101 protein-coding genes, 9 tRNA genes, 1 other RNA gene and 2 pseudogenes (2 of these 113 only partly in view) are annotated in these 111,840 nt (G+C 66.7%); 40 read left to right on the forward strand and 73 right to left on the reverse strand.

Annotated features, from left to right (window positions below; genetic code table 11):
- From ACZ5R1_RS13325 to ACZ5R1_RS13355, 7 genes are all read right to left on the reverse strand, one after another.
- A protein-coding gene (locus tag ACZ5R1_RS13325) for a CobW family GTP-binding protein (protein ID WP_464712380.1) crosses the window boundary here: on the reverse strand, positions 1-819 show its 5' portion. Its footprint begins 171 nt before the window's first position; only the first 819 of its 990 coding nucleotides appear in the window; its start codon is at positions 817-819; its stop codon lies beyond the left edge, outside the window.
- Entirely contained in the window at positions 816-1,115 is a 300-nt protein-coding gene (locus ACZ5R1_RS13330) for a hypothetical protein (RefSeq protein WP_027597742.1), read from the reverse strand. The genes ACZ5R1_RS13325 and ACZ5R1_RS13330 overlap by 4 nt, the downstream gene beginning before the upstream one ends.
- A gap of 9 nt (positions 1,116-1,124) precedes the next feature.
- A complete protein-coding gene (locus ACZ5R1_RS13335) occupies positions 1,125-1,874 on the reverse strand; it encodes an SDR family NAD(P)-dependent oxidoreductase (RefSeq protein WP_058768334.1) in 750 nt (249 codons plus the stop codon).
- A 10-nt stretch (positions 1,875-1,884) separates the two neighbouring features.
- Positions 1,885-2,655, reverse strand: coding sequence for an SDR family NAD(P)-dependent oxidoreductase (locus ACZ5R1_RS13340; RefSeq protein ID WP_464712381.1), 771 nt, complete (start codon positions 2,653-2,655; stop codon positions 1,885-1,887).
- 11 nt (positions 2,656-2,666) lie between these two features.
- On the reverse strand, positions 2,667-4,025 hold the full coding sequence (locus tag ACZ5R1_RS13345; RefSeq protein ID WP_464712382.1) for an MFS transporter: 1,359 nt from the start codon (positions 4,023-4,025) through the stop codon (positions 2,667-2,669).
- Positions 4,026-4,050: 25 nt separating this feature from the next.
- The gene (locus ACZ5R1_RS13350; RefSeq protein WP_027601201.1) at positions 4,051-4,932 is read right to left on the reverse strand and encodes a polysaccharide deacetylase family protein; all 882 of its coding nucleotides are present in this window, start codon (positions 4,930-4,932) and stop codon (positions 4,051-4,053) included.
- Positions 4,933-5,005: 73 nt separating this feature from the next.
- The gene (locus ACZ5R1_RS13355; RefSeq protein WP_464712383.1) at positions 5,006-6,361 is read right to left on the reverse strand and encodes an amidase; all 1,356 of its coding nucleotides are present in this window, start codon (positions 6,359-6,361) and stop codon (positions 5,006-5,008) included.
- Between the two features lie 286 nt (positions 6,362-6,647).
- On the opposite strand from ACZ5R1_RS13355, the gene ACZ5R1_RS13360 reads away from it, so the two are divergent.
- Positions 6,648-7,661, forward strand: a complete 1,014-nt coding sequence (locus tag ACZ5R1_RS13360) for a GntR family transcriptional regulator (protein WP_027597736.1) — start codon at positions 6,648-6,650, stop codon at positions 7,659-7,661.
- A gap of 173 nt (positions 7,662-7,834) precedes the next feature.
- Here the strand turns inward: ACZ5R1_RS13360 and ACZ5R1_RS13365 are convergent, their stop codons facing one another.
- The 7 genes from ACZ5R1_RS13365 to ACZ5R1_RS13395 all read right to left on the reverse strand — a co-directional run bounded on the left by ACZ5R1_RS13365 (position 7,835) and on the right by ACZ5R1_RS13395 (position 14,411).
- Positions 7,835-8,488 (reverse strand): methionine ABC transporter permease, encoded by a 654-nt coding sequence (locus tag ACZ5R1_RS13365; protein WP_027597735.1) that lies wholly within the window; start codon positions 8,486-8,488, stop codon positions 7,835-7,837.
- Positions 8,481-9,575, reverse strand: coding sequence for a methionine ABC transporter ATP-binding protein (locus ACZ5R1_RS13370; RefSeq protein WP_042137666.1), 1,095 nt, complete (start codon positions 9,573-9,575; stop codon positions 8,481-8,483). The genes ACZ5R1_RS13365 and ACZ5R1_RS13370 overlap by 8 nt, the downstream gene beginning before the upstream one ends.
- Entirely contained in the window at positions 9,572-10,414 is an 843-nt protein-coding gene (locus ACZ5R1_RS13375) for a MetQ/NlpA family ABC transporter substrate-binding protein (protein ID WP_027597733.1), read from the reverse strand. The genes ACZ5R1_RS13370 and ACZ5R1_RS13375 overlap by 4 nt, the downstream gene beginning before the upstream one ends.
- Positions 10,415-10,477: 63 nt before the next feature.
- Positions 10,478-11,506 (reverse strand): ABC transporter substrate-binding protein, encoded by a 1,029-nt coding sequence (locus ACZ5R1_RS13380; protein ID WP_464712384.1) that lies wholly within the window; start codon positions 11,504-11,506, stop codon positions 10,478-10,480.
- A 204-nt stretch (positions 11,507-11,710) separates the two neighbouring features.
- A complete protein-coding gene (locus ACZ5R1_RS13385; RefSeq protein WP_108582186.1) occupies positions 11,711-12,676 on the reverse strand; it encodes an ABC transporter substrate-binding protein in 966 nt (321 codons plus the stop codon).
- Positions 12,677-12,681: 5 nt separating this feature from the next.
- Positions 12,682-13,635 (reverse strand): ABC transporter substrate-binding protein, encoded by a 954-nt coding sequence (locus ACZ5R1_RS13390; RefSeq protein WP_464712385.1) that lies wholly within the window; start codon positions 13,633-13,635, stop codon positions 12,682-12,684.
- Positions 13,632-14,411 carry a class II aldolase/adducin family protein gene (locus ACZ5R1_RS13395; protein WP_464712386.1) on the reverse strand — a complete coding sequence of 260 codons (780 nt, stop codon included), beginning with the start codon at positions 14,409-14,411 and terminating at the stop codon, positions 13,632-13,634. Before ACZ5R1_RS13395 ends, ACZ5R1_RS13390 begins: the two co-directional genes overlap by 4 nt.
- 251 nt (positions 14,412-14,662) lie before the next feature.
- Here ACZ5R1_RS13395 and ACZ5R1_RS13400 point away from each other — a divergent pair, with 251 nt between their 5' ends.
- The gene (locus tag ACZ5R1_RS13400; RefSeq protein WP_042137675.1) at positions 14,663-15,265 is read left to right on the forward strand and encodes a cysteine dioxygenase family protein; all 603 of its coding nucleotides are present in this window, start codon (positions 14,663-14,665) and stop codon (positions 15,263-15,265) included.
- The gene (locus ACZ5R1_RS13405) at positions 15,262-16,830 is read left to right on the forward strand and encodes a rhodanese-related sulfurtransferase (protein ID WP_464712387.1); all 1,569 of its coding nucleotides are present in this window, start codon (positions 15,262-15,264) and stop codon (positions 16,828-16,830) included. Before ACZ5R1_RS13400 ends, ACZ5R1_RS13405 begins: the two co-directional genes overlap by 4 nt.
- Here ACZ5R1_RS13405 and ACZ5R1_RS13410 read toward each other — a convergent pair.
- Positions 16,827-17,474: an alpha/beta family hydrolase gene (locus tag ACZ5R1_RS13410; RefSeq protein WP_077173070.1), complete on the reverse strand. Its 648-nt coding sequence runs from the start codon at positions 17,472-17,474 to the stop codon at positions 16,827-16,829. The genes ACZ5R1_RS13405 and ACZ5R1_RS13410 overlap by 4 nt on opposite strands.
- Positions 17,475-17,586: 112 nt before the next feature.
- Between ACZ5R1_RS13410 and hemN the strand changes: the two genes are divergently transcribed.
- Together hemN and fnr are read left to right on the forward strand one after the other, a co-directional pair.
- Positions 17,587-18,969 (forward strand): oxygen-independent coproporphyrinogen III oxidase, encoded by a 1,383-nt coding sequence (gene hemN / locus ACZ5R1_RS13415; protein WP_027597725.1) that lies wholly within the window; start codon positions 17,587-17,589, stop codon positions 18,967-18,969.
- Positions 18,970-19,032: 63 nt separating this feature from the next.
- Positions 19,033-19,764 (forward strand): fumarate/nitrate reduction transcriptional regulator Fnr, encoded by a 732-nt coding sequence (fnr, locus tag ACZ5R1_RS13420; protein ID WP_007162251.1) that lies wholly within the window; start codon positions 19,033-19,035, stop codon positions 19,762-19,764.
- 38 nt (positions 19,765-19,802) lie between these two features.
- Here fnr and ACZ5R1_RS13425 read toward each other — a convergent pair whose 3' ends face one another.
- From ACZ5R1_RS13425 to ACZ5R1_RS13480, 12 genes are all read right to left on the reverse strand, one after another.
- Complete coding sequence (locus ACZ5R1_RS13425) at positions 19,803-22,220, reverse strand: TonB-dependent siderophore receptor (protein ID WP_464712388.1); 2,418 nt, start codon at positions 22,218-22,220, stop codon at positions 19,803-19,805.
- A 77-nt stretch (positions 22,221-22,297) separates the two neighbouring features.
- Positions 22,298-23,227 (reverse strand): DUF4880 domain-containing protein, encoded by a 930-nt coding sequence (locus ACZ5R1_RS13430; protein WP_464712389.1) that lies wholly within the window; start codon positions 23,225-23,227, stop codon positions 22,298-22,300.
- Positions 23,224-23,733, reverse strand: a complete 510-nt coding sequence (locus ACZ5R1_RS13435; protein WP_464712390.1) for a sigma-70 family RNA polymerase sigma factor — start codon at positions 23,731-23,733, stop codon at positions 23,224-23,226. The genes ACZ5R1_RS13430 and ACZ5R1_RS13435 overlap by 4 nt, the downstream gene beginning before the upstream one ends.
- A gap of 104 nt (positions 23,734-23,837) precedes the next feature.
- On the reverse strand, positions 23,838-24,437 hold the full coding sequence (gene recR / locus ACZ5R1_RS13440) for a recombination mediator RecR (RefSeq protein WP_007162247.1): 600 nt from the start codon (positions 24,435-24,437) through the stop codon (positions 23,838-23,840).
- A 62-nt stretch (positions 24,438-24,499) separates the two neighbouring features.
- Positions 24,500-24,826, reverse strand: a complete 327-nt coding sequence (locus tag ACZ5R1_RS13445) for a YbaB/EbfC family nucleoid-associated protein (protein WP_007162246.1) — start codon at positions 24,824-24,826, stop codon at positions 24,500-24,502.
- A 33-nt stretch (positions 24,827-24,859) separates the two neighbouring features.
- On the reverse strand, positions 24,860-26,866 hold the full coding sequence (dnaX, locus tag ACZ5R1_RS13450) for a DNA polymerase III subunit gamma/tau (RefSeq protein WP_464712391.1): 2,007 nt from the start codon (positions 26,864-26,866) through the stop codon (positions 24,860-24,862).
- A 178-nt stretch (positions 26,867-27,044) separates the two neighbouring features.
- Positions 27,045-27,326, reverse strand: coding sequence for a hypothetical protein (locus tag ACZ5R1_RS13455; RefSeq protein WP_464712392.1), 282 nt, complete (start codon positions 27,324-27,326; stop codon positions 27,045-27,047).
- 186 nt (positions 27,327-27,512) lie between these two features.
- Positions 27,513-27,609, reverse strand: an RNA gene (gene ffs / locus ACZ5R1_RS13460) — signal recognition particle sRNA small type.
- A gap of 88 nt (positions 27,610-27,697) precedes the next feature.
- The gene (locus ACZ5R1_RS13465; RefSeq protein WP_027597718.1) at positions 27,698-29,464 is read right to left on the reverse strand and encodes an ABC transporter ATP-binding protein; all 1,767 of its coding nucleotides are present in this window, start codon (positions 29,462-29,464) and stop codon (positions 27,698-27,700) included.
- Complete coding sequence (locus tag ACZ5R1_RS13470; RefSeq protein ID WP_027601217.1) at positions 29,461-30,582, reverse strand: glycoside hydrolase family 1 protein; 1,122 nt, start codon at positions 30,580-30,582, stop codon at positions 29,461-29,463. The genes ACZ5R1_RS13465 and ACZ5R1_RS13470 overlap by 4 nt, the downstream gene beginning before the upstream one ends.
- 8 nt (positions 30,583-30,590) lie before the next feature.
- Positions 30,591-31,769 (reverse strand): UDP-galactopyranose mutase, encoded by a 1,179-nt coding sequence (gene glf, locus ACZ5R1_RS13475; RefSeq protein WP_027597716.1) that lies wholly within the window; start codon positions 31,767-31,769, stop codon positions 30,591-30,593.
- Positions 31,760-32,938: a glycosyltransferase family 1 protein gene (locus ACZ5R1_RS13480; RefSeq protein WP_464712393.1), complete on the reverse strand. Its 1,179-nt coding sequence runs from the start codon at positions 32,936-32,938 to the stop codon at positions 31,760-31,762. Before ACZ5R1_RS13480 ends, glf begins: the two co-directional genes overlap by 10 nt.
- 359 nt (positions 32,939-33,297) lie before the next feature.
- Here ACZ5R1_RS13480 and galE point away from each other — a divergent pair, with 359 nt between their 5' ends.
- Positions 33,298-34,386, forward strand: a complete 1,089-nt coding sequence (galE, locus tag ACZ5R1_RS13485; protein ID WP_007162240.1) for a UDP-glucose 4-epimerase GalE — start codon at positions 33,298-33,300, stop codon at positions 34,384-34,386.
- A gap of 214 nt (positions 34,387-34,600) precedes the next feature.
- Here galE and ligA read toward each other — a convergent pair whose 3' ends face one another.
- The 3 genes from ligA to smc form a co-directional block, all read right to left on the reverse strand.
- Positions 34,601-36,985, reverse strand: coding sequence for an NAD-dependent DNA ligase LigA (gene ligA, locus ACZ5R1_RS13490; protein WP_464712394.1), 2,385 nt, complete (start codon positions 36,983-36,985; stop codon positions 34,601-34,603).
- Between the two features lie 116 nt (positions 36,986-37,101).
- A complete protein-coding gene (gene zipA / locus ACZ5R1_RS13495; protein WP_007162238.1) occupies positions 37,102-38,001 on the reverse strand; it encodes a cell division protein ZipA in 900 nt (299 codons plus the stop codon).
- A 205-nt stretch (positions 38,002-38,206) separates the two neighbouring features.
- Positions 38,207-41,692 (reverse strand): chromosome segregation protein SMC, encoded by a 3,486-nt coding sequence (gene smc, locus ACZ5R1_RS13500; protein WP_464712395.1) that lies wholly within the window; start codon positions 41,690-41,692, stop codon positions 38,207-38,209.
- Between the two features lie 167 nt (positions 41,693-41,859).
- Here smc and ACZ5R1_RS13505 point away from each other — a divergent pair, with 167 nt between their 5' ends.
- Positions 41,860-42,855, forward strand: a complete 996-nt coding sequence (locus ACZ5R1_RS13505; protein WP_042137723.1) for a sulfate ABC transporter substrate-binding protein — start codon at positions 41,860-41,862, stop codon at positions 42,853-42,855.
- Positions 42,856-42,946: 91 nt separating this feature from the next.
- On the opposite strand, the gene ACZ5R1_RS13510 is transcribed toward ACZ5R1_RS13505, so the two are convergent.
- The 6 genes from ACZ5R1_RS13510 to ACZ5R1_RS13535 all read right to left on the reverse strand — a co-directional run bounded on the left by ACZ5R1_RS13510 (position 42,947) and on the right by ACZ5R1_RS13535 (position 43,544).
- Positions 42,947-43,022 (reverse strand) — tRNA-Gly (locus ACZ5R1_RS13510).
- A 4-nt stretch (positions 43,023-43,026) separates the two neighbouring features.
- Positions 43,027-43,102 (reverse strand) — tRNA-Glu (locus tag ACZ5R1_RS13515).
- A 64-nt stretch (positions 43,103-43,166) separates the two neighbouring features.
- Positions 43,167-43,242: transfer RNA gene (locus ACZ5R1_RS13520), tRNA-Gly, on the reverse strand.
- Between the two features lie 4 nt (positions 43,243-43,246).
- Positions 43,247-43,322, reverse strand: a tRNA-Glu gene (locus ACZ5R1_RS13525).
- A gap of 64 nt (positions 43,323-43,386) precedes the next feature.
- A tRNA-Gly gene (locus ACZ5R1_RS13530) sits at positions 43,387-43,462 on the reverse strand.
- A gap of 6 nt (positions 43,463-43,468) precedes the next feature.
- Positions 43,469-43,544, reverse strand: a tRNA-Glu gene (locus ACZ5R1_RS13535).
- 171 nt (positions 43,545-43,715) lie between these two features.
- On the opposite strand from ACZ5R1_RS13535, the gene ACZ5R1_RS13540 reads away from it, so the two are divergent.
- Positions 43,716-44,483 carry a hypothetical protein gene (locus ACZ5R1_RS13540; RefSeq protein WP_231501052.1) on the forward strand — a complete coding sequence of 256 codons (768 nt, stop codon included), beginning with the start codon at positions 43,716-43,718 and terminating at the stop codon, positions 44,481-44,483.
- Between the two features lie 24 nt (positions 44,484-44,507).
- Here ACZ5R1_RS13540 and ACZ5R1_RS13545 read toward each other — a convergent pair whose 3' ends face one another.
- From ACZ5R1_RS13545 to msrB, 4 genes are all read right to left on the reverse strand, one after another.
- Positions 44,508-44,996, reverse strand: coding sequence for a GAF domain-containing protein (locus tag ACZ5R1_RS13545; protein WP_042137726.1), 489 nt, complete (start codon positions 44,994-44,996; stop codon positions 44,508-44,510).
- Entirely contained in the window at positions 44,993-45,880 is an 888-nt protein-coding gene (locus tag ACZ5R1_RS13550; RefSeq protein ID WP_007162233.1) for an ATP-binding protein, read from the reverse strand. The genes ACZ5R1_RS13545 and ACZ5R1_RS13550 overlap by 4 nt, the downstream gene beginning before the upstream one ends.
- Positions 45,881-45,985: 105 nt before the next feature.
- A complete protein-coding gene (locus ACZ5R1_RS13555; protein ID WP_007162232.1) occupies positions 45,986-46,471 on the reverse strand; it encodes a glutathione peroxidase in 486 nt (161 codons plus the stop codon).
- A complete protein-coding gene (msrB, locus tag ACZ5R1_RS13560) occupies positions 46,468-46,869 on the reverse strand; it encodes a peptide-methionine (R)-S-oxide reductase MsrB (RefSeq protein ID WP_007162231.1) in 402 nt (133 codons plus the stop codon). The genes ACZ5R1_RS13555 and msrB overlap by 4 nt, the downstream gene beginning before the upstream one ends.
- 155 nt (positions 46,870-47,024) lie before the next feature.
- Between msrB and ACZ5R1_RS13565 the strand changes: the two genes are divergently transcribed.
- Both ACZ5R1_RS13565 and htpX read left to right on the forward strand, forming a co-directional pair.
- Entirely contained in the window at positions 47,025-48,236 is a 1,212-nt protein-coding gene (locus ACZ5R1_RS13565) for a pyridoxal phosphate-dependent aminotransferase (protein ID WP_027601227.1), read from the forward strand.
- 193 nt (positions 48,237-48,429) lie between these two features.
- Positions 48,430-49,308, forward strand: coding sequence for a protease HtpX (gene htpX / locus ACZ5R1_RS13570; RefSeq protein WP_007162229.1), 879 nt, complete (start codon positions 48,430-48,432; stop codon positions 49,306-49,308).
- Positions 49,309-49,347: 39 nt separating this feature from the next.
- Here the strand turns inward: htpX and ACZ5R1_RS13575 are convergent, their stop codons facing one another.
- Positions 49,348-50,523 carry a vWA domain-containing protein gene (locus ACZ5R1_RS13575; RefSeq protein WP_288492014.1) on the reverse strand — a complete coding sequence of 392 codons (1,176 nt, stop codon included), beginning with the start codon at positions 50,521-50,523 and terminating at the stop codon, positions 49,348-49,350.
- Between the two features lie 7 nt (positions 50,524-50,530).
- The gene (locus ACZ5R1_RS13580) at positions 50,531-51,364 is read right to left on the reverse strand and encodes an AAA family ATPase (protein ID WP_027597705.1); all 834 of its coding nucleotides are present in this window, start codon (positions 51,362-51,364) and stop codon (positions 50,531-50,533) included.
- Between the two features lie 110 nt (positions 51,365-51,474).
- Here ACZ5R1_RS13580 and cysK point away from each other — a divergent pair, with 110 nt between their 5' ends.
- Complete coding sequence (cysK, locus tag ACZ5R1_RS13585) at positions 51,475-52,449, forward strand: cysteine synthase A (protein ID WP_007162226.1); 975 nt, start codon at positions 51,475-51,477, stop codon at positions 52,447-52,449.
- 99 nt (positions 52,450-52,548) lie between these two features.
- On the opposite strand, the gene ACZ5R1_RS13590 is transcribed toward cysK, so the two are convergent.
- The 5 genes from ACZ5R1_RS13590 to tig all read right to left on the reverse strand — a co-directional run bounded on the left by ACZ5R1_RS13590 (position 52,549) and on the right by tig (position 60,536).
- Entirely contained in the window at positions 52,549-54,405 is a 1,857-nt protein-coding gene (locus tag ACZ5R1_RS13590) for a SurA N-terminal domain-containing protein (protein ID WP_027597704.1), read from the reverse strand.
- 174 nt (positions 54,406-54,579) lie between these two features.
- Positions 54,580-56,976, reverse strand: coding sequence for an endopeptidase La (gene lon, locus ACZ5R1_RS13595; protein WP_042137734.1), 2,397 nt, complete (start codon positions 56,974-56,976; stop codon positions 54,580-54,582).
- A gap of 126 nt (positions 56,977-57,102) precedes the next feature.
- On the reverse strand, positions 57,103-58,383 hold the full coding sequence (gene clpX / locus ACZ5R1_RS13600) for an ATP-dependent Clp protease ATP-binding subunit ClpX (protein ID WP_007162223.1): 1,281 nt from the start codon (positions 58,381-58,383) through the stop codon (positions 57,103-57,105).
- Between the two features lie 110 nt (positions 58,384-58,493).
- Positions 58,494-59,135, reverse strand: a complete 642-nt coding sequence (gene clpP / locus ACZ5R1_RS13605) for an ATP-dependent Clp endopeptidase proteolytic subunit ClpP (protein WP_007162222.1) — start codon at positions 59,133-59,135, stop codon at positions 58,494-58,496.
- A gap of 90 nt (positions 59,136-59,225) precedes the next feature.
- Positions 59,226-60,536, reverse strand: a complete 1,311-nt coding sequence (gene tig / locus ACZ5R1_RS13610) for a trigger factor (RefSeq protein WP_007162221.1) — start codon at positions 60,534-60,536, stop codon at positions 59,226-59,228.
- Positions 60,537-60,815: 279 nt separating this feature from the next.
- Between tig and ACZ5R1_RS13615 the strand changes: the two genes are divergently transcribed.
- Both ACZ5R1_RS13615 and ACZ5R1_RS13620 read left to right on the forward strand, forming a co-directional pair.
- Positions 60,816-62,123 carry an Nramp family divalent metal transporter gene (locus tag ACZ5R1_RS13615; protein WP_042137736.1) on the forward strand — a complete coding sequence of 436 codons (1,308 nt, stop codon included), beginning with the start codon at positions 60,816-60,818 and terminating at the stop codon, positions 62,121-62,123.
- Between the two features lie 55 nt (positions 62,124-62,178).
- Positions 62,179-63,129 (forward strand): 2-hydroxyacid dehydrogenase, encoded by a 951-nt coding sequence (locus ACZ5R1_RS13620; RefSeq protein ID WP_169854266.1) that lies wholly within the window; start codon positions 62,179-62,181, stop codon positions 63,127-63,129.
- A gap of 17 nt (positions 63,130-63,146) precedes the next feature.
- Here the strand turns inward: ACZ5R1_RS13620 and ACZ5R1_RS13625 are convergent, their stop codons facing one another.
- Positions 63,147-63,593: a hypothetical protein gene (locus tag ACZ5R1_RS13625; RefSeq protein ID WP_169742432.1), complete on the reverse strand. Its 447-nt coding sequence runs from the start codon at positions 63,591-63,593 to the stop codon at positions 63,147-63,149.
- A gap of 98 nt (positions 63,594-63,691) precedes the next feature.
- Entirely contained in the window at positions 63,692-64,648 is a 957-nt protein-coding gene (locus ACZ5R1_RS13630) for a LysR family transcriptional regulator (RefSeq protein ID WP_074584520.1), read from the reverse strand.
- 208 nt (positions 64,649-64,856) lie between these two features.
- Here ACZ5R1_RS13630 and ACZ5R1_RS13635 point away from each other — a divergent pair, with 208 nt between their 5' ends.
- From ACZ5R1_RS13635 to ACZ5R1_RS13665, 7 genes are all read left to right on the forward strand, one after another.
- Complete coding sequence (locus tag ACZ5R1_RS13635) at positions 64,857-66,599, forward strand: AMP-binding protein (RefSeq protein WP_464712396.1); 1,743 nt, start codon at positions 64,857-64,859, stop codon at positions 66,597-66,599.
- On the forward strand, positions 66,596-68,110 hold the full coding sequence (locus ACZ5R1_RS13640; RefSeq protein WP_027597701.1) for a CoA-acylating methylmalonate-semialdehyde dehydrogenase: 1,515 nt from the start codon (positions 66,596-66,598) through the stop codon (positions 68,108-68,110). Before ACZ5R1_RS13635 ends, ACZ5R1_RS13640 begins: the two co-directional genes overlap by 4 nt.
- A gap of 13 nt (positions 68,111-68,123) precedes the next feature.
- A complete protein-coding gene (gene mmsB / locus ACZ5R1_RS13645) occupies positions 68,124-69,020 on the forward strand; it encodes a 3-hydroxyisobutyrate dehydrogenase (RefSeq protein ID WP_027597700.1) in 897 nt (298 codons plus the stop codon).
- Entirely contained in the window at positions 69,017-70,069 is a 1,053-nt protein-coding gene (locus ACZ5R1_RS13650; protein WP_027597699.1) for an enoyl-CoA hydratase/isomerase family protein, read from the forward strand. Before mmsB ends, ACZ5R1_RS13650 begins: the two co-directional genes overlap by 4 nt.
- An 11-nt stretch (positions 70,070-70,080) precedes the next feature.
- Positions 70,081-71,232, forward strand: coding sequence for an acyl-CoA dehydrogenase family protein (locus tag ACZ5R1_RS13655; RefSeq protein ID WP_278388047.1), 1,152 nt, complete (start codon positions 70,081-70,083; stop codon positions 71,230-71,232).
- 138 nt (positions 71,233-71,370) lie between these two features.
- Complete coding sequence (locus ACZ5R1_RS13660) at positions 71,371-72,171, forward strand: universal stress protein (RefSeq protein ID WP_007162211.1); 801 nt, start codon at positions 71,371-71,373, stop codon at positions 72,169-72,171.
- A 133-nt stretch (positions 72,172-72,304) separates the two neighbouring features.
- Positions 72,305-72,856 (forward strand): ATP-dependent Clp protease proteolytic subunit, encoded by a 552-nt coding sequence (locus tag ACZ5R1_RS13665; RefSeq protein WP_007162210.1) that lies wholly within the window; start codon positions 72,305-72,307, stop codon positions 72,854-72,856.
- 62 nt (positions 72,857-72,918) lie between these two features.
- Here the strand turns inward: ACZ5R1_RS13665 and ACZ5R1_RS13670 are convergent, their stop codons facing one another.
- Positions 72,919-74,685: a glycoside hydrolase family 5 protein gene (locus ACZ5R1_RS13670; protein ID WP_027597698.1), complete on the reverse strand. Its 1,767-nt coding sequence runs from the start codon at positions 74,683-74,685 to the stop codon at positions 72,919-72,921.
- A gap of 398 nt (positions 74,686-75,083) precedes the next feature.
- Between ACZ5R1_RS13670 and ACZ5R1_RS13675 the strand changes: the two genes are divergently transcribed.
- Positions 75,084-75,491 carry a response regulator gene (locus tag ACZ5R1_RS13675; protein WP_007162208.1) on the forward strand — a complete coding sequence of 136 codons (408 nt, stop codon included), beginning with the start codon at positions 75,084-75,086 and terminating at the stop codon, positions 75,489-75,491.
- A 65-nt stretch (positions 75,492-75,556) separates the two neighbouring features.
- A complete protein-coding gene (locus ACZ5R1_RS13680; protein ID WP_007162207.1) occupies positions 75,557-75,769 on the forward strand; it encodes a hypothetical protein in 213 nt (70 codons plus the stop codon).
- A 14-nt stretch (positions 75,770-75,783) separates the two neighbouring features.
- Here the strand turns inward: ACZ5R1_RS13680 and ACZ5R1_RS13685 are convergent, their stop codons facing one another.
- Complete coding sequence (locus ACZ5R1_RS13685) at positions 75,784-76,245, reverse strand: Lrp/AsnC family transcriptional regulator (protein WP_027597697.1); 462 nt, start codon at positions 76,243-76,245, stop codon at positions 75,784-75,786.
- A gap of 223 nt (positions 76,246-76,468) precedes the next feature.
- Here ACZ5R1_RS13685 and ACZ5R1_RS13690 point away from each other — a divergent pair, with 223 nt between their 5' ends.
- From ACZ5R1_RS13690 to ACZ5R1_RS13710, 5 genes are read left to right on the forward strand one after another with little or no spacing between them, the layout of a single operon-like run.
- Positions 76,469-77,701, forward strand: coding sequence for a thiamine pyrophosphate-dependent enzyme (locus ACZ5R1_RS13690; protein ID WP_464712397.1), 1,233 nt, complete (start codon positions 76,469-76,471; stop codon positions 77,699-77,701).
- A 4-nt stretch (positions 77,702-77,705) separates the two neighbouring features.
- Positions 77,706-78,764 (forward strand): alpha-ketoacid dehydrogenase subunit beta, encoded by a 1,059-nt coding sequence (locus ACZ5R1_RS13695; RefSeq protein WP_007162204.1) that lies wholly within the window; start codon positions 77,706-77,708, stop codon positions 78,762-78,764.
- 1 nt (position 78,765) lies between these two features.
- Positions 78,766-80,052, forward strand: a complete 1,287-nt coding sequence (locus tag ACZ5R1_RS13700) for a dihydrolipoamide acetyltransferase family protein (protein ID WP_027601239.1) — start codon at positions 78,766-78,768, stop codon at positions 80,050-80,052.
- A 2-nt stretch (positions 80,053-80,054) separates the two neighbouring features.
- A complete protein-coding gene (gene lpdA / locus ACZ5R1_RS13705) occupies positions 80,055-81,437 on the forward strand; it encodes a dihydrolipoyl dehydrogenase (RefSeq protein WP_464712398.1) in 1,383 nt (460 codons plus the stop codon).
- The gene (locus ACZ5R1_RS13710) at positions 81,434-82,453 is read left to right on the forward strand and encodes an AraC family transcriptional regulator (RefSeq protein WP_077173094.1); all 1,020 of its coding nucleotides are present in this window, start codon (positions 81,434-81,436) and stop codon (positions 82,451-82,453) included. Before lpdA ends, ACZ5R1_RS13710 begins: the two co-directional genes overlap by 4 nt.
- Here the strand turns inward: ACZ5R1_RS13710 and ACZ5R1_RS13715 are convergent.
- From ACZ5R1_RS13715 to tyrS, 9 genes are all read right to left on the reverse strand, one after another.
- Positions 82,450-82,851, reverse strand: a complete 402-nt coding sequence (locus tag ACZ5R1_RS13715; protein ID WP_464712399.1) for an ester cyclase — start codon at positions 82,849-82,851, stop codon at positions 82,450-82,452. The two genes, ACZ5R1_RS13710 and ACZ5R1_RS13715, sit on opposite strands and share 4 nt — an antisense overlap.
- Before the next feature lie 61 nt (positions 82,852-82,912).
- Positions 82,913-84,166, reverse strand: a complete 1,254-nt coding sequence (locus tag ACZ5R1_RS13720) for a metal-dependent hydrolase family protein (RefSeq protein ID WP_464712400.1) — start codon at positions 84,164-84,166, stop codon at positions 82,913-82,915.
- Positions 84,163-85,470 (reverse strand): MFS transporter, encoded by a 1,308-nt coding sequence (locus ACZ5R1_RS13725; protein WP_058790840.1) that lies wholly within the window; start codon positions 85,468-85,470, stop codon positions 84,163-84,165. The genes ACZ5R1_RS13720 and ACZ5R1_RS13725 overlap by 4 nt, the downstream gene beginning before the upstream one ends.
- Before the next feature lie 183 nt (positions 85,471-85,653).
- The gene (locus ACZ5R1_RS13730) at positions 85,654-86,556 is read right to left on the reverse strand and encodes a LysR substrate-binding domain-containing protein (RefSeq protein WP_027597689.1); all 903 of its coding nucleotides are present in this window, start codon (positions 86,554-86,556) and stop codon (positions 85,654-85,656) included.
- Positions 86,557-86,621: 65 nt separating this feature from the next.
- Positions 86,622-87,407, reverse strand: coding sequence for an enoyl-CoA hydratase (locus ACZ5R1_RS13735; protein WP_007162199.1), 786 nt, complete (start codon positions 87,405-87,407; stop codon positions 86,622-86,624).
- A 14-nt stretch (positions 87,408-87,421) separates the two neighbouring features.
- Positions 87,422-88,606 carry an acetyl-CoA C-acyltransferase gene (locus ACZ5R1_RS13740; protein ID WP_464712401.1) on the reverse strand — a complete coding sequence of 395 codons (1,185 nt, stop codon included), beginning with the start codon at positions 88,604-88,606 and terminating at the stop codon, positions 87,422-87,424.
- A gap of 10 nt (positions 88,607-88,616) precedes the next feature.
- Positions 88,617-89,384 carry an SDR family NAD(P)-dependent oxidoreductase gene (locus ACZ5R1_RS13745; protein WP_464712402.1) on the reverse strand — a complete coding sequence of 256 codons (768 nt, stop codon included), beginning with the start codon at positions 89,382-89,384 and terminating at the stop codon, positions 88,617-88,619.
- A 98-nt stretch (positions 89,385-89,482) separates the two neighbouring features.
- Entirely contained in the window at positions 89,483-90,160 is a 678-nt protein-coding gene (locus tag ACZ5R1_RS13750; protein ID WP_464712403.1) for an SDR family NAD(P)-dependent oxidoreductase, read from the reverse strand.
- A 10-nt stretch (positions 90,161-90,170) separates the two neighbouring features.
- Positions 90,171-91,415, reverse strand: coding sequence for a tyrosine--tRNA ligase (tyrS, locus tag ACZ5R1_RS13755; protein WP_464712404.1), 1,245 nt, complete (start codon positions 91,413-91,415; stop codon positions 90,171-90,173).
- Positions 91,416-92,021: 606 nt separating this feature from the next.
- Here tyrS and ACZ5R1_RS13760 point away from each other — a divergent pair.
- Positions 92,022-93,191 (forward strand): GAF domain-containing protein, encoded by a 1,170-nt coding sequence (locus tag ACZ5R1_RS13760; RefSeq protein ID WP_464712405.1) that lies wholly within the window; start codon positions 92,022-92,024, stop codon positions 93,189-93,191.
- A gap of 5 nt (positions 93,192-93,196) precedes the next feature.
- Positions 93,197-93,802, forward strand: coding sequence for a histidine phosphatase family protein (locus ACZ5R1_RS13765; protein WP_464712406.1), 606 nt, complete (start codon positions 93,197-93,199; stop codon positions 93,800-93,802).
- A 2-nt stretch (positions 93,803-93,804) separates the two neighbouring features.
- Here the strand turns inward: ACZ5R1_RS13765 and ACZ5R1_RS13770 are convergent, their stop codons facing one another.
- From ACZ5R1_RS13770 to ACZ5R1_RS13800, 7 genes and pseudogenes are all read right to left on the reverse strand, one after another.
- A complete protein-coding gene (locus tag ACZ5R1_RS13770) occupies positions 93,805-94,347 on the reverse strand; it encodes a methyl-accepting chemotaxis protein (protein ID WP_371099719.1) in 543 nt (180 codons plus the stop codon).
- Between the two features lie 48 nt (positions 94,348-94,395).
- Positions 94,396-95,118 (reverse strand): annotated as a pseudogene (locus tag ACZ5R1_RS13775) (PAS domain-containing protein); the annotation flags it as partial.
- Between the two features lie 249 nt (positions 95,119-95,367).
- Positions 95,368-96,837, reverse strand: a complete 1,470-nt coding sequence (locus ACZ5R1_RS13780; protein WP_464712407.1) for a chemotaxis protein CheW — start codon at positions 96,835-96,837, stop codon at positions 95,368-95,370.
- Entirely contained in the window at positions 96,834-97,409 is a 576-nt protein-coding gene (locus tag ACZ5R1_RS13785) for a methyl-accepting chemotaxis protein (protein ID WP_464713285.1), read from the reverse strand. The genes ACZ5R1_RS13780 and ACZ5R1_RS13785 overlap by 4 nt, the downstream gene beginning before the upstream one ends.
- Before the next feature lie 78 nt (positions 97,410-97,487).
- Positions 97,488-99,308 (reverse strand): annotated as a pseudogene (locus ACZ5R1_RS13790) (PAS domain-containing protein); the annotation flags it as partial.
- Positions 99,309-99,450: 142 nt separating this feature from the next.
- A complete protein-coding gene (locus ACZ5R1_RS13795; protein ID WP_027597679.1) occupies positions 99,451-100,236 on the reverse strand; it encodes a sulfite exporter TauE/SafE family protein in 786 nt (261 codons plus the stop codon).
- Positions 100,237-100,353: 117 nt separating this feature from the next.
- Positions 100,354-100,716, reverse strand: coding sequence for a hypothetical protein (locus tag ACZ5R1_RS13800; protein WP_007162187.1), 363 nt, complete (start codon positions 100,714-100,716; stop codon positions 100,354-100,356).
- 165 nt (positions 100,717-100,881) lie between these two features.
- Here ACZ5R1_RS13800 and ACZ5R1_RS13805 point away from each other — a divergent pair, with 165 nt between their 5' ends.
- The 3 genes from ACZ5R1_RS13805 (at position 100,882) to ACZ5R1_RS13815 (ending at position 101,650) form a co-directional block, all read left to right on the forward strand.
- Positions 100,882-101,085, forward strand: a complete 204-nt coding sequence (locus ACZ5R1_RS13805; protein WP_007162186.1) for a hypothetical protein — start codon at positions 100,882-100,884, stop codon at positions 101,083-101,085.
- A gap of 76 nt (positions 101,086-101,161) precedes the next feature.
- Positions 101,162-101,290 carry a hypothetical protein gene (locus tag ACZ5R1_RS13810; RefSeq protein ID WP_007162185.1) on the forward strand — a complete coding sequence of 43 codons (129 nt, stop codon included), beginning with the start codon at positions 101,162-101,164 and terminating at the stop codon, positions 101,288-101,290.
- A 177-nt stretch (positions 101,291-101,467) separates the two neighbouring features.
- Positions 101,468-101,650, forward strand: a complete 183-nt coding sequence (locus ACZ5R1_RS13815; protein WP_007162184.1) for a hypothetical protein — start codon at positions 101,468-101,470, stop codon at positions 101,648-101,650.
- Between the two features lie 95 nt (positions 101,651-101,745).
- On the opposite strand, the gene ACZ5R1_RS13820 is transcribed toward ACZ5R1_RS13815, so the two are convergent.
- From ACZ5R1_RS13820 to ACZ5R1_RS13830, 3 genes are all read right to left on the reverse strand, one after another.
- Positions 101,746-101,830 (reverse strand) — tRNA-Leu (locus ACZ5R1_RS13820).
- Positions 101,831-101,881: 51 nt separating this feature from the next.
- Positions 101,882-101,957: transfer RNA gene (locus ACZ5R1_RS13825), tRNA-His, on the reverse strand.
- Positions 101,958-101,992: 35 nt separating this feature from the next.
- Positions 101,993-102,069, reverse strand: a tRNA-Arg gene (locus ACZ5R1_RS13830).
- Positions 102,070-102,316: 247 nt separating this feature from the next.
- On the opposite strand from ACZ5R1_RS13830, the gene folD reads away from it, so the two are divergent.
- Complete coding sequence (folD, locus tag ACZ5R1_RS13835) at positions 102,317-103,171, forward strand: bifunctional methylenetetrahydrofolate dehydrogenase/methenyltetrahydrofolate cyclohydrolase FolD (protein WP_007162183.1); 855 nt, start codon at positions 102,317-102,319, stop codon at positions 103,169-103,171.
- Between the two features lie 42 nt (positions 103,172-103,213).
- Here folD and ACZ5R1_RS13840 read toward each other — a convergent pair whose 3' ends face one another.
- The gene (locus ACZ5R1_RS13840) at positions 103,214-104,059 is read right to left on the reverse strand and encodes a glycine betaine ABC transporter substrate-binding protein (protein ID WP_371099721.1); all 846 of its coding nucleotides are present in this window, start codon (positions 104,057-104,059) and stop codon (positions 103,214-103,216) included.
- A gap of 269 nt (positions 104,060-104,328) precedes the next feature.
- On the opposite strand from ACZ5R1_RS13840, the gene ACZ5R1_RS13845 reads away from it, so the two are divergent.
- Both ACZ5R1_RS13845 and ACZ5R1_RS13850 read left to right on the forward strand, forming a co-directional pair.
- Positions 104,329-105,639: an alpha/beta fold hydrolase family protein gene (locus ACZ5R1_RS13845; RefSeq protein WP_027597678.1), complete on the forward strand. Its 1,311-nt coding sequence runs from the start codon at positions 104,329-104,331 to the stop codon at positions 105,637-105,639.
- 97 nt (positions 105,640-105,736) lie between these two features.
- Positions 105,737-106,453, forward strand: a complete 717-nt coding sequence (locus tag ACZ5R1_RS13850; RefSeq protein WP_223855461.1) for an MlaA family lipoprotein — start codon at positions 105,737-105,739, stop codon at positions 106,451-106,453.
- 3 nt (positions 106,454-106,456) lie between these two features.
- Here ACZ5R1_RS13850 and ACZ5R1_RS13855 read toward each other — a convergent pair whose 3' ends face one another.
- Both ACZ5R1_RS13855 and ACZ5R1_RS13860 read right to left on the reverse strand, forming a co-directional pair.
- The gene (locus ACZ5R1_RS13855) at positions 106,457-107,593 is read right to left on the reverse strand and encodes a patatin-like phospholipase family protein (RefSeq protein ID WP_027597676.1); all 1,137 of its coding nucleotides are present in this window, start codon (positions 107,591-107,593) and stop codon (positions 106,457-106,459) included.
- Positions 107,594-108,529 carry a lipid A biosynthesis lauroyl acyltransferase gene (locus ACZ5R1_RS13860; protein WP_464712408.1) on the reverse strand — a complete coding sequence of 312 codons (936 nt, stop codon included), beginning with the start codon at positions 108,527-108,529 and terminating at the stop codon, positions 107,594-107,596.
- A gap of 151 nt (positions 108,530-108,680) precedes the next feature.
- Between ACZ5R1_RS13860 and minC the strand changes: the two genes are divergently transcribed.
- From minC to ACZ5R1_RS13885, 5 genes are all read left to right on the forward strand, one after another.
- Entirely contained in the window at positions 108,681-109,436 is a 756-nt protein-coding gene (gene minC, locus ACZ5R1_RS13865; RefSeq protein ID WP_027597674.1) for a septum site-determining protein MinC, read from the forward strand.
- A gap of 134 nt (positions 109,437-109,570) precedes the next feature.
- Entirely contained in the window at positions 109,571-110,389 is an 819-nt protein-coding gene (minD, locus tag ACZ5R1_RS13870) for a septum site-determining protein MinD (RefSeq protein WP_027597673.1), read from the forward strand.
- Complete coding sequence (gene minE / locus ACZ5R1_RS13875) at positions 110,386-110,640, forward strand: cell division topological specificity factor MinE (RefSeq protein ID WP_007162175.1); 255 nt, start codon at positions 110,386-110,388, stop codon at positions 110,638-110,640. The genes minD and minE overlap by 4 nt, the downstream gene beginning before the upstream one ends.
- 116 nt (positions 110,641-110,756) lie before the next feature.
- Positions 110,757-111,392, forward strand: a complete 636-nt coding sequence (locus ACZ5R1_RS13880; RefSeq protein WP_464712409.1) for an RluA family pseudouridine synthase — start codon at positions 110,757-110,759, stop codon at positions 111,390-111,392.
- 43 nt (positions 111,393-111,435) lie between these two features.
- On the forward strand, positions 111,436-111,840 hold the 5' portion of the coding sequence (locus ACZ5R1_RS13885; RefSeq protein WP_464712410.1) for a class I SAM-dependent methyltransferase. It continues 174 nt past the right edge of the window; the window shows 405 of its 579 coding nt (coding positions 1-405); the start codon lies at positions 111,436-111,438; the stop codon falls past the right edge of the window.

A 111,840-nucleotide genomic window follows, 5' to 3' on the forward strand; every position in this document is an offset into this window, starting at 1 on the left:
TTGGCTGGCGTCGATCACGTCGAGGATACCCTTGACTCGCAGGATGCGTTGCCCGTGGCATCTTAGCAGCATCGACAGCCACACCCCGAAGGCCATCCAGTCCAGCGGCCGGTCGAACTCCAGGCAGCAGACCTCGGCGCTGCCGTGGCGGCCTTCGGCGACCGCGGCGAACAGGCGCCAGCGACCGACCTCGGCCGCCGGATCGGCGGCGCGCAGGCCCTCGCCCAGCAACAGGTCATCGCCGCTGGCCACCGCCGCCGCCAGGGCGCGGGTGGCGGTGGGATTGAGCTGGGCCAGATGCCGATCCAGCCGCTCCAGCACGGCAGGCGCGACCCGGTCAGCCTTGCTCAGCAACAGCCGGTCGGCTGCGGTGACCTGGTTGAGCCACTCCGGGTGCAGCCCTTCCTGCAAGGCGGCGTGCTCGGCGTCCACCACGGTCACCAGCAAGCCCAAGTGGAAGCGTCCGCGCAACTGGGGATCGAGATTGAGGGTGGCCAGGATCGGCCCCGGATCGGCCAGGCCGGTGGTCTCCAGCAGTACCCGGCGAAAGGCCGGTATCTCGCCGCGACTGCGCCGCCCGTGCAGGGTCAGCAGCGCCGCCTTCAGATCGCCGCGCACCGAGCAGCAGACGCAGCCGCTGGGCAGCAGCACGGTGTCCGGGGCCACCTCTTCCACCAGCAGGTGGTCGATGCCGACCTCGCCGAATTCGTTGATCAGCAGCGCCGTCTCGCCCAGGGCCTCCTGGGCCAGCAAGCGGCGCAGCAGGGTGGTCTTGCCGCTGCCGAGAAAACCGGTGATGACATTGATGGCGAGGCTCAAGACACTCCCTCCAGCGGCGCCAGCACCCGCGGATCCAGGGGATCGAGCGGTCGTCCCAGCACCGCTTCGGCCTGGCGCCAGAGGTCGTCCAGCCCTTCCGCCAGGGCCTGGCGCCCGGTCGGTCCCTGGATCAGGTAGGAGGCGCCCTGGACGTCGCTCACCGTCAGCCGGAACGGCGCCACCACCCGGTTGATGGCGGCGACCCGGCGCAGGCGCTCGCGCCGCCGGGGCAGGTCGTCGCCCAGCGGATCGCTCCAGTGGAGATCCGGCCCGAGCAGGCCGCACAGTCCGCACATGGCTACCTCCTAGGGCATGACGTCGCCGGAATTGGGGCCCAGGGTCTGGCCGACGAAGAGGTTGCCCCCCGGATCGCTGGCCAGCAGCAGCGCCACCGGCGCCACCTCCTCCGCCCGGCCGAAGCGGCCCAGCGGCAATTCGCGGGCCTTGGCCGCCTTCCAGTCGGCGCTGATGCCGTCCACCAGTGGGGTCTCGATGGGTCCGGGGGCGATGGCGTTGACCAGCACGTTGTCGCGGCCCACTTCCAGCGCCAGCGACTTGGTGAAGCCGATCACCCCGGCCTTGGCCGCGGCATAGTGGCAGAGTTCGGCGCCGCCCTTGATGCCGAGCTGGGAAGCGACGTTGATGATGCGTCCCCAGCGCTGCGCCTGCATGAACGGCAGGGCGCGCTGGCTGGCGAGAAAGACACTGGTAAGGTCGACGCGCAGCATGTCGTTCCACTGCGCCAGGGTCAGGTCGACGCAGGGCGCCTGGGTCAGCATCCCGGCATTGTTGACCAGGATGTCGATGCCGCCATGGGCCGCCACGCAGGCGTCCACTCCGGCCCAGGCACCCTCCGGCTCGCCGACGTCGGCGACGGTCTCGGTCACCACGGCCCCCAGGGCGCGGCATTCCGCGGCCACCTGCGCCAGGCGCTCGCTGTCGCGGTCGGCCAGCACCAGGCGCGCCCCCGCAGCGGCATAGCTGCGGGCGATGGCGGCGCCGATGCCGCTGGCCGCGCCGGTCACCAGGGCGCGGCGGTCTGTCAGCTCGAACATGTTCTGCTCCTCAATCGGGCCAGCGGACGGTGAGACCGCCATCGACGATCAGACTCTGGCCGGTGATGTAGCTGGCTTCGGGGCTGGTCAGGAAACGCACCAGCGCCGCTACCTCCTCGGGTTTGCCGACCCGCCCCAGGGGAATGCTGCGGGCGGCCTTGGCCAGGCCCTCCGGCCCCAGGGAGTTCTTGGCGTCCAGCGACTGGGGCGTCTCGATCAACCCGGGGATCACCGCGTTGCAGCGGATGCCCCGTGGCGCCAGTTCGACGGCCAGCGAGCGGCACAGCCCGGGCACCCCGGCCTTGGCCGCGGCGTAGTGGGCATGGTCCTGCCAGCCGTAGACGCCACCGGCGATGGAGGAGATGGCCACCAGGGCCCCGCCCTCCCCCAGGTGCCGCGCGGCGGCGCGAAAGGTGCGCATGACCCCGGTGAGGTCGACGTCGAGCATCTCCTGCCAGCGCGCGTCGCTCATTTCCAGCAGCGGCGCGGCGCGCAGGAGACCGGCATTGGCTACGCCGTAGTCGAGGCGGCCGAAGTGCGCCAGGGCGGCATCGGCCAGGGCGTCCACCGAGGCGCTGTCGCGGACGTCCAGGGGTTCGAGCAGGCAGTCGCCCCCCGCTGAAATCACCTTCTGGCGAGTCTCTTCCGGGTCATGGGGATCGCCGGGATAGTAGCCACCGACCACCCGCACGCCCCGCTGGGCATAGGCCACGGCCAGGGCCTGGCCGATGCCGCTGGCGGCACCGGTGATCAGGGCGACGGGAGAGGTATGAGCTGTCATGGAGGCTCCTGTTATTTGAGACTGGTGGGTTCGACGTGGCGCGCGGCCCACATCACCAGGCCGGAGAGAAAGCACGGCAGCGCCCCGAACCAGAGCGCGGCGCTGTGCCACTGGCCACCGCTGCCGAGCACGCTGGTGATGCCGAGGCCGGCGAGGATGGCGCCGAGCGGCCCCATGGCGTGGACGATGGCGCCACCGGTGGCGCGGATGCTGGTGGGGAAGCTTTCGCCCATGAAGAACAACATGGCCGAATAGGGTCCGGTGAGAAAGAACAGTCCCAGGCTGTAGAGCGCCACCACCGGTACCAGCTGGCTGGGCGCCTGCAGCATGGCGAAGAAGGCCAGGCCGCCACACATCCAGCCGAGGGCCACGGTGTTGCGCCGACCGATGCGATCGCCCAGCCAGCCATGGAACAGGTAGCCGATGAAGCCGACGGCGTTGGACAGCACCAGGATCCACAGCGAATTCTCGAAGCTGAGCTTGTGCACGCTGACGATCACCGAGGTCCCCAGCACGCTGAACACCTGGATCGCCGACCAGTTGAGCAGGATGGCCAGGCTCAGCACCAGGGTCGGTCGCAGGGCCTGGCCCTTGAAGGCCATGGCCACGCCGGCCTTGGCGTGCTCTTCGTAGTCCACGCCGTATTCCCGCGCCAGGCTGCGGGCGTCCTGCTCCTGGCCTTCGCGGCGCAGGCGCTGGATCCGGGCATGCACCTGGAATTGCGGGCTTTCCTTGAGCTTGCGCGCCAGCACGGCGATGACGAAGGCCGGCACGGCGGCGAACACGAAGCAGCCCTGCCAGCCGATATGTGGCAGCAGCAAGGCGGTGAGGCCCGCGGCGATCAGCGCGCCGATCGGCCAGCCACTCTGCACCAGGCTGTAGATGAAGCCGCGGCGGCGGATCAACCGCGGATCGTCCGAGGCGGCATAGACCTCGGTCAGGTAGGTGGCGTTGACCCCCTCCTCCGCATAGCCCAGGCCGGCCACCGAACGCACCAGCACCAGCGACACCTTGCCCATGCCGGCGCACAGCGCGGTCAGTGCCGAGCACAGGGCGGTGCCGCCGATGGTGACGATGATGCCGCCGCGGCGACCGATCCGGTCCACCAGCGGGCCGATGGCGAAGGCGATGATGGCCCCGCCCAGGGCTACCCAGGTGGCGAGTTCGGCCTGCTCGGCTTCGCTCCAGTTGAAGTGCCCACCCATCACCGGCAGCAGGGTGCCGAACAGGATGAAGTCGTAGACGGCGAACACCCAGGCGAAGAAGGCGATCCAGGTGGCGTAGCGGACATCAGCGGAAGACAGCGGCTGCGGTTTCCAGGCAGCCGTGGGGGTTTCCGGGTGGAGCGAAGAGGCGGCAGGGAGGGTCATGATCCTGTACCTGTGGGCTGGGCGCTTAGCGCTGGCGCGGCTGGCGCCGCAGGAAGTCGTCGGCGATCTCGTCCATGGTGGCGAAGCGCACCCCGGCGTGACCCTGGATATGCTCGATCAGGCGTTCGAGCATCAGCAGCACCTGCGGCCGCCCCGAGACATCGGGGTGGATGGTGATGGGGAAGACGGCGTAGTCCAGCTCGCGATAGACCCAGTCGAACTGGTCGCGCCACATCTCTTCCAGATGGCGCGGATTGACGAAGCCGTGGCTGTTGGGCGCCTTCTTGATGAACATCATCGGCGGCAGGTCGTCGAGGTACCAGTTGGCCGGAATCTCCACCAGATCGGTTTCCTGGCCGCGCACCAGCGGCTTCATCCAGCTCTCGGGCTGCTGGCTGTAGTCGATCTTGGTCCAGTTGTCGCCGACCCTCACGTAGTAGGGCGAGAAGTCGTTGTGCATCAGGCTGTGGTCGTACTTGATGCCCTTCTTCAGCAGCAGCTCGTTGGTCACCCGGCTGAATTCCCACCAGGGCGCGACATAGCCGGTGGGCCGCTTGCCGGCCAGGGCGGTGATCAGCTCGATGGACCGATCCAGCACCGCCTCCTCCTGCTCGGGGGTCATGGCGATGGGATTCTCGTGGCTGTAGCCATGGATACCGATCTCGTGGCCTGCCGCGGCCACCGCCTGCATCTGCTCGGGAAAGGTCTCCACCGAATGGCCCGGAATGAACCAGGTGGTCTTGAGGCCGTAGCGCTCGAACAGCTTGAGCAGTCGGGGCGACCCCACCTCGCCAGCGAACAGGCCGCGGGAGATGTCATCGGGCGAATCCTCGCCGCCGTAGGAACCGAGCCAGCCCGCCACCGCGTCGACGTCGACGCCGATGGAAACGAAGATTTCTTTGGCCATCGTTGCACTCTCCAGTACCCGGAAGAAAGCCAGGTCGATGGCGGAGCCGGGCCCCCGCCACCGCCGCTTGAATTCAGGCGCTGACCAGGGCTTCCACGGCCGTGGCGGCATCGAGCAGGCGTTCGTCCGCGGCGGCGGGGGCCACCAGCAACAGCCCGGTGGGCAGGCCCTGGGCATCGCGACCGCTGGGTAGCGAGACACCCGGCGCGCCGAGCAGGCTGCCGGCCATGGTCAGGCGCAGCAGCTCCAGATTGGTGGCGGCGAAGAGGTCGGCGTCGGCTTCCAGAGGGGCCAGCGGCGGCGCCACCCGGCCGACCGTCGGCACCAGCAGCAGCGCCTCGGCGAATTCGGCGGCAAAGCCTGCCCGCAATCGGTCGCGGCGTTCATGCAGGACCGCCAGGTGACCCTCGGGCAAGGCCCGCGCTCGCTCCAGGCGCTGCCGCACCCGCGGATCCAGGCGTTCGGCCGCGGGACCGTCGAGCACTTCGCGGTGCAGGGCGAAGGCTTCCAGGGCCCCTGGCCAACCTTCTGCGGCAAGAACGTCCAGGGCCTCGGCAAAGACCGTGCGGGCGCGGCGCTCGACGTTCACTCCGCCGCGGGCCAGCCGCTCGGCAGCGGCCAGCAGATTGGCCCGCACCGCCGGCTCCACCCGGGCGTCGTCCAGCACGCTGAGGTCCAGCACCACCCGCAGTTCCGTTGGCGCCGGCAACGGGCGGGCAGCCGCGCCCGTCAGCAGGCGATCCAGGCACTGCACATCGCGCAGGCTGCGCGCCAGCGGACCCGGTACGTCATAAGACGCGGCCAGTGGAAAGATCCCGGTCGCCGGATAGCGCCCCAGGCTGGGCCGATACCCCACCAGTCCATTGAGGGCGGCCGGCAGGCGCACCGAACCGGCGGTGTCGGTACCGAACGCCAGGGGCACGATGTCGGCGGCGACGGCCACCGCCGAACCCGAGGAAGAGCCCCCCGGTATGCGCACCTCGCCCTGCGCCCGGGGATTGGCGGGCGTGCCGAAATGGGGATTCGACCCGACGCCGGAATAGGCGAATTCGCTGAGATTGACCTTGCCCAGACTGACCAGGCCGGCCTGGCTCAGGCGCTGCACCAGCACGGCATCGGTGGTGGCCGGTGGCGCCAGGCGGCGCAGTTCGGCGCCGCAGGTGGTGACCTCGCCCTGCAGGTCGAACAGGTCCTTCCAGGCCAGCGGCACCCCATCCAGCGGCGACCGCGGCTGCCCGGCCTGCCAGCGCTCGCGCGCCGCCAGGGCTTCGGCGCGTCCGCGCTCGGCGGTCAGGGTGATGAATACGGCCGAGGATGCCTGGGCGCGCGCCAGTGCCGCCTCGAAGACCGCGACCGGATCGAGGGTGCCGGCGGCATAGGCCTCGCCAAGCGCGACGGCATCCAGGGACAGGGCGTGGGCGGGTTCCATCGGCGCTCCTTAAACGTACATTTTATAATTTGGTACGTTTAACAGAGCAGGCTTTGTGCCAGCTTGAAAAAACAGGACGCCGCAGACTCGAAACGCTGACCTCTAGCGGTCGCCTGGGCCTTTTCCCGGTATCACCCTATAAAATGTACTTAAATTAAATAGATCCATTTTTGTGCAGAACCGTAACGCCTGCCCCGTTACCGTGCGTGCACCTGGCCCAGCCGGTAACGCGCGAAAGGCCGTAGGCCTGTGCCACAATTCTCATCTCGTTTCCGGAAGGTCCCCGATGTCGGCAGCAGTCCCCGCCCCCCTCGATGACAGTCGTACCGCCGCGCGCTACGCGATGATCCGCAGTGCGCTGCGCGAAGCCATCCTGGCCGGTCGCGCGGCGCCAGGGCTGGTGCTGGTCGAGGCGCCGCTGGCGCAACTGTTCGGCACCAGCCGGGTGCCGGTGCGCCAGGCGCTGACGCTGTTGCAGGAGGAAGGCCTGATCCGCCGCTTCGAGGGGCGCGGCTATCTGATCGATCCGGCCGGCACCGCGGGCGAGCCGCAGCGCCAGCCACTGACCCGCCAATTGCTCGGGCTGGACAGCAGCGATGACCTGATCGATACGCGCTCCCTGGGCGAGCGCGTCGGCGACGAGATCGCCGCCTGTGTCAGCCACGCCCTGCTCTTTGGCCATTTCCGGCTGGACGAGCAACGGGCGGCTGACCACCTGGGCGTCAGCCGCGCCGTGGTGCGCGAAGCCCTGATGCGCCTGCGTGACCGCGGCCTGGTGGAAAAGGAACCCTATGGCCAGTGGCTGGCCGGTCCGCTCACCGCCCAGGCCATCCGCGACGACTACGAGATCCGCGCCCTGCTGGAACCCGAGGCGCTGTTACAGACCGCGCCGGGTCTGGCGCGTAGCGAGCTGCTGGCGATGCTGGAACGGCTGGAGCAACTGGCCGCCCACCCTGCCCCCACCTCCTGGGCGGCGGTGGAGCGCATCGAGGCGGATCTGCATGGGCGGTGCCTGGCCGGCCTGCGCAATCGCAAGCTGGCCCAGCTGATCGCCCACAGCCAGAGTCCACTGAACGTCTCGCGCATCTTCCACCAGTCGCTCGGCACGCCGCTGGACGAGGCGGTGCTGGTGGAGCATCGCCTGGTGCTGGAATCCCTGCTGGTAGGCAGTCCGGACTCGGCGGCCAGCCAGTTGCGCAATCACCTCCTGCGCGGCCGCGATCGCACCCTGCAGCGGCTCAAGGTGCTCTCGGTATTGCCCGATCCGGAATTGCCGGCCTACCTGGAGCGCCTCAGCTAGTGTGGTGTTTCAGACGTTATCTGCACAATTTTGGCGGCGCTTTTTAGGCCCCGGCGGCGTTCCCACTCCTCGCCATAGCCCTGCTATGACTCGTCGCGGCGCCTAGCCAGCTCGGAACGCCGAACCGCCAAAAATCACTCGCCAACTCTTGCGCGAACGTCTGAAACACCACACTAGCGTGCCCGCAGGTGCCGCACGTAGCGGTCGCCGATGAACTGGATGCCGCACACCAGCACCACCAGGATGACGATCACCACGGCCATCACCTGGGTGTCGTAGCGCTGGTAGCCATAGCGGATCGCCAGGTCGCCGAGACCCCCTGCGCCTATGGCACCGGCCATGGCCGAGGCGCCGATCATGGCCACCAGGGTCACGGTGAAGCCGCCGATGATGCCGGGTAGCGCCTCCGGCAGGAGCACGTTGAAGACGATGTGGCGCCGCTCGCAGCCCAGCGCCTGGGCCGCTTCTATCACCCCACCGCCGACCTCGCGCAGGCTGACCTCGGCGATCCGGGCAAAGAACGGCGTGGCGCTGAGGGTGATGGGTACCACCGCCGCCCAGACGCCGATGGTGGTCCCGGTGATCAGCCGCGTCAGCGGGATCAGGGCCACCAGCAGGATGATGAAGGGCGTGGCGCGAAAGGCGTTGATCAGGGTGCCCAGCACCCGGTTGAGGGTGGGCGCGGCAAAGATGGCGCCGCGCCCGGTGGTGACCAGCACCACTGCCAGGGCGATGCCGGCGAACCAGACGATGGCCGCCGACACGCTGACCATGGTCAGGGTATCGAGAAAGGCCTTCCACAGCGCCTTGAGCATGAAGTCAGACATAGCCCAGCACCTCCGCCCGGGCGAACAACCCGGTCTGGGTCAGGAAGCCTGCCAGCCGCCGCTCCGGTGCCGCGGTCGCCACCAGCAGGCGGCCCAGGGCGTGGCCCTGGATACGGTCGATACCGCCATGCAGCAGTTCGACCGGTGCGCCGAGGGCCTGGCCCAGCGCCTGGAAGTCGGGCTCCACGCCCTGGCCGTCGTAGCTGAGTTCCAGCACCGCGCGGGCACCCGGTTGCCGGGTGGCACCGAGCCGCCTGGCCAGATCCGCCGGCAGCTGCGCCGCCAGGGGTGCCAGCAGCGCCCGGGTGGCTTCGGCCTGGGGCGCGCCGAACAGCTGCCACACCGGGCCCTGTTCGACGATGCGGCCGTGTTCCAGCACCACCACCCGGTCGCAGATCTGGCGGATCACCGCCATCTCGTGGGTGATGAGCACGATGGTCAGTCCCAGGCGGCGATTGATGTCCTGCAACAGCGCCAGGATCGACTGGGTGGTCTCCGGATCCAGCGCCGAGGTGGCCTCGTCGCAGAGCAGCAGCTCGGGCCTCAGCATCAGCGCGCGGGCGATGCCCACCCGCTGCTTCTGGCCCCCGGACAGCCGCGAGGGATAGACCTGTTCCTTGCCCTGCAACCCGACCAGCTCGAGCAGTTCCCGCGCCCGGGCTTCGATCTCGTCGCGGCGAAAGCCGGCGGCCTTCAGCGGCAAGGCCAGATTCTCCAGCACCGTCTGCGAGGCCAGCAGATTGAAGTGCTGGAAGATCATGCCGATGCGCCGCCGCAGCGCCACCAGGCGATCCCCCTTCAGGGTGCCGATGTCGACGCCGTCGACCAGGACCTGACCGGCGCTGACGTCTTCCAGGCGATTGAGGGTGCGAATCAGACTGGACTTGCCGGCGCCACTGCGACCGATGATGCCGAAGATCTCGCCACGGGCGATGCTGAGGTCGATGTCCGCCAGGGCGGTCACCGGCAGCGCGCCGCCGGTGTAGATCTTTTGCACGCCGCTCAGGCGTAGATGCTCGCGCGCGGGAGCGGCCTGGGGTTCGGCGGGCGGCGGCGCCGGTGCGGTTCTGAGTAGTGCATTGCTCATCGGGCGGCCTCCTGCCGGTTCAGCCAGGCCAGGCTGTACAGCTGCGGATTGCCATAGGCCTGGGCGATGGCCTCGCGCACCCGCGGATCGTTCTGGAACACCTGGATGAAGGTGCGGATCGCCGGGTCATCGGCCTTGTCCGGCTTGGTCACGAATCTCAGGGCATAGAGGTGACCGCTGGCCTCGTCGTCGCTGAACAGCAGGGCGCTGTTGGGATCCGTGGTGCCGGCGGCGAGGATGTGCGAGGGATAGCTTTGCGCCAGGGTCACGTCGTCCAGCACCCGCGCCAGTTGCGGACCGGGCAGTTCGATGAATTTCAGGTGGCGCGGATTGGCGACGATGTCCTGCAGGCTGGCCTTGGGCCCGGTACCGGGCTTGAGCTGGATCAGGCCGGCCCGGGCATAGAGGTGCAGCCCGCGGCCCTGGTTGACCGGATCGTCGGCCACCGCCACGGTGGCGCCGTCCGGCACCTCGGCGAAGCTCTTCACCCGTTTGGAATAGAGACCGACCTTGTTTTCCACGCCATAGGCGATGGGCACCAGGCCGTAGCCGTTCTGGGCATTGGCGTTTTCCAGGAAGGGTTGATGCTGGAAGTAGTTGACGTCGATGTCGCCGTGGGCGAGCGCCAGATTCGGCGTGTTCCAGTCACTGAAGGCGACGATTTCCACCTCCACACCCCGCTCCCGCGCCACCTCGGCGGCGCGCTCCAGGGCGGCGTTCTGCGGACTGTCGTTGATGCCGAGGCGGATCTTCTGCGGCTCGGCGGCCTGGGCGGACAGCGCCAGGGTGGTGCTCGCCAGGAGCAGCCCGAGGCGCTGGAAAAGTGGAGGAATAGCCATGGGAGACCTCGAGATGTCGAGGGCTCGTCCGGTGGTCCGGTGGAACCCGTAAGGGAAAGGGGATCAGCTGCCCTTCTGGTCGGGCGTGTCGACGAAGAAATAGTCCTGCCAGCTGCCGGGCTGGTTGCGGATGGCCCCGATGCGGTACATGAATTCCGCCAGCTTCAGGGTGTTCTGCGGCGCCGTGTCGAAGTTGACCTCGGGGCTTTCGATGATCTGCTGGATCAGCGCCGGATCGAGGCGCGAATTCTCGACCTTCACATAGGTACGGGCGGCGGCGGCCTTGTCCTTCTCGATGATCTGTCCGGCCTCGACCAGCGCCTCGCGGAAGGCCTTGTAGGTCTTGGGATTGTCCCGGCGGAATTTCTCGGTGACGAACACCAGGTTGGGCGAGACGGCCCCACCCAGCACGTCATAGGAACTGAGCACCTTGTGCACCTTGCCGCTGGCCAGTTCCTGCTCCTGGAACGGCGGATTGGCGAAGTGGCTGTTGATCTCGGTACCACCGGAGATCACCGCCGCGGTGGCATCCGGATGCGGCACCGCCACGGTCAGGGGATCCAGGCGATTCCAGTTCTTCTCGCCAAAGGCCTGGGCGGCGGCGTACTGCAGGAAGCGCGACTGCACCGAGACGTTGACCGCCGGCACGGCGATGCGGTCCTTGGCGGTGAAGTCGGCCAGGGTCTTCACCTGCGGATTGTTGGTGACCAGGTAGTTGGGAAAGGCCCCCAGGCTGGCCACGGCCTTGACGTTCTGCCGACCATGGGTGCGGTCCCAGAGCGTGAACAGCGGCCCGAGCCCGGCGGAGCCGACGTCCACCGCCCCCGACAGCACCGCCTCGTTGACGGCCGCGCCACCGGACAGCTTTATCCAGTCGACCTTGATGTCGACGCCCTCCTGCTTGCCGTGCTTTTCGATCAGCTGCTGGTCACGCAGCACATGCAGGATCACATAGGACACCCCGAATTGTTCGGAGATGCGCAGGGTGCCCTCGGCCTGGGCTGCCTGGGGTGCGGCGACCAGTCCGGCGAGCAGGCTGGCGGCGAGCCCCAGGGCCAGGGGACGACGGGTGACGGGAAGACGTGGGGGCATCGGGGTGCGCTCATCCTTGGAAGTGGCTTATAGCCTACTCAAGCTGTTCAGCGTTTTTGAAATAAGGATGGGTTATATGGATAGGTCGAGGGGCAGTGTGGCTTTTCCCTCACCCCAACCCTCTCCCACAGGGAGAGGGGGCGCTCCACCGTAAGCAGGTTGGCGCTGAGCGAAGCGAAGCTCAACACCACGCCGCATCCCACCCTACTCCCGCGCCGCCTGCCGCGGCGCGTCCGGCTTGCTCACCCGGAATCCCTCGGCGAAGGTCGCCCGGGCCTCCAGGCGCTGTGGAATCAGGCCGCTACGGTGGTAGAAGTCCGCCGCCGCCTGCTGGTCGGCCACCACCTGCGGGTCGATGGGCTCCCAGTGCAGCTGACGGCGCTCGAATTGCAGCCGGGCCACCGCCTCGGGAAAGCCGATGATCTGCGCCAGGGTTCTGGCGTAGCCATCGAGGTGGGCGTAGCCCCAGCGTTGAGCAGCGGCCAGACGGTCGAGATAGTCCTGCAGCGCCGCGCGCCGGGCCGGATCGGCCAGGGCCGTGTCGGTGGCCGCCAGGAAGCTGTTACCCGCCCAGAGCCCGCGACCACTGACCAGCACCCGGGCGCCGTCGACCTGCTCGGCCTGGGCGGTGTAGGGCTCCCAGGTCGCCCAGGCGTCCACCGAGCCATTGGCCAGGGCCATCTTGGCATCCACCGGGCCGAGGAAGCGAAAGCTCACGTCCTGGGCGGTCAGGCCCACCGAGTCCAGCGCCTTGAGGGCGATGTAATGGCCGATGGAGCCACGCCCGGTGGCGATGCGCTTGCCCTTGAGATCGGCCGCGCTACGCAGCGGCGAGTCGCGCGGCACGATCACCGCCGTGCCATAGGGATCGGACTTGTCCACGGCGATGGCCTTGACCGGCGCGCCAGCGGCCAGGGCGAACAGCAGCGGGCCATCGCCGATGATGCCGGCGTCCACCGCGCCGGCATTGAGCGCCTCGGCCAGGGGCGCGGCGGCGGGAAATTCCGCCCACTGGATCCGATAACCCGGCAGGTCGCGCAGGCCATCGGCGGCCTCCAGCTGGGCGCGCATGTTGCCCTTCTGGTCGGCGATACGCAGGGTCAGGGGCTCGGCGGCCAGGGCCGCGGTGGCGGCGAGCAGCAGCGGTAGCGCCAGCAGGGTACGGCGGATGAGGGTCATGGTTTGGCTTCCTGGGTAAAGACGGAGGCATCGGCCAGGGCGGCCACGTCGACCGGTTTGGGCAGCACCTGGAGTTCGCTGAACAGATCGGCCACCTGCTGCACCGCGGCGACGTCCGCTGGCTGCACCGGGCGCAGGCCACGGGAGGTGCGGGTGGAAATGGCTACCGCAGCGCCTTCCGGCAGCCGCGTCAGCTCGGCATAGACCCGCGCATAGTCCTGCGGATGGGCGACCGCCCAGGCCCGCGCCTGAGCCAGGCGCCCGGCGAAATCGGCGATGGCGGCGCGCTTGGCCGGGTCCTCCAGCGACGCCGGGGTGGCGGTGAGAAAGCCCAGCGCGGTGGTCAGCCCCTGGCCATCGCGCAGCAGCCGGGCGCCGTGCTGCTCGGCGATGCCGAGATAGGGATCGAAGGTCGCCCAGGCGTCGATCTGCCCGGCATTGAAGGCGGCACTGGCGTCGGTGGGCAGCACGAACTTGACCGTAATGTCCTCACGCTTGAGCCCGGCCTCTTCCAGGGCGGCATACAGCAGGTGCTGGGAGATGCTGCCCTTGGCCGAGGACACCACCACGGTGCGCCCCTTGAGATCCCTCACCGAACGGATCGGCGAGTCCTTCTGCACCAGCAGGCCGTTGGCCTGGGGGTAGCCGACATTGGTGGCGATGAGCTTGAGCGGCACGCCGCCGGACGCGGCCATCAGCACCGGCAGGTCACCGGCATAGGAGGTATCCACCGCGCCGACGCGCTGGGCCTCGAACAGTGGTGCGGCGCCCTGGAAGTTGGCCCAGCGATACTGGTAAGGCGCGCCTTCGAGGGTGCCGGCGGCTTCCATCATGGCGCGCAGACCGCGGGCCTGGTCGCCCAGTACCAGGGTCACGCCGGAGAGATCCGGCGCGGCCTGGGCCTGCCCCAGCAGCAAGGCCAGGCCAAGGGTGGCGAGCAGTCGCTTCATTGCGCGTACTCCCGGCCTTCGTGACGCTCCAGTTGGCGCACCGCCGCCTCCCAGTGACGGACATGGGCGCCGCGCGCCAGATTGCCGGGGATGAGGTCGCTGACCTTCTGCGCGACGGCGTCCGCAGCGATAACCAGCTCGGCGCCACCGCTCTGGGCCGCCAGTTGCGCGGCGCAGGAGCGCTCCAGGTAATAGAGGTGCCAGAAGGCCTCCTCCAGACTCGCGCCCACGGTGAGCAGGCCATGGTTGCAGAGGATCATCGCCGGGTGCGTCCCGAGGTCGGCCACCAGCCGACTCTGCTCGTCCAGATCCAGGGCCACGCCCTCGTAGCCGTGATAGGCCAGGCGGCCGAAGAACCTCATGGCGTGCTGGGAAAGCATCAGCAGGCCGCCGCGCTGGGCGGAGACACCGATGCCGGCGGCGGTGTGGGTGTGCAGCACCGCATGGAGTTCCGGCTGGGCACGGTGGATGGCGCTGTGGATTACGTAGCCAGCCGGATTGATGCCCAGTCCGGTGGGGTCGAGGACGATCTCGCCATCGATGTCCACCTTCACCAGCGAAGAGGCGGTGATCTCGTCGAAGGTCTGGCCGAAGGGATTGATCAGGAAGTGCGCCTCCGGGCCTGGCACCCGCAGCGAGAAGTGGGTGTAGATGTGGTCGGTCCAGCGTTCGCGGGCAGCCAGCCGATAGGCGGCGGCGAGTTTGACCCGCGCCTCCCATTCGGCGGCGGACACCTGGGCGCGGACGCTGGCGAGGGCGTTGTGGAAGGCGGTCATGCGGCGGCTCCGGAAGCAGAAGAGGCGCCAGGGCGACGGGCGTTGCCCTGGTCTGCTTAGAACCTAACGTTGTGACTCGCCGAGACGGAAATATCGATTGCGCATAACCTAATATGCACAGAATGGATAACCTAAACAGCAAGTTATGCTAATAATGGTTTTCAGCACAGAACCAATCGATCTAAGGTGCTGGGCGCCGGCCTTGCTTTAATGGCCGTCATCGCCCACCCGGCTTACTCGTGGAGCCCTCCATGACCCTTAGGCTCGACCGCCTGCGCCTGTTCCTGCATGACCTCGCCACCCTGGTCGACGAACACCCTGCCGAGCCGCAGCTGCTGCAGCGCGGCGCCGCCCTGCTCGGTGAACTGGTCCGCCATGACGACTGGCTGCCCGAGGACTGCGCCCTGCCCCGCCCCGAGCGCTATAGCCAGTACCTGCTCTATGCCGATGCCCGCCAGCGCTTCTCGGTGGTGAGCTTCGTCTGGGGGCCGGGCCAGGCCACGCCGGTGCATGACCACCGCACCTGGGGCCTGATCGGCATGCTGCGCGGCGCCGAGACCGCTCAGGGCTTCGCCCGCGATCCCGCCGGCCGCCTGCAGCCGGAAGGCGCTCCCGTGCGCCTGGAGCCGGGCCAGGTGGAAGCGGTCTCGCCGCGGGTGGGCGACATCCACCAGGTCAGCAACGCCTATGCCGACCGCACCTCCATCAGCATCCACGTCTATGGCGGCAACATCGGCGCCGTGCGCCGCGCCGTCTATGCCGCCGATGGCCAGGAAAAGCCCTTCATCTCCGGCTACACCAATCGCCAGCTGCCCAACCTGTGGGACCTGTCCCAGGAGACCGCCACACCATGACCGCCATCCGCACCGCCGAGGACATCCGCCAGGCCCTCCTCGCCGGCACCGAAGTCGCCCTGCTCGACGTCCGCGAAGAAGACCCCTTCGCTGCCGGCCACCCGCTGTGGGCCGCCAATCTGCCGCTGTCGCGCCTGGAACTGGAGGCCTGGTCGCGGCTGCCACGGCGCGATGTGGCCATCACCCTCTATGACAATGGCGAAGGCCTGGCGGAACGCGCGGCCGAACGCCTGCACGCCCTGGGCTACACCGACGTAGCCCTGCTCGAGGGCGGCCTGGCGGGCTGGCGCGCCAGCGGCGGCGAGCTCTTCATCGACGTCAACGTGCCGAGCAAGGCCTTCGGCGAACTGGTGGAAGCCCGGCGCCATACCCCCTCGCTACCCGCCGAGGAGGTCAAGGCGCTGCTGGATCAGGACGCCGACCTGGTGATCCTCGATGCGCGCCGCTTCGAGGAATACCAGACCATGAGCATTCCCGGTGGCGTCAGCGTGCCGGGCGCCGAGCTGGTGCTGCGGGTGGCCGAGCTGGCACCCGATCCGCGGACCCGGGTCATCGTCAACTGCGCCGGCCGTACCCGCAGCCTGATCGGCGCCCAGTCGCTGATCAACGCCGGCATTCCCAATCCGGTGGCCGCCCTGCGCAACGGCACCATCGGCTGGACGCTGGCCGGCCAGACCCTGGAACACGGCCAGCAACGCCGCTTCGGTGCGGTGAGTCCGGCGACCCGAGCGACCGCCGCGACCCGCGCGCGTCAGGTCGCCGATCGCGCCGGTGTCGCCCGGCTGGCCTTCAGCGAACTGAACGCCTGGTGCACCGAGGCGCGGCGGACGAACTACCTGATCGATGTGCGCACCCCCGAGGAATTCGCCGCCGGCCACCTCCCTGGCGCCCGCTCGACGCCGGGTGGCCAGCTGGTCCAGGAGACCGATCACAGCGCCCCGGTACGCGGTGCCCGCCTGGCCCTGGTGGACGACGACGGCGTGCGCGCCAACATGAGCGCCTCCTGGCTGGCGCAGATGGGCTGGGAGGTGGTGGTGGTCGACGCCATCCCGGCCAACGCCCTGAGCGCCACCGGTCCCTGGCAGCCGCCCGCCCCCGTCCCCGGGCCGGTGGAGCGCATCTCGGTGACGCGCCTGCAGGAATTGCTGGCGGAGCCCGGCACCCTGGTGGTGGATGTCACCGCCAGCGCCAACTATGTCCAGAGACACATCCCGGGCGCCGCCTGGGTGCTGCGCGCCGATCTGCCGGCAGCGCTGCCACCGGCCGAGCGCTATGTCTTCACCTGCGGCAGTGGCCAACTGGCCGCCTTCGCCGCCGTCGATGTCCAGGCCGTTACAAACCGGCCGGTCCTGCTGCTGGAGGGCGGTACCGCGGCCTGGTTGGCTGCCGGTCTGCCGGTGGAAGGCGGCGAAACACGGCTGCTGTCGACCCGGCGCGATCGCTACCGGCGCCCCTATGAAGGCACCGATGCCCCGCGCGCGGCCATGCAGGCCTACCTGGACTGGGAATTCGGCCTGGTCGAGCAGTTGCGGCGCGATGGCACCAGTGGCTTCCGGGTGATCTAGCCGCTGCTCCGCACGAAGGCCGCCACCCAGGCCGCCGTTTCCACCAGTGCCTGGGTCTGGCTCAGGCCGCTGCTCTTGAGCGGCTTGAGATCGTGGTCGGCGGTGGCGATCCACTGCACCTCGAGCGTGGGCGCCAGGGCATAGCCGGCCACCTCCGCGCGGGTGCCCAGGGCATCCCGCTCGCCCTGGACGATCAGCGTCGGCGTGGCCAGGGTCGCCAGGTGCTCGGTGCGCAGCCGCTCCGGCTTGCCGGCCGGATGGAAGGGATAGCCCAGGCAGACGAGGCCCGTCGCGCCCAGTTCGTCGGCCAGCAGACTGGCCATCCGCCCGCCCATGGACTTGCCCGCCAGCCATAACGGACCGCTCTCTGCCGCGCGCCAGGTGGCGACCATGGCCCGCCAGTGCTCCAGCAGGACCGGCGCCGGATTCGGCGGGCGGCGCCGGCCTTCGGCGCGGGCCCGCGCCATGTAGGGAAAGTCGAATCTCAGGGTGCGGATGTCGCGCCGCGCCAGTGCCTCGGCCAGCTGCTCCATGAAGGGGCTGTCCATCCCTGCCCCCGCCCCATGGGCCAGCAACAGGGTCGCCAGCGGCGGACCCGCGGGTCGGCATTCGCGAAAGCTGTCGAGGTACAACTCGTCTGCCATGGGCTACTCCTCGTCCAAACACCAAAGCTTAACCGGCTATCCATTGATCTGGATCAATAAAGCGCAGGCCGCGCCCCTCACACTGGGCACCTCGAAACCATTGGAGCCCGGCATGACAGCCGCCCTCGTCTGGGACGCCGACCTCATCGCCCGCTACGATCGCGCCGGCCCCCGCTACACCTCCTATCCCACGGCCGTGCAATTCCACGACGGCATCGGTCCCTTCGACCTGCTCGGCGCCCTGCGCCTGAGTCGCCAGGCCGGACGCCCGCTGTCGCTCTACCTGCACGTGCCCTTCTGCGCCAACATCTGCTACTACTGCGCCTGCAACAAGGTCATCACCAAGGACCGCAGCCGCAGCGTCGCCTACCTCCAGGCCCTGCGTCAGGAGATGGCCCTCACCAGCCGGCACCTGGACGGCGGGCAGCGGGTGGAACAGCTGCACCTCGGCGGCGGCACCCCGACCTTTCTCAATCCCATGCAGCTGCGCGAGCTGATGGCCGACCTGCGCCGGCACTTCACCCTGGCCGACGGCGACCGGGGCGACTACTCCATCGAGATCGATCCGCGCGAAGCCGACTGGAGCACCATGGGGCTGCTCCGCGAGCTGGGTTTTAACCGCGTCAGCTTCGGCGTCCAGGACCTCGACCTGCAGGTGCAGCTGGCGATCAATCGCCTGCAGCCCTTCGACGACACCCGCACCCTGGTGGAGGCCGCCCGCGCCCTCGACTATCGCTCCATCAACCTGGACCTCATCTACGGCTTGCCGCGGCAGACCCCGGCCAGCTTCGCCCACACCGTGGAGCGGGTGCTGGAATTGCAGCCGCATCGCCTGTCGGTGTTCAACTACGCCCATCTGCCGCAGCGCTTTCCGCCGCAACGGCGCATCGAAGCCAGCGAACTGCCGGACCCCGCGGCCAAGCTGGAGATGCTGCAGCGAACCGTGGAACAGCTGCTGGCCGCCGGCTATCGCTACATCGGCATGGACCACTTCGCCCTGCCCGACGACGACCTGGCCATCGCCCAGGAAGACGGCACCCTGCAGCGCAACTTTCAGGGCTACACCACCCACGGCCACTGCGACCTGCTGGGCCTCGGCGTCTCCGCCATCAGCCAGGTCGGCGAGGTGCTCTGCCAGAACACCCCCGATCTCGCCCGCTACCAGGACCGCCTGGGCCAGGGCGAACTGGCGGTGGCCCGCGGCCTGCGCCGTTCGCGGGACGACCGCATCCGCGGCGCGGTGATCGCCCAGCTGATCTGCCATTTCCAGCTGGATTTCGCCGCCATCGAGCGCAGCTGCGAGCTGGATTTCCGCCAGTACTTCGCCGACGCCTGGCCGCACCTCGAGGCCATGGCCGCCGACGGCCTGATCCGCCTCGATGCGCGCGGCCTGCAGGTGCTGGCGCCGGGCCGCCTGCTGATCCGCGCCCTGTGCATGCTGTTCGATCGCTATCTGCCGGGCCATGACAACCAGCGCTTTTCCCGGGTGATATGACCCATGCCTGCCACGACTGCTAAAGTTAGACTTTTGGAACCAAACGAGAAGCGACCCTCCCCCATGACCGAGCCCCTCAAGCTGCGCAACGCCCAGGCCCATTGCAAGGATTGCAGCCTCGCCTCGCTGTGCCTGCCGCTGTCGCTCGATCTGAAAGACCTGGACGCCCTCGACCAGATCGTCAAGCGCGGCCGGCCGCTGGCCAAGGGTGACCACCTGTTCCGCCAGGGCGATACCTTCGGCTCGGTCTATGCGGTGCGTTCCGGCGCCCTGCGCACCAGCAGCCTGAGCGATGCCGGCGAGGAGCAGATCACCGGCTTCCACCTGCCCAGCGAACTGGTCGGCCTGTCGGGCATGGACACCGAGCGCTATCCGGTCTCGGCCCGGGCGCTGGAGACCACCACCGTCTGCGAGATCCCCTTCGAGCGCCTGGACGAACTCTCCGAGCAGCTGCCGCAACTGCGCCGCCAGCTGTTGCGGGTGATGAGCCGGGAGATCCGCGATGACCAGCAGATGATGGTGCTCTTGTCGAAGAAGAGCGCCGACGAGCGCATCGCCACCTTCCTGGTCAATCTCTCCGCGCGCTTCCATGCCCGCGGCTTCTCCGCCCAGCAATTCCGCCTGAGCATGTCGCGCAACGAGATCGGCAACTTCCTCGGCCTGGCGGTGGAAACCGTGTCGCGCGTCTTCACCCGCTTCCAGCAGAGCGGAGTGCTGGCGGCGGAAGGCAAGGAGGTGCGCATCCTCGATTCCGCCCGCCTCTGCGCCCTGGCCGGCGGTCAGCTGGAAGGTTGAGGCCAGAGGTCCTGCCTGAGTGGCAGGACCCCGAGCCCCTAGAAGCTGTAGCTGACCGTCGCGGTCACGTTGCGCTCCTCGCCGAAGTAGCAGAAGTCCAGGCTGTAGCAGGACGCCACATAGTCCTTGCCCAGCACGTTGTTGGCATTGACCCGTGCCGTGAGCCCCGGCAGTCCCAGGCGGGTGAAGTCATAGGCGAGCATGGCGTCCACCAGGGTGTAGGCCGGTACCTTGCGCGTATTGGCCTTGTCCGCCCAGCTGGTGCCCACGTAGCGGGCACCGGCGCCGACGCTGAAGCCCGCCAGGGGCCCCGCCAGTTCGTATTGCCCCCACAGCGAAGCCTGGTGCCGCGGCGCCTGATTCGGCGTATTGCCCTGGGTGCCGTCCAGCGCCTGGGTGTACTTGATATCGGTGAAGGTGTAGCTGCCCAGCAGCTTGAGCCGCTCGGCCAGTTGCAGATGGCCCTCCAGCTCCAGGCCCCGGGAGCGGATCTCGCCCACCGAGGAATAGAAATCTTCCTGGGGCAGCTTGGTCGCCACGTTTTCCTGGGTGATGTGGAACAGCGAGGCGGTGTAGAAGCTGGCGCTGCCCGGCGGCTGGTATTTCAGGCCCAGCTCCCACTGCTTGCCCTCGGTGGGCTCCAGCGGATTGCCTGCGGCATCGTTGTAGGCATTGGGATTGAAGGAGGTGGAATAGCTCAGGTAGGGCGCCAGGCCGTTGTCGAACAGATAGAGCGCCCCGGCGCGCCCGCTGGCCTGGCCGCGGCGCGCGCTGCTGCGGGTACCCGCCTGGCGATCCTCGATGCCGATCTCCACCCAGTCCTGGCGCAGACCGAGCGAAAAGCGCCAGCGATCCAGTTCGATCAGATCCTGCAGGTAGACACCGGTCTGCTCCAGTTCGCGGCGGTATTCGCTGCCCGGGTAAACGGTCACCTGGCCACCGTAGCTGGGCTCGAAGGCGTCCAGCGGATCCGCCGTGCCACTGGGCCAGTCGACGTGGGTCCAGCGGCGCTGGTAGTCCAGGCCGGCCAGCAGGGTATGGCGACTGCCCGCCCAGTCGAAGTCCGCCTGCACCAGGTTGTCCAGGGTATAGGCGTGCAGATTCTCGCGGCCGCCGGAGTAGTAGCGATTGAGCAGGTCGCTGCTGCCGACATAGCCGTAGCCATAGACCTGCTCCAGCTCGACCCGCGACTTGGCATAGCGGAAATTCTGCCGCGCGCTCCAGACGTCGTTGAATCTGTGCTCGAACTGATAGCCGACCATCTGCTGGGTCCGCTCGAACTTGTCGTGATCGGGCTCGCCGTCGAAGAAGTGGTTGCTGATGTAGCGGCCATTGCGGCGATAGAGGCTGCCTTCGGCGGGGACGCCACTGTGGTAGCCGCCATCCGGATCCTTTTGCAGATAGGCCTGCAGGGTCAGGGTGGTGTCGTCGCTCAGGTCGATGGCCAGACTGGGCGCCAGCGCATAGCGCTCTTCCTCCACGTGATCGAACTGGGTGTCGCTGTGCTGAGCCAGCCCCACCAGGCGATAGGCGATATGCCCCTCCTCGTCCAGCGGTCCGCCGAAATCGAAACCCGCGCCGCGCTGGCCGAGATTGCCCAGGGTGGCCTGGACCTGGTGGTAGGGCTGGTACAGCGGCTTCTTGCTGGTCAGGGCCACCAGGCCGCCCGGCAGGCTGCGGCCATAGAGCACCGAGGCCGGTCCCTTCACCACGTCGATGCGTTCGAGGAAATAGGGATCGACCTGCAGCGAGCTGAAGGTGCCGCTGTCGCCCATGGTCTTGAGGCCGTCGAGAAAGACGTTGTCGACGCTGTTGTCGGCGAAGCCGCGCATCACCACGTAGTCGTAGCGATTGGAGGCGCCGATCTGGCCAGTGAAGATCCCCGGGGTGTACCTCATGGCCTGCTGCACGGTCTTGGCGCCCTGGTCATCGATCTGTTCGCGGGTCACCACCGAGACCGACTGGGAGGTTTCCAGCAGTCCCTTGCTGGTCTTGGTAGCCACGTCGCTGTGGGTCGCCAGGTAGCCATCGGTCTCGCCCAGGGCATTGCCCAGGGCGAAGCCGGTCACCGTGGTCTCGCTGAGGGAGGTCACACCGCTCGCGGGTATGGCTTCTAGGCGATAGCTGTCATCCGCCTGGCGCACCGCCAGCAGGCCACTGCCCTGGAGGATCTGCTGGAAGCCCTCGGCCGGCGTGTAGCGACCCTGCAGGCCCGGACTGCGCCGACCTTCCAGCCCCTGGGCGGGGGCCGACAGCAGTACACCGCTCTGGGCGGCGAAGGTGCTCACCACCGTGGCCAGACTGCCCGCCTCGATGCGGTATTCCTGCGCCAGGGGCACCGCCTGGGCCAGGCCCTGGGACGTGGCCAGGCCGGTGATGCCCAGTGGCATGGCCAGGGCGAAGACGCGCAGGGCGCGGCGCAACGGATGCAGGGTGAAACGGGTTTGGCGATGCATGAGGGGCCTCGAAGCGGAGATCGTTTCCCCCAAGCCCCGCGAGCGCGCCAAAGGGGAACCGCTCGCCGCAATTTTTTTCAGGCGGGTACGATCTGCACCCACCAGGGCAGGCGTCGCTCCACCCGCACCGGCAGGCTGTCGGCCAGTGCGGCCAGGGCGCGGTCGGTGTCAGCCAGGGGATAGCTGCCCACCACCCGCAATTGCGCGACCGTGGCGGTGCAGGTCAGCAGGCCTGGGCGATAGCGCCCCAGCTCCGCCACCAGCGCCGCCAGCGACCAGTCGTCCACCACCAGCCGCCCCTGGCGCCAGAGTTGCCGCCCCGGATCGACCGGCCCCAGTGGCCGCACGGCAGTCGCGGTCATGAGAGCCCGGTGGCCCCGGGTCAGGACCTGAGCACGGGCCTGGAGTGGCGCCAGCTGCAGGGCGCCGGCATAGGCCGCGACCTCCAGCCCGTCATCACGCAACCGCACTGCGCAGCAGCCCGGACCGGGTCTTACCTGGCCGAACGCCGTGTCCAGTCGCAGCGGCGCCGCCCCGTTACGGCCTTCCAGCAGCACCTCGCCGCGCAGCAGCCGCCAGCGGTCTGCGGCCTCCTGCGCCAACCGGCTGTCGGTGTTGAGCCAGACGCGCACCCCGGCGGTCAGGTCGAAGGCACGGATCTCGCCGACCGCCGTGCTCAGGGTGGCGCCCTCCCTCAACCGCCAGTCGTCCGGCCGCGCCCAGCCCAGGGCCAGTCCGCCCACCGCCAGACCCAGCACCTTGAGCGCCCGCCGCCGGCCCAGGGACTCGCGCCGCGCCAGGGCCAGGCGCCCGGACGGCGGCAGACCGGTGAAGCGCGCACTGATTTCCTCCACCCGCGCCCAGGCCACCGCGTGGCGGCTATCCGCCTGTAGCCAGCGCTCCCAGGCCCGCTCGGTGGCCGGATCCACCTCGTCGGCAGCCAGTTCGGCGAACCAGTCCGCCGCTTCCGCCAGAGGTCCGCCACCGCCAGGCGTCAGCGCACTCAAGACACCAGTTCCAGGCAGTGCAGCATGGCCTGGGCCATGTACTTCTTGACCATCCGCTCCGACACGCCCAGGCGCTCGGCGATGACGGCATAGGTGAGGCCATCCAGTTGCGCCAGCAGAAAGGCCTGGCGCACCCGAGCAGGCAGGCGGTCGAGCAGCGCATCGAGTTCGGTCAGGGTTTCCAGGATCAGCGCCTGGGCTTCCGGTGAGGGCTGCACGGCCTGCGGTCGGGCCGCGAGCGCGTCGCGATAGGCGCGCTCCACGGCCTGGCGCCGCCAGTGGTTGGCCAGTAGGCCCTGGGCGACGGTCGCGAGAAAGGCGCGGGGTTCGCGCAGGCGCTCCAGCTCCCCTTCCCGGGCCAGCAGCCGCACGAAGGTGTCCTGGGCCAGATCGGCCGCCTGCCCCAGGCAACCCAGCCGCCGCTGCAGCCGCTCGCGCAGCCAGCCGTGATGATCCTGGTAGAGGGTCCGGATGTGTCCATACCGGTCGGACTCGAGCGTCTGCATCACCATCCTCGGAAGCCGCTGATTTCCGATAATGATAATGCTTCTCGATCACAAGATACAGCCGTGTCCTGCGCCCGAGCTGCGCAGACGGCCAAGGTAGAGCGCTAGAGACTGATCGGCTTGCGCCCGGCGAAGGCGTGGGTCAGGGTGCCGCCATCGACCAGGTCCAGTTCGCCACCCAGGGGCACGCCATGGGCGATACGCGAGATGGTCAGGCCCTTGGGCGCCAGCAGCTGGGCAATGTAATAGGCGGTCGCCTCGCCTTCCACCGTGGGGTTGGTGGCGATGATCATTTCGGTGAAGCCGCCCTCGCTGACGCGCCGCTCGAGTTCGGGTACGCCGATGGCGTCCGGACCCAGGCCGTCGATGGGCGACAGGTGTCCCTTGAGCACGAAGTAGCGCCCGCGATAGCCGGTCTGTTCGACGGCGAAGACGTCCATGGGCCCCTCCACCACGCAGAGCAGACTGTCGTCACGCCGGGTGTCGGCGCAAAATCCGCAGATCTGGTCTTCGCTGAGGGTACGGCAGCGCTGGCAGTAACCGACCCCTTCCATGGCGGCGCTGAGGGCAGAGGCCAGGCGCTGGCCACCCTGGCGTTCGCGCTCGAGCAGTTGCAGGGCCATGCGCTGGGCGGACTTCTGGCCGACACCGGGCAGGACCCGGAGCGCATCGATCAATTGGCGAATCAGGGGACTGAAGCTCATGGACTACCGTACTGGAAGGCGGGAGAGACGGGTGCCCGCTGGACACCCGCAGCTGGAACAACCTAGAAAGGCATCTTGAAGCCGGGCGGCAGCTGCATCCCGGAGGTCATGCCGGACATCTTGTCCTGGCTGTTCTGCTCGATCTTGCGCACGGCGTCGTTCACCGCGGCGGCGATCAGGTCTTCGAGGATTTCCTTGTCTTCCTGCATCAGGCTGTCGTCCAGGCTGACGCGCTTGACGTCGTGTCGGCCGGTCATGACGACGCTGACCAGGCCGGCGCCGGATTGACCGGTCACTTCGGCGTTCGCCAGCTCTTCCTGCATCTTCTGCATCTTTTCCTGCATCTGCTGGGCCTGCTTCATCAGGCCGGCCATGCCACCTTTCATCATGTCTGCTACCTCGAACTATGAATGGAAAACCGGTCAGGCTTGGGTGTCGACCGGCTCGATGGTACCCGCGCGCACCGTGGCGGCGAACTGTTGCATCATCTGGCGGATCAACGGATCGTCCTGGATGGACTGCTCCGCCTGCCGCTGACGCTCCGCCCGGCGCCGGGCGGCGGCCTGGGCGGGCGTCTCCTGCTCGGGGGTCTGGATGGTGACCTCGAGCGTGATGGGGCGTCCCTGCTGCTGGTTCAGCGCATCGTTGAGCCGGCGCTGCTGGTTGGCGTTGAACAGGGCGCTCTGCGCCGGATCCAGGTGCAGATGCCAGCGATCGCCGTCCACCGCCACCAGGGTGCAGTTGGCCGCGATGCTGGCGGTCAACCCACCCAGCTTGAGGTCGGGGAACAGGGTCTGCCAATCGGCTGCCAGACCGGTCGCCGGCTGTACCGCCGGCGCCGGCGCCGCGGTCACCGCTTCGGCAGCCGGCTCACCCAGGCTGTCGAGATAGTCGTCCAGCCCTACCTCGTAGTAATCCTCGGCCGGCGGCGGCTCTTCGTCACCGTCCAGTTCGTCACCGGAGGTGTCCGCGGGCAATTCGGCGATCACCGTGGCCTCAGGGGTCGCCTCGACCTGGGGAGTCGGTAGCGCCCTGGGGGCGACCGGCGCACCAGCCGCTTCGACCGGAGCTTGAGCCGGAGCCGGAGCTGCAGTCGGAGCCGGAGCCGCCTTGACCGCCACGGGCGCAGGATCCTCCCAGGGGAGATCCACCGGCTCTTCTACAGGGGTGGTATTACTGGAGACAGGCGTTGCCGGCACCGGCGCAGGTGCTGCCTCGCGTGGCGACGGGCGCGCAGGCGCAGCCGCTGCCGGAACCGCCGCGGCCACCGGACGGGGGTTGGAGTCAGCCGTGGCCGGGCTGGCTCCCGTCGTCTTTAGTGCCGGTCGCTCGGCAACCACCGCACCGGCGGGCCGGAAGGCCAGCATGCGCAGCAGGACCATCTCGAAGCCGTGGCGCGGATCCGGTGCCAGCGGCAGATCGCGCCGCCCGACCAGACCCAGCTGATAGTAGTACTGGACATCTTCCGCCGGCAGCGTCTGCGCCAGGCTCAGCACCCGCTCGCGATCACCCTGGCCATTGTCCACGGCATCGGGCAGCACCTGGGCGATGGCCACGCGGTGCAGCACATTGAGCAGCTCGGCCAGCACGCCGCCCCAGTCGGGGCCCTGCTCGGCCAGATGGCGAACCGCGTCCAGCACCGCGCGACCGTCACCGTCCAGCAAGGCCTGGAGTACATCGTAGACCTGGCCATGATCGAGGGTCCCGAGCATGGCGCGCACGTCGGCGGCCAGCACCTTGCCCTCGCCAAAGGCGATCGCCTGGTCGGTCAGGCTCATGGCGTCACGCATGGAGCCATCCGCCGCGCGACCCAGCAGCCAGAGGGCATCGTCCTCGAAGGGAATGCTTTCCGCGGCGAGTACCTGCTGCAGGTGGGAGACGACCCGCTCCGGCGGCATGTTCTTCAGCGAGAACTGCAGGCAGCGCGAGAGGATGGTGACCGGCAGCTTCTGCGGATCGGTGGTGGCGAGCAGGAACTTGACGTGGGGCGGCGGCTCTTCCAGCGTCTTGAGCAGGGCATTGAAGCTGTGGGTGGAAAGCATGTGCACCTCGTCGATGAGGTACACCTTGTAGCGACCGCGGGACGGCGCGTACTGCACGTTCTCCAGCAGCTCGCGGGTGTCTTCCACCTTGGTGCGGCTGGCGGCGTCCACTTCGATGAGGTCGACAAAGCGGCCTTCATCGATCTCGCGGCACACCGAGCAGCTGCCACAGGGCGTCGAGCTGATGCCGGTCTCGCAATTCAGGCACTTGGCCAGGATCCGCGCGATGGTGGTCTTGCCCACCCCGCGGGTACCGGTGAACAGATAGGCGTGGTGCAGCCGCTCGTTGTCCAGCGCATTGATCAGCGCCTTGAGCACATGGGTCTGGCCGACCATTTCGCGGAATGACCGCGGGCGCCATTTGCGCGCAAGAACCTGGTAACTCATCGAGACCTGATCAGGAGAAGACGTGGGGGGCGCCCATGCTAACGAAGAGGGGCCGCGAATGCATCCCGCGGTGTGGCATCGGGGCGACGCCGGGCGGGCTGTGGCTACCTCCCTAGATGGAGGCAGCCTGGCGGATTTTCAAGCGATCAGGAGGGAAAACGGCGGGTAAAAAGCCGCTTCAGGCACGCCGGCAGTGGTCTTCGCCATCGGCCAGGACCACGCTTGCGACATAGGCTGCCAGGGCATCCAGCTGGCTGCGCAGGCGGGTCACGGTGGCGTTCATCTTGAAGGGATTGATCGCCTCTTCGTTGGTCAGGTCGATCCTGATCAGCAGCAGGGGCTCGCTGGGGTGGTAGATCTGCGCGACCAGCGTCGTCTCGGTGTCGCCTCGGCAGTCGACACGATAGGGATGGAGGCCATTGCTCAGGGCGCGTCCTGCGCATTCGAGTCCGTTCTTCACAAGAGATCCTTGGACATCTGTCCAGTGGTGAGGGTACGGCGCGCATGATGGCACAGAGCCATGAACCAAAACAGTGCATTTCGTCACGAAAGCCCTGGGGCGTGGTTCGCGGAGCGCTGGGAGACGAGGCGGAAAAAGAGGAGGGAAACGCGGAAGAGGAAAAGCGCGGGGCAGAAATGGAGGTGGCCCCGCCAGCCACACCCCGGCACACGACATCACCGCTGCGGCTGCTCCCTTCCGGGCCTGACCGGGTTCACGGTTGATCGTTGCGGGGGGACCGACAGAGCCACCATAACGCCTCACCCTGAGGTGAGGTGCGTCATTCTACGCGGTTGGGGCGAAGTTGCAAGCCATACAAGGACTTAGGTTCGCTAGGGTGCTGCCTGCAGGTCCCAGAGCGCAGCGAAACTGCCCTCCCCCTCGCGCAGCCGCTGCGGCGGGCCGTCCTCGACGATGACGCCCTGCTCCAGCACCAGGATGCGGTCGAAGCCGGTCAGGGTGGAGAGCCGATGGGCCACCGCCACCACGGTGCGGCCTTCCATCAACTCCAGCAGGGCTCGCTGGATGACCGTCTCGGAGTGGCTGTCCAGCGCCGAGGTGGCTTCGTCGAGGATGAGAATGGGCGCATCCTTGAGAAAGGCCCGGGCGATGCCCAGACGCTGGCGCTGACCACCGGAAAGCAGCACGCCGCGCTCGCCCACCGGGGTGTCGTAGCCCAGCGGCAACTCGCGGATGAAGTCGTCGCAATAGGCGTGACGAGCCGCCGCCTCCACCTCTGCGTCGCTGGCTTCCGGCCGGCCATAGCGGATGTTCTCGCGAATGCTGCGATTGAACAGCGCGGTCTCCTGGGGCACCACGGCGATGCGCTGGCGCAGGCTGTCCTGACTGACCGTGCGGATGTCCTCGCCATCTATGCAGATCCTCCCCCGCTGGATATCGTCGAGGCGCTGCAACAGGCCGATCAGGGTCGACTTGCCGGCGCCCGACGGCCCCACCAGCCCGATCTTCTGGCCGGCCGGCACCTCCAGATCGAAACCCTGGAACACCTGCCGACCATCGGGATAGCGATAGTGCACGCCGGTAAAGCTCAGGGCGCCGCGCGCCTGGGTCAGGGGCCGTTCGACGTCGCTCTGGCCGTGGGGCTGGATAAGGATGCGCAGGGTCTCGCCGATGGCGCCCAGTTGCTGAGTGGTGTCCACCAGCGCCAGGGCCAGGTCACGGGAGCCGTGCAGGATGCGAAAGGTCAGGGCACTGACCATGACCACGTCGCCGGCGGTGATGCTGCCGCGGCTCCACAGGGCGATGGCCCAGGCCAGCATGCCGCCGGCCATCAGCGACAGGCAGGTGTCGTGGAGTACCCGGGCCTGCTCCAGATGCATCCAGCTGCTGCGCTGGGCACGCGCCTCTACGCCGATGGCCTGGGCCAGTCGCTGCACCTCGCGCTCCCGGGCGGAAAAGGCCTTGATGGTCCAGACGTTCTGCACCAGGTCCACCAGCTCGCCGCCGACATGGGCCGACTGAGCGGCGAAGCGCTGGTGTCGCGCCCGCCCGCGAATGCCGAAGGCGGTGATCACCAGCGCCACGATCAGCACGAAGGCCACCAGCGCCCCGGCCATGCGCAGGTCCACGGTGCAGAGCACCACCACCGCGCCGATGAAGTCGACGCAGGGCGGCATGATCTTCCAGGCCAGGCCGCCGTAGATGGCCCCCGCGGCCGCTCCGGTGGCGGAGATGCGATTGCCCAGGGCCCCGGCGAAATGCTGGGAGAAGTAGTGCATCGGATGGCCGGTGAGATAGCGGAACAGATCGACGCGCAGATCGGCGCAGCTGGCCACCACCGTGCGGCAACCCAGCCAGCCACCGCTACGCCAGAACAGGTTCTCCAGCACGATCAGCGAGATGAACAGCCAGAACGGCCCCCACACCGCCGCCCGGCGTGCCGGATCGGCCATGGCATCGACCAGCAGCTTCATGCCGTATTGCACTGCCACCGCACAGGTCGCCGCGCCGACCACCAGCAACAGCAGGCCGCCGAAGTGCCAGGGTCGCAGGCGGACATAGCGCCAGAGAAAGGCGCCGACCCGTTCCGGCAGGGGCCATTCGGCGCGCCGCCGCTCGCGCCGCCGAGCTGCGCTCATCGCCCCTCTCCGCCGGCCCAGAGCTGGCGTTGGCGCTGCAGGACCTCGGCCAGAGGCTCGTGCAGCGCCCGGCGCCCTGCCTCGTCGGCCACGCCGAACAGCCCCGTGGGACAGAGGCGGTCATCGTCCCAGCCGGGATAGTCGAGTACCGGATACAGGCAGATGCCCTGCACCGGCACGCCCTGGCGCAGCGCCCGCCCGACCTGATCGGCCACGTGTTCCAGCCAGGCGGCGCGCGCCGGGCCTTCGGCCCCCGTCTCGGCGATCAGCAACGGCCGGCCATAGCGCTGGTGGACTTCGGCCAGCATGCCCTGCAAGGGTCGATAGGCCGGATCCTCCGCCGCCAGGGTACCGCCGTCCAGATACCACTGGTTGTCGGAGTAGTAGTTCAGACCCAGGATGTCCAGGTAATCGGGGCGCCCGCCCAGCCCTGGCCACTGGCGCCCGCTGAGCAGGTCCCAGGCCTCGAACTGGGCCTGGCGATAGGCCTCCGCGGCCTCGCGCTGTTCGGGGCGGCGCGCGACCACATGGATCAGCGGATCGATGGCCAGGAAGCGCGCCGCGGGCAACTCGGCCCGAATCGCCTCGATGGCGGCGATGCTGGCGCGCACCAGTTGATGCTTGAGCTCCTGACCGCGGCCGCGAGCGCCGGGATTGAACAGACCCTGATCGCCGCCAGCCCAGGCCCAGTAGGAGATCTCGTTGATCGGCGCCAGGCACGGACGGGTCTCGCCCTCCTCCCGCAACAGCCGGGCAAAGGCGGCGGCATAACGGGCGAAGGCATCGACGAAGGCCGGCCGCCAGATATCCAGGTGATCGGGCCAGCCATAGTGGCAGAGGTCCCAGATCACCTGGACGCCGGCCGCCCGCGCGACTCGCACCTGCGGCAGGACACTCGACCAGTCATGGTGCCCGGCCTGGGCCTCCACCCGGTGCCAGCGGACGCCATCGCGCACGGTGCGCAGACCCTGGGCGGCCACCGCGCCATAGTCTTCCGCGGCCCAGCGGTCATGGCCGGTGCTGGCGAGCAGATCCAGGCGTCGGCCATCGGCGCGTCTGTGGCTGGAGCATTCGAAGCCGGCCATGAAGAAACTCTGGAAGGGCGAGCCTTCGGCCATCACGTCGCTCATGGGGCCTGCCTTGCCAGGCTTTCGTGGTGTTCGGCGCTCTCCCCCGCCGCCGGCCCGAGCTCCGCCTCCTCGATGCGCTTGTAGGCGGCCAGCGCCTGGCCCACCACCTGGTCCATGTTGTAGTAGCGATAGGTCCCCAGACGGCCGATGAAGATGACCTTGGGGGTCGCCTCGGCCAGGTGCTGGTAGCGCCGGTACAGCTCGGCGTTTTCCGGGCGTGGAATCGGATAATAGGGCTCGCCGTCCGCGCTGGGATATTCGTAGGTCAGGCTGGTGCGCTCGTGGGTCTGGCCGGTGAGGTGCTTGTACTCGGTGATGCGGGTGTAGGGCACCGCTTCGCTGGGATAGTTGACCACCGCCACCGGCTGGAAGCGCGGCGTATCGCGCGTCTCGTGCTTGAAGGTCAGGGAACGATACGGCAGGCGGCCGAAGCGATAGTCGAAGAATTCGTCGATGGGTCCGCTGTAGACCAGGTGCTCATGGGGGATCAGTTCGCGGATCTCGCGGTAGTCGGTATTGACCATCACCTTGATGTTGGGGTGATCCAGCATCCGCTCGAACATCCGGGTGAAGCCATGCAGGGGCATCTGCTGGAAGGTGTCGCCGAAGTAGCGATCGTCGGTGGTGGTCCGGGTCGGCACCCGCGCCGTCACCGAGCGGTCCAGTTGCGACGGATCCAGTCCCCACTGCTTGCGGGTATAGCCGCGAAAGAAGGTCTCGTAGAGTTCGCGCCCGACCTGGTTGATCACCACGTCCTCGGAGGTGCGGATGTCTTCGACCGGCTCGGCGCGGGCGGCGAGAAAGGCTTCGGCACCCTGCTCGTCCAGCTCCAGGCCATAGAGGCGATTGAGCGTGGTCAGGTTGATCGGGATGGGCACCTGCTGACCCGCGACGTCGGCCAGGACCCGGTGCTCGTAGGGCCGCCACTCGGTGAAGCGCGACAGGTAGTCGACGATGCGCTGGGAATTGGTGTGGAAGATGTGCGGACCATAGCGGTGCACCAGTACCCCGGCATCGTCATAGTGATCAAAGGCATTGCCGCCAATGTGCGGGCGCCGATCCACCACCAGCACGCGCTTGCCCAGCCCCGCGGCCAGCCGTTCCGCCAGCACGCTGCCGGCGAAACCGGCCCCCACGATCAGATAGTCGAAACGCTCAAGCGCCGTTACCGCCATTGGATCTTCTCCCGCATCAGGTCACAGGTGCTGTCCCAGGACATCCCGGTCAGCAGGGCATCGGCGCGCGCCAGAAAGGCTTCGCGCTGATCTTGACTGGCCAGGGCCGCCTCGCAGGCAGCGACGAAGGCCTCGGCGCCTTCGGCGATCCAGACCACGCCGCTGTCGCCGTAGGTGCGCACCACATCGGTGATGGGCGTCGACACCACCGGACAGCCGCCGGCCAGGTATTCGGGCGTCTTGGTGGGGCTGATGAAACGCGTCGCCTCGTTGAGGGCAAAGGGCATCAGGGCCACGTCCCAGCCCGCCAGATAGGCCGGCAACTCGTCATAGGTCTTGCCGCCCAGGTAATGCAGATTGGGCAGCTGCGGCAGGCTGGCCGGATCGATCTTGACCACCGGGCCCAGGATCACCCACTGCCACTGGGGACGCAGCCGCGCCACCGCAGCCAGCAGGTCGAGATCCAGGCGCTCGTCGATCACGCCATAGAAGCCCAGCCGCGGCCGCGCCAGACCGGCCTGGTCCGCAGGCTCCGGCAGGGCCGCGCGAGCCTGACCGAAGTGCGCCACGTCCACGCTGCTGGGAAAGGGAAAGACTCGCGGATGGCGGTCACGCTTGGCCTCGTAGAGGCTGTAGCCCCCGGTAAACACCAGGTCGGCGCGCTGCAGCAACTCCCGCTCCCGCTGCAGCAGGGCCGGGGGCGCGCCGCGAAAGGCCGAGAGTTCGTCCATGCAGTCGTAGACCAGGGTCTGCGCCGGGATCTCGCCGGCATAGTCCAGCGCCATGGGCGTGAAATACCAGGCCACCGCCACCGGTTGCCGCAACTCCTGCAGATAGGTCTGCAGCAGTTCCTGCTGGGCGCAGGCTCGGGCTTCCGCGGACAGGCAGCGAGGCAGATGAGGCACCAGTACCCGCACGCCGTTCTCCTCCACCCGCACCTCGAGGTGCGACCGGCCATCCGTGGCATCCAGCGGCTCTTCGCAATAGAGCACGTTGTAGTGCTCGGCGAAGCGCACCATCTCGTGCTGCGGACGCTGGTAGACGAAGCTCCAGCGCAGATGGGCCAGGCATAGCAGCAGCGGCCTGGCGGGATCCAGGGGGCGCTCCGCAACGCGCGCGGGCCGTTTGGTCTTGCCGATCGTTTCGGTATGGGGGCCGGCCCAACTCATGGTGTGCTCCTGTGAGATCGAACGCCTGGCCGAGGGCGGCGAAACAGCCGCGCCTCGGCCGGCGCCTTGGCAACTTGCAAAACGTCCAGAGACCGTCCCGAAGGTATCGGCAGTCCGACTGCGCGATATCGAGCAACGTTATCGACTTATCCAATTGGCAAGGGTTCATAACTTTATCGATGAACTTCCGCTTCGCTAGAACCAATATCCTCATTCAACTTCAGAACAACGTCTGCTCGATGAATTGGCACAACTAACGCTTCGCTCGAAAATAATTGAAGCGAAGCGTTAGTTGCACTCGAGTCTGCACGAAACAGTTATTTCGAATTAATGGCTACAGGCTTGGTGAGGACGGTTGCATGTTGATGATCACGGGCGGCGCAGGCTACATAGGTTCTCATACGACGCTGGAGCTGCTCCGTGCGGGCCACGAGGTGGTGATACTGGACAACCTGGTCAACAGCCGGGTGGAGGCCGTGCAGCGCCTTACCACGCTCGCCGGGCGGGCGCCTGTCTTCGTGCGCGGGGACGTCCGGGATCGCGCCCTCCTGGATCGGCTGTTTCAGGAGCTACCGATCACCGGGGTCCTGCATTTCGCCGGACTCAAGGCGGTCGGCGAGAGCGTGCAGCACCCCCTGCGCTATTTCGACAACAACGTCGGCGGCACCCTGGTGCTCTGCCAGGCCATGGCCGCCGCCGGGGTGCACCAGCTGGTCTTCAGCTCTTCCGCCACCGTCTACGGTCACTGCATTCCACCCATCAGCGAAAGCTGCCCGACTGCCGAGCCGACCAACCCCTATGGCCAGTCGAAACTCATGGCCGAGCAGGTGCTGCGCGGGCTGGCCGGGGCCGATCCGCGCTGGTCCATCGCCGTGCTGCGCTACTTCAATCCCATCGGCGCCCATCCCTCCGGACTGATCGGCGAAGACCCCCAGGGCACGCCCAACAACCTGGTGCCCTATCTGCTGCAGGTGGCCAATGGTCGCCGGCCATGGCTGGATGTCTACGGCGACAACTACCCGACGCCCGATGGCACCGGCGTGCGCGACTACATCCATGTCCAGGACCTGGCCCGCGGTCATCTGGCGGCGCTCAACGCCCTGGCCGAGCGCCCCGGGGTTTCGACCTGGAATCTGGGCACCGGACGCGGACATTCGGTCAAGGAGGTGGTGGCGACCCTGGAACAGCAACTGGGCCGCGACATCCCCTGTCACTTCGCCCCGCGACGCGCGGGGGACGTGGCCCAGTGCTGGGCCGATCCGGAAAAGGCTTGGCAGGAACTGGGTTGGCGCGCCGAACGCAGCCTCGCCACCATGCTGGAAGATGCCTGGCGCTGGCAGTCGCTCAATCCCCATGGCTATCGCCAGACGGCCAAGGCGGCTATCGCCGTGGAAGAAGTTCTCGAAAAAGAACAACGTGCGAGCGAACCCGCCACGCGTTCCGCTTGAACCTGGAAATTATTCTGGCCGATAAATAAGGCTTCGCTTAAACCAAACGAAGCCTTATTTTTTCAGTTATTGCCTTGGCACTGCCTCAAAGCAGTTTTTAAACGAAGCGACAAATATGGGTACGTCTTTATTACCGCTTCGTTATAACCAACAACGCCTGCAGTTATTGGCAGAAGGAGTGAAGATCAGACCCTTGCGGGCCTGATCCCTGGCGCTAGCGGACGCCTTGCGCCTCGAGGATCTGCAGGAAGGCATCCTCGTCCAGCACCTTGACCCCCAGTTCGTTCGCCTTGGTCAGCTTGGAACCCGCCCCTGGCCCTGCGACCACCACGGCGGTCTTGGCCGACACCGACCCCGACACCTTGGCACCCAGGGCTTCCAGGCGCTCCTTGGCCTCGTCGCGACTCATGGCCTCCAGGGTTCCGGTGAGCACCCAGGTCTGGCCGGCGAACGGCAAACCCTGCACCGCCTGCCGGGTACTTTCCCAATGCATGCCGAAGGCCTTGAGCTGCGCCTCGATGGCCAGCGCCTGGGCAACGTGGTCCGCCTCGGCGAAGTACCCGCGCAGCCCCTGCTTGGCTCTCTCGTTGAGGCCGGACAGGGTCTTGAAGGTCAGCCAGTCCTGCGAGCCTTCGATCAGGGCCGCCAGGCTGGGAAAGGCCGCGGCCAGGGTCTTGGCCCCGGTCTTGCCCAGGTAGGGAATGTGCAACTGGTCGAGGAAATCGGCAAAGGCCGCGTAGCCGGAAAATTCGGCATGCACCTCCCCCTCGTCGGCCAGCTCGATGCCGTTGGCCAGCAGCGCCTCCAGCACGTCGCGGTTATGCGCGGACTGGAAGAAGTTGTGAATCTCGAAGGCCACCTCGGGCCCGATGTCCGGCAGATAGACCAGCACCTCCGGCAGGGCCTCGCGGATGCGCTGCAGACTGCCCAGGGCGCGTGCCAGGCGCTTGGCGGTCTCCTCCCCCACCTCGGGGATGCCCAGGGCGAAGATGAAGCGCGCCAGCGCTGGCCGGCGGCTGGCCTCGATGGCGGCCAGCAGGTTGCGACTGGACACCTCGGCGAAGCCTTCCAGTTCGACCACCTGCTCGTAGGTCAGGGTGTAGAGATCCGCCGGCGACTTCACCAGCGCGCGATCCACCAGTTGCTCGACGATACGATCGCCCAGGCCGTCGATGTCCATCGCCCGCCGCGAGGCGAAATGGATGATCGCCTGCTTGAGTTGCGCCTGGCAGGCCAACCGGCCGACGCAGCGATAGACCGCGCCCTCGCTCACCGACTCCTTGCCCTTGCCGCGCTTGATCAGCTGGGTACGCTCCACGGCCGACCCGCACACCGGGCAATGGGTAGGGATTTCCACCGGGCGGGCATCCGCCGGCCGCCGCTCCGGCACCACCTGCATGATCTGCGGAATGACGTCTCCGGCGCGACGCACGATGACGCTGTCGCCGATCATCACGCCCAGCCGGGCGATCTCGTCCATGTTGTGCAGGGTGGCATTGGTCACGGTGACGCCGGCCACCTGTACCGGCTTGAGGCGGGCTACCGGGGTGATGGCACCGGTGCGCCCCACCTGGAATTCGACGTTGAGCAATTCGGTCAGCTCTTCGCGCGCCGGAAACTTGTGCGCCAGGGCCCAGCGCGGCTCGCGGGCGCGGAAACCCAGCTCGCCCTGCCAGTCCAGGCGGTTGACCTTGTAGACCACGCCGTCGATCTCGTAGGCCAGGGCATCGCGGCGCTGGCCGATGTCCTGGTAGTAGGCGCGGCAGCCTTCCGCGCCCTGCACCCTGCGCAACTCGCGGCTGATGGGAATGCCCCAGTCACGCAGCCGCTGCAGGATGTCGTACTGGGTCTCCGGCAGTGTCCCGCCCTCGACCCGCCCGAAACCGTAGCAGCAGAACTCCAGCGGCCGCTGGGCGGTGATCCGCGAATCCAGCTGACGCAAGCTGCCAGCCGCGGCGTTGCGCGGATTGGCGAAGGTCTTGCCGCCGCTCTCCATGGCCCGGGCATTGAGCGCCTCGAAGCCGGCGCGGGACATGAACACCTCGCCGCGCACCTCCAGCACCGTCGGCCAGCCCTCGCCCTGCAGGCGCAGCGGGATGTTGCGGATGGTGCGCACATTGGCGGTGATGTCCTCCCCGGTGGTGCCGTCGCCGCGGGTGGCGCCGCGGGTCAGCACCCCTGCCTCGTACAGCAGGCTGACCGCCAGGCCATCGAGCTTGGGCTCGCAGGTGTACTCGACACCGGAGTCCGGCCCGGCGAAGTCGGTCTCGCCGAACTCCTCGCGCAGGCGTTTGCCGACGCTGCGGTCGAAGTCCTGCAGATTCTCGTCGGCGAAGGCATTGCCCAGGCTGAGCATGGGCACCTCGTGGCGGATGGTGCCAAAGGCGGCCAGGGCCGAGCCGCTGACCCTCTGGGTGGGCGAGTCGGGCGTCACCAGTTCGGGATGCTCGGCCTCCAGCGTCTTGAGTTCGCCGAACAGCCGGTCGTACTCGGCATCGGGCACGCTCGGCTCGTCCAGCACATAGTAGCGGTAGTTGTGGGCGTCGATCTCGCTGCGCAGGGCGGCGATGCGGGTGACAGCATCTTGGGCGTCGGTCATGGCGGTCTCTCACTGTCGCCACCCCAGGGGGTGGCCCTGACGGCACCAGCGGCGCCGCGGCAAAACTTACAAACAAAAAGAGCAGCCGAGGCTGCTCTTGGTTCGCTCCGGCGCGATCAACGCTTGAGCATCAAACTCTTGCGTTCGAAGTCGACGATGCGCTGGCGGTAGTGTTCGATAGTCTGGGCGGTCATCACGCTGCGCTGCTCGTCCTTCAGCTCGCCATTGAGCTCCGAGGACAGCTTGCGCGCCGCGGCGACCATGAGGTCGAAGGCCTGCTTGGGATGACGCGGACCGGGCAGACCCAGGAAGAAGCTCACCGCCGGGGTGTGGAAGTCGTCGATGGCATCCAGGTCGAAGGTGCCCGGACGCACGGCGTTGGCCATGGAGAACAGCACCTCGCCATTGCCCGACATGCTCTCGTGGCGATGGAAGATGTCCATGTCACCGAATCGCAGCCCGCTTTCGAGGATGTTCTGCAGCAGTGCCGGACCAGAGAAGCCCTTTTCGTCGCGAGAGATGACATTGATCACCAGCACCTCGTCCACCGGCGCCATGGCGGCCTGACTGCTGCCGCTGCCGACGGGCTCGCTGACCGGCTCGCGCTCGGGCGCCTTGCTGCTCAGCGGCTTTTCCTTGCGCGGCTTGTCGCGGCCCCGGGTCGCCACCTCGTCGGAATCGACGGCCAGGCCCGCCAGACCTTCATCACCCGCGGACAGATCGAAGCTGTCGGCACTGGGTTCTTCACGCCGTTCTTCGCGACGCTTGCGCTGGGTGGAGCGTGGCGGTGTCGGCTCGCCCGGATCGTCCAGCGACGGCTCCTTGGGCTCTACCACCCGCGTCGGACCGACGATTTCCGGATCCTCGTCCTCGTGATCCGGATGATTGCTCAGCGACTGGTCAAGCTTGAACTTGAGCTTGCCCTTGCCGCTCATGCGACGCCAACCATCGAACAGAATACCGGCGATGACGATGACGCCGATGATGATCAGCCACTCGCGCAGACCCATATCCATGAAAAAGACATACCCCTGTGAAAATAATGGACCGACAGCCGTCGGGAAACTTTGGAAAGTCGACGCTTGCGAGGTCTTTCCAAAACCTCCGAAACCTACGCCAAGTCAGTGTTCTTCTTAGCTTTTTCCACTTACCGCTAGCGCGGCCATAAGCTAGCACGACTGCTGCCAACTTTACACCGCCAAGCCACGAGGCTGTGGGGTACTAGGCATCGACCATGGCCACCGCCTCTTCCACATCCACCGCCACCAGCCGCGAACAGCCCGGTTCGTGCATGGTCACACCCAGCAACTGATCGGCCATCTCCATGGCGATCTTGTTGTGCGTGATGTAAATGAATTGCACCTTCTCCGACATGCTCTTGACCAAGCGGGCATAACGGCCGACGTTGGCGTCATCGAGAGGAGCATCCACTTCATCGAGCATGCAGAACGGCGCCGGATTCAACTGGAAGATGGCAAATACCAGCGCCAGCGCCGTCAGGGCCTTTTCGCCGCCCGACAGCAAATGGATGGTGCTGTTCTTCTTGCCCGGCGGGCGCGCCATGATCGCAACCCCGGTATCGAGTAAATCTTCTCCAGTAAGTTCCAGGTAGGCGCTGCCGCCACCGAAAACTTTTGGGAACAGCGCCTGCAGGCCGTGATTGATCTGGTCGAAGGTGTCCTTGAAGCGATTGCGGGTTTCCCGATCGATCTTGCGGATGACGCTTTCCAGCGTCTCCAGCGCCTCCACCAGATCGGCGTTCTGGGCATCCAGATAGGTCTTGCGCTCGGCCTGCTGCTGATATTCGTCGATGGCCGCCAGGTTGATCGGTCCGAGTCGCGCGATCCGCGCTGCGACCGCTTCCAGCTGCTCTTCCCAGCCGGCCTCGCTGGCCTCGGCGGGCAGGGTCGCGATCACCGTCGGCAGGTCGTAGCCATCGGCCGCCAGCTGCTCGGCGAAGCCGCTGCGCCGCGTCGCCAACCCCTGCCATTCCAGGCGATGCTGCTCCAACTGACCGCGCAGCAGGGTCCCCTGCTGCTCCGCCTGCAGACGCCGCCGCTCAAAATCGCGCAATTCCCGATCGGCGTCTTCCAGGGCCAGGCGCGCCGTGCGCATCTCCTCGTCCACCTGCAGGCGCCGCTCCAGCAACTCCTCCAGACGCAGCCGCACCTCGTCGAGGGGCTCGCCGCCCTCTTCCAGGTTGAGCGAGAGCTGCTCGCAGCGCTCGCCGAGGCGCGCGGTCTGCAATTCCAGTCGTTCCAGGGCCTGGAGGGTCGACTGGCGCTGGGCTCTCAGGGTAGTCAGCCGCACCGTCAGCTGATGGAGTTGTTCCTGGGCCTGGCGCTGACGCTGCCGCGCCGAATCCACCGCCTGGCGATGCCGGTCGCGCTGCTCCTGCAGCTGCGCGCGCTGCTCGGTATCCACGGCCATGGCATCGAGAGCGTCCTGCAGCCGCAACCGGCATTCGCCCAACTCTTCCTGCTCACGCGCCACCTGCTGCTCGACATCCCTGAGCTCCGCCTCCAGCTGCCGGCGACGAATGCTCAACTGCTCGGCCCGCGCCTGCTGCGCGGACAGCTGGGCGCGGGATTCGGCCAGGCGCAGCTGCTCCTGCTGCTGGCGCCGCCGCGCCTCTTCGCGTTCGCTTTCCAACCGCTGCTGGGCAGCGCGACGGTCCTCCAGTCGCTCTTCCTGCATGGCGAGCGCCTCGCCGAGTTCCAGGCTGCGTGCCTGCAATTCCTCCAGTTCACGCCCACGCGCCAGCACACTGCCCTCGGCCGCCTGGGCGCGGCGCACGCGCAAGAAGTGCCGGGAGAGCCAGTAGCCTTCCGGGGTGATGAGACTCTGGCCCGGTGCGAGGGCCGCCCGGCGCGCCAGGGCCTCGTCGTAGCTGTGGGCGATCAGCACCTGACCCAGCCAGGGTGACAGGTCGCGCGGGGCCTGCACCTGCTCGAGCAGGCTGCCCGCGGCGACCGGCACCGCGCCGGGCAGTGCCAGATTCAGGGCGCCACTGGCGAAGCTGTCGAGACGCAGGGCCTCCAGATCATCCAGACAAACCGCCTGCAGGTCGCTGCCGAGGACGGTTTCCACCGCCAGCTCCCAGCCGGGAGTGACCTGGACCTCGTCCGCCAGCTGCGGCGCCGCGGCGAGCCCCTCGGCTTCGAGCCACTGAGCCGCGCCGGTATCGGGGGCCAGCGCCGCCTGCTGCAGGGCCTCCAGCGAGGCGATGCGGCCTTCCAGCCGCTGCAATTCGCCCTGACGCTGACTCTGCTCATTGGCCAGTCCCAGCAATTCTTCCCGCAGTCGCTGCAAGCCCTCGGCGACCTGCAATTCCTGCTCGGCCAGGCCTTCCAGCAGCAATTCGTCTTCGGCGATCTGCTCTTCCAGCATGACCAGCCGCTCGGAGGGACCATCCTCGCCCAGCAGGGTGCGCTCGTCGCGCAGCCGGCGCTGCCGCTCCATGCCCCGCTCCAGGCTCTGCTCTAGGGAGCGAATGCGCGCCTGCTGCACATCGGCCTCCCGTTGCGGCTCGACGCTGGCGGCGCTGAGCGTTTCCCAGCGTTGCTGCCAGTCCGCCAGCGCCAGCTCCGCCTCTTCCAGCGCGGCGCTGCCCTCCTCGCCCAGCTCCCGAGCCGCCTCTTCTTCCGGTTCGAGCATCGCCAGCTCTTCTTCGAAGGTGGCGAGCAGCACCCGGTCGTGCTCCAGGTGGGACTCGGCTTCGCTGAGGGCCTGTTCGGCTTCGCGCAGATCGTCCTGCAACTGGCGCTGACGCTGCTGACCATGCTGGATGGTCTGCTCCAGGCGGGCGATGTCACCCCCCAGGGAGTAGAAGCGCCCCTGCACCAGGTTGAAGGCTTCGCTCAGCTCATGATGACCGTCGCGCAGCCGCTCGATGCCGGCGTCCGCCTGGCGCTGCTCGGCGGTCAGGGCTTCGAGAGCGGTCTCCTGGTCGCGGATCACCTTTTCGCGCTGCTCGACACGGCCATCCAGCTCGCGCCAGCGCACCGCCTGCAATTGCGCCTTGAGCTGCCGCTCTTCCTGCTTGAACGCCTGGAAGCGTTCGGCCGATTGCGCCTGGCGGTGCAGCCGTTCCAACTGGCGCTCCAGCTCTTCGCGCAGGTCGGTCAGGCGGGCGAGATTCTCCTGGGTGCGGCGGATGCGATTCTCGGTCTCGCGCCGCCGCTCCTTGTACTTGGAGATGCCGGCGGCTTCCTCGATGTAGTGCCGCAGGTCCTCGGGCCGCGCCTCGATCAGCTTGGAGATCATTCCCTGCTCGATGATCGAATAGCTGCGCGGCCCCAGGCCGGTGCCGAGGAAGATGTCGGTGATGTCGCGCCGGCGGCACTTGGTGCCGTTGAGGAAATAGGTGTTCTGACCTTCGCGGGTCACCCGCCGGCGGATGGAGATTTCCGCGTAGCTGGCGTATTCGCCCACCAGGGTGTGGTCGGAGTTGTCGAAGATCAGTTCGATGGAGGCCTGGGACACCGGCTTGCGGCTGTTGGAGCCGTTGAAGATGACGTCGGTCATCGACTCGCCGCGCAGATTCTTGGCCGAGCTCTCGCCCATCACCCAGCGCACGGCGTCGATGATGTTCGACTTGCCGCAACCGTTGGGGCCGACCACCGCTGCCATGTTGCTCGGGAAATTCACCGTCGTCGGATCGACGAAGGATTTGAATCCCGCCAGCTTGATCGACCTCAACCGCATATCAGGAGCCCTTGTTCACCGCGCCGTGCCCAACCGCAGGCGAAAGGGCGAAAGTCTACCATTGGCGGCCCGCCTGCCGTTGCCGCGCATGAGCTTATTTCCAGGCGTTCTGCACGCCACCGGGGCGACAGGCTATAGTCCTGCACCCCCACTCGCAGGATGCCCCCATGAAGATCCTTCGCTTCACCCTGCTCGCCGCCGCCCTGGCGGCCAGCGCCAAGGTCCTGGCCGCGCCGCCGCTGCTCAACGTGTCCTATGACGTCATGCGCGACTTCTACAAGGACTACAACCCGGCCTTCCAGGCGCACTGGAAAGCCGAGCACGGCGACACCCCAGTGATCCAGATGTCCCATGGCGGCTCCAGCAAGCAGGCGCGTGCGGTCATCGACGGCCTGCAGGCCGACGTCATCACCATGAACCAGGCCACCGACATCCAGGCCCTGGCCGATCGCGGCCTGGTGCCCAAGGACTGGGAAACCCGCCTGCCCGATCGCAGCGCGCCCTTCACCTCGGCCACGGTGCTCATCGTCCGCCAGGGCAACCCCAAGGGCATCCATGACTGGTCCGATCTGCTCAAGGACGGCGTCCAGGTGATCGTGCCCAACCCCAAGACCTCCGGGAACGGTCGCTACACCTACCTCTCCGCCTGGACCTATGCGCTGCGCCAACCGGGCGGGGACGAACAGAAGGCCCGCACCTTCGTCGCCGACCTGTTCAAGCACGTGCCCATCCTGGACACCGGCGGTCGCGCCGCCACCACCACCTTCATGAAGAACCAGCAGGGCGATGTCCTGGTGACCTTCGAGAACGAAGCCGAGATGATCGCCCGGGAATTCGGTCGCGGCGGCTTCGAGGTGGTCTATCCGAGCATCTCGGTGCAGGCCGAGCCGCCGGTGAGCGTGGTCGACAGCGTCGTCGACAAGAAGAGCACCCGCGCCGAGGCCGAGGAATACCTCAAGTATCTCTGGTCCGACCAGGGCCAGAAGATCGCCGCGGACAACTTCCTGCGCCCGCGCAACGCCCAGATCCTGGCACAGTACGCCGATCGCTTTCCCAAGCTGGAATTGATCGATGCGCAGAAGGAATTCGGCCCCTGGAGCGGCATCCAGAAGACCCACTTCGCCGATGGCGGGGTCTTCGACCAGATCTATACGCCCCAGTGACAGGCTCGCGCCCGGCCAGGTGCCGGGCGTCCGGCGGGCATGAATGACGCGCACACAAAAACACCGCCCGGAGGCGGTGTCTTTGTTTATTTGGAGCGGGAAACGAGACTCGAACTCGCGACCCCGACCTTGGCAAGGTCGTGCTCTACCAACTGAGCTATTCCCGCAATGTGGCGTCCCCTAGGGGACTCGAACCCCTGTTACCGCCGTGAAAGGGCGGTGTCCTAGGCCACTAGACGAAGGGGACGAAACCTCTTTCCGCAAGGCCTTTCACCTTGCATCCCACTGTCATGAAACCGTGAGATTGTGTTTGGAGCGGGAAACGAGACTCGAACTCGCGACCCCGACCTTGGCAAGGTCGTGCTCTACCAACTGAGCTATTCCCGCAATATGGCGTCCCCTAGGGGACTCGAACCCCTGTTACCGCCGTGAAAGGGCGGTGTCCTAGGCCACTAGACGAAGGGGACGAAACCTCTTTCCGCAAGGCCTTTCACCTTGCATCCGCCTGCCCTGAGGCAACCGGACTGTATTTGGAGCGGGAAACGAGACTCGAACTCGCGACCCCGACCTTGGCAAGGTCGTGCTCTACCAACTGAGCTATTCCCGCAATTTTTGGCGTCCCCTAGGGGACTCGAACCCCTGTTACCGCCGTGAAAGGGCGGTGTCCTAGGCCACTAGACGAAGGGGACCAGGTAGAATCCCTGAGGACTCCGGCCTACCACTCGGCTGACGCTTGCCGCCGTTGGGAGTGCGCGCATTCTAGGGAGCCTTACCCTGGGCGTCAATAGCTGATTAAATACTTTTCAAATCAACGACTTCGCTCGTACGACAAACGGCGGGCAAGCACCATGGAGAAGGTCATGTCCTCAACGATGATTGCAGCGGTAGTGGGGCTTGGCATCCTCCTGTTGATCATGATCGCCTTCGTCAACCAGAAGCTCGAAGCGGGACGCCTGGAAAAGCAGCGCCTGGTCGCCGACCTCACCGACCGCATCAAGCGCTGTGCCCAACTGGGCGGCAGCCTGCCCGGGCAGCTGATGACCCCGGCGCTCAAGCAGCTGTTCCATCGCATCGAACTGGGGCTGATCGCCCGCCTCGCCGCCCTGCAGGCCCCTTCCGCCAGTCTCACCGCGCGCAAGACCGAACTGGAAGAAGTCCTGGCCAAGGGCGATGACATCGAAGTCGCCAACGCGGCCCGGCCGGTGCATACCGAGGCGCGGGTCAAGGAAGTCCGCGGCTACATGGAGATGCTCCATGCACTCGTCGCCCATGCCAACCAGATCGGCATTCTCGACGGCCAGGAGGCGCAGCGCTGGGTCGGCGAGATGCGCTATCTGCTCACGGCGACCTATGTGGAGTTCTTCCGCTACCAGGCCGAACAGCAGATCAAGAGCGAGCACTACATCCAGGCGCGTCAGTCCTACGAGCGGGCGATCATGCAAATTCGCAAGCAGCAGCAACCCGAGCGCTATACCGAGTTGCTAGCCCATCTGGAGGAGCAGATCGCCCAGGTGAAACGCCAGCAGAGCGAACTGGCCGAGCAGGCCAGCAGCAGCGCCAACGAGCTGTCGGACAGCGTGGATACGCTCAAGGACGACAGCTGGCGCAAGAAGAACGACTACGAGTGAGGGCTTCCCTGCCCTCCCCGTCGATCAGCAATCGGTCGCGGCCAGAAAGGCCTCTACCAGGGCTTCGATACCGGCCTGATCCGCGGCGCTGAAGCGCGCCGGATGCGGACTGTCCAGATCCAGCACGCCGATCAGGCGACCGCCCTGGACCAGCGGCACCACCAGTTCGCTGCGCGACGCGGCGTCACAGGCGATATGCCCGGGAAAGGCATGGACGTCCTCGACGCGCTGGGTACGCCACTCGCGGGCCGCCGCGCCGCACACGCCCTTGCTGAAGGGAATGCGCATGCAGGCCACCTTGCCCTGGAAGGGGCCGAGCAGCAGCTGGTCGTCACCCTCGACGAAATAGAAACCGGCCCAGTTCAGGTCCGGTACTTCCTGATAGATGAAGGCCGACAGCTGGGCGGCATTGGCCACCAGATTGCGCTCGCCGGCCAGCAGGGCTTCGACCTGGGCGGCCAGCATGGCATAGCCCTCGAGTCCGGCCCCTACGCCCGTCAGTTCTACGGTCATGCTTTCTCCAAGAGTTTGAGCCCGACCCACTGCCGGGCGAATTGATAGGCGCAGCGACCGTTGCGGTTGCCGCGACCGGACGCCCAGCGGATGGCCTCGCGATCCGCTTCTTCCGACCACTCCAGCTGCAGTCCGGACTTGCCGGCCAGGGCCGCGCACCAGTGGCGCACCACGGCCAGGTAGTGATCCTGGGTAAAGGGATAGAAGGACAGCCAGAGGCCGAAGCGATCCGACAGGGCGATCTTGTCTTCGGCCGCTTCGCTGGGGTGCAGTTCGCCGTCGACGTGCTCCCAGTTGGCATTGTCGCTCTGCCGCTCGGCCACCAGGTGGCGGCGGTTGGAGGTGGCATAGAGCACCACGTTGTCCGGCGCCTGCTCCAGGGAACCGTCCAGCACGCTCTTGAGCACCCGGTAGTCGTCGCTGCCGGAATCGAAGGAGAGGTCATCGCAGAACACCACGAAGCGCTGCGGCTGACCGGCGAGTTGCTCAACGGCGCGAGGCAGATCGGCGAGATCGTCGCGTTCGATTTCGATCAGCCGCAGACCCTCGCCGGCATATTCCGCCAGCAGCGCCCGGATCAGCGACGACTTGCCGGTGCCCCGGGCGCCCCACAGCAGCGTGTGGTTGGCCGGCAGTCCGGCCACGAACTGGCGCGTGTTGCGGGCGAGTTGATCGCGTTGGCGATCGATACCCAGCAGGTCGGCCAGGCGCAGTTCCAGATTGACCTCGAGCGGCTGCAGATAGCCGCCATGGCCTTCCCGACGCCAGCGCGCCGCATAGCAGTGCTGCCAGTCCAGCGGTTCGCGACGATGGGGCAACAGGGGTTCGAGGCGCTCCAGCACCTGCCGGGCGTGGAGCAGAAAGTCTTCTAGGGAGGCATTCACGGGGATGATCCTTGACGACGAAAAGAGAAAGCGGGTCAGCCGCCCTTCAGGCCGGGCATTATCGTATGACTTTTACCATCCAGACAAAGCCCGGCTGGAGGCCCGCTAGGAGGCCAGCGCCTGGCGGACATGCTTTTCCAGCTGAGACGGACGGGTGATGGGCGCGAAGCGCTGCACACGCCCCTGCGCCGGCGTGATGAGAAACTTGGTGAAGTTCCAGCGGATCGCGCCACCCAACAGCCCTGGCGCTGCCTTTTTCAGCGCGACGAACAGTGGATGGGCACCGTCACCATTGACGTCGAGCTTGGCCATCACCGGAAAGCTGACGTTGAAGCGGGTCAGGCAGAAGGTCTGGATCTCGGCATTGCTGCCCGGCTCCTGGCCGCCGAACTGATTGCAGGGAAAGACGATCACTCGCAGTCCTTCGGCCAGATAGCGCTGCTGCAGCGCCTCGAGGCCGTCGTACTGGCGAGTGAAGCCACAACGGCTGGCGGTGTTGACCACCAGATAGGCCCGCGCCGGCCAGTCGGCCAGGCAGGCCCGTTGGCCATCGGCGGTCTCGAACGGCAGGCTGAGGAGGTCCCTGATCACGCGGAGGCCCTGGGTTGCAGCTGCAGCGCCACCGAGTTGATGCAGTAGCGCAGGCCGGTCGGCGGCGGACCGTCGGGGAAGACGTGGCCCAGATGGGCGTCGCAGCGGGCGCAGAGCACCTCGACGCGGTGCATGCCGTGGCTGAAGTCTTCCTTTTCCCGCACCGCCTCGCCATCGATGGGTGCGTAATAGCTGGGCCAGCCGCAGCCGGAATCGAACTTGGTGCTGGAGTCGAACAGCGCCAGCTCGCAGCAGGCGCAGTGATAGACGCCGGGCGTCTTGGTGTTGCAGTAGGCACCGGTATAGGGTCTTTCGGTGGCGGCCAGGCGACAGACGCGAAACTGATCGTCGGTCAGGCGCTCACGCCAGTCTTCCGGGCTACGCTGTACTTTTTCCATGATGACCTCTCTGGATGCCGGCGCATCTTTTGTAACAGGCGATGCGGCCGTATGATTCCCGCTCAGTCTGGCATCCGCCCCCGGATGCTGCCAAGCGCCGGTCGGCGTCCGTCCCCGCCGAGTCTTTCTCGCCCTTTTCCAGGATTCATTTCCCCATGCAGGTCTCCAAGTCGAACAAGCTCGCCAATGTCTGCTACGACATCCGCGGCCCGGTCCTCAAGCATGCCAAGCGCCTTGAAGAAGAAGGCCACCGCATCCTGAAGCTCAACATCGGCAATCCGGCGCCCTTCGGCTTCGAGGCGCCCGAGGAGATCCTGCAGGACGTCATCCGCAATCTGCCGACCGCCCAGGGCTACAGCGACTCCAAGGGCCTGTTCAGCGCGCGCAAGGCGGTGATGCAGTATTGCCAGCAGAAGCGCATCGAGGGTGTCGGCATCGAAGACATCTACCTGGGCAATGGCGTCTCCGAGCTGATCGTCATGGCCATGCAGGCGCTGCTCAACAACAACGACGAGGTGCTGATCCCGGCGCCGGACTATCCGCTGTGGACCGCCGCGGTCAGCCTGGCCGGCGGCAAGCCGGTGCACTACCTGTGCGACGAACAGGCCGGCTGGTTCCCCGATCTGGCCGACATGGAAGCCAAGATCACCAGCAACACCAAGGCGCTGGTGCTGATCAATCCGAACAACCCCACCGGTGCGGTCTACTCCAAGGCGGTGCTGGAAGGCATCGTCGAGCTGGCGCGGCGGCACAACCTGGTGCTGTTCTCCGACGAGATCTACGACAAGATCCTCTACGACGAGGCCCAGCACATCTCCACCGCTTCCCTGGCGCCGGACGTGCTGTGCCTGACCTTCAACGGCCTGTCCAAGTCCTATCGCGTCGCCGGCTTCCGGTCGGGCTGGCTGATCGTCTCGGGGCCCAAGCACCGCGCCCACAGCTATATCGAAGGCCTCGACATCCTCGCCAACATGCGCCTGTGCGCCAACGTGCCGGCGCAGCACGCGATCCAGACCGCGCTGGGCGGCTACCAGAGCATCAACGACCTGGTCCTGCCGCCCGGGCGCCTGCTGGAACAGCGCAATCGCACCTGGGAGTTGCTCAACGACATCCCCGGGGTCAGCTGCGTGAAGCCGATGGGCGCGCTCTATGCCTTCCCGCGGATCGATCCCAAGGTCTGCCCCATCCACAACGACGAGAAATTCGTCCTCGACCTGCTGCTGTCGGAAAAGCTGCTGGTGGTCCAGGGCACCGCCTTCAACTGGCCCTGGCCCGACCACTTCCGTGTCGTCACCCTGCCCCGCGTCGATGACCTTGAGCAGGCGATCGGCCGCATCGGCAACTTCCTCGGCGGCTACGCCCAGTAGCGGCAAAGCATTTCCGGGTCTTTCACCGGTTGGCGCCCCCGGCGGCGTCAACCGGCGCTGGCACTCGCGCGCTGGCCGCCGCCAGCCCAATCGGCCGGCAGACGACACAGTTTGCAATAGTGGAAACGTTGAACGGACCGGGACGGAACCTTATATAGCCGGCAGATAAACCTGTGAGGAGCTGTACCCCACCATGATGCGCATTCTGTTGTTTCTGGCTACCAACCTGGCGGTGCTGATCGTTGCCAGCATCACCTTGAAGGTGCTTGGCGTGGATCGCTACACCGGTCAGAACTATGGCAGTCTGCTGGTGTTCTGTGCCGTGTTCGGTTTCGCCGGCTCGCTGGTCTCGCTGTTCATCTCCAAGTGGATGGCGAAGATGAGCACCCGCACCGAGGTCATCAGCCAGCCGCGTACCCGCCATGAGCAGTGGCTGCTGCAGACCGTCGAAGAGCTGGCCCGCGAAGCCGGCATCAAGACGCCCGAGGTCGGCATCTTCCCGGCCTACGAGGCCAACGCCTTCGCCACCGGCTGGAACCGCAACGACGCCCTCGTCGCGGTCAGCCAGGGCCTGCTCGAGCGTTTCTCGCCCGAAGAGGTGCGTGCGGTGCTGGCCCACGAGATCGGCCACGTCGCCAACGGCGACATGGTGACCCTGGCGCTGATCCAGGGCGTGGTGAACACCTTCGTGATGTTCTTCGCGCGGATCTTCGGCAACTTCGTCGACAAGGCCATCTTCAAGAACGAGGAAGGCCACGGTATCGCCTACTTCGTGACCACCATCGTCGCCGAACTGGTCCTGGGCATCCTGGCCAGCATCATCGTCATGTGGTTCTCGCGCAAACGCGAATTCCGCGCCGACGAAGCCGGTGCGCGCCTGGCCGGCCCCAATGCCATGATCGGCGCCCTGCAGCGCCTGCGTGCCGAACAGGGTATCCCGGTGCAGATGCCCGACACCCTGAACGCCTTCGGCATCAATGGCTCGCTGAAGAACGGCCTGGCCGGTCTGCTGATGAGCCACCCGCCGCTGGAAGACCGCATCGAAGCCCTGCGCCGCTACGGCCAGCGCTGAGTTCGAGCGATGAAAAAACCCGGCCAAGGCCGGGTTTTTTCATGGGCGGGTCAAGCTGCGGATGGCTTCGCCCAGGCCTTCGCCGGTCAGGGGGAACATGCGCTGCCCCATCAGCTCGCGCAACAGGCCGATGGAGGTGCTGAAATCCCAGCCATCGCGTGGATAGGGATTGAGCCAGGCAGCCCGCGGAAAGTGCTGGCACAGCCGCTGGATCCAGAGCGCGCCGGGCTCTTCGTTCCAGTGTTCGACGCTACCCCCCGGGTGGGTGAGCTCATAGGGCCCCATGCTGGCATCGCCGACGATCACCAGGCGGTAGTCCGCGCCATAGCGGCGCAGGAGCTCGCCGGTCGCCAGCCCCTCCTCGTGGCGCCGGGCATTGTCCCGCCAGACGCGTTCGTAGACGCAGTTGTGGAAGTAGTAGTACTCCAGGTGGCGGAACTCCAGGCGGCAGGCGCTGAACAGCTCGCTGCACAGCTGTACATGCAGGTCCATGGAGCCGCCGACATCGAGCAGCAGGAGCACCTTGGTCGCATTGTGCCGCTCCGGGCGATAGCGCACGTCCAGCAACCCGCCCTCGCGCGCCGTGGCCGCGATGGTCTCCTCCAGATCGAATTCCGCCGCCGCGCCCTGGCGAGCGAAGCGCCTGAGCCGGCGCAGGGCCAGTTGCAGGTTGCGGCGATCCAGGGGCGCGCGGTCATCCAGATTGCGGAAGTCGCGCTGCTCCCAGACCTTGGCCGCCCGCCCCTGGCGGGTACCGGCTTCGCCCACGCGCACACCGAAGGGATTGTAGCCACCGCTGCCGAAGGGACTGGTACCGCCCGTGCCGACCCATTTGTTGCCGCCGGCGTGCCGCTCGCGCTGTTCGGCGAGACGCTGCCGCAGGGTCTCGAGCAGCTCATCGAGGCCACCCAGGGCCTGCAACCGCTGGCGATCCTCCTCCGACAGCCGCCGCTGCAGCTCCAGCCGCAGCCAGTCCGGGGGAATCGCCTGCGCATCCGGCGCACGCTCCGACCTGGCCAGCTCGCCGGCATAGACCTGGTCGAAACGGTCGAAGAAGCGCTCGTCCTTGACCAGCACGGCGCGCGCCAGCAGATAAAAGGCCTCGGGATCGGCCACCGCCAGGCCGGCATCCAGGGCAGCGTGCAGATCCAGCAGTTCGCCCAGGGACACCGGGATGCCCGCGGCCCTGAGTCGAGTGAAGAAATCGAGGAACATGCCGCGCTCAGCTCCGCCGCCGGCGCATGAAGGCCTGGCGTTCGAGCAACTGCAGATCCTGTTCGTTCTTTACCAGGGCACCTGCCAGGGGCGGCAGACCGCCCTCGCCGTGCAGCGCCCGCTGCGCCGCCTCATCGCCCAGCAACAGCGCCAGCCAGTCCACCAGCTCCGAGGTGGACGGCTTCTTCTTCAGCCCCGGCACGCTGCGCAGGTCGAGGAAGAGATCCAGCGCCTCCTTGACCAGGCGCCCCTGGAGATCGGGATAGTGCACCTGGACGATACGTTCGAGGGTGTCGCGCTCGGGAAAGCGGATGAAGTGAAAGAAGCAGCGGCGCAGAAAGGCGTCCGGCAGTTCCTTTTCGTTGTTGGAGGTGATGATGATGACGGGTCGCCGCTGGGCACGAATGGTCTCGCCGGTCTCGTAGACATGGAACTCCATGCGATCGAGTTCCAGCAGCAGGTCGTTGGGAAACTCGATGTCGGCCTTGTCGATCTCGTCGATCAGCAGCACCACCGGATCCTCGGCGGTGAAGGCGTCCCACAGCTTGCCCGGCTTGATGTAGTTCGCCACCTCCTGCACCCGGGGATCCCCCAGCTGGGAATCGCGCAGGCGACTCACAGCGTCGTACTCATAGAGCCCTTGCTGCGCCTTGGTGGTGGACTTGACGTGCCAGGTGATCAGCCGCGCCCCCTGGCTCTCGGCCACCTGCTCGGCCAGCAGCGTCTTGCCGGTGCCCGGCTCGCCCTTCACCAGCAGCGGACGCCCCAGCTGGATGGCGGCATTGACCGCCAGACTGAGTTCGGCCGTGGCCACATAACGCTCGGTACCCTGAAAGGCCATCACTGATCCTCGGCAGCTGTTTCGCCTGACGATAGCACGCCGCACCTGGGCTGGACGCCATCGGACGCAAGGCCTAGGCTGCGAGTTTTCCGCGCCGTACAGGATCCGCCATGAGCCGCATCTTCGCTGACAACGCCCAGTCCATCGGCAACACGCCGCTGGTCTACATCAATCGCCTCGGCCCCAAGGGCGTCACCCTGCTCGCCAAGATCGAGGGACGCAATCCGGGCTATTCGGTCAAATGCCGTATCGGTGCCAACCTGATCTGGGACGCCGAAGCCAAGGGGCTGCTCAAGCCCGGAATGAGCCTGGTGGAGCCCACCTCGGGTAATACCGGCATCGGCCTGGCCTATGTCGCCGCCGCCCGTGGCTACCGCCTGGTGCTGACCATGCCGGCCTCCATGAGCCTGGAGCGGCGCAAGGTGCTCAAGGCGCTGGGCGCGGAGCTGGTGCTGACCGAGCCGGCCAAGGGCATGAAGGGCGCCATCGAGAAGGCGCGGGAGATCGCCGAGAGCGAGCCCGATCGCTATTTCATGCCGCAGCAATTCGACAACCCGGCCAACCCGGCCATCCATGAAAAAACCACCGGCCCCGAGATCTGGAACGACACCGATGGCGCCATCGATGTGCTGGTGGCCGGCGTCGGTACCGGCGGTACCCTGACCGGCATCTCGCGCTTCATCAAGAACACCAAGGGCAAGCCGATCCTCTCGGTCGCCGTGGAGCCGGAAACCTCGCCGGTCATCAGCCAGACCCTGGCCGGTGCCGAGGTGAAGCCCAACCCGCACAAGATCCAGGGCATCGGCGCCGGTTTCGTACCCGGCAACCTGGACCTCGCCATGGTCGATCGCGTCGAGCAGGTGAGCGATGAGCAGGCCAAGTTGATGGCCCAGCGCCTGATGCGCGAGGAAGGCATTCTCTGTGGCATCTCCTGCGGCGCCGCCATGGCGGCCGCGGTCCGGCTGGCCGAGACGCCGGAGATGCAGGGCAAGACCATCGTGGTCATCCTGCCGGATTCCGGTGAGCGCTATCTGTCGACGATGCTCTTCGATGGCCTGTTCGACGAGCAGGAACTGGTTCAGTAACGCCCGCAGCCCCGCTCTCCCCTGAGGGCGCCACCGGAGAGGCCTGGACCGCGTTACCACCGCCCAAGAAAAAGCCCGGTTTCCCGGGCTTTTTTCGTATCAGAGATGCTTGATCTCGGCCTTGGCATCCAGGGCCCGACGGTAGGCCGCGAAATCGACCTGGCCGGCGCGCGAGGCGAGGTAGCGACGATACAACGCCTTATCCTCGGCACTCAGGGCTTCCTTGGGCACCCCGACACCCTGCAGCCGGATCAGGACGAAGTCACCGTTCTGCAGGCTGACACCGGCATAGGACGGCTTGTCGCCTTCCGGCTTGGCCATGCGGAAGGCCGCCTGCAACACCTGAGGATCGATACCCTCCTGGTTGCGGGTGGCGGCTTCGACGGTACGCCAGTCGCCCGCCACGGCCTTGCCGCCGTCGCGCAGGGTCTTGAGCTGCTGCTCACCCGTCTGCTTGGCCACGGCTGCGGCCTTTTCCTGGGTCAGGCGGGTCACGATCTCATTTCTGACCGCATCCAGAGGTTGCAGCTGCGGCGTACGGTGCTCCTTGTCACGAATCACCACCAGGGTCTCCGGATCCAGTTGCAGCGCGGTGCTGTTGGCCCCGTTGCGCAGGACGTCTTCGCTGAAGGCCGCCTCGATCACCTGGCGGTTGGCGGTCAACCCCTCGCCGCCTTCACGACCGAAGGGCGCGCTGGTCTTGACCTGCAGGCCCAGCTCCTGGGCCGGCTGGCCCAAGTCGGAGGACTCATAGGCGGAGCTTTCCAGCTTGCGGCCCGCTTCCACGAACAGGCGATCGGCATCTTCCGCCTTGAGCTGCTGTTCCAGACGCGGCCGGACGCTGGCCAGGGTGGGCACTTCCGGTGCCTGTACGCCCTGCAGCTTGATCAGGTGCCAGCCAAAGCTGGTGCGCACCGGAGCCGACACCTGCTGCGGTGCCAGCGCATAGAGCGCCTCTTCGAAGGCCGGATCATAGACGCCGCGACCGGCAAAGCCGAGGTCACCGCCATTGGCCGCCGAGCCCGGGTCCTGGGAGAACTCCTTGGCCAGCTTGGCGAAGTCCTCGCCCTTCTTCAGGCGTTCCTGGATCTGCTGGATCTTAGCCTTGGCCTGCTCGTCGTTCTGCTTGTCATTGACCTCGATGAGGATATGGGCGGCGTCACGCTGCTCCGACAGATTGGCGATCTCGGATTTGTAGGCGGCCTGCAGGCGGCTTTCGTCGACCTTGGCCTTGGCCAGGAAGGCATCCTTCTTCAGCTCGACGTACTCGATGACCACCTGCTCGGGGGTCATGAAGGCGTTCTTGTGGCTGTCGTAGTAGGCCTGGATCTCGTCCTGGGTCGGCGTGATGCCGGCCGGCGAGGCCTTGACGGTACGCAGGGCGAAGTCACGGGTCTGCCGTTCGAGGGCCGCAAAGGCCTCGATATCGGCATCGGTGACGAAGTTGCTGCCGACGATGCCGGCGCGCAGCTGACCGATCAGCATCTCGTCGCGCAGGAGATCGCGGAATTGCAGGCGGTTGTAGTTCATCTGTCGAACGGCCTGATCGAAGCGCTGCGGATCGAAACGCCCTTCGGTCTGGAATTCGGGGGTATTGAGGATCAGCTGATCCAGTGCCTGCTCGGAGAAGGCGAAGCGATCGGCCTTGGCGCTCTGCAGCAGCAGTTGCTTGTCGATCAGTGCCTTGAGCGCGGATTCGCGCAGCAGACGGTCATCCAAGGTGGACGGATCGAACCCCTGCCCCAGTTGCTGCTGCAGCTGGCGACGCTGCATTTCCACGGCCTGCGCCAGCTCCGTCTGCTTGATCTCGTCGCCATTGACCAGCGCGACGGCGCCCTGGTGACCCGTGGCGCGGATGATCGCTTCGAAGCCGGTCAGTGCCATCAGCAGGATGATGAATCCGATGATGACTTTGGCAATCCATCCCTGCGAACGGTCCCTGATGTTTTGTAGCATGTTCCCCCCACGAGCTGTGGCCGGACCGGCCATGGCGAAATCGTCGAATAGCAAATAGCGAAAAGGCGCATCTCGAGATGCGCCTTTTCGTCGATCAAGGACCTTGCATCCAGCAGGACGGCGGAACACCAGCAGCTTCAGCTGGGGGCCCGCCCATCAAGCCCAGGGGCGCCGTCAGTGGGTACTGACGCGCTCCTTGCCTTCCTGATCCCGCTTCTCGTCCTTGCTGACGAGCTCCGGACCATCGTCCGGAAGCGGCTCCGGCGTGTATTGCAGCGCAACCTCCAAGACCTCGTCAATCCATTTGACCGGCTTGATCTGCAAGTCGGCCTTGATGTTGTCCGGAATGTCCCGCAGATCCCGGACGTTTTCTTCCGGAATGATCACGGTACGGATGCCGCCGCGGTGGGCTGCGAGCAGCTTTTCCTTGAGGCCGCCGATGGCCAGCACCTGACCACGCAGGGTGATCTCGCCGGTCATGGCCACGTCGGCGCGTACCGGAATGCGGGTGGCCGCCGACACCAGCGCCGTGCACATGCCGATACCGGCACTCGGACCGTCCTTGGGCGTGGCGCCTTCGGGGACGTGGATATGGATGTCGTGCTTCTCGTGGAAGTCCCTGGGGATACCCAGGCTGCGACCACGGCTGCGGACCACGGTCAGGGCCGCGGTGATGGACTCGGCCATCACGTCGCCCAGCGAACCGGTCTTGATCATCTGACCCTTGCCGGGGACCACGGCGGACTCGATGGTCAGCAGTTCACCGCCCACCTGGGTCCAGGCCAGGCCGGTGACCTGACCGATCTGATCCTGCTGCTCGGCCAGACCGTAGCGGAACTTGCGGACGCCCAGCCAGTGCTCCAGGGTGTCCACGGTGACGCTGGCGGTACGCTCCTTGCTCAGGGCGTGCTGCTTGACCACCTTGCGGCAGACCTTGGCCACCTGACGCTCCAGACTGCGCACGCCCGCTTCACGGGTGTAGTAGCGGATGATGTCGCGCAGGGCGGCTTCATCGAATTCCACCTCGCCCTTCTTCAGGCCGTTAGCCTTGACCTGCTTGGGAATCAGGTAGCGGGTGGCGATGTTGACCTTCTCGTCTTCGGTGTAGCCGGGCAGCCGAATCACTTCCATGCGGTCCAGCAGCGGCGCCGGAATGTTCATGGAGTTGGCGGTGCAGACGAACATCACGTCGGAGAGGTCGTAGTCCACCTCGAGGTAATGGTCGTTGAAGGTGTGGTTCTGCTCCGGATCCAGGACCTCGAGCAATGCGGAGGCGGGATCGCCGCGCATGTCGTTGCCCATCTTGTCGATTTCGTCGAGCAGGAACAACGGGTTGCGCACCCCGACCTTGGTCATCTTCTGGATCAGACGACCCGGCATGGAGCCGATGTAGGTGCGGCGGTGACCACGGATCTCGGCTTCGTCACGCACGCCACCCAGGGCCATGCGCACGAACTTTCGACCGGTGGAGCGGGCGATGGACTCGGCCAGCGAGGTCTTGCCCACGCCGGGCGGACCGACCAGGCACAGCACCGGGCCCCGCACCTTCTTCACGCGCTTCTGCACGGCGAGGTATTCGAGAATGCGCTCTTTCACTTCCTCGAGACCGTAGTGGTCCTTGTCGAGGACTTCCTCGGCGCGGCCCAGGTCCAGACGGACCTTGCTCTCGGCCTGCCACGGCACGTTCACCAGCCAGTCGATGTAGGAGCGCACCACGGTGGCTTCGGCCGACATGGGCGACATCTGCTTGAGCTTGTTCAGCTCGGCATTGGCCTTGGCGAGGGCATCCTTGGGCAGACCGGCGGCCTCGATGCGACGCTTGAGGTCGTCGACCTCGTTGTGCCCTTCATCGATGTCGCCCAGTTCCTTCTGGATGGCCTTCATCTGTTCGTTGAGGTAGTACTCGCGCTGGCTGCGCTCCATCTGCTTCTTGACGCGGCCACGGATGCGCTTTTCCACCTGCAGCAGGTCGATTTCCGCATCCAGCAGGGCCAGCACGTGCTCGACGCGGGCGCCCAGCTCGGTGATCTCGAGGATCTCCTGCTTCTGCTCGATCTTCAGCGCCATGTGCGCGGCCATGGTATCGACCAGGCGGCTGGGGTCTTCGATGCTGTTGAGGGAAGACAGCACCTCGGCGGGGACCTTCTTGCCGAGTTGCACGTATTGCTCGAACTGGCTCATCAGGCTGCGCGAGAACACCTCGGATTCGCGATCCGGGGCTTCGCTGTCCTCGATCAGGGTGACCAGGGCACGGGCATAGGCCTGGTTCTCGACGAAGGACTCGATACGGCCACGCTGCTCGCCCTCGACCAGGACCTTGACGGTGCCGTCGGGCAACTTGAGCAGCTGGAGAACGGTGGCGACCGTACCCATGTGATACATGTCATCCGCGGCGGGATCGTCGTCGCCGGGATTCTTCTGCGCGACCAGCAGGATCTGCTTGTCGCCAGCCATGGCGGCCTCGAGGGCCTCGACGGACTTTTCCCTTCCGACGAACAATGGGATGACCATGTGGGGATAGACCACTACGTCACGTAGGGGCAGCAGGGGAAGTTCTATCGTCGTAGTCATGGGATACGGGTCTCGGCAAATAATCGGCCGCAGATGCGGTTAAGGCCTCGGTTTTCTCTAACATGAGGTTGGGCGCCGCAAAATACAACCGTCGCTGAAATGAAAAAGGGGCCGAAGCCCCTTTTGTCACGCGTCTGGCGCCGCCTTGGCGGGCTCGCTGTTCTCGTAGATGAGCAGCGGCTGGGAACTCCCGTCGATGACGCTCTCGTCGATGACCACCTTGCTGACTTCCTTCTGCGAAGGAATCTCGTACATGGTCTCGAGCAGGATGCCTTCGAGGATGGATCTCAGGCCCCGGGCACCGGTCTTGCGCTCCAGCGCCTTGCGGGCAACCGCCTTGAGCGCGTCGGGACGGAATTCCAGATCCACGTCTTCCATCTCGAACAGCTTGGCGTACTGCTTGGTCAGGGCGTTCTTCGGCTCGGTCAGGATCTGCATGAGTGCAGGTTCATCCAGCTCGTCCAGGGTCGCGATGACCGGCAGACGACCGACGAACTCGGGGATCAGACCGAACTTGACCAGATCCTCGGGCTCGGCGTCACGCAGGGATTCGCCGATCTTCTTGCCCAGTTCCTGGCTGCGCACCTCGGCATTGAAGCCGATGCCGCCGCCCTTGGTGGAACGGTTCTGGATGACCTTTTCCAGGCCGGCGAAGGCGCCGCCACAGATGAACAGGATGTTGCGCGTATCGACCTGCAGGAATTCCTGCTGGGGATGCTTGCGGCCACCCTGGGGCGGAACCGACGCCACGGTACCTTCGATCAGCTTCAGCAGCGCCTGCTGCACGCCCTCGCCCGAGACGTCACGGGTGATGGAGGGGTTGTCGGACTTGCGCGAGATCTTGTCGATCTCGTCGATATAGACGATGCCCATCTGGGCCTTTTCCACATCATAATCGCACTTCTGCAACAGCTTCTGAATGATGTTCTCGACGTCTTCACCCACGTAACCGGCTTCGGTCAGAGTGGTAGCATCGGCGATGGTGAAAGGTACGTTGAGCAGGCGCGCCAGCGTTTCCGCCAGCAGGGTCTTGCCCGAACCGGTCGGACCGATGAGCAGGATGTTGCTTTTGCCCAGTTCGACGTCGTCTTTCTTCTCGCGCTGATTCAGACGCTTGTAATGGTTGTAGACGGCAACGGCGAGGACCCGCTTGGCACGCTGCTGACCAATGACATACTGGTCGAGGATGGCGCTGATTTCCTTCGGCGCTGGCAGCTTGTGCGCATTGCTTTCGGCCTGAGCTTCCTGGACTTCCTCGCGGATGATGTCATTGCACAGGTCGACGCATTCGTCGCAGATGAAGACGGAGGGTCCAGCGATCAATTTACGTACTTCGTGCTGACTCTTGCCGCAGAAGGAGCAGTAAAGCAGCTTGCCGTTATCGTCGCTATTGCGCGTATCTGTCATTCGATCGATCCAATGGAATGTGCTTACATCAACAAGATGGAGCCTATTGCACGGTTTTTCAAGCCTACCTGCCCAAACGACCGGCGTCTGGGCAGGTGGTCGAGGCGGGGTCAGGCGGGGATGTTGCGCTTCTCGAGGACCTTGTCGATCAGGCCGTAGGCGACGGCTTCGGGGCCACTCATGAAGTTGTCACGGTCGGTATCGCGGGCGATCACGTCCATCGGCTGACCGGTGTGATGCGCCAGCACCTTATTCAGACGCTCGCGGATGGTCAGAATTTCACGGGCGTGAATTTCGATGTCCGAAGCCTGACCCTGGAAACCGCCCAGGGGCTGGTGAATCATCATCCGCGAGTGCGGCAGGCAGAAACGCTTCTCGGCGGCGCCGCCTGCCAGCAGCAGGGCGCCCATGCTGCAGGCCTGGCCGATGCAGATGGTGGAAACGTCGGGCTTGATGAACTGCATGGTGTCGTAGATCGACATGCCGGCGGTCACCGAACCACCCGGGCTGTTGATATAGAGGTGGATGTCCTTGTCAGGATTCTCCGCTTCCAGGAACAGCAGCTGGGCGACGACCAGGTTGGCCATGTAGTCCTCGACCTGGCCGACCAGGAAGATGACCCGCTCCTTGAGCAGCCGGGAGTAGATGTCGTAAGCGCGCTCGCCCCGGGCGGATTGCTCCACCACCATGGGTACCAGACCGCCAGCGGCTTGAATATCGGGCATGGATTGCATGTATGAATTGCGGGACATGTCCTGCACTAGCTCCCTATCTGGATGACCTGTCAAAAACACATAAGCCAGCACGAGGCTGGCTTAGGTGAACTAGCAACTGGAGGCAGATCAGGCTGCTTGCGGAGCCTCGGCCGGTTTGACCGCGTCCTCGTAGGAGACCTGCTTGTCGGTGACTTTTGCCTGCTTGAGGACAGTATCCACGACTTGTTCTTCCAGTACAACCGAACGCACTTCGTTCAGCTGCTGCTCGTTCTGGTAGTACCACTTCACTACCTGCTCGGGCTCCTGGTAGGCCGCCGCCATCTCTTCGATCAGCTCGCGAACGCGGGCGTCATCGGGCTTGAGCTCGAACTGCTTGACCATCTCGGCGATGATCAGACCCAGCAGCACGCGGCGCTTGGCCTGCTCGCTGAACAGCTCGGCCGGCAGCTGCTCGGGCTGGATGTTGCCGCCGAACTGCTGGACGGCCTGGACGCGCAGACGATCCACTTCGTTGCTGATCAGGGCAGCCGGGACGTCGATCTGGTTGGCAGCCAGCAGACCGTCCATGACCTGGTTCTTGACCTTGGTCTTGAGGGCCTGGCGCAGCTCGCGCTCCATGTTCTTGCGTACTTCGGCGCGGAAACCTTCGACGGTGGTCTCTTCCACACCGAACTGCTTGAAGAAGGCTTCGTTCAGCTCGGGCAGCTCGGGCGCGGCCACTTCCTTGACGGTGACCTTGAACTGGGCGGCCTTGCCGGCCAGATCCAGGTTCTGGTAGTCCTCGGGGAAGGTCAGGTCGAGCACGCGCTCGTCACCGGCCTTGGCGCCGACCAGACCGTCTTCGAAACCGGGGATCATGCGGCCCGAACCCAGCACCAGCTTGGTGCCTTCGGCGGAACCGCCAGCGAAGGCTTCGCCGTCCTGGGTGCCGACGAAGTCGATGGTGACCTGGTCGTCGTTGGCGGCAGCGCGGTCAACGGCTTCGTAGCGGGTGCCCTGCTTGCGCAGCACGTCGAGCATCTTGTCGATGTCGGCGTCTTCGACGCTTGCGTCCTGACGCTCGATCTCGATGCCGTCCAGGCCCTTCACTTCGAACTCGGGGAAGACTTCGAAGGTGGCGACGTATTCCAGGTCCTTGCCCTTTTCGAACACCTTGGGTTCGACGGCGGGTGCGCCGGCCGGGTTGAGCTTCTGCTCGACAACGGCTTCGTAGAAGGTTTCCTGAATGAGATCACCCAAGGCTTCCTGACGAGCCGAGGCTTCGTAGCGCTGGCGGATGACGCTCATGGGTACCTTGCCCGGGCGGAAACCGGGAACCTTGGCACGCCGTGCAGTCTGCTGCAGACGCTTGTTCACTTCGGTTTCAATACGCTCGGCCGGCACGCCAATGGTCATGCGACGCTCGAGAGCAGAGGTGTTTTCAACGGAAACTTGCATGGATATTCCTCGTGGCACAAGAACAGGCCGGCACTCCGACCCCCCAGAATCAAGGGCGACCATTCTAGAGACAGTCTCAGGCGAAGTCACCTGGCTTGATCCAGCGGTGCATACGGGTGCCACCGAAGCGAGCCCGGCCGAGCCCGAGGAAGGCAACATTTTGTCGTCCGCTTAAAGTTGTACGACGTCGTATGTAGTGCTAAACCCAGAGGGCAAGCTAACGAAAAGGCCGCCTGCGGCCCATTCACAACAACAACAATCGTTAGGAGAGCCGCCCCCATGGAGCGATCCGGTTCCGTCGAAAAATCCGTAACCCTGAACAAGGCGCAAGGCTCCGGCCTGCGCCGCCTGGCGAAGCTGCTGGGCCCCGGCATCATCGCGGTGCTGTCCTGGCTGGGCGCCGGGGACCTCATCACCTCCTCGGTGGCGGGCGCCAACTACGGCTACGCCATGATGTGGGTGCTGGCGGTGTCCCTGCTGCTGCGCTTTCTCATCGTCAACATCATTGCCCGCTTCCAGCTGTGCAATAACCGCGGCATGTCGATCCTGGAAGGCTATGCCCAGCTGCACCCGGCGTTCGCCTGGTTCATGCTCGGCTACGCGCTGCTCATGGGGCACCTGACCAATGCCTATATGCTCAAGGGCGCGGGCGAAGCCCTGGCCACCCTGCTCCACCTCGACCAGCCGCTGCTCTGCTCGGCGGCGGTGGTGATCGCGGTCTGGCTGCTGGTGGGCCGCAATTTCTATGCGCTGATCGAGGGCGTGATGAAACTGCTGCTGGCGGTCATGACGCTGGCGTTCATCACCCTGGCGGTGATGTCGGGTCCGGACCTGGGCGGCATCCTGCGCGGCACCATCGGCTTCAGCATCCCGCCGGACGAAGGCGTGCACGGCGCCCTGCTGGTCGCCGTATCGGTGATCGGCGCCGTGGCCGGCTCCATCGCCAACTTCGTGCATCCCTATGTGATGAAGGAAAAGGGCTGGACCGGCCCGGAACACAAGCGCATCCAGCGCAACGACCTGCTCTTCGCGGTGGTGGTCGGCATCGTCATCAACCTGGCGATCTGGGTGGTCGGGGTGGAGATCCTCAGACCCAATGGGTTGCAGGTGAACACCCTGAGTGACCTGGGCGCGGCCCTGGAGCTGTTCTTTGGCGCCGGCGGCTGGGTGATCTTCTTCACCGGGGTCTTCGCCACCCTGTTCGCCAGCGTGGTGGGCAAGACCACCGCCTTTCCCATGCTGATCACCGACGCCCTGCAACACATCCGTCCGGAGCGCCGCGAACGCTATGGCAAGACCTTTCACAAGGACCCGGCGCACAAGTGGTTCCTGCTCTTCATCCTGGTGACGCCGCTGGTGTGGTCGCTGCCGGGCATGCCCGACTTCGTGACCCTGACCATCGGCGTGAATGCCCTCAACATCGTCGGCCTGCCGGTGATCTCCCTGGGTCTGCTGATCATGTCCAACCAGAAGTCGCTGCTGGGCGACAGGTACCGCAACAACTGGTTCGAGAACCTGGCGCTGGGCTTCGCCACCCTGCTGGCGATCTGGGTCGCGATCCAGCTCGGCCTGCAGCTGCTGGGCTAGGCCCTCCCCCTTCAGGGGCGGATTCGCCGCCCCTGCCTCTTCAAGGAGTCTAGATATGCCTGAACAGAACGAACGTCCGCTGCTGCTGCAGGTAGGTCCGCTGTTGCCTGCCCTGCAGGACGCCCTGAATTCACGCCATGAGGTGCTGCGGCTCTGGGAAGCACCCGATCAGGCCGCCCTGCTCGCCGCGCGTGGGCGGGACGTGGTGGCCCTGGTCACCTCCGGCGTGCACGGTGCGACACGCGAGTTGATGAGCGCCCTGCCCGGCCTGCAGGCGGTGTTCAGCTTCGGGGTGGGCTACGACAGCATCGACATCGCCGCGGCACGGGATCTGGGCGTGGTGGTGAGCAACACGCCTGGCGTGCTGGACGACTGCGTCGCCGATACCGCCTTCGCCCTGCTGATCGACGTGGCACGGGGCATCAGCGCCGCGGATCGTTTCGTGCGCCGCGGCGATTGGCGGCAGGGCAAGTTTCCGTTGACCTCGCGCCTGGCCGGCAAGACCTGCGGCATCGTCGGCCTGGGCAACATCGGCAAGAGCATCGCCCGGCGGGCAGAAGCTTTCGGCATGGAGGTGGCCTATCACGGACGCCAACCGCAGCCGGACGCCCCCTATCATTATCACGCCGAGCTGGAAGACCTGGCGGAGGCGGCGGACTTCCTCGTCCTGTCGCTGCCCGGCGGACCGGCCACCGACAAGCTGGTCGACGCCCGGATCCTCGCCGCCCTGGGACCGCACGGCTATCTCATCAATATCGCCCGCGGCAGCGTGGTCGACGAGCTCGCCCTGGTGGCCGCCTTGCAGGCCGGCAGCCTGGGTGGCGCCGGCCTGGATGTCTTTGCCGAGGAGCCCGAGGTGCCCGCGGCACTGCTGGCGCTGGACAACGTGGTGCTCACCCCGCACCTCGGCAGCGGCACCCACGAGACCCGCCAGGCCATGGCCGACCTGGTGCTGGCCAACGTGGAGCGCTATTTCGCCGAGGGACGCCTGGTCACGCCGGTCTGACGGATGCGAACCGCGGGTTACTCGATGGCCGGCAGGGTCTTGCCGCGGATGCGGCGCGCCAGGGAGTCGTAGATCTCGCGGCAGCCTTCGGCCCAGAAGCGGTCGGGATCGTCCTGGGGTTCGAGGGCGACGGAGAATTCGCCCTCGCGCTCCTTCAGCACGAAGTGGTCGTTGGTATAGAAGAAGGACAGGCCGATGGCGAAGGTCTGGGGCGTGCCGGCGAGGTCATCGACGATCACCGTGAGGTCATAGCGGGCATAGACCTCCAGTTCGCGCACGATATTGCCATCCACGCGCTTTTCCAGGCCCAGCCCGGCATCCACCTGATCGGCCGGGGTGAGGCCCAGGTAGCGGGTGAAGCAGTCCGGCAATTCATGCAGGCGGCGCTCCAGTCCCTGCCAATAGGCTTCTTCCCGCTCGGCCGCCTTGCTCAGCGCCTGACTCAATGCCTGATATCGTTCCATTGCCGTTCCCATCTGCTCACTGGAGGCCGTCGACGGACGACCGACAGCTCTGAGACCCCAGCCGGGTCCCGGGGTGCCGCACCGATCGGCGACGGGCCTCAGGGCGTCGGCCAGCCCAGCACTGGCGTGCGGGTTTCACCCAGCAGGAAGTCGCGATTGGCGTCGGTGCAGGCGCGCAGGTAGTCGGTCACCAGGGTGATGCGCCGCAGGCGGCGCAGGTCTTCGCGGTAATAGAGCCAGAATTGCCGGGTGATCTGGATCTGCTCCGGCAGCAGCGCCACCAGCCGCGGATCGGGCTCGGCGACAAAGCACGGCAGGATGGCCAGGGCGTGCCCGCACAGCGCCGCCTGGTACTGGGCGATCACGCTGGTGCTGCGCAGGCCGCTGCTGGCCTCGGGCAGGATCCGCTCCAGATAGAGCAGCTCGGGGCTGAAGGCGAGATCGTCGACGTAGGTGATGAATCGGTGGTGCTGCAGATCGGCCAGTTGCGCGATGGGTGGATGGCTGGCCAGGTAGTCGGCGGTGGCATAGAGCCGCAGGCGGTAATCGCAGAGCTTGCGGCAGACATAGGGCCCGCGCTCGGGCCGCTCCAGGGTGATGGCGATGTCGGCTTCGCGGCGCGACAGGTTGACGAAGTGCGGCACCGGCAGCACCTCCAGGGTGATGCCCGAATAGCGATCCTGGAAGAAGCTCAACTGGGGCGCGACGAAGTAGCTACCGAAGCCTTCGGTGGCGCCGATGCGCACCTGGCCGGAAGGCGCCAGCCGGGTATCGGAGATCTGCTCGCAGGCGGTCTGCAGGGTGCTCTCCAGGGTTTCCGCGTGCACCAGCAGACGCTGCCCTTCCATGGTGAGGCTGAAGCCGGTGCTGCGCGACTTCTCGAACAGCAGCGCGCCCAGCGCCTTTTCCAGGGCGGCGATCCGCCGCGACACGGTGGTGTAGTCGACCCCCAGCCGCCGGGCGGCCGCACTGGCCTTCTGGGTACGCGCCACTTCGAGAAAGAATCTGAGGTCGTCCCAGTCGAGACGCGCAGCCGGGTTATTGGATTTTTGCATATCGGTCGGGCGTTTTTGTCGGAAGCCAGGAGACTTTTGCCGGAACTATACTGCTTACCAGGTCGCGTCACGAGCGGTGATGGCGCGAACCTCTGCTAGCCAACAACAATAACGAGCAGGCCACCATGACCCACCCTCACGCCCCATCCCGGCGCCAGGCCGGACGCTGCCCTTCCCTCCCGCCCCTGCAGGCCGCGGGGTATCGCTCATGACGGCCGGCGACGCCTTTCGCGAAGCGCGGGACTTCCTGCTGCGCCATCGCACCGACTACGCCACCGCCGTCCGCGATTTCCGCTGGCCGCAACTGGAACAGTTCAACTGGGCGCTGGACCATTTCGATCGCCTGGCCGAGGAGCATGCCGGTCCGGCGCTGTGGCGCCTCGACGCCGAGGGCCGGGAAGAGCGCTACAGCTTCGCCGAGTTGCGCCAGGCGTCGAATCGCACCGCCAATTTCCTGCGCGCCCAGGGTGTGCGCCGCGGCGAACGCATCCTGGTGATGCTGGGCAACGAGGTGGCGCTGTGGGAGACGCTGCTTGGCGCCTTCAAGCTGGGCGCCGTGGTGGTGCCCGCCACCACTCTGCTCAGCGATGCCGATCTGCAGGATCGGGTGCAGCGCGGGCGGATCGCCCACCTGGTGGTGGGCAGCGCCCACACGGAGCGTTGCGCCAGTCTGGATGCCGGCCTCACCCGCATCTGCGTTGGGGCGCCGGTGGCCGGCTGGCAACCCTATGCGCCGGCCGCCTGTGCCAGCGACTTCCTGCCGGATGGCCCGACCCTCGCCACGGATCCGCTGCTGCTCTACTTCACCTCGGGGACCACCTCGCGGCCCAAGCTGGTGCTGCACAGTCACAGCAGCTATCCGGTCGGGCACCTGTCCACCCTGTATTGGATCGGTCTGCAACCGGGCGATGTGCACCTCAACATCTCGTCCCCCGGCTGGGCCAAGCATGCCTGGAGTTGCGTCTTCGCGCCCTGGAACGCCGGCGCCTGCGTGTTCATCCATGACGTGCCGCGCTTCAAGCCCCAGGCGCTGCTGGAGGTGCTGGCGCGCTATCCGGTCACCAGCCTCTGCGCGCCGCCCACGGTGTGGCGGATGCTGATCCAGGAGGATCTCGCCGCCTACCGCGAGCGCCTGCAGCTCTGCGAGCTGGTCGGCGCGGGCGAACCGCTCAATCCCGAGATCATCGACAGCCTGCAGGCGGCCTGGGGGCTGACCCTGAGAGATGGGTTCGGCCAGTCGGAAACCACCGCCCTGGTGGGCAACACCCCCGGACAGCCGCTCAAGCCGGGCTCCATGGGGCGCCCGCTGCCCGGGTGTCACATCGAGCTACTGGATGCCGATGGCCGGCCGGGCGACGACGGCGAGGTGGCCCTGGCCCTGCAGCCACGGCCGGCCGGGCTGATGCTGGGCTACGAAGACAGCCCGGAAAAGACCGCCGAGGTGATGCGCGACGGCCATTACCGCACCGGCGATACCGCGGTGCGTGACGTCGAGGGCTACATCACCTTCGTCGGCCGCGCCGATGACGTCTTCAAGTCGGCGGACTACCGCATCAGCCCCTTCGAACTGGAGAGCGCCTTGATCGAGCACCCGGCGGTGATGGAGGTGGCGGTGGTGCCCAGCCCCGACCCCCTGCGCCTCAATGTGCCCAAGGCCTTCGTCATCCTGGCCGCCGGCCATTCGCCTTCGCCTGAACTCGCGCAGGAGCTGCTCGGCTTCGCCCGCGGCTGCCTGTCGCCCTACAAGCGGGTGCGCCGCCTGCAATTCGTCAGCGAATTGCCCAAGACGCTGTCCGGCAAGATCCGCCGCATCGAATTGCGCCTCGGCGAGGCCCAGCGCCGCGCCGGCGGCAGCGCCGACCTCCACGACTACGCCGAAGAAGACTTCGCCGCCCACCCTGCCCCGGCCACCCCGGCCACCCCGGCCACCGCTCAGGAATCCCTGTCATGACCCAGACCGCCATCAAAGACGTGCCGCTGCTGATCGACGGCCAGTTCGTCTCCTCCACCAGCCGCGAAAGCCGCGAGGTGATCAATCCTGCGACCCAGGAGGTGCTGGCGCGGGTGCCCTTCGCCACCGCCGAGGAGGTGCAGCGCGCCGTCGCCAGTGCCAAGGCGGCCTTCGCCACCTGGCGCAAGACGCCCATCGGCGCCCGGGCGCGCATCTTCCTGCGCTATCAGCAGCTGATCCGCGAGCACATGAGCGAACTGGCCGCGCTGCTCACCGCCGAACAGGGCAAGACTCTGGCCGACGCCGAGGGCGATGTCTTCCGCGGCCTGGAGGTGGTGGAGCACGCCGCGGCCATCGGCAACCTGCAGCTGGGCGAGCTGGCCAACAATGTCGCCAGCGGGGTGGACACCTACACCCTGCTGCAACCCCTGGGCGTGTGCGCCGGCATCACCCCCTTCAACTTCCCGGCGATGATTCCGCTGTGGATGTTTCCCATGGCCATCGCCTGCGGCAACACCTTTGTCCTCAAGCCGTCGGAGCAGGATCCGCTGGTGACCATGCGCCTGGCCGAATTGGCGCTGGAAGCCGGGGTGCCGCCCGGGGTGCTCAACGTGGTCCATGGCGGACCGGCGGTGGTGGACGCCCTCTGCGATCATCCGGACATCAAGGCGCTGTCCTTTGTCGGCTCCACCCGCGTGGGCACCCACGTCTATCGCCGCGCCAGCGAAGCCGGCAAGCGCGTCCAGTGCATGATGGGCGCCAAGAATCACGCGGTGGTGATGCCCGACGCGCCCCGCGAGCAGACGCTGGCCAACCTGGTGGGCGCCGCCTTCGGCGCGGCCGGTCAGCGCTGCATGGCGGTCTCGGTGGTGGTGCTGGTGGGCGAAGCCAATAGCTGGGTGCCGGACCTGGTGGCCAAGGCGCGCAGCCTCAAGGTGGGTGCGGGTCACGAGCACGGCACCGACGTCGGCCCGCTGATCTCCTGCCAGGCGCTGGACCGGGTCAGCGGCCTGATCGAGCGCGGCGTGAGCGAAGGCGCGACCCTGGAGCTGGACGGTCGCAACATCCAGGTCGAGCGCTACGAGAAGGGCAACTTCGTCGGCCCGACGCTGTTCTCCGGGGTGACCACCGACATGACCCTATATCGCGAAGAGCTGTTCGGACCGGTGCTCTGCGTGATGCACGCGGCCACCCTCGACGAGGCCATCGCCCTGATCAACGCCAACCCCAATGGCAACGGCGTCGCCCTTTTCACCCGCTCCGGCGCCGCGGCGCGGCGCTTCCAGGAAGACATCGACGTCGGCCAGGTCGGCATCAACGTGCCCATCCCGGTGCCGGTGCCGCTGTTCTCCTTCAGCGGTTCGCGCGCCTCCAAGCTGGGCGACCTGGGGCCCTATGGCAAGCAGGCGGTGCTCTTCTATACCCAGACCAAGACCATCACCACGCGCTGGCCCGACGAGCAGGACGTCGGCAGCGCCGGGGTCGTCAACACCACCATCACCCTCAAGTAAGGGAGACGCCAGCATGCATCTGGGATTTCTGGGACTGGGCAACATGGGCGCGCCCATGGCCCGCAACCTGCTCAAGGCCGGCCATCAGCTGACCGTCTATGACCTTTCCACCGCCGCCCTCGAAGCGCTGCGCGCCGAAGGCGCCGAGGTCGCCGCCTCGCCCACCGCCGTCGCCGAGAGCGGCGCGGAAGTGATCATCACCATGCTGCCCGCGGCTGCCCATGTGAAGACGGTTTATCTGGGCGACGACGGGCTGATCGCTCGGGCCCGGCCGGGCACCCTGCTGATCGATTCCTCCACCATCGATCCGCTCAGCGCCCGGGCGGTGGCCAGCGCCGCCGCCGAGCGCGGTCTGGAATTGCTGGACGCACCGGTCTCCGGCGGCACCGGCGGCGCCGCGGCGGGCACCCTCACCTTCATGGTCGGCGGCAGCGAAGCCGGCTTCCAGCGCGCCCAGCCACTATTGGCCGCCATGGGCCGCAACCTGGTGCACTGCGGCGCCAGCGGCAACGGCCAGGTGGCCAAGGTGGCCAACAACCTGCTGCTGGGCATCTCCATGATCGGGGTGGCCGAGGCCATGGCCCTGGGCACCCGCCTGGGCATGGACGCCAAGACCCTGGCCGGAGTGATCAATACCAGCAGCGGGCGCTGCTGGAGTTCGGAGGTCAACAACCCCTATCCGGACGTACTGCCCCAGGCGCCGGCCTCGCGCGGCTACCAGGGCGGCTTCGCCGCCGACCTCATGCTCAAGGACCTGGGCCTCGCCACCGAGGCGGCGCGCGCCGTACAGCAGCCGGTGGTCCTCGGCGCAGTGGCGCAACAGCTCTACCAGAGATTCAGCCGCGCGGGTGGCGGCGGGCTGGATTTCTCGGCCATCATCCAGGACTACCTGGACGAGGACGGTGCATGAGCGACGCCAAGGTACTGCTGGAAAGACGCGGCGGGGTCGGCTACCTGACCCTCGATCGCCCGGCCGGGCTCAATGCCCTGGATCTGGACATGGTGCGCGCCCTGCACGGGGCGCTGCGCGACTGGGAGCAGGACCCGGGCGTGCGGGTGATCGTGCTCCGCGGCAACGGGCCGAAGGCCTTCTGCGCCGGCGGCGATGTCCGGGCGCTGTACGACAGCTACCAGCGCGGCGATGACCTGCACCTGACCTTCTTCACCGAGGAATACGCCCTCGACCTGGCGCTGCACCGCTATCCCAAGCCGGTGCTGGCCCTGGCCCAGGGGCTGGTGCTGGGCGGCGGCATGGGCCTGGTCCAAGCGGCGCGGCTGCGGATCGTCAGCGAGCGCACCCGCATGGCCATGCCGGAAACCGCCATCGGCTATTTCCCCGACGTCGGCGCCAGCCATTTCCTGCCGCGCTTGCCCGACCACCTGGGTCTCTATCTGGGGCTGACCGGCGTGCAGATCGGTCCGGCCGATGCCCTGGCCGCCGGCCTGGCCGATGTCTTCATTCCCGAAGCGGCCAACGCCGACCTGCTGCAGCGCCTGGAGGCAGCCACTGCCCAGGGCCCCACCGACCTGGCCGCCCTGCTGCAGGAATTCGCCGCGGCGCCGGCCGAAGCCGCGCGCCTGACCGATCTGCGCCCGGCCATCGCCGAGCACTTCGCGGCGGCCACCGTCGAGGAGCTGCGCGCCAGCCTGGAGGCGGAGCAGCGCCCCGCCTATCGCGACTGGGCGCAGGAGACCCTCGCCACCCTGGACGCCCGTTCGCCGCTGGCGGTCGCCACCGCCCTGGAGTTGCTGCGCCAGGGCGGCGGGCTGTCGCTGGAACAGTGCTTCGCCCTGGAGCTGCACCTGGATCGCCGCTGGTTCGAAAAGGGCGAGATCGTCGAGGGGGTGCGCGCCATGCTGGTGGACAAGGACCGCACGCCGCACTGGAATCCGGCCCGCTGGCAGGACCTGGATCCACGCCGCGTCGCTGCCTTTTTCGCCGATTTTCGCCATTCCTGAGGGAGGCTCCCATGCACGACATCGAACTCACCGAAGAACAACGCATGATCCGCGACCTGGCGCGTGACTTCGCCCGCCGCGAGGTCGCGCCCCACGCCCGCGCCTGGGAAAAGGCCGAGTGGATCGACGACGCCGTGGTCGCCCAGCTGGGTGAGCTGGGCCTGCTGGGCATGGTGGTGCCCGAGCAATGGGGCGGCACCTACCTGGATTACGTCGCCTATGCCCTGGCGGTGGAAGAGATCTCCGCCGGCGACGGCAGCCTCGGCGCCCTGATGAGCATCCACAGTTCGGTGGGCTGTGGCCCGCTGCTGCGCTACGGTAGTGCCGAACAGCAGGATCGCTGGCTGCCCGACCTGGCCGCCGGCAAGGTCATCGGCTGCTTCTGCCTGACCGAACCCCAGGCCGGCTCCGAGGCGCACAACCTGCGCACCCGGGCGGTACTCGACGGCGACAGCTGGGTGCTCAATGGCAGCAAGCAATTCGTCAGCAACGGTCGCCGCGCGGGCCTGGCCATCGTCTTCGCGGTGACCGATCCGGAGCTGGGCAAGAAGGGCCTGTCGGCCTTTCTGGTGCCTACCGACACCCCCGGCTTTCGCGTCGAGCGCACCGAGCACAAGATGGGCCTGCGCGCCTCCGACACCTGCGCGGTCACCCTGGACAACTGCCGTATCCCGGCGGCCAACCTGCTGGGCGAGCGCGGCAAGGGGCTGGCCATCGCCCTCTCCAACCTGGAAGGCGGTCGCATCGGCATCGCCGCCCAGGCGCTGGGGATCGCCCGCGCGGCCTTCGAAGCGGCGCTCGGCTATGCCCGCGAGCGCATCCAGTTCGACAAGGCGATCATCCAGCACCAGAGCATCGCCAACATGCTGGCGGACATGCATACGCGCCTCAATGCCGCGCGGCTGCTGATCCTGCATGCGGCGCGGCTGCGCACGGCGGGCCAGCCCTGCCTGAGCGAAGCTTCCCAGGCCAAGCTGTTCGCCACCGAGACGGGCGAATGGGTGTGCTCCAAGGCCATCCAGATCCATGGCGGCTACGGCTACCTGGAGGACTACCCGGTGGAACAGTACTACCGCGACATCCGCATCACCCAGATCTACGAAGGCTCCAGTGAAATCCAGCGCCTGCTGATCACCCGGGAACTCGATCGCTACGAAATGTGAGGGCGTCCGGGATGACGGCCGTGACCTGCCCAGCAAAAGCCGAAGATGACACCCAGGCGTCATCTGGACAGCACTGGGCGGGTGCTACGCTCCTGACAGGGATCGTGTCTGGTCCCGGTCTTGCCAAGGAATACCGTTATGGCCTCCCTGCTCGCCTGCATCGATGGATCTCCCCACGCCGAAAGCGTCTGCGACCACACCGCCTGGTTGTCGCGACGACTGGACGCGCCCGTCACCCTGCTGCACGTGCAGGAGTCGGCCAGCAGCGGCAAGAAGGTCGCCAACGGCGCCCCGGTCTATCTGGACGATGACGTCGGCGCCGGCATGGCCAAGGCGCTGCTGCTCAATGCCCGCCAGCGCCTGCTGCAGCAGGGCCTGACCTCGGCGCCGCAGATCCTGCGCCGCCCCGAGGGGCTGGTGGATACCCTCAAGACCCTGGAGGCCGACACCCGCCTGCTGGTGATCGGCAAGCGCGGCGAGCGCTCCGGGGACAGCGGCATCGGCAGCCAGCTGGAAGCCGTGGTCCGCGCCGTGCACCGGCCGATCCTGATCTGCTCCGGGCCGTTCAAGCCGCCGCGGCAATTCACCATCGCCTACGACGGCCGGGAAGCCACCCACCAGGGCATCCTGGCGCTGGCGCGCAGTCCGCTGCTGGCCGGCATGAGCGGCACCCTGCTGCGCGTCGGCGAAGACGATCCGATCCTGCGCAAGCGCCTGGATGACCTGGCCCTGCTGCTGCGCAGCGCCGGATGCCGGGTCGATACCACCGTCGCCCATGGCGACGTGGAGCGCATCGTCCCCCGCCACCTCGACGAACGCCGGGCCGACCTGCTGATCATGGGCGCCTACAGCCACTCCTCGGTCTGGCGCTTCCTGCGCGGCAGTCGCACCACCCAGCTGCTGCACAAGACCGAGGTGCCGATGCTGCTGCTGCGCTGAGTCGCAATCAGTCCCTCCCGGAGGCGTTTCGTCGGCGAGTCGGCGCCAGCGCTCAAGCCCACCCGAAAATCGCCGAAGCAGAAGACATAGAGCCCTGCCCTCTGTAGGGCTCCCCGGCGCGTCGGTAGGCCCCATGAGCACCCATGTCATCCATTTCACCGGTCCCATCAATTCCACCAGCTGCGGCCAGCTGATCGCCCAGTGCTCCCAGGCCGTGCAGCAGGACGCCTCGCGCATCCTGCTCAAGATCGCCACCATGGGCGGCGATTGCAGCTACGGCTTCACGATGTACAACTTCCTGCTGTCCCTGCCGCTGCCGGTGCATACCCACAACCTGGGCACCGTCGAGTCCATGGGCAACATCCTCTTCCTGGCCGGCGAACACCGTACCGCCAGTCGTCACAGCAAATTCCTCTACCACTCCTTCTACTGGAATCTGAACAACTCGGTGGACCATGCGCGGATGGCCGAATACGCCATGTGCCTGGACTACGACCTGGATCTCTATGCCCGCATCGTCGCCGAGCGCACCGCCGGTGCCGCCGAGGCCCTGGACATCCACAGCTGCCTCAAGGCCAATGCGCGGCTGCTGAGTCCGGAAGCGGCCCTGACCACCGGGGTGATTCATGCCGTCGACGAATGCCGCGTGCAGCCGGGTGAGGTCACCACCTTCATCCATCTTTGAGCAGGCAATAAAAAACCCGGTGACCTTTGGCCACCGGGTTTTTTACTGCCCGATCCCGGGGATCAGCGGCTGAAGGACACCAGGGTGTTGGGGTAGCCGACGCTGGCATCCAGGCGGCTGGCGTCGAAGAACACCCCTAGGTTGTTGGCGCCATCCTGCACATAGCTGATCTTGAGGATCTGGCCATTGACCAGGCGCACCGAGCCACCCAGCTTGAAGGCCGAGCGATTGGCCGCGGTGGCCGGGATGGAGATGGCCGCGGCGCGACGGTAGACGCCGCGATTCCAGTCGGCATTGGTGAAGTCGTTGATGGCGCTGCTGACGCTGGCGGCGCTGGTCACCCCGGTGGGCGACACGGTCACGGTCTTGGGATAGCCCACGGCGTTGCCGTTGAAGGGCGTGCCTTCGGTGAAGACCCCCAGGCTGTTGCCGGCCTGCACCGAGGAGATCCGCCGCACCTGGCCATCCGCGGTGGTCAGGTAGGCACCGGCCTTGAAGGCGGCGCGATTCACCGCGGTCCCGGGTACCGAGACGGCGGCCTTCTTGAGGAACACCCCCTTGTGCCAGTCCGAGTTGGTGAAGTCGTTGATCACCGAGGTAACCGTGCCTGCGGTCGCGCCATTGCTCGGCGGCACCTGAACGCCTGCATTGCTGCCTGCGTTTCCGGTGTTGCCGGCGCTGCTGCCGCTGCCGGAATTGCCCACGGCGCCGGCGCTACCGCCAGCCGAACCGCTGTTGCCGGCCGTGCCACCACCGTTGGCCGGGGTGGTGCTGCCGCTGGCGACCGGGCCGATGGCGGTGCAGCTGCTGTCGTCCAGGTACTTGCGCAGGGTCGGCCACTGCGGCCGCTCCTGGCCATTGATCGGCTCCACCGACATGAAGTAGCTGCCCCAGCCCGGACCCGCGGCCCAGTAGGAGGCCGGGATGCAGTTCTGCTTGAGGTAGGCCAGCATGTTGTCCATCAGCAGGTTCCAGCGCGGATTGTTGTCCGGTACGCCGAATTCACCGATATAGCCGCGCTTGCCGTTCTTCTTCAGCCAGTCGACGAAGGGCTTCACCCGGGTCACGCCATAGTTGGCGTCGAGCTTGTTGACGTCGGTCTTGTCGTAGCTGCCGCCGGCGTTCTCGTCGAAGTAGGAATGCGCCGAGAAGATGATGTTGTTGGCCGGATCCTTCAGCCCCAGCAGGGCATCGTTGAACTCGGCCCAGCGGGTGGCGCTCGACCAGCCGTTGCCTTCGACGATGACCGGACGGGTGCTGTCCACCGCGCGCACGCCATTGATGCCGTACTGGGCCGCGGTCGGCCAGTAGGCCATGGCATCGTGGGGCTCGTTCATGATGTCGTAGGCGTACAGCGAGGACTGGCCGCTCCACTGCCGCGCGATGTGGGTCATGATCTCCTGATAGCGGGCATAGGGGACGCCGCTGGTGCCGATCACCTGACCGCGATAGCGGGCATAGTTGTGCAGGTCGAGGATGATCTTGATGCCGTGCTTCTGCGCATAGCCGAAGGTCTGGTTCACCAGGGCGACGTAGGCACTGTCCAGTGGGCCGCCCAGCTTGGGTTGCAGGCGCTCCCAGATGATGGGGAAACGGATCAGTTTGACGCCCCGCGCGCTCCACTGCTGGAAGTAGGCCTCCACCGGGAAGATGTAGTTGGTGCCATTGATGCCGGGCAGCACCTGGGGCGCGAAGCCCGCACCCGACAGATTCAGACCGACCAGGCTGACAGGCTCGGCCTGGGCAACGCCAGCGGACAGCGCGAGAACGGTGGCGGCCGCGGCGAGCGGACGACGAAGGGCGGTAGCGAGGGAGCGGATAGGCGTCATGGACAGATACTGCTTTGGGAGGCGTGGCGTCGATGTCCTTTGTGTACGAGCAAAGCCTGGGTTTAGGTAAGGCCACTGGGACGTGACAAGAAAAGCACTCTGCGTCCTGCAGTTGCCTTACCCAATACAAGTCATATGCCAGGTCGCTGAAACCTTTCACCGCGGCGGTGGTCATGCACGACCGCAGGGTGTCGCAAAGCACCGCTCTAGAGCCTTTGCAGGAAACGTAACCAAATATGCGTGGCATGGCGTCGCAGCGTGCGAAAGCTGCACGCGACAAAATAATCACGGCAGGAAGACAGAAATCTGACGCCAGATTTAGTGGCGCATGGCCTGGGGAATTTTCCCGGATCGCTGCTATCCAAGGCTCAGCAACGTCTTGTATATAAGGTCCAGTCATGCGCGCAGAACAGCCGGGAACCCCTGTCTTCCGACCCACCATCCTGGTGGTGGACGACGAGCCACTGGTCGCGGATTTCGTTACCGAGATCCTCGAACCCGAAGGCTTCAATATCATCGCCGCTGACTCCGCCGATGCTGCCTTGTCGCTGTTGGAGAAAGAGGACGCCAATATCGACATCCTGTTGACGGACATCCGCATGCCCGGCTCCATGGATGGCGCTCAACTGGCCAATCTGGTGTGCCAACGCTGGGCAGATATGCCCATTATTGTCATGTCCGGCTACGAAACGCCGTCCACCGCCAGCATCAAGTGCAAGGTACGCTTCCTGCCCAAGCCCTGGTCCATCGGTCAATTGATCGATGCCGTGAATGGCGTCGCCTATTCCGTTACGCCCAGCGCCTGAAGATCGAGGAACCCTGGCGATGTGAATGGTGTCACATCGCCACCTCGGTACTTCGGACAACAACAATGCTTGCCCTCACCCACCAGTTCGTCGCCCAGCTGCCCAATATCGACTGCCTGTTCGGCCCCCTGACCCCGGATGGCGGTCTGCCGGTGCAAGTCTGTCGTCCCGCCAGCGAACGTCGCCTGACCCTGATGCTGGATACCGCCCGCCTGCGCGACCGCGCCTATTGCGCAACCCAGGCGCAGCAGGTCCGCACTTCCCTCGGTATCCGCTAGGCGTTGCAGGCGCCTCATAGCGGCGGCGCCGGTCGCAACAGCACGGCCTTGAGCGAAAAGGCCGAGGTCACGCTGGCCACCCCGGGAATGCAGGTCAGGGTCTCGGCGAGAAAGTGCTGATAGGCTGCGAGATCCTGCACCACCACCCGCAATACGTAGTCCGCATCCCCGGTCATCTGGAAACAGCTCATCACCTGGGGCGCCTTGACGATCTCCCGCTCGAAGGCGCGCAGGTAGTCGGTGGACTGCTTTTCCAGGCGCACCGACACGAAGACGCTGACACTGCCGGCCAGCCGGGTTTCATCGAGCTGGGCGTGATAGCCCTGGATGTAACGCTCCTCCTCCAGTCGCTTGACCCGCCGTAGCGTCGGGGTCAGCGACAGCCCGATCTTCTGCGCCAGATCGCGCCAGCTCAGGCGGCCATCGGCGGACAGGGCGTTGAGGATGCGCAGGTCGATACGGTCCAGACCAGCCATGGTGCAAAACCTCCACTGTTGTTCTTGTACGGAGTTCAATAGCACCAAAAGGCCGGGCTGCACACCCTGAAATTGCGGCAAAACGGCTAGCCATGCCGGCCTATACTCAGGCGACCAATAACAAGAATGCCGAGGCCTCCACCATGTGGCACCCTGCATCGCATCCGGACGGCCAACCCGTCCTGCGACCCGCCTGCACCCTCTTCCACCAGGAGGGGCGGCCATGAGCGACCATCCACCCCTGCGCTTGCACGTTCCCGAACCCAGCGGCCGACCGGGACGTACCACCGACTTCAGCTACCTGCAACTCTGCCCCGCCGGCCGTGCGGAAAAGCCGCCCATCGACGTGGCACCGGTGGATACCCGCGAGCTGGCGACCCAGCTGATCCGCATCCTCGACGAAGAGGGTCGCGCCGTCGGCCCCTGGGCCACCGAAGAAGCGCCCGAATTGCTGCTGCAGGGCCTCAGGGCCATGCTCAAGACCCGGCTGTTCGATGCGCGGATGCTCAAGGCCCAGCGGCAGAAGAAGCTGTCCTTCTATATGCAGTGCCTGGGCGAGGAAGCCATCGCCGTCGGCCAGACCCTGGCCTTGCGCCCGGACGACATGCATTTCCCCACCTATCGTCAACAGGGCATCCTCATCGCCCGCGAGGCGCCGCTGGACGAGATGATCTGCCAGCTGCTGTCCAACGCCCGGGATCCGCTCAAGGGTCGCCAGCTGCCGGTGATGTACTCCTACCGCGACCTCGGCTTCTTTTCCATCTCCGGCAACCTGGGCACCCAGTACATCCAGGCGGTGGGCTGGGCCATGGCCTCGGCGATCAAGGGCGACACCCGCATCGCCGCGGGCTGGATCGGCGACGGCGCCACCGCCGAAGGCGATTTCCACGCCGCCCTCACCTTCGCCCACGTCTACCGGGCGCCGGTGATCCTCAACATCGTCAATAACCAGTGGGCCATTTCCACCTTCCAGGCCATCGCCGGCGGCGAGGGCATCACCCTGGCCACCCGCGGCCTCGGCTATGGCATCGCCGCCCTGCGGGTGGATGGCAATGACTTCCTGGCCGTGCTGGCCGCCTCGCGCTGGGCCGCCGAGCGCGCCCGGCGCAACCTGGGGCCGACCCTGATCGAGTGGGTGACCTATCGCGCCGGCCCCCACTCCACCTCGGACGACCCATCCAAGTACCGTCCCGCCGACGACTGGACGCACTTCCCCCTGGGCGATCCCATCGACCGGCTCAAGGCACACCTGATCGGTCGTGGCCTCTGGTCGGACGAACAGCACCAGGCGCTGAGCGCCGAGCTGGAAGCCGAGGTGGCCGCTGCCCAGAAGGCCGCCGAAGCCCACGGCACCTTTGCCAGCGATCTCGCCCCCAGCGCCGCCGACATGTTCGAGGAGGTCTACCAGGACCTGCCGCCGCACCTGCGCCGCCAACGCCAACAGCTCGGGAAGTGACGCCATGACCGTACAACAGGAAACCGACCTGCCGACCCAGGCCGGCAGCCGCAGCACCCTGACCATGATCCAGGCCATCCGCTCGGCCATGGACGTGATGCTCGAACGCGACAGCAATGTGGTGGTGTTCGGCGAGGACGTCGGCTATTTCGGCGGCGTCTTTCGCTGCACCGAGGGCCTGCAGGCCAAATATGGCGCCTCGCGGGTATTCGACGCGCCCATCTCGGAGAACGGTATCGCCGGCGCCGCGGTGGGCATGGGCGCCTACGGCCTGCGGCCGGTGGCGGAGATCCAGTTCGCCGACTACGTCTACCCGGCCATCGACCAGATCGTCTCCGAGGCGGCGCGGCTGCGCTATCGCTCGGTGGGGCAGTTCACCTCGCCGCTGGTGTTCCGCATGCCCTGCGGCGGCGGCATCTATGGCGGCCAGACCCACAGCCAGAGTCCCGAGGCCATGTTCACCCAGGTCTGCGGCCTGCGCACCGTGATGCCCTCCAATCCCTATGACGCCAAGGGCCTGCTGATCGCTTCCATCGAGAGCGACGATCCGGTGATCTTTCTCGAACCCAAGCGCCTCTACAACGGCCCCTTCGACGGCCATCACGACCGCCCGGTGACGCCCTGGTCCGGCCATCCGGCCAGCGCCGTGCCGGACGGCTATTACCGGGTCGAGCTGGAACGCGCCGCGGTGGTCCGCCCCGGCAAGCAGGTCACGGTGCTGACCTATGGCACCACCGTCTGGGTCGCCCTGGCGGCGGCCGCCGAGACCGGCATCGACGCCGAGGTGATCGACATCCGCAGCCTCTGGCCGCTGGACCTGCAGACCCTCACCGATTCGGTCAACAAGACCGGCCGCTGCGTGGTGGTCCACGAGGCCACCCGCACCTGCGGCTATGGCGCCGAGCTGGTGTCCCTCATGCAGGAGCACTGCTTCCATCGCCTGGAGGCGCCCATCGAGCGCGTGACCGGCTGGGATACCCCCTACCCCCACGCCCAGGAATGGGACTACTTCCCGGGTCCGTCCCGGGTCGGCGCCGCGCTCAAGCGCGTGATGGAGGTCTGAGATGGGTACCCATGTCATCAAGATGCCCGACATCGGCGAAGGCATCGCCGAGGTGGAACTGGTCAAGTGGTACGTGGCGGTGGGCGACGAGGTCGGCGAAGACCAGACCCTGGCCGACGTCATGACCGACAAGGCCATGGTGGAGATTCCTTCGCCGGTGGTGGGCCGGGTGGTCGCCCTGGGCGGCGAACCTGGCCAGGTAATGGCCGTAGGCGCCGAGCTGATCCGCCTGGAGGTGGCCGGCGACGGCAATCTGCGCGAGGCCAGCCGCCCCGCGCCGGTGGCAGCCACTGCGGCGCCAGCCCCCAAGGCGGAAGCGCCCACGCCCGCGGCGGCCCCAGCCCCGCGTCGCGCGGAGGCGGAGGTCCCGCGCGACGACGACCGACCAGCTTCCCGCCCGGCCCCCGGCAGTCCGCCGCTGGCATCTCCCGCGGTGCGCCAGCACGCCTGGGACCTGGGCATCGAACTCCGCTTCGTCACCGGCAGCGGTCACGGCGGGCGCATCCTGCATGGCGATCTGGAGGCCTATGTGCAGCAACGCGACGCCGGCTTGCCGCCCGCCACCGGCGGCGGTGGCCTGGCGAAACGCAGTGGCGAGGAGCGCATCCCGCTGATCGGCCTGAGACGCAAGATCGCCGAGAAGATGCAGGCCGCCAAACGGCATATCCCCCACTTCACCTATGTGGAAGAGGTGGATGTCACCGAGCTGGAAGCCCTGCGCGCCACCCTCAATCAGCGCTGGCAGGGTCGTCGTGCCCACCTCACCCTGCTGCCCTTTCTGGCGCGCGCCCTGGTGGTGGCGGTACGGGACTTTCCGCAGATGAATGCGCGCTTCGACGAAGAGAGCAGCACCGTGACGCGCTATGGCGCGGTGCACCTGGGCATCGCCACCCAGGGCGAACAGGGGCTCGCGGTGCCGGTGGTCCGCCACGCCGAGGCGCTGGATCTCTGGGGCTGCGCCCAGGAGGTGGCGCGGCTGGCCACCGCGGTGCGCGGCGGCAAGGCCGGTCGCGACGAACTCTCCGGCTCGACCCTGACCATCAGCAGCCTGGGTCCGCTGGGGGGCATCGCCTCCACGCCCATCATCAACCATCCCGAGGTGGCCATCATCGGCGTCAATCGCATCGTCGAGCGCCCGGCCTTCCGCCATGGGCTGGTGGTACCGCGCAAGCTGATGAATCTCTCCGCTTCCTTCGACCACCGGCTGATCGATGGCCAGGACGCCGCCAGCTTCATCCAGGCCGTGCGCCAGCTGCTCGAACAACCCGCCACCCTCTTCCTGGAGTAGCCATGGACACCCGACTCCTCATCATCGGCGGCGGCCCCGGCGGTTATGTCGCCGCCCTGCGCGCCGCTCAGCTGGGCATCGCCACCACCCTGGTGGAGGGCGCCGCCCTTGGCGGTACCTGCCTCAACGTTGGCTGCATCCCCTCCAAGGCGATGATCCATGTCGCCGAGGAATTCCATCGCGCCTGCGGTCGCGCCGACCAGGGCGCCCTCGGTATCCGCCATGGCCGCCCGGAACTGGACCTCGACCAGGCCGTGGCCTGGAAGAACGGCATCGTCGATCGCCTCACCACCGGCGTCGCCGCCCTGCTCAAGAAGCAGGGGGTGACGGTGGTCGAGGGCTGGGCCGAGATCCTCGACGGCAAGACCGTGGAGGTGCAGCGCGCCGGTGGCGAACGGCTGCGCATCCGTACCGAACACCTGGTGCTGGCCATGGGCTCCACCTCGGTGGAATTGCCCAGCCTGCCCTTCGGCGGCCCGGTGATCTCGGCCACCGAGGCCTTGTCGCCTACAGAGATTCCCGAGGATCTGGTGGTGGTGGGCGCCGGCTATATCGGCCTGGAGCTGGGCATCGCCTATCGCAAGCTGGGCGCCCGGGTCGCGGTGGTGGAGGCTCAATCGCGCCTGCTGCCCGGCTACGATGCCGAGCTCACGGCGCCGCTGCGCCAGCGACTGGAACGCCTGGGCATCGAGCTCCACCTGGGCTGCACCGTCGCCGGTCTGGCCGCGGACGGCGCTGGCCTGCGAATGACCCGCGGTGACGGCGAGGAGCAGGTCCTGCCGGCCCAGCGCATCCTGGTGGCGGCCGGTCGCCGGCCTCGCACCGAAGGCCTGGAGCGCCTGCCGCTGGACTACGACGGCCGCTATATCCGCGTCGACGACGGCTGCCGTACCAGCATGACCGACGTCTGGGCCATCGGTGATCTTACCGGCGAACCCCTGCTGGCCCATCGCGCCATGGCCCAGGGCGAGGTGGTCGCCGAGCTGATCGCCGGCAAGCGGCGGCGCTTCGCGCCGGTCGCCATCCCGGCGGTCTGCTACACCGATCCGGAGATCGTGGTGGTCGGCCTGACCCCCGAGCAGGCCAAGGCCCAGGGGCTGGAGACCAAGGTCGCCAGCTTCCCCTTCGCCGCCAATGGCCGTGCCCTCACCCTGGAGGCGCCGGAAGGCTTCGTGCGGGTGGTGGCTCGTGCGGACGACCATCGCATCCTTGGCTGGCAGGCCACCGGGCAGCAGGTGGCGGAACTGGCCACGGCCTTTTCCCACAGCCTGGAAATGGGCATGCAACTGGAAGACGTCGCCGCCACCCTGCACCCCCACCCCACCCTGGGCGAAGCAGTGCAGGAAGCGGCGCTGCGCGCCCTGGGCCGGGCCCTGCATCTGTGACCGGCCTGCCGCGCGACAGCCTGGCGCCGGGCATCCTCGACGAAGCCCTGGCCGGGCTGTGCCGGCGCAGTGGTCAGGCGCCGGAGGCCCTGCTCGCTGCCGAAGGCGTCCAGCCAGCCGAGCTGCTGCTTGACCGCGAGCGCCTCTCGGCGCCGCTGTTCGGCCAGCTGTGGTATCGCCTGGCGTGGCGTTTCGATGACGAGTTCTTCGCCCTTGGCCCACGCCCGCTCCCGGCTGGCAGCTTTGCCTTTCTCTGCCAGAGCACCCGCCTGCAACCGACCCTCGGTGACGCCCTGCGGCAGAGCGCCGACTTCCTGCGCCTGACCCTGGGCGTCGATCTGCGCCTGCAGCGCAATGGCGGGCAGGCGACCCTGCGGCTGGGCCCCGGCAGCCTGCCGGGCAGCTTTGCCGTCTTTACCCTCTGGCTGATCCTGCACGGCCTGGCCTGCTGGCTGGTGGGCCGCCGCTTGCCACTGGCGGAGATTCGCCTGACCGCCCAGGAGCCGCCGGCAGAACTGCTGGCCGACTATCGCCAGCGCTTCGGCACCCACCTCAGCTTCGCCCGCGGCGAAGACTGCCTGCTGCTGGACGCCGCCGTATTGGGCCTGCCGATCCGCCGCAGTGCCGCGGATGCGCGTCGCTTCATCGCCGCCGCACCGGGCAATCTGCTGGTGCACTATCGCGACGACGCCAGTCTGATCGTCCGCATCCGCGCCCTGCTGCGCAGTCGTGCCCCGGAAGACTGGCCGGACGCCGTCAGCCTGGCCGCGACCCTGGGTCTTTCGGCTGCGACCCTGAGACGCCAGCTGGCGGCGAGTGGCCAGACCTACCAGCGCCTCAAGGACGAACGTCGCTGCCGCCTGGCCTGCCGCCAGCTGGATCAAGGCGCCCTGCCCCTGGAGGAGCTGGCCCTGCGTCTGGGTTTCGCGGATCCCCGCTCCTTCCAGCGCGCCTTTCGCAAGTGGACGGGCTTGAGCCCCCTGGGCTATCGCCAGCGCCAGAGTCGCGCGGGTTAGCCCTCCGCCAGCTGGGCGGCGATGGCGGCGGTGTCGATCGCCGAGCGCACCTCACGGATTCGCCCGTTCTCGAAGCGATAGAAGACGTGCTCGCTGAAACGCACCCGCCGTCCGTTCACCGCCAGCCCGAACAGCTCGCCCCGTGGCGTGCAGTCGAAGTCCAGTTGCGCGGCCAGCCAGGGCGCTTCCACGACCAGCAAGCGCGCCGCGAAGTGCAGATCGGGAATGGCGGCATGATCGCCTTCCAGCATGGCCTGGTAGCCCGCCAATCCCAGGGGCCGGCCGTTGTGCTCGACGGCTTCGTCGACATAACGGCCCAGCTCCGTCCAGGCCTGGCGGTTGAGGCAGTCGAGGTAGGCCTGGTAGTGACTGCCGAGTTCGGTTGCGGCGAGGGGCATCACGAATTCTCCATGGTCATTGACTGCTACAGGGGACCACGCCAGGCCGGCAAGTCTCCCTTCACCCGAGGCGATTCTTTACCAGACGGCCGCCCTGCAGGATGACGTCCAACCGCTCGCCCTGCCCCACCAGGCAGGAAATATCGGTCAAGGGATCGCCATCCACGACCAGCAGATCCGCCAGGGCGCCAGCCGCGATGAAACCCAGCTCGCCCTCCCGTTCGAGGATGCGCGCCGCGACGCTGGTGGCGCTGCGCAAGGCTTCCAGATTGCCCAGCACCTCGGCGCGGATGCGCAGTTCCTGGGTCTGGTATTCGTGCATCTCGCCCAGCAGGTCGGAGCCGTAGCCCATGGGTACGCCCGCCTCGGCGAAAAATTCCAGGGCGCGACGGCCGGCCAGGCGGACGTCTTCGATCTTGGCCACGGAATCCGCTGGCAGCCCATAGCGGGCGCCGTGCTCGGCGAGCATCTCGTAGGTCACCTGGGTGGGCACGGCGAAGGCGCCCCGCTCGCGCATCAGCTGCGCCGTCTCCCGGTCGACCAGATTGCCGTGCTCGATGGTGCGCACCCCGCACGCCACGGCGCGGCGAATGGCGCGGGCGGTATAGGCATGGGCCATCACATAGGTATTGGCCGCTTCGGCTTCCTCGACGATGGCGCGGATCTCGGCTTCGCTATACTGGGTATTGGCGATGGGATCGGTGGGCGAGGACACCCCGCCGGAGGCCATGATCTTGATCTGGCTGGCGCCCTGCTGCAGTTCCTCGCGCACCGCCTTGCGCACGTTGTCCACCCCGTCCACCACCCGGGCGATGGCACCGGCGCGGAAGCAGCAACTGCACGGCTCGTTCAGCAGCAGCTCCCCACGCGCCCGCATGTCGCCATGGCCGCCGGTCTGCGACAGCGCCTTGCCGGAGGCGAAGATCCGCGGGCCCGGCACCAGTCCCAGGGCGATGGAGCGCGCCAGCGCCCAGTCCGCGCCGCCGGCATCGCGGACGGTGGTGAAGCCGCGCTCGAGCATGGCGCCCAGGATCGGCAGGGCGCGGTACATGATGATGGCGTTCGGCTGCAGGGCGTTGAAACCCAGGTTGGCGCTGGAGGCCAGAACATGCACATGGCAATCGATGAGGCCGGGCATCAGGGTGCGGCCGCCCAGATCGATGACGGTGACGCCTGCCGGCGGCGCAGCGCTCTGGTCGCGCACGGCGGTAATGCGCTCACCCTCCACCAGGACTTCCTTGCCGGTGATCAGGGTGCCGCTCGCCAGATCCAGCAGCTTGCCGTTGCGCAGCAGTAGAGAGGTGCCTTGAGTCATGCGGATTCTCCCGAAGGTTGCTCGCTGGCGGCGTCGCGAAACAGCGCCGCGCCCACGGCACTGATGGCCGCGGCGAACATGATGTAGAAGGCCGGCGCCAGCGGGCTGCCGGTGGCGGCGATCAGCCAGGTCACGGTAAAGGTGGCGAAGCCGCCGAACAGGGTCACGGCGAAGTTGTAGGCCACCGACAGTCCGGTGGAGAGCACCCGGGTCGGCAACAATTCGCCGAAGGCTGCCAGCAGACCGCCCAGATAGCCGGAGATCAGCAGCCCCAGCACGGCCTGGAACACCAGCAGGGAAGCCAGGCCCGGCCAGCGATTGAGCATCCAGAACAACGGCCAGGCGAGGCAGAAGACGGCGATGGCCGACCCCAGCAGCCAGGGTCGCTTGCCCTGGCGATCGGCCAGGCGCCCGACCAGCGGCGTCGCCACCAGCAGCACCAGGCCACCGAGTACGCCGGCGGTGAAGCCCAGGCCACTGGGCAGACCCAGCACCCGGGTGGAGTAGGACGGCAGGTAGAACAGCACGGAGTAGGTGCAGACCGTCCAGAGCACGACCATGGAAAAGGTGATCGCGGTCTGGCGGGGATAGATGCGCACTACCTCCCGCAGCGGCGACTGGGCACGCTCGACGGTGGCATAGGCCGGGGTTTCGTCGATGCGGCTACGGATGTAGAAACCGACGGGGCCGATCAGGGAGCCGAACAGGAACGGCAGGCGCCAACCCCAGCTCTCGAGTTGCTCCGGGGTCAGCAACGCCGACAGCAGCGCGCCGGCGCCTGCACCCAGGGCGACCGCCACCCCGATGCTGGCCTGGATCCAGCTGGAGTAGTAGGCCTTTTGCCCAGCGGGCGCGTGCTCGGTGAGAAAGGCGGTCGCGCTGCCCATCTCGCCACCCGCGGAAAAGCCCTGCAGCAAGCGCGCGAAGACGATGAGCGCCGGGGCGAACAGCCCCCACTGGGCATAGCCCGGGGTTACGGCGATGATCAGGGTACCGGCGGCCATCAAGAGGATGGTCAGCGACAGCGCCGCCTTGCGGCCGCGGCGATCGGAGTAGATGCCGAGCAGGATGCCCCCTACTGGCCGCATGAAGAAACCGACGCCAAAGGTGGCCAGGGCCAGGAGGTAGGAGGTGAGTTCGCTGGCGGTCGGAAAGAACACCTTGGCGATGATGACGGAGAAGAAGCTGTAGACGGTGAAGTCGAACCACTCCAGACCGTTGCCGATCACGGTGGCGACGACCGCCTTGTTGGCCTGGCGGCGGTGGGCGGTGGACGGCTGCGGGAAGGTCGTAGCGCTCTGCATTGTTGGCTCCCTGAATGCGAGTCGCGCAGGAAACTCGGGAGTCCCTGCACCGGCGACGGCAGTTTCGATAAAGGAAACAGGACGAGGATCTCCGCCCTCTGCCGCCGAGCTTAAGGGGCTACCCGGGACGCAGGAAAACGCTGATTGCAGGGGTTTGCATGCGCCAGGCGCATGCAAGAGGGGTCAAGGTGACGCGCTCAGGGCGTCGTTAAGCCAGGCTTCGAAACGGCGCGTCGCCAGGCCCGGCTGGCGATCGCCCGGCCACAGCAGGTAGTAACCCCCCTGCCCCTGCACGCATTCGCTACAGGCTTCGACCAGCGCGCCCGAGCGCAGGTGGGCATCGATCATGGGGCGCCAGCCCAGGACGATACCGTGACCGGCAATCGCCAGATCGACCAGGATGGGGTACTGACTCACGGTGAGCCGCTGGCGGATCCGCGGGGCTGGATAGCCTAGCCGCGCGAACCACTCCGTCCAGGACAGCCAGCGTCGCTGCCCGTCCTCGATCATCAGCAGGCGCCGGTCGAGCAGCTCCGGGGGAGACAGCTGCTGCCCGCCCAGGTAGTCCGGGGCGCAATAGGCGCCTACCCATTCGGGAAACAACTGGCGACCGGCCAATCCCGGCGGCGGCGGTTCCCGCAGGAAATAGAGCGCCAGATCGAATTCGGGCTTGAGCAGGGTATCGAGGTTGTCCAGCACCCGCAGGCGCACGTCGATGCCGGGAAAGGCACTGGCAAAATGGCCGATCAGCGGCCCCAGCCACAGGGCGGCGACGCCCGAGGAGCAGGCCAGGACCAGTTGCTGCTCGCCACTGAGATCCATGACCTCGGCGGTGGTTTCCGCCAGGCCCGCCAAGAGTTGCTGGACCCGCTCGGCATAGCGCTGCCCGGAGACGGTCAGGTGCAGCCGCTTGTGTTCCCGCCGAAACAGCGCGCGACCGAGAAAGGCCTCCAGCTGCGCCACCTGACGGCTGATGGCGCTTTGCGTGAGATTGAGCTCGAGCGCGGCACGGGTAAAGCTGCCAAGCCTGACCGTTGCCTCGAAGGCAATCAGATTGGTCAGGGGTGGCAAGGGGTCGATACGCATCCGAAGGCTCTGCGACGCTGGGCGGAAACGGCCAGTCTAGCGCCTCCGAGAAGCGCCGGGAGCGCTCAACGATGCTCGAACTTCGCCGGGCGCTTCTCGACGAAGGCGGCCATGCCTTCCTTCTGGTCGGCGCTGGCGAACAGCGAATGGAAGACCCGGCGCTCGAAGCGGATGCCCTCGGCCAGGCTGGTCTCGAAGGCACGATTGACGCTCTCCTTGAGCAGCAGGGTCGCCGGCAGCGAGCGACTGGCGATGCCGCGCGCGGCTTCCAGGGTGCGCTCCAGCAACTCGTCGGCGGGAAACACCTGGGCAACCAGGCCGGCGCGCTCGGCTTCGGCGGCGGGCAGCTGGCGTCCGGTCAGGCACAGCTCCATGGCCTTGGCCTTGCCCAGGGCGCGGGTCAGGCGCTGGGTACCGCCGATGCCGGGAATGACGCCCAGGGTGATCTCCGGCAGGCCGAAGCGCGCGGTGTCGGCGGCATAGATGAAGTCGCACAGCAGCGCCAGTTCGCAGCCACCACCCAGGGCGTAGCCGGCCACGGCGGCGATCAGCGGCTTGCGCCGCTCGGCGATGCGGTCGGCGACGCGGAAATAGTCGTCCAGGTAGATCTGCGGATAGCCCTGCCCCGCCATTTCCTTGATGTCGGCGCCGGCGGCGAAGGCCTTGGCCGAGCCGGTGAGCACCACGCAACCGACCTCGGGATCGGCGTCCAGACGCGCCAGCATGGCATCCAGCTCGTGCAGCAGCTGGGCATTGAGGGCGTTGAGCGCCTTCGGGCGGTTGAGGGTGATGAGGGCGACGCGCGCCTCGATCTCCAGCAGCAGGGTCGATTCGGCAGAGGGTTCGCTCATGGTCTTGTCCTTGTCTAGTCGTTGAGTTCCAGCGCCATGGCCGTGGCCTCGCCACCGCCGATGCAGATGGCGGCCACGCCCCGGCGCAGACCGCGCTGGCGCAGCGCCTGGATCAGGGTCACCAGGATCCGCGCGCCGGAGGCGCCGATGGGATGGCCCAGGGCACAGGCGCCACCGTGCACGTTCAGGCGCTCCGGGTCCAGCCCCAGGGCATCCTGGGCGGCCAGTGCCACCACGGCGAAGGCTTCGTTGATCTCGAACAGGTCGACGTCGTTCAGCTGCCAGTCGATGCGCGCGAGCAGGGTGCGGATGGCGCCGATGGGCGCGGTGGGAAAGTCGCCCGGCGCGCCGGCATGGGCGGCATGGCCACGGATCGTCGCCAGCGGCGTCAGCCCTTCTCGCGCCGCCGTGCTGGCGCGCATCAGCAGCAATGCCGCGGCGCCATCCGAGATGGAGCTGGCGTTGGCCGCGGTGACGGTACCGCCTTCGCGAAAAGCCGGCTTTAGGGTGGGAATGCGTGCCGGATCAGCGCGGCGCGGTTGTTCATCGGTGTCGATGCTCAGGGTTTCCTTGCGCCCCGCCACCTCCACCGCGACGATCTCGGCGACGAAGGCGCCACTGGCCTGCGCCTGGCGCGCCCGGGCGAGGGACTGCTGGGCATAGGCATCCTGGCGCTCGCGGCCGATACCCAGGTGCGCCGCGCAGTCCTCGGCGAAGGTGCCCATCAGGCGCCTGGGCTCGTAGGCGTCTTCCAGGCCGTCGAGAAACATGCTGTCGATCAGGGCGCCGTGGCCGAGGCGGTAGCCGCTACGGGCCTTTTCCAGCAGATAGGGCGCGCGACTCATGCTTTCCATGCCGCCCGCCACCACCACCTCGGCACTGCCGGCGCGCAGCAGGTCATGGCTGAGGATGGCCGCCTGCATGCCCGAACCGCACATCTTGTTCAGGGTGGTACAGCGCGTGCTCTGGTCCAGGCCGGCGCCAAGGGCCGCCTGGCGGGCCGGTGCCTGGCCGAGGCCGGCGGGCAGCACGCAGCCCATGAGCACCTCGTCGACCCGCTCCGGCGACCAACCGCCCCGCTCCAGCACGGCGCGGATCACGGCGCTGCCCAGCTGTGGCGCCGACAGCGCCGCCAGTTCGCCGCCCAGGGCGCCCATGGGGGTGCGAGCGGCGGCGACAATGACAATGGGATCGTTCATGACAACTCTCCTAGCGCGGGGCCATGCGCAGCGCACCGTCGAGACGGATCACCTCGCCGTTGAGCATGGGATTATCGATGATGTGGCGGACCAGGGCGGCGAATTCCTCGCCGCGACCGAGGCGCGGCGGAAAGGGCACGTTGGCGGCCAGGGCCTCGCGCACCTCGGGGGTCATGCCGGCCATCATGGGCGTCTCGAATACACCCGGCGCTATGGTCATGACCCGGATGCCCTGCCCGGCCAGTTCGCGCGCCGCCGGCAGGGTGAGCGCGGCGACGCCGCCCTTGGAGGCGGCATAGGCGGCCTGGCCGATCTGGCCGTCGAAGGCGGCGATGGACGCAGTATTGATGATCACGCCGCGTTCGCCGCCGGCATCGTCCTCGCCCTGGGCCATGGCCGCGGCGGCCAGGCGCAGCACATTGAAGCTGCCCACCAGGTTGACGTTGATGATGCGCGCGAAGGCGGCGAGATCGTGGGGGCCGTTGCGCCCGAGGATGCGTGCGCCGCCGACGATGCCGGCGCAATTGATCGCCCCCTGCAGACCGCCCCAGCGGGCCAGGAGGGTATCCATGGCAGCGCTCAGGGCCTCGGCATCGGTCACGTCCACGGCGAGCGCCAGGGCCCGGTCGCCGAGGCGTTCGGCCTGGGCCTGCACGGCCTCGGCCTGCAGATCCAGCAGTGCCACCCGGGCGCCTGCCGCGATCAGCGCCGCGGCGGTGGCGGCGCCAAGGCCGGATCCGGCGCCGGTTACCAGAAAGGTGTGCTCGTCGATGCGCATGGGCGGGCTCTCCAGGATGATGGACTCATCTTCGATCCTCGACAGAGGTCGGACAAGGGCCGGATCGCTCAGCTGCACTGAGCGATCCGGCCCCCTGCTCACCAGGGCAGTTCCTGGCCCTGGTAGTCGAGAAAGGCACAGCCGCGCTGGCCGGCCCGCGTCTCGATCGTCGCTACCAGACCGGCAACGCTATCGGCCACCTCGACGGGCGCGCCGACCCCGCCCAAGGCGGTACGCACCCAACCCGGGTGCAGCGCCAGCACGGCGAAGGCCGGTTGCTGCCCGGCGACCCAGCTCTGCAGCAGGCTATTGAGCGCCGCCTTGCTGGCGCCATAGAGCGGCATGTCGGCGGCCCGTGCCAGGCTGACGCTGCCCATCTGCGAACTCAGGCAGGCCGCCACTCCCGCCGCAGCCATCCGCGGTGCTAGGGCCTCCAGCAGCCGCAGCGGCGCCACGGCATTGGTCAGGAACAACTCGCCCAGCTCCTCGGCGGTCGCCCGCTGCCCCTCCACCTCGTGCGGCCCCATGATGCCGGCATTGACGATCAGCCGATCCAGCGACTCATCGCGGCTTTCGCTCAGCAGTCGCGTGCCCAGCTCGGGATCGCAGAGATCGCCGGTCACCACCCGCAGCCGCCCCGCGGTGGTCGCCGCCAGGGCGTCCAGCGCCGCATTCGGTGTTCGTACCAGCGCCAGCACCTGGTCGCCACGACCCAGGTAGCGCTCGACCAGCCCCAGTCCTATGCCCCGCGAGGCGCCTATCACCCAGACCTTCATCGCCTTCTCCTCAGTCCAGCGCTGTGATGCGCAGATGCCGCTTCTTGCCCAGACTTACCCGTCGACCGACGTCGCCCGCCGTGAGCCGCACATCGGGATCGGATACGGGCAGTTCGTCCAGGCGAAGGCCACCGCCTTCCGCCAGTCGGCGGACCGCACTGCGCGACGGCTGCACACCGGTCTGCACTAGCAGCTCGACCAGGCTGACACCCCCATCGAGCTGCCGGCGACTCAGAGCGAGCGTCGGCAAGCGACCACCGCCGTCCCGGTCGGCGAAGACCTCGGCGGCCGCCGCCTCGGCCGCGCGCTGGGCGCCCTCGCCGTGGGCCAGGCGGGTCGCCTCGTTGGCCAGCACGGTCTTGGCCAGATTGATCTCCGCGCCGCCCAGGGCCGCCAGCCGCCGTACCTCGTCCAGCGGCAGCTCGGTAAACAGCGCCAGGAAACGCTCGACGTCGGCATCGTCGCAGTTGCGCCAGAATTGCCAGAAGTCGAAGGCCGACAGCCGCTCCTCGTTGAGCCAGACCGCGCCCTGGGCCGACTTGCCCATCTTGCGGCCGTCACGGGTGGCCAGCAGTGGCATGGTCAGGCCATGGAGCTGAGGGCCACCCTGCCGGCGTGACAGCTCCACGCCATTGATGATGTTGGCCCACTGGTCCGCGCCGCCCAGTTGCAGGGTGCAGCCGTAACGGCGCGACAACTCGACGAAGTCGTAGGCCTGCAGCAGGGTGTAGCCGAATTCCTCGAAGGACAGCGAGTGCTCGCGATCAAGACGATTCTTGATGGCATCGAAGGTCAGCAGTCGATTGATGGAAAAGTGCCGACCCACGGCGCCGAGGAAATTCAGGTAGCCGAGGCCGTCGAGCCATTCGGCGTTGTCCACCACCTGAGCGCGACCGTGGCCATCGCCGACCTCCAGGTAGCGGTGGAAGGCCTTGGCGATACCGGCCATGTTCAGGGCGATCTGGCCGTCGGTGAGCACCGGACGGCTGCTGTCGCGAAAGCTGGGATCGCCGATGCGGGTGGTGGCGCCGCCGATCAGCAGCAGGATGGGATGGCCGGCGCGCTGCAGCCAGCGCATCAGCATCAGGCCCTGCAGATGGCCGACGTGGAGACTGTCGGCGGTGGCGTCGAAGCCGAGATAGCCGGTCACCGGGCCGCTGGCAAAGGCGCGGGCGAGGCCGTCACGGTCAGTGGTCTGATGGACGAAGCCGCGGGCTTCGAGGGTGGCGAGCAGGTCTTGCGTGGTGCTGTCCATGGGGTCTCCTGTGGCTGGACGGTGCCTGGGAGACCGGGAGAAGTTGCCTTGACCGAGCCGCCCTGGGCGATTCGGTCATGCAGCGCAGTACCTACCACCCGATATTGGTCAGGTAGGAGTAATAGGCGCTGATGGGGCAAAGGAAGGTTCGCATGGGGCGCCACGCTACCCACTCGCCCGCCGCTTGGCAACTGCGAACCGCTCGCACTGCCGCTTCGACCAGATGTCGCACCTCCTCTGCCGGCGGCTGAACGAACGGCGACAGTGGCGTTCCGAGTCCTGTCCTTTGCCAGCAGTATCGAGACGCAGAGATGAACCTACCCGCTCCACCCCCCGAGATCCCCAGCACCGGCATGGCAGTCCCAGGCGTACCTGGACAAAGAATAGCCCTTGCGTGAGAGGATCTCCCCAATGAAAAGCATTACCCCGGCCAACCTGCTGTTACTGCTGCTCTGCCTCACGGTGCTGGCCTACGCCACCGATCTGATCGGCTAGCCGAGCCCGGCCGATCGGCCGGTTACCCGGTTGGCTCTGCGGCCTGACGGTTGCTCTCCGCCGTCTCTTGGCCTAGCGTTCAGGCCCTGTCCGTAAGAGAACTACCGCGCCATGCCCAGCCAACCCTCCAGCACCGTCGAAAGCATCGAGCTGCTGACGTCCCTGGATTCCGTCGCGGCGCTCCTGCGCGTGGTCTGCGACATCAGCGGCCTCGGGGTCGCCACCGTGGCCGAGGTCACCGAGCAGCGCTGGATCGCCTGCGCGGTGGAGGATCGCATCGCCTTCGGCCTGCAACCCGGCGCCGAACTGGATCTCGAATCCACCCTGTGCAATCACGTGCGCTCCTCCCACGACGCCGTGATCATCAGCGATGTGACCCAGAACCCTACTTACTGCGACCATCCGGCGCCCGGCCTCTATGGCTGGAAGAGCTATCTGTCGGTCCCGGTGTTCCGGCCCAATGGCACCTTCTTCGGCACGCTGTGCGCCTTCGATCCCCAGCCCGCACCGCGGCTGGAACAGCGCCCGGTGATCGACACCCTGGACGGCTTCGCCCGTCTGCTGGGGGAATTGCTCGCCCGGGAAGAACAGCGTCGCGAGGCGAGCCCCGGTGCGCGTGGCGACCGCGATCTCACGCCGTTGCGCGAACAGCTCCTGGTGCTGCTGGAAGAGGATCTGCAGCGTCCGCTGCAGGCGCTGGCCAAGGAGGCGTCCGCGGACGCCGCCCAGGCGCAGCGCTTGCAAGCCGAGGCCCAGCGCCTGGCCGAACGCAGCGCTGCGGCCGCCGATTTCGTCCGTGTGCGTCTCGGCCACGGCCTGCCGCTGAAACTGACCTTGGTGGAGGGCGTCAACGAGCGTCTGACCAACCTGCTCGCCACGCTGCAGGCCCGTTTTCCCGACCAGACCCTAGGCAGCGAGCTGCCGGAGTTACCCGCCGCGGTGCGCCTCGACCTGCCGCGCCTGCTGCAGGCCATGGGCGCGCTGCTGGAGTGGGTCGCGTCCCGCAATCCTGCCGGCGGCACCCTGCTGCTGCGCGGCGAGCTCGACGAACGCTGCTATCGCCTCGCCGTGGAAAGCCGCACCGCCGTGGTGGATCCCGGCAGCCTCAGCCAGGTGTTCCAGCCGGCGCTGACCGAGGCCACGCCTGAACAGCCCGCCCGCCTGGAGTTGAGCCTCTACCTCGCCCAGGAAGTCGCCCGCGGCCATGGCGGCAGCCTGGTCGCGCGCCAGGAAAACGGCCGTCTGCGCTTCATCCTCACCCTACCCACTGCCCTGGACTGATGCCCTTGCCCTTCCCCGCTCCCTTGCTGGTGATCCGTCACGGCGAAACCGACTGGAATGCCAGCGGCCGCCTGCAGGGTCGCCAGGACATACCGCTCAACGCCCGTGGCCGGGCCCAGGCCGAGGCCGTGGGCCTGGCCCTGCGCGAACGCCTCGACGTCTCTCGCTTCACCTGCCTGAGCAGTCCGCTGCAACGCGCCAGCGAAACCCTCGATCTGATCCTGGCGCAGCTGCCCGGTGCGCCACTCAGCCTGGGCCGCGATGCGCGTCTGGCGGAAAAGGCCTTTGGCGACTGGGAAGGCCTGGACATGCCGACCATCGCCCAGCGCTATCCCGAGCAGCACGCCCGGCGCATGGCCGAGCCCTATACCTTTAGGGTGCCCGGTGGCGAAAGCTATGCCGATGCCGCCGAACGGGTGCGCCCCCTGCTGGAGGAACTCCAGGGTCCCACCCTGCTGGTGGCCCATGGCGCCCTGATCCGCAGCCTGCTGGTGGCCCTCGGCCTGGCCAGCCCGGAGGTGGCGACCCGGATGGTCATCCACCAGGGCCGCTGGCTGGAGCTGGATGCGGCCGATTATGCGTGGTACAGCGCCCCCGGCTGGGACGCCTAGCCTTAACTCAGCCGGCGGGCGAACTGGCTGACCGCGCCCACCACCTGGCGGGCGCCCTCCTGGATCTCGGTGATGCGCACCCCGGCGTTGCTGGCGAGGTGCAGCCCCTGCTCCGCCTGCTGGCGGCTGGCGGCCATGTTGCTGACCGCCGTCTGCGCCAGTTGCTGGTTCTGCTGCACCACGCCGACGATCTCCTCGGTGGCCTTGCTGGTGCGCCCGGCCAGTTGCCGGACCTCGTCCGCCACCACCGCGAAGCCGCGCCCCTGCTCGCCGGCCCGGGCGGCTTCGATGGCGGCGTTGAGCGCCAGCAGATTGGTCTGCTCGGCGATGCCGCTGATGGTCTTGACGATGGCGCTGATCACCAGCGACTGCTTGCCGAGGTCCTCGATGCCATTGGCGGCGACCTGGATCTCGTCGGCGATGCGGGTCATCACCGCGACAGTGTCCTGCACCACCGCCGCGCCCTGGCGGGCGCTTTCGTCGGTGGTCTGGGAGATGTCGAAGGCGACCCGCGCGGCCTCGGCCACCGCCAGTTCCTGTTCCACCTGATCGGTGATGACGGTGGCGAACTTGATGACCTTGTACAGCTCGCCACGGGTGTTGAGTACCGGGTTGTATGAGGCTTCCAGCCAGACGGTACGGCCATGGCTGTCGATGCGCTTGAAGCGGCTGGCCACGTAGTCGCCGCGATTGAGCCGTTCCCAGAAGGCGCGATAGTCGGCCGACTCGGCCTCTTCACGGCTGCAGAACATCCGGTGGTGCTTGCCGACGATCTGCGCCAGCGAATAGCCCATGCCCTGCAGGAAGCGCTCGTTGGCGGTCAGCACCTCGCCGGACAGGTTGAATTCGATCACCGCAGTGGATCTCAGCAGCGCATTGATGATGCCCGAGTGTTCGGTGGAGGTCTCCACCTGCTCGGTACGGTCATAGGCATAGCAGCGGATCTGCTTGACCTGGCCCTGGCTATCGCGCACTGGCGTCCAGATCGCATAGAGCCAGGCGACGCCGCCCGTTCCGCGCAGCAGCCGATAGATGCCACTGGCCTGGCGGCCTTCGCTGAAGCTGCGTTTCAGGTCGCCGTAGCAGACCAGCTTCTTCACGTAGTCCGGAATGATGTCGTCCAGATTGCGCCCGGTCAGACTGCCGGGGGCGTAGCCCAGGCAGAGCGCGAAGTTCTCGTTGAAATCCTCGATCCGGCCCTGGGCGTCCAGCAGCAGATGCAGAGAATCCTGATGGAAGGCCGCGCTCACCTGGCGGTGCTCGGACAGTTCGGCTTCGAGATCGGCGATGCGACGTTTGAGTGCGGCGTTGAACATGGGATCACCCAGGAAAGTTGTGTCTTTCTCTGGTTCGACGCGCCGCGGGATTTCTTGACCGGGTGCTGATGAACGCCTGGCTCCCGAGCCGGCAACAACAGCGCCGATCGCGCGCCCGGCCTGGCATTGGAGGGAAAACCCGAGCGGCTCTAGCCTGCCGCTGCCGCTTCGATGATGACGTCCGGCGGGGCCGGACCAGAGTGCCGGCGATCCGTTACCCGACCGCTCGGCGAAACGACAGGCGGTAGGTCAGATCGCCGCGGCCAAGGGCTCCGGCAGGGTCTGGCGTGGCTGGCCTTCCAGGCGCCGCGCCAGGGCGCCGAGGTCGATCAGGGTCGCCTGGCGACTGTTGCCCGGAGCCCCTACCCCTACCCAGCTCTGCGCCCGCTGCGCCGGCACCGCGCCGCCCTCCCCGGGCAGTTGCCAGCTGCGCGCCAGGGCATCGGCGCGCAATTCGGTAAAGGCCTCGATGGCTTCCGCCCGCTGCACCACGAAGCCCAGGCGCTGGCGCTGCCCTTCCACCACGATCACCTGATCGCCGGGGCCGGGAGCGACCGCCACCGCGCCGGCGAGGGTGCGCAGGCACACCAGGGTGATCTGCTGGCCGCGGACCTCCATCACCCCCAGCAGCCGCGGATCCCGCTGACCGAGGCGCAGGAAGTGCGCCGGCAGCGGCAGGACCTCGGCCACCTGCTCCAGCGGTACGGCGAACAGCAGTTCGGCGAGAAAGGTCAGGCACGGCTGACGTCGCACCTGGCGGCGCTCTTCGCGCAACAGGTCGCGATCGGTGCGATAGATCCGCGCATAGGCGACCGCCGCCTCCTGGCACCCCAGGGCCAGGTGATCGATCACGATCGCCGCCTCGCCATCAGCGGCGCTGAATACCCCACGCAACAGCCCCGGCTGCTCCAGGCCAAAGCCCAGCAGTGGCGCGCATTGCGCCGGATCCCGGCGCCACATGCCGAGCAGCCGCTGGAAGCCGAAGGCGACCCGATACTGACCCTGGTCGCCCGCCGCCAGCACCAGCAGCTGCTCATGGTGACCGTTCGCCGGCGTGGCCAGGCCGAGCAGCTCGGACAGCTCCAGCACCGGCAGGGCCTGGCCCCGCAGCTGCACCTGGTGGCGACAGCTGTCGCTGGCGAATTCGCTGGGGGTCAGTTGCGGTCGATCCACCAGCTCCTGCACCACCGCCGCGTCCAGGCACAGGCGGCGCCCGTCGCACTCGAACAGCAGATAGAGGCGCTCCCCTTCCTTGCCGCGGGCAACCTGCTGCCGCGTCGACGGCACGTCGGCACTGACCTCGAAGCCCGGCAAGGCGGCCAGGGCGTCCAGGTCCAGCAGATGCACCAGCCGACCGCTGTCCGGGCGCAGGTACACCCGCCCCAGCAGGCGTCCAGGCGCCCCTTGCAACCGTACGATGACGTCATCCGCCAGACCGAGGAGATCCACCACGCCATCGATGGCCAGGCCGAAGCGTCCATCGCCCTGGCGGATCACGGCGATCCGCCGCTCGCCCTCGCCCTCCGGCAGCCCCAGCAGGCGATGACCGTCCACCAGCGGCAGCGGCTGGCCGCCCAGCTCGAAGAGGCCGAGCAGCCAGGGCACCGGACTTGGATGAGGGGCCAGGCGCTCCGGCCAGGGCACCACGCGTTCCAGGGCCTGGGCGGACAGGGCGACTTCCAGTTCGCCGATCCGCACGACGCCCTGGGTCGCGGTCACGATCGCGCTCCCCCGGTCACCGGCGTGAGCGTGGTGGCCGCGTCCAGCTCCTGGATCAGTTGATTGACCCGCGCCGCATCCTCGAGCTGGGCCGCAGTGGAGCCGTTGATGGCCTCGATGGACTGCTGGGTCTTGCCCACCCCTTCGGCGATCAGGCCAAAGGCCTCGCCCACGCTGCGCGAGATCTCGCTGCCCTGGGCGATGCTCTTGACCGACTCCAGGATCAGCTTGTTGATCTCCTTGGTCGCCTGGGACGACTTCTCGGCCAGCTTGCGCACCTCGTCGGCCACCACCGAGAAGCCCAGTCCGTGCTCGCCGGCACGGGCCGCCTCGATGGCGGCGTTGAAGGCCAGCATGTTGGTCTGGTTGGCGATGTCGCTGATCACCTGGACGATGTCCTGGATGCCCCCGGCCGTGGCGCCTATGGCCTCCATGGCGTCCAGCGAGCGGCCCAGGGTCAGGGAGCCGCGTTCGGCTTCCTCCAGGGTGCGTCGGGCCATGCGGTTGGCGTCGTCGGTGGTCTCGGCGATCTGGTTGATGGAGCGGGTCAGGGCATGCAGCGAGAGATTCATCTGCTCGATCTTCTGCCGCAGGTGCTGCTCCAGCTCCACCTGGCGGGTGATATCGGTGGCGAACTTCACCACCTTGTGCACCTGACCGTCGGCGTCGAAGATGGGGTTGTAGGTGGCCTGGATCCAGATGCGCTGGCCGAACTTGCTCAGCCGCATGAAGCGTCCGCCAAACACCTCGCCCTGGGCCAGCCGCGCCCAGAACTCGCGGTATTCGCCGGAGGCGACGTGCTCCGCCTCGCAGAAGATGCGGTGATGCTGGCCGCGGATCTCTTCCAGGCGATAACCCAGGGTCGCCAGGAAGTTGCGGTTGGCTTCGAGGATCTTGCCGGTCAGGTCGAATTCGATCACCGCCTGGCCGCGGTCGACGGCCGCCACCTTGCCCGCATAGTCGCTGTTGCGAATCTGGCTCTCGGTGATGTCCACGGCGAACTTCACCACCTTGCACGGCTTGCCGTCGGCGTCGAAGATCGGGTTGTAGGTGGCCTGGATCCAGATCTCCTCGCCCCGGCTGTTGCGTCTCTTGTACACCCCGGCGTCGAACTCGCCCCGCGCCAATTTATCCCAGAACAGCCGGTACTCCGCGGAACGGGCATAGTCGTCGGGACAGAAGATGCGGTGGTGCTTGCCCACCACTTCATCGGCCTGGTAACCCAGGGCCAGCAGGAAGTTGCGGTTGGCGGTGATTACCGTGCCGTCGAGGGAGAACTCGGCGATGGCCTGGGAGCGGTCGATGGCCGCCACCTTGCCTTCGTAGTCGCTGTTGCGCAGCTGACTCTCGGTGACGTCGCTGGCGAACTTGACCACCTTGTAGGGCTTGCCCTCGGCATCGAGGATGGGGTTGTAGGTGGCCTGGATCCACACCTGGCGGCCGTCGCTGGCGCGTCTCTTGTACAGCCCGGTATCGAAGTCGCCGCGGCCGAGCTTCTCCCAGAACAGCCGATAGCCCGGTGAGCGGGCAAGCTCGGGTTCACAGAAGATCCGGTGATGCTTGCCGCGCACCTCGTCCAGGCTGTAACCCATGGCCGACAGGAAATTCTCGTTGGCGGTCAGGATATTGCCGTGCAGATCGAATTCGATCACCGCCTGGGCACGATCGATGGCGGCCATCTTGCCTTCGAACTCCGCGGCCTGCAGTTGCGCATCGGTGACATCGGTGGCGAACTTCACTACCTTGTAGGGCCTACCGTCGCTGTCGAGGATGGGGTTGTAGGTGGCCTGGATCCAGATCGGCCGGCCATCGCGGCGGATGCGCTTGTAGACGCCGGTATCGAAGACGCCCTGCCCCAGGCGATTCCACAGCAGGGCGTATTCCGCCGAGCGCGCATAGTCGGCCGGGCACATCAGGCTGTGATGACGCCCGCGCAGCTCGTCCAGCGCATAGCCGGTCATGCCGAGGAAATTGTCGTTGGCCCAGAGCACGTTGCCCTGCAGATCGAATTCGATCACCGCCTGGGAACGATGGATCGCCTCGATCTTGCCCTCGTACTCGACCGCCTGCAGGCGCGTCTCGGTGATGTCGGTGGCGAACTTGATGATGCGCTGCGGGCGCCCTTGCGCATCCAGCAACGGATTGTAGGTGGCGCGGATCCACCTCAGGCTGCCGTCCTTGTGCCTGCGGCGATAGACACCGCTATGGAAATCGCCGCGCCCCAGCGTTGCCCAGAAATCCTGATAGTCATCGCTTTCCGCTACCCCGGGCGGGCAGAACAGCCGGTGATGCCGCCCACTGATCTCCTCGAGACGATAGCCGAAGGTCTCCAGGAAGTTGTCGTTGGCGTGCAGCACATTGCCCTGCAGATCGAATTCGATCACCGCCAGGGAGCGGTCCAGCGCCTGGCGCAGCGCGTGATAGGCAGAGGCATCGTCAACAGCGGCGAATTCGGCAGTGGCGGAGGACATGGGACAGCTCCAGGAAAGGACTCGGCGATCAGGTTATCGGCAATCGCGATAACAGTTTTAATACCGCCTATCCTAGAGATGTTTTGCACTAGCGGATCGCCAGTGGTCGTCCGATGAACGACCTTAAGTTTTCCATCTAGGCTCAGACCACCAGCTTGGTGCCTATGACCAGCAGCATGACCGCCAGGCAGGGCCGCAGGACAGCGTCCGGTACCCGTCCGGAGAGATGACTGCCCAGGAAGATGCCCGGCAGCGAACCCAGCAACAGAAAGCCCAGGACATGCCAGTCCAGATTGCCCAGGCCGGCGTGTCCCAGCCCTGCCACCAGTGTCAGGGGGACCGCATGGGCGATCTCGGTGCCGACCAGACGCCGGGTCGCCATCAGCGGATATAGGAGAAAGAGCGCCACCGTACCCAGGGCACCCGCGCCGATGGAGGTCAGGGTCACCATGAAGCCCAGTACCGCGCCGGTCAGGACCGTCAGGGCATTGAGCCGCCCGGCGCTCAGGTGGAATCTGTCGCCGGCATGGCGGCTGGCAAAGACGAAGATCTGCTTTTTGAACAGGATGGCCAGGGCCGTCAGCAGCAACACGATGCCGAGGGCATGCTTGATCAGTGTATTGGTCGCCTGCTGATCACCGGGTAGCAGGGCCAGGGCGAGCAGCGTCAGGGCCGCCGCGGGCACGCTGCCGGCGGCCAGCCAACCGGTCACCTTCCAGTCGATGTTGCTATTGCGCTGGTGGACGAAGACGCCGCCCGCCTTGGTGATGGCGGCATAGAGCAGATCGGTCCCCACCGCTGCGGCCGGATTGATCCCGAACCAGAGCAGGATGGGCGTCATCAGCGAGCCACCGCCCACCCCTGTCATGCCGACGATGAAGCCAACCACCAGCCCCGCGACCACGAAGCCCATCGACCCTACTTCCATTACAGCCCCAATTGCCGTTGTCGGCTCATCTTGCGGCCGCACAGGATAACCACTCAGGTTATGCCGACCTATATGAAAAGAGTCTTTGCTTATAACCGAAAACGCTAAACCAGGGGATCATCGGCCCTGGTGGGCATTCAGATAGGCCGCCACCTCGTCGTCGCCATAGCCGGCGCGCCGCGCATGGGTTTCGATGGCGGCGCGACAGGCAGGGTCGGTGATGGTCGCTGGCAGGGTGGACCCGCACGGCGTCAGGGCCGCCTGGGCCAGGAAGCTCGCGAGATCCTGCTTGTGTTCGTCGGCGACGGGATGGGTACCCGTGGTGGGTGCATGGGCCGCTACCGGCGGCGTGGTGGTGGCCACCACGGCCGGCTCGCTGCCGGTCGAGTCGCTGCGATGGGTAGTGGCCACCGCGGCGATCACCAGCAGGCCGAAACCTGCGGTCAGCACCAGCAACTTGCGCGTCGAATTCCCGCTCATGATCTGTTCTTCCCTCTATAAAGCTGACATCTCGGACCTGAAAACGACATGAGCTGCCGAAAGTCCGACTTTTGACCAATCAAGTCAGACAATATTTTTCCCACCTGTGTTCAGTCGAAGCTCCCCCATGCCACACTCCGAAGCGTCAGGAGATAGGAGCGGCTCATGCAGCAGAAGGATTTCATCGGGCCCCGCCTGCGCCAGCTCAGTGCGGATCTCTCGCTCGCCGATCGGCTGGCGGAGAGCGCCCAGGTCGATCTCAACGCCGATCTCAAGCGCCGGGTTCGCGAAGACCTGGAACAGGCGCTGCGCGAAGTGGGTCAGCTCAGCGAAGAACAGACGCTCTGGCTGAACTGGGCGAACAGCTAGCCTTGATGCGACCGGTGTCGTCGCGCTGTAACGCGCGGTTGCTATCTGTAGCGGCATCTACCTTCTGGAGCCCAGCATGAAAGCGGAATACGAAATCAGTGACGACATCGCCCAGTTCGTGGGCGGCGCCTTGATCAGCCTGGTCCTGATCAGTGGCGGAGCCCTCGGCGGCGCCTTCTTCCTGCTGACCTCAACACTCAACTGACCGTTGGTCGCCACCACCCGCCTGATCCGCCCCGAGGCGCGGCCGTCCTTGACCGGCTGCGCGGCCAGCGGCGCCGCCGCCACTCGTCCGGGCTCTCCAGGCAGCTTGCATTACCCGCCCAGCGCATTATCTTGAAGGTGCCAATAACAATTAGTGCATACGGCAAGAGGTCGGATCATGCGAACCCAATTGACCCGCTCGATCACCCTGTTCGATAGCGCCATCGATCAGTCCGCCACGGCAGGCTCGCCGCCGCCCGTGTGCCACAGGCGCACCGCGCAACGCTGGACCCGGGCCCTGCTGTTCGGCACTTCGCTGGCCTTCGCCCTCTGCGCGCCGCTGCTGCGGCATCTGCACTGAGGTCCGGCGCCGGCGCTAGCGATCCTCTGGCCGCCCGCTAAATCGCGGGCACAAAAAAACCGGCACTGGGCCGGTCTTTTGCTGTGCATCTTGATTGGTGCGGACGGAGAGACTCGAACTCTCACACCTTGCGGCGCCAGAACCTAAATCTGGTGTGTCTACCAATTCCACCACGTCCGCGAGACGCTTGAAACACGAACGCCAGACACAAGGTCTGGCGTTCGCTAAATATGGGGTGGACGATGGGAATCGAACCCACGACACCAGGAGCCACAATCCTGTGCTCTACCAACTGAGCTACGCCCACCATATCTTACCTGCTTGCCGTCGCCGAACCGCCAATGGCGCGCCCGGCAGGACTCGAACCTGCGACCATCCGCTTAGAAGGCGGATGCTCTATCCAGCTGAGCTACGGGCGCCTGTTACGGCAGCTGCCCTAGCAGAGACTTCCTTGGTGAGAAGCCTCTTGCCTGGCCCTTGTCAGTGACTTGGGCTGTGCTCGGCAAGCGGGGCGAATGTTATAAAGCTCGTGCAGGTCCGTCAACTAATTTTTTAAAAATTTTTAAGCAGAAGAATGAGTTAGCCGCCGCAGAGGCTTCTCTGTTGCGAGCGGGCCCGTCCATGCGAAAATAGCCGACCCTTTTCCGTCACCACCAGAAATCGCCCATGACCGCCCAACTGATCGACGGCAAGTCCATTGCCGCCCGCCTGCGCCAGGATATTGCCCAGCGAGTCTCTCAACGTCGTAGCGCCGGACTGCGCGCCCCTGGCCTCGCCGTCATCCTGGTCGGCGACGATCCCGCCTCGCGCGTCTATGTGGCGCACAAGCGCAAGGACTGCGAAGAGGTCGGTTTCGACTCCTATGCCCATGACCTGCCGGCCACTACCAGCCAGGCCGAGCTGGAAGCCCTGATCGATCGTCTGAATGACGACACCGGCGTCGACGGCATCCTGCTGCAACTGCCCCTCCCCGCCCACCTGGACGCCACCGGGTTGCTGGAGCGCATCCGCACCGACAAGGACGTGGACGGCTTCCACCCCTACAATTTGGGCCGGCTGGCGCAGCGCAATCCCCAGCTGCGCCCCTGCACGCCCAAGGGCATCATGACCCTGCTGCACAGCACCGGCGTCGACCTCTATGGTCTGGATGCGGTGGTCGTCGGCGCCTCCAATATCGTCGGCCGCCCCATGGCGCTGGAATTGCTGCTGGCCGGCTGCACCACCACCGTGACCCACAGGTTCACCCGCTCCCTCGAGCACCATGTCAGCCAGGCCGACCTGGTGGTGGTTGCCGTGGGCAAGCCCGGACTGGTCAAGGGTGAATGGATCAAGCCCGGCGCCATCGTCATCGACGTCGGCATCAATCGTCAGGCCGATGGCCGCCTGGTCGGCGACGTCGAATACGAAAGCGCCTGCGAACGCGCCAGCTGGATCACCCCGGTCCCGGGTGGCGTCGGCCCCATGACGCGGGCCTGCCTGCTGGAGAACACGCTGTACGCGGCCGAGCAGCTGCACAGCTAGCAAAACGGGCCCCGCGGGGCCCGTTCTTCATTCGGCCAACCCTCAGGGCAGCCAGGACTTCACGCGATCCGGATGGGCAGCGATCCAGGCCTTGGCGGCCTCTTCCGGCTTCTTGCCTTCTTCCACGGCCAGCATCACCTCGTTCACCTCACCCGGCTGCCAGGCGAATTTCTTCAGGAAATCCCAGACCGGCTTGGCCTTGGCTTCCAGGGCCGGGTTGGCCACGGTGTCCACATGCTCGGAGCCACCGAACACGCCCTTGGGATCTTCGAGGAACTTGAGCTTCCACTTGGCGAACATCCAGTGCGGTACCCAGCCCGTCACCACGACCGGCTTCTGGTCCTTTTCCGCCCGGGTCAGCTCGGCGATCATGCCGCTGCCCGAACTGGCCACCAGCTTGTAGTCCAGACCGTAGTCCTTGATCGCCTGGTCGGCCTTGAGCATGACCCCGGCACCGGCGTCGATACCGACGATCCGGCCGCCGAAGTCGGCCTTCTGCGCCTGCAGATCGGCGATGCTGTTGGCCTTGACGTACTCCGGCACGATCAGACCGATCTTGGCATCGGGGGTATTGACGTTCAGATCGACCACCTGGTCCTTCATCTTCTCGTAGTAGGCGCCGTGAGTGACCGGCAACCAGGCGGAGAGCATGGCGTCGAGCTTGCCGCGCGCGACCCCCTGCCACATGATGCCGGCGGCGACCGGCATGAGCTTGACCTCATAGCCCAGATTCTGGCGGATCACTTCAGCTGCGGTATGGGTCGTGGCCACGCTATCGGCCCAGCCATCGACATAGCCGATGGTGATTTCCGGCTTGGCCGCCTGGGCCAGGCTCATGGCCGAGGTCAGCGCAACACCGAGTCCTATTCCCAACAGTTTCTTCACCATGCTCATGCAGCAGTCCTCTCGCTATGGAAGTCGGGCGGTTGCCCCACCCCCATCATTCGGGCAATGCAAGATGGCCACTACCGCCTGGACGACGCATAACGACCGGTTAGCGACAAGAGCTGCACTTTTCGCGACATCCGATGTCGCTTGACGCAGCCCGTCGACCGCTCTGTAATCGACGCCTCGCAGAAACCTTCGCTTGCCGATGCAACCTATCGGCGAGTCGTTGTCTTACCTACGCTCTCAAGCCCTCTGAAAGGACTCTGTCCATGCGTCTTCCGTTGCGCGTCGCCGCCCTGCTGGGCGCGCTGTTTTCCGGCCTCTGGGGTACCGCGCACGCGGCCGCCGAAGTGGATGCCGCCACCTATGGCTATCCACTGGTCAATCCTTTCGAAGCCACCATCGTCACCACGCCGGAAAAATTCCGCCCCGAGCTGCCGCCCGAAAGCACCATCGACCAGGATGACTACAGTCTCAACCTGCGTCCGGAGCGGGAATACCAGCTGCCCGGCAACTTCTGGCCGGTGAAGAAATTCCACTACCGCCTCGCCCGCCAGGACCATCCTGCGCCGCTGATCTTCCTGATCGCCGGCACCGGGGCCAACTATTCCTCCAGCACCCAGGAATACCTCAAGCGGCTGTATTACGCGGCCGGCTACCACGTGGTGCAGCTGTCGTCGCCCACCAGCTGGGACTTCATGGTGTCGGTGTCGCGTACGGCCACCCCGGGCTACACCCCGCACGATGCCGAGGACCTCTATCGGGCCATGCAGGCGGTGCGCGCCCAGCATCCCAAGCTGCCGGTCACCGACTACTACCTGACCGGCTACAGCCTGGGTGGCCTGGACGCCGCCTTCGTGTCCTACCTGGACGAGAGCCAGCGCAGCTTCAACTTCAAGAAGGTGCTGATGGTCAATCCGCCGGTCAATCTGCTGACCTCGGTACGCAACCTGGATCGCCTGGTGCAGACCGAGGTGAAGGGCGTCACCAACAACCGCACCTTCTACGAGCTGATCCTGTCCAAGCTGACCCGCTACTTCCAGGAAAAGGGCTACGTCGACTTCAACGACGCCGTGGTGCGCGACTTCCAGCGCTCGCCGGAGCGGCTGAGCAACGAAGAACTGGCCATGCTGATCGGCTCGTCCTTCCGCTTCTCGGCAGCCGACATCGCCTTTACCTCCGACCTGATCAACCGCCGCGGCCTGATCACCCCGCCGACCTACCCGATCAGCGAGGGCACCAGCCTGACGCGCTTCTTCGCCCGTTCGCTGCAGTGCGATTTCGACTGCTACATGACCGAGCAGGTGATGCCGTTCTGGCAAAAGAACTTCAAGGGGCAGAACCTCGACGATCTGGCGCGCAAGTCCAGCCTCACCGCGCTGGAAGACTATCTGAAGAGCAGCCCGAAGATCGGCGTCATGCACAATGCCGACGACATCATCCTCGGCCCGGGCGACCTCGGTTTCCTGCGCAAGACCTTTGGCGATCGCTTGACCGTCTATCCCCACGGCGGCCATTGCGGCAATCTCAACTACCGCGTCAACGCGAACGCCATGCTGGAGTTCTTCGCCCGTGGTTAAGTCCCTGCTCGCTCTTCTCCTGATGGCCAGTGCCTCGGTATTCGCTGCCGAATCGAGCCCGCCGCCCTCCTCCACCCTGACCATCGGCTCGGACACCATGCCGGCCGCGCCTGTGGGCGCCGACGGCTTCAGCAATCCGCTGTCGACCCTCAAGTACAACCCGGGGCTGGACCAGCGCGAATTCGAACGGGCGTCACTGGTGGCGCTGGACGTCTACGACCCCTTCGAATCCTGGAACCGCCACGTCTACCACTTCAACTATCGGCTGGACGAGTGGGTCCTGCTGCCGGTGGTCAATGGCTATCGCTATATCACCCCGCGCTTCGTCCGCTCGGGCGTGAGCAACTTCTTCAGCAACCTGGGCGACGTCAACAACCTGCTCAACAGCCTGCTGCAGTTCAAGGGCCGCCGCGCCCTGGACACCACCGGCCGGCTGCTGCTCAACACCACCGTGGGGGTGTTCGGCCTGTGGGATCCGGCGACCCGCGTCGGGCTGATCAAGCAGCCGGAAGACTTCGGCCAGACCCTGGGCTTCTATGGCGTGGGTGACGGTCCCTTCCTGATGCTGCCGATCCTCGGCCCGTCCAACCTGCGCGACACCGGTGGCCTGGCGGTGGACTTCGCCGCCGAGGCGCAGATCAACTTCCTCAACGTCAGCGACGAGAGCAGTCGTCATCCGGAGATCATGGTGCTGCGCGGCATCAACCTCAGGTACGTGACCGACATGAGATACGGCCAGCTCAACTCGCCCTTCGAGTACGAGAAGATCCGCTACTTCTACACCAAGGCGCGGGAACTGCAGATCGCCGAATAAGGCCTAGGCGCCGGCGAGAAAGGCCCGCAGCTCCGGTAGGCGGGCCTGGGCATCGGCCCGTCCCAGCGCCATGAGTTCCTGGCAATAGGCCGCCTCGAACAGCAGATAGCTGAGCAGTGCACTGCCCGAAGGCCGGTTCACCCCGACGCCGCGCAGCAACTGCCGCAAGGCCGGCGGCAGGCGCTTGCGATGGTGGGTGGCGATATCCGCCAGCGGCTGGCTGGGCGCGATCACCAGCATCTCCACGGGACGGCAGAACCGTCCGCTGACCGGATCCCCCGCCGGCAGCGCACTGCTCAGCAGATTGAGACGCCGCAGGGTTTCGGTGTCGCTGTCCAGGGCATCGACGAAGGTGCTGTTGAGCAGGTGGCCGCCGATCTGCGCCACCGTCGGCGGCCGACCCTGCAGGCCGTGCTCGTGCCCCCCGGGCGCGCCGAGCCCTATGACCAGGATGCGATCCGCCCCCAGATGCAGCGCCGGACTGATGGGCGCCGTCTGCCGCACCGAGCCATCGCCCAGGTATTCACGCCCCACCTTCACCGGCGGAAAGAACAGCGGAATGGCCGTGCTGGCGAGCAGGTGGTCGACCGCCAGCCGCGCCGGAACCCCGACGCGCCGATGGCGAAACCAGGGATCCAAGGCGCCATGACTCTGATAGAAGGTCATCGCCTGGCCCGAGGCGTAACCGAACGCCGTGACTGCCACGGCGCGCAGGGCGCGCTGGCGCAAGGCGGCGGTGATGCCGGAGAAATCCAGCTCGCGGCTGAGCAGGGCTCGCAGCGGGGCGTTGTCGAGCAGGGCCAGGGGCTCCTGGCGCCAGGCGCCGAACAGCGTCTGCAGCCCGAAGCGCGCGGCCTGGCGGGTCGCCCCCGCCCAGTCGCTGCGATAGATCATCGCCGTGTCCAGCCCTGCCCAGACCGCCGCCAGGCGATCCACCGCGCGGCCGAAATCCAGGGCGCCACAGCCCAGCACGGCGGCGTTCAGCGCCCCCGCCGAGGTACCGACGAGAATCGGAAAGGGATTGTCGGAACGGACCGCCAGGGTGTCCGCGACCACCTGCAGCACCCCGACCTGATAGGCGGCCCGCGCGCCACCTCCGGCCAGAATCAGCCCCGTGCGCCCTTCGCCACCCAGACTCACCTAGCGTTTCTTCTTCGGATAGAGCTTGGGCTCACCGGCCGGGCGGGTCTTGAAGCGCCGGTGGGCCCAGAGGTACTGCTCGGGCAACTGGCTGACGCAGTGCTCCACCCACTGATTGATGCGCAGGCAGTCGGCTTCCTCGCTCTCACCAGGAAAGTCGGCCAGCGGCGGATGAACGACCAGGCGATAGCCCGAACCATCCGCCAGGCGTTCCTGGGTGAAGGGCAGCACCCTGGCCCGCCCCAGACGGGCGAACTTGGTGGTGGCCGTCACCGTCGCCGCCTGGATGCCGAACAGCGGCACGAAGAGGCTCTGCTTGGCGCCGTAGTCCTGATCCGGCGCGTACCAGATGGCGCGACCGGCGCGCAGCACCTTGAGCATGGCGCGCACGTCCTCGCGCTCGATGGCGGTGGCGTCCAGGTTGTGGCGCTCGCGACCACGGCGCTGGATGAAGTCGAACACCGGATTCTTGTGCTGGCGGTACATGCCATCGATGGTATGCCGCTGACCGAGCAGCGCCGCACCGATTTCCAGGGTGGTGAAATGCAGCGCCATGAGGATCACGCCCTGCCCGTCGCGCTGGGCGGCCTGCAGGTGCTCGAGGCCTTCGATATGCGCCAGCCGGGCCAGGCGCTGCCGCGGCCACCACCAGCTCATGGCCATCTCCAGCAGCGCCATGGCGCTGCTGGCGAAGTTGCGCCGGAGCAAGCGGTCGCGGGCCTGCTCGTCGAGCTGGGGAAAGCAGAGTTCCAGATTGCGGCGGGCGATGGCCCGGCGCTGCCCGGCGACGTGATAGAAGATCCAGCCGAGTCCCCGGGCCAGACGCAGCAGCACGGCGTAGGGCAGTTGCACCAGCAGCCAGAGCAGACCGAGCCCTAGCCAGAGCGGCCAATAACGTGGATTGAGAAAGGCGAGGCGGAAAGACGGCCGCTCCATCGGAACTCCTGCATGAAAAAGTCGCGCCATTCTACAGGCCTCGCGCAGATTTCCCGTAGCCTTCACAGTCACGGCCCCCCGCACCCGGTGAGGGTTGCGACACGCGGGGCATCCCGCTATAAGTCCCGCCATCCAAGCACAAGTACCCACCATGACCGCAGCCGATCCTTCCGAAAGCGACTCCGTCTTCCAGCTCAAGGGCAACATGCTCGCCGTGACCGTGCTGGAGCTTCTCCGCAACGACCTGGGGCGCCTGGACCGGCAACTGGCCCAGAAGGTCGCCCAGGCCCCCAACTTCTTCCAGGAAACGCCGCTGGTGCTGGGCCTGGACAAGCTTGCCGAGGATGCCGGCCCGCTCGACCTGGGCGCCCTCCTCGATCTCTGCCGCCGCCACGGTCTGCGCACCCTGGCCCTGCGTGCCAGCCGCAGCGGGGACCTGGCCGCCGCCAACGACTACGACCTGCCGATCCTGCCGCCCAGCTCCGGTGGCCGCGAGCGCCAGGTCGAGCCGCGCGATCGCGAACCGGTGAAGCCGGCGGAACCGCCCAAACCGGTCGTACCGCCCGCCCCGCCGATCAATCCGACCAAGATCATCACCGCACCGGTGCGCGGCGGCGTGCAGCTCTATGCCCCGGCCGGTGATCTGGTGGTGCTGGCACCGGTCAGCCCGGGCGCCGAACTGCTCGCCGACGGCAACATCCATGTCTATGGACCCATGCGCGGCCGCGCGCTGGCCGGCGTCAAAGGTGATACTAAAGCGCGGATTTTCTGCCAGCAGCTGACCGCGGAACTGCTCTCCATCGCCGGCCAGTACAAGGTCGCCGAAGACCTGCGACGCCATCCACAATGGGGCAATCCGGTGCAGGTCAGCCTGGTGGGAGATGTGTTGAACATCACCCGTCTTTAACGGATACTTCCGCGAATTTTTCGCACTTGGCGCCTAAGCCGCCAACGGCAACACGAAGCGCGACACTGCCTGCAATCTCGTCACCGAGGGCACCGAGTCGCTTCAGTTATTACTTTCGATCAAGGTGAATCAGTTTGGCCAAAGTACTCGTAGTCACCTCCGGCAAGGGCGGCGTCGGCAAGACCACCAGCAGCGCCGCCATCGGTACCGGTCTCGCCCTGCGCGGCCACAAGACCGTCATCGTCGACTTCGACGTCGGCCTGCGTAACCTCGACCTGATCATGGGCTGCGAGCGCCGCGTGGTGTACGACTTCGTCAACGTGATCAACAACGAAGCCACCCTGACCCAGGCCCTGATCAAGGACAAGCGTCTCGAGAACCTGTTCGTGCTGGCCGCCAGCCAGACCCGTGACAAGGACGCCCTGACCCAGGATGGCGTCGAGCGCGTGATCAACGAACTCAAGCAGACCTTCGATTTCATCGTCTGCGATTCCCCCGCCGGCATCGAGAAGGGTGCCCACCTGGCGATGTACTTCGCCGACGAAGCCATCGTGGTGACCAACCCCGAAGTCTCCTCGGTCCGCGACTCCGACCGCATGCTCGGCCTGCTGGCCAGCAAGTCGCGGCGCGCGGAAAAGGGCGAGGAAGCCATCAAGGAACACCTGCTGCTGACCCGCTACAACCCCGAGCGCGTGACCAAGGGCGAAATGCTCGGCGTCGAGGACGTGGAAGAGATCCTGTCCATTCGCCTGCTGGGCGTGATCCCCGAATCCCAGGCGGTGCTCAAGGCGTCGAACCAGGGTATTCCGGTGATTCTCGACGAACAGAGCGACGCCGGTCAGGCCTACAGTGATACCGTGGAGCGACTGCTCGGCAAGGAAGTGGCCTATCGCTTCCTCGACGTGAAGAAGAAAGGCTTCCTGCAACGTCTGTTCGGGGGTGGTGGCGAATGAGCATCTTCGACTTCTTTCGCGATCGGAAGAAGCAGAACAGCGCTTCGATAGCCAAGGAGCGGCTGCAGATCATCGTGGCCCACGAACGCGGGCGCCACGAGCAGCCGGACTATCTGCCGCAACTGCAGAAGGACCTGCTGGAAGTGATCCGCAAGTACGTGCCCATCGAGCAGGACCAGATCCAGGTCGAACTGGAAAACCAGGGCAGCTGCTCGATCCTCGAACTCAACATCACCCTGCCCGACCGCTAAGGCGCGTCTTGCAGGACAGCGGCGGCCCCAGGGCCGCCGTTGGCGTTTAAGCCATGTCGAATCCGCTGCGCCCGTCAGGCGCGGGCCGGCTTCGCAAGCAGGCCCCCAGGAAGCCCATGCCCCTCTCCAACATCCGTATCATTCACCAGGACAACGCCCTGCTGGTGGTCGACAAGCCCACCCTGCTGCTATCGGTCCCCGGTCGCGCCGAAGACAACCGTGACTGCCTGGTGACCCGCCTGCAGGAAAACGGCTATCCGGAGGCCCGTATCGTCCACCGCCTGGACTGGGAGACCTCCGGGGTCATCGTGCTGGCGCGGGATGCCGACAGCCACCGCGAGCTGTCCCGGCAATTCCATGACCGGGAAACGGAAAAGGCCTATACCGCCCTCTGCTGGGGCGAGCCGGACGCCAACAGCGGTCGCATCGAATTGCCGCTGCGCTACGATCCGCCGACCAAGCCGCGCCACGTGGTGGATCACGAACTGGGGCGCCATGCCCTGACCTTCTGGCAGGTGCTGGAGCGTCACGGTCACTACAGCCGGGTGGAACTCACCCCCATCACCGGCCGTTCCCACCAGTTGCGCGTCCATATGCTCAGCATCGGTCATCCGCTGCTGGGCGATCAGCTCTATGCCCAGGGCGAGGCGCTGGCGCTCCGGCCCCGCCTCTGCCTCCACGCCAGCCTGCTGACGCTGACCCATCCCGTCTCGGGCGAGCGGATGAGCTTTACCAGTCCCGCGCCTTTCTGATCCTTCGCTGGCCTACTGAGGCACTCGACCGGAGGAACGCCGCTTGTCGCACTGGACGTCCTACTACACCGCCACCGCCGCGGGCGGTCCGCGTGAGACCTTGCTGCAGGCGCTCTCGTCCTGGTCGAGTCCGCCAGGCTTGGCGCTGGACCTGGGCTGTGGCACCGGTCGCGACACCCAGGTGCTGCTGGAGCAGGGCTGGCAGGTGCTGGCCCTGGATGCCGAGCCCGAGGCCCTGAGCGCGCTGCGCGAGCGCACGCCGGCCCTGCTGCAGGGGCGCCTGGAAACCCGCCAGGCCCGCTTCGAGACGGTCACCCTCCCCCGCTGCGACCTCCTCAATTCCAGCTTCGCCCTGCCCTTCTGTGAACCGGCCCATTTCCCCGCGCTGTGGAACGGGATCACGGCGGCGGTCCGTCAGGGTGGTCTGTTCTGTGGCCAGCTCTTCGGC

It is taken from the genome of Pseudomonas sp. Pso3, from assembly GCF_055393275.1.

Excerpts from the sequence above, each read along its gene's own strand:
- ACZ5R1_RS13330 (WP_027597742.1), bottom strand. The coding sequence starts at position 1,115 with ATGTGCGGACTGTGCGGCCTGCTCGGGCCGGATCTCCACTGGAGCGAT.
- ACZ5R1_RS13690 (WP_464712397.1), top strand. The coding sequence starts at position 76,469 with ATGAGCGACCATCCACCCCTGCGCTTGCACGTTCCCGAACCCAGCGGC.
- ACZ5R1_RS13620 (WP_169854266.1), top strand. The coding sequence starts at position 62,179 with ATGCCTGAACAGAACGAACGTCCGCTGCTGCTGCAGGTAGGTCCGCTG.
- ACZ5R1_RS13720 (WP_464712400.1), bottom strand. The coding sequence starts at position 84,166 with ATGACTCAAGGCACCTCTCTACTGCTGCGCAACGGCAAGCTGCTGGAT.
- ACZ5R1_RS13365 (WP_027597735.1), bottom strand. The coding sequence starts at position 8,488 with ATGTCTGACTTCATGCTCAAGGCGCTGTGGAAGGCCTTTCTCGATACC.
- ACZ5R1_RS13815 (WP_007162184.1), top strand. The coding sequence starts at position 101,468 with ATGCGAACCCAATTGACCCGCTCGATCACCCTGTTCGATAGCGCCATC.
- galE (WP_007162240.1), top strand. The coding sequence starts at position 33,298 with ATGTTGATGATCACGGGCGGCGCAGGCTACATAGGTTCTCATACGACG.
- ACZ5R1_RS13695 (WP_007162204.1), top strand. The coding sequence starts at position 77,706 with ATGACCGTACAACAGGAAACCGACCTGCCGACCCAGGCCGGCAGCCGC.
- fnr (WP_007162251.1), top strand. The coding sequence starts at position 19,033 with ATGACCGAGCCCCTCAAGCTGCGCAACGCCCAGGCCCATTGCAAGGAT.
- folD (WP_007162183.1), top strand. The coding sequence starts at position 102,317 with ATGACCGCCCAACTGATCGACGGCAAGTCCATTGCCGCCCGCCTGCGC.
- ACZ5R1_RS13785 (WP_464713285.1), bottom strand. The coding sequence starts at position 97,409 with ATGAATCTCTCGCTGCATGCCCTGACCCGCTCCATCAACCAGATCGCC.
- ACZ5R1_RS13685 (WP_027597697.1), bottom strand. The coding sequence starts at position 76,245 with ATGGCTGGTCTGGACCGTATCGACCTGCGCATCCTCAACGCCCTGTCC.
- ACZ5R1_RS13615 (WP_042137736.1), top strand. The coding sequence starts at position 60,816 with ATGGAGCGATCCGGTTCCGTCGAAAAATCCGTAACCCTGAACAAGGCG.
- cysK (WP_007162226.1), top strand. The coding sequence starts at position 51,475 with ATGAGCCGCATCTTCGCTGACAACGCCCAGTCCATCGGCAACACGCCG.
- mmsB (WP_027597700.1), top strand. The coding sequence starts at position 68,124 with ATGCATCTGGGATTTCTGGGACTGGGCAACATGGGCGCGCCCATGGCC.
- ACZ5R1_RS13575 (WP_288492014.1), bottom strand. The coding sequence starts at position 50,523 with ATGTTCCTCGATTTCTTCACTCGACTCAGGGCCGCGGGCATCCCGGTG.
- ACZ5R1_RS13590 (WP_027597704.1), bottom strand. The coding sequence starts at position 54,405 with ATGCTACAAAACATCAGGGACCGTTCGCAGGGATGGATTGCCAAAGTC.
- ACZ5R1_RS13655 (WP_278388047.1), top strand. The coding sequence starts at position 70,081 with ATGCACGACATCGAACTCACCGAAGAACAACGCATGATCCGCGACCTG.
- ACZ5R1_RS13540 (WP_231501052.1), top strand. The coding sequence starts at position 43,716 with ATGTCCTCAACGATGATTGCAGCGGTAGTGGGGCTTGGCATCCTCCTG.
- ACZ5R1_RS13675 (WP_007162208.1), top strand. The coding sequence starts at position 75,084 with ATGCGCGCAGAACAGCCGGGAACCCCTGTCTTCCGACCCACCATCCTG.
- zipA (WP_007162238.1), bottom strand. The coding sequence starts at position 38,001 with ATGGATATGGGTCTGCGCGAGTGGCTGATCATCATCGGCGTCATCGTC.
- ACZ5R1_RS13435 (WP_464712390.1), bottom strand. The coding sequence starts at position 23,733 with ATGCAGACGCTCGAGTCCGACCGGTATGGACACATCCGGACCCTCTAC.
- ACZ5R1_RS13635 (WP_464712396.1), top strand. The coding sequence starts at position 64,857 with ATGACGGCCGGCGACGCCTTTCGCGAAGCGCGGGACTTCCTGCTGCGC.
- ACZ5R1_RS13580 (WP_027597705.1), bottom strand. The coding sequence starts at position 51,364 with ATGGCCTTTCAGGGTACCGAGCGTTATGTGGCCACGGCCGAACTCAGT.
- ACZ5R1_RS13625 (WP_169742432.1), bottom strand. The coding sequence starts at position 63,593 with ATGGAACGATATCAGGCATTGAGTCAGGCGCTGAGCAAGGCGGCCGAG.
- minE (WP_007162175.1), top strand. The coding sequence starts at position 110,386 with ATGAGCATCTTCGACTTCTTTCGCGATCGGAAGAAGCAGAACAGCGCT.
- ACZ5R1_RS13725 (WP_058790840.1), bottom strand. The coding sequence starts at position 85,470 with ATGCAGAGCGCTACGACCTTCCCGCAGCCGTCCACCGCCCACCGCCGC.
- tyrS (WP_464712404.1), bottom strand. The coding sequence starts at position 91,415 with ATGGACAGCACCACGCAAGACCTGCTCGCCACCCTCGAAGCCCGCGGC.
- ACZ5R1_RS13680 (WP_007162207.1), top strand. The coding sequence starts at position 75,557 with ATGCTTGCCCTCACCCACCAGTTCGTCGCCCAGCTGCCCAATATCGAC.
- smc (WP_464712395.1), bottom strand. The coding sequence starts at position 41,692 with ATGCGGTTGAGGTCGATCAAGCTGGCGGGATTCAAATCCTTCGTCGAT.
- ACZ5R1_RS13565 (WP_027601227.1), top strand. The coding sequence starts at position 47,025 with ATGCAGGTCTCCAAGTCGAACAAGCTCGCCAATGTCTGCTACGACATC.
- ACZ5R1_RS13760 (WP_464712405.1), top strand. The coding sequence starts at position 92,022 with ATGCCCAGCCAACCCTCCAGCACCGTCGAAAGCATCGAGCTGCTGACG.
- ACZ5R1_RS13375 (WP_027597733.1), bottom strand. The coding sequence starts at position 10,414 with ATGGCTATTCCTCCACTTTTCCAGCGCCTCGGGCTGCTCCTGGCGAGC.
- ligA (WP_464712394.1), bottom strand. The coding sequence starts at position 36,985 with ATGACCGACGCCCAAGATGCTGTCACCCGCATCGCCGCCCTGCGCAGC.
- recR (WP_007162247.1), bottom strand. The coding sequence starts at position 24,437 with ATGAGCTTCAGTCCCCTGATTCGCCAATTGATCGATGCGCTCCGGGTC.
- ACZ5R1_RS13400 (WP_042137675.1), top strand. The coding sequence starts at position 14,663 with ATGACCCTTAGGCTCGACCGCCTGCGCCTGTTCCTGCATGACCTCGCC.
- ACZ5R1_RS13640 (WP_027597701.1), top strand. The coding sequence starts at position 66,596 with ATGACCCAGACCGCCATCAAAGACGTGCCGCTGCTGATCGACGGCCAG.
- clpX (WP_007162223.1), bottom strand. The coding sequence starts at position 58,383 with ATGACAGATACGCGCAATAGCGACGATAACGGCAAGCTGCTTTACTGC.
- ACZ5R1_RS13880 (WP_464712409.1), top strand. The coding sequence starts at position 110,757 with ATGCCCCTCTCCAACATCCGTATCATTCACCAGGACAACGCCCTGCTG.
- ACZ5R1_RS13465 (WP_027597718.1), bottom strand. The coding sequence starts at position 29,464 with ATGAGCGCAGCTCGGCGGCGCGAGCGGCGGCGCGCCGAATGGCCCCTG.
- ACZ5R1_RS13735 (WP_007162199.1), bottom strand. The coding sequence starts at position 87,407 with ATGAGCGAACCCTCTGCCGAATCGACCCTGCTGCTGGAGATCGAGGCG.
- lon (WP_042137734.1), bottom strand. The coding sequence starts at position 56,976 with ATGACTACGACGATAGAACTTCCCCTGCTGCCCCTACGTGACGTAGTG.
- ACZ5R1_RS13740 (WP_464712401.1), bottom strand. The coding sequence starts at position 88,606 with ATGAACGATCCCATTGTCATTGTCGCCGCCGCTCGCACCCCCATGGGC.
- ACZ5R1_RS13810 (WP_007162185.1), top strand. The coding sequence starts at position 101,162 with ATGAAAGCGGAATACGAAATCAGTGACGACATCGCCCAGTTCGTGGGC.
- ACZ5R1_RS13860 (WP_464712408.1), bottom strand. The coding sequence starts at position 108,529 with ATGGAGCGGCCGTCTTTCCGCCTCGCCTTTCTCAATCCACGTTATTGG.
- ACZ5R1_RS13425 (WP_464712388.1), bottom strand. The coding sequence starts at position 22,220 with ATGCATCGCCAAACCCGTTTCACCCTGCATCCGTTGCGCCGCGCCCTG.
- clpP (WP_007162222.1), bottom strand. The coding sequence starts at position 59,135 with ATGTCCCGCAATTCATACATGCAATCCATGCCCGATATTCAAGCCGCT.
- ACZ5R1_RS13345 (WP_464712382.1), bottom strand. The coding sequence starts at position 4,025 with ATGACCCTCCCTGCCGCCTCTTCGCTCCACCCGGAAACCCCCACGGCT.
- ACZ5R1_RS13805 (WP_007162186.1), top strand. The coding sequence starts at position 100,882 with ATGCAGCAGAAGGATTTCATCGGGCCCCGCCTGCGCCAGCTCAGTGCG.
- ACZ5R1_RS13390 (WP_464712385.1), bottom strand. The coding sequence starts at position 13,635 with ATGAAGCGACTGCTCGCCACCCTTGGCCTGGCCTTGCTGCTGGGGCAG.
- glf (WP_027597716.1), bottom strand. The coding sequence starts at position 31,769 with ATGGCGGTAACGGCGCTTGAGCGTTTCGACTATCTGATCGTGGGGGCC.
- ACZ5R1_RS13850 (WP_223855461.1), top strand. The coding sequence starts at position 105,737 with ATGCCGGCCGCGCCTGTGGGCGCCGACGGCTTCAGCAATCCGCTGTCG.
- hemN (WP_027597725.1), top strand. The coding sequence starts at position 17,587 with ATGACAGCCGCCCTCGTCTGGGACGCCGACCTCATCGCCCGCTACGAT.
- ACZ5R1_RS13395 (WP_464712386.1), bottom strand. The coding sequence starts at position 14,411 with ATGACCGCCTTCCACAACGCCCTCGCCAGCGTCCGCGCCCAGGTGTCC.
- ACZ5R1_RS13715 (WP_464712399.1), bottom strand. The coding sequence starts at position 82,851 with ATGCCCCTCGCCGCAACCGAACTCGGCAGTCACTACCAGGCCTACCTC.
- msrB (WP_007162231.1), bottom strand. The coding sequence starts at position 46,869 with ATGGAAAAAGTACAGCGTAGCCCGGAAGACTGGCGTGAGCGCCTGACC.
- ACZ5R1_RS13795 (WP_027597679.1), bottom strand. The coding sequence starts at position 100,236 with ATGGAAGTAGGGTCGATGGGCTTCGTGGTCGCGGGGCTGGTGGTTGGC.
- ACZ5R1_RS13370 (WP_042137666.1), bottom strand. The coding sequence starts at position 9,575 with ATGAGCAATGCACTACTCAGAACCGCACCGGCGCCGCCGCCCGCCGAA.
- ACZ5R1_RS13380 (WP_464712384.1), bottom strand. The coding sequence starts at position 11,506 with ATGCCCCCACGTCTTCCCGTCACCCGTCGTCCCCTGGCCCTGGGGCTC.
- ACZ5R1_RS13505 (WP_042137723.1), top strand. The coding sequence starts at position 41,860 with ATGAAGATCCTTCGCTTCACCCTGCTCGCCGCCGCCCTGGCGGCCAGC.
- dnaX (WP_464712391.1), bottom strand. The coding sequence starts at position 26,866 with ATGAGTTACCAGGTTCTTGCGCGCAAATGGCGCCCGCGGTCATTCCGC.
- ACZ5R1_RS13845 (WP_027597678.1), top strand. The coding sequence starts at position 104,329 with ATGCGTCTTCCGTTGCGCGTCGCCGCCCTGCTGGGCGCGCTGTTTTCC.
- ACZ5R1_RS13545 (WP_042137726.1), bottom strand. The coding sequence starts at position 44,996 with ATGACCGTAGAACTGACGGGCGTAGGGGCCGGACTCGAGGGCTATGCC.
- ACZ5R1_RS13335 (WP_058768334.1), bottom strand. The coding sequence starts at position 1,874 with ATGTTCGAGCTGACAGACCGCCGCGCCCTGGTGACCGGCGCGGCCAGC.
- ACZ5R1_RS13355 (WP_464712383.1), bottom strand. The coding sequence starts at position 6,361 with ATGGAACCCGCCCACGCCCTGTCCCTGGATGCCGTCGCGCTTGGCGAG.
- ACZ5R1_RS13350 (WP_027601201.1), bottom strand. The coding sequence starts at position 4,932 with ATGGCCAAAGAAATCTTCGTTTCCATCGGCGTCGACGTCGACGCGGTG.
- ACZ5R1_RS13340 (WP_464712381.1), bottom strand. The coding sequence starts at position 2,655 with ATGACAGCTCATACCTCTCCCGTCGCCCTGATCACCGGTGCCGCCAGC.
- ACZ5R1_RS13360 (WP_027597736.1), top strand. The coding sequence starts at position 6,648 with ATGTCGGCAGCAGTCCCCGCCCCCCTCGATGACAGTCGTACCGCCGCG.
- ACZ5R1_RS13700 (WP_027601239.1), top strand. The coding sequence starts at position 78,766 with ATGGGTACCCATGTCATCAAGATGCCCGACATCGGCGAAGGCATCGCC.
- ACZ5R1_RS13410 (WP_077173070.1), bottom strand. The coding sequence starts at position 17,474 with ATGGCAGACGAGTTGTACCTCGACAGCTTTCGCGAATGCCGACCCGCG.
- ACZ5R1_RS13630 (WP_074584520.1), bottom strand. The coding sequence starts at position 64,648 with ATGCAAAAATCCAATAACCCGGCTGCGCGTCTCGACTGGGACGACCTC.
- ACZ5R1_RS13650 (WP_027597699.1), top strand. The coding sequence starts at position 69,017 with ATGAGCGACGCCAAGGTACTGCTGGAAAGACGCGGCGGGGTCGGCTAC.
- ACZ5R1_RS13405 (WP_464712387.1), top strand. The coding sequence starts at position 15,262 with ATGACCGCCATCCGCACCGCCGAGGACATCCGCCAGGCCCTCCTCGCC.
- ACZ5R1_RS13800 (WP_007162187.1), bottom strand. The coding sequence starts at position 100,716 with ATGAGCGGGAATTCGACGCGCAAGTTGCTGGTGCTGACCGCAGGTTTC.
- htpX (WP_007162229.1), top strand. The coding sequence starts at position 48,430 with ATGATGCGCATTCTGTTGTTTCTGGCTACCAACCTGGCGGTGCTGATC.
- ACZ5R1_RS13665 (WP_007162210.1), top strand. The coding sequence starts at position 72,305 with ATGAGCACCCATGTCATCCATTTCACCGGTCCCATCAATTCCACCAGC.
- ACZ5R1_RS13730 (WP_027597689.1), bottom strand. The coding sequence starts at position 86,556 with ATGCGTATCGACCCCTTGCCACCCCTGACCAATCTGATTGCCTTCGAG.
- ACZ5R1_RS13750 (WP_464712403.1), bottom strand. The coding sequence starts at position 90,160 with ATGAAGGTCTGGGTGATAGGCGCCTCGCGGGGCATAGGACTGGGGCTG.
- minC (WP_027597674.1), top strand. The coding sequence starts at position 108,681 with ATGACCGCAGCCGATCCTTCCGAAAGCGACTCCGTCTTCCAGCTCAAG.
- ACZ5R1_RS13660 (WP_007162211.1), top strand. The coding sequence starts at position 71,371 with ATGGCCTCCCTGCTCGCCTGCATCGATGGATCTCCCCACGCCGAAAGC.
- ACZ5R1_RS13480 (WP_464712393.1), bottom strand. The coding sequence starts at position 32,938 with ATGAGTTGGGCCGGCCCCCATACCGAAACGATCGGCAAGACCAAACGG.
- ACZ5R1_RS13445 (WP_007162246.1), bottom strand. The coding sequence starts at position 24,826 with ATGATGAAAGGTGGCATGGCCGGCCTGATGAAGCAGGCCCAGCAGATG.
- ACZ5R1_RS13670 (WP_027597698.1), bottom strand. The coding sequence starts at position 74,685 with ATGACGCCTATCCGCTCCCTCGCTACCGCCCTTCGTCGTCCGCTCGCC.
- lpdA (WP_464712398.1), top strand. The coding sequence starts at position 80,055 with ATGGACACCCGACTCCTCATCATCGGCGGCGGCCCCGGCGGTTATGTC.
- ACZ5R1_RS13470 (WP_027601217.1), bottom strand. The coding sequence starts at position 30,582 with ATGGCCGAAGGCTCGCCCTTCCAGAGTTTCTTCATGGCCGGCTTCGAA.
- tig (WP_007162221.1), bottom strand. The coding sequence starts at position 60,536 with ATGCAAGTTTCCGTTGAAAACACCTCTGCTCTCGAGCGTCGCATGACC.
- ACZ5R1_RS13745 (WP_464712402.1), bottom strand. The coding sequence starts at position 89,384 with ATGCGCATCGACGAGCACACCTTTCTGGTAACCGGCGCCGGATCCGGC.
- ACZ5R1_RS13840 (WP_371099721.1), bottom strand. The coding sequence starts at position 104,059 with ATGGTGAAGAAACTGTTGGGAATAGGACTCGGTGTTGCGCTGACCTCG.